This window comes from Stenotrophomonas sp. Steno-Z4, assembly GCF_056393145.1.
The window spans coordinates 165852-273894 of record NZ_JBWJPC010000006.1 but is presented as its reverse complement, the minus strand read 5'-3'; the positions used below and the strand labels follow the sequence as shown (position 1 = coordinate 273894).

The window sequence follows — 108043 nt, the reverse complement described above, 5'->3', positions numbered from 1 at the left end:
CTGTCGATCGTGGATTACCCCGGTTTCGAGGGCCTGGACGTGCCGGACATGGAGACCTATTCCAAGGCCCTGAACGCCGCGCAGTTCCCGCTGTCGGTGCTGGCGGTGACCGAGCATGCCGCGCAGCTGTACCGCAAGGGCATCTATGGCAACACGATGACCAGCAACCCGCGTGCGCTGGACGTGGCCTGCGCGACGCTGTCGTTGCTGACCCCGCAGGTGCGCGACAACATCCGCCAGCGCGGCGAAGAGGCCGTGCGCAAGCTGGAGCAGCTCAAGGCCGAGCTGGGCGGGCTGATCACCAAGGTGCAGGGCACGGGCCTGCTGTTCTCCTGCGAGCTGGCCCCGCAGTTCAAGTGCTACGGCACCCATTCCACCGAGGAATGGCTGCGCAACCATGGCATCAACGTGATCCATGGCGGCGAGAACTCGCTGCGCTTCACCCCGCATTTCGGGATGGACAGCGACGAACTGGACCTGCTCGTGAACCTGGTCGGCCGCGCCCTGAAAGAGGGCCCGCGCCGGGAACAATCGCAGGCCGCCTGACGCCCGTGCGAGAATGGGAGGTTTCCAGTGGAAACCTCCCCATGAAATCCATCTGTGTCTACTGCGGCTCCAACGCCGGCAGCAAGCCCATCTACACCGAACGTGCCATCGCACTGGGCGACCGCATCGCCCGCGATGGCCTGCGCCTGGTCTACGGCGGCGGCAACGTCGGCCTGATGGGCACCGTCGCCAATGCGGTGCTGGCCGGCGGCGGCGAAGTCACCGGGGTGATCCCGCAGCAGCTGGCGGACTGGGAAGTGGCCCACCGCGGCCTGACCGAGCTGGAAATCGTCGGCTCCATGCATGAGCGCAAGTCGCGCATGTTCGAGCTGTCCGACGCGTTCGTGGCCCTGCCCGGCGGCTTCGGCACCATGGAAGAAATCTTCGAGATGCTCACCTGGCGCCAGCTCGGCATCGGCAACAAGCCGTGCGCCTTCCTCGACGTGGATGGCTTCTACGCGCCCCTGATCGGCATGATCGACCGCATGGTCGAAGAGCGCTTCCTGCACCCGGACCAGCGCGCGGACCTGTGGTACGGCTCGGACATCGACGCCATGCTGGACTGGATGCGTGCCTATGAGCCGGCGCAGGCCTCGAAGTGGATCGACGAGAAGCGCCGTACCGCGCTGATCAGCCCGTAACGAAGGTATCCATCGGCGCGGGGCGACCCAGCAGGTAGCCCTGGCCGTAGTCACAGCCCAGCTGCAGCAGGGTCTGCCGCTGGGCCATGTTCTCGATGCCCTCGCCCACGGTTTCGATGCCCAGCGTGCGCGCCAGCGACAGCACGCCCTGCACCAGTGCGTAGGTGCTCTGCAGGTCCTGCCCATGCAGGCCGGCGATGAAGCTCTGGTCGATCTTGAGCGTGGAGATCGGGAAGCGGTGCAGGTAGGACAGCGCCGAGAAGCCGGTGCCGAAATCATCCAGCTGCACCAGCACGCCGCGTTCGCGCAGCGTCTGCAGGATCCGCAGGGTGCGCGGACCGTCGTCCAGCAGCGCCACCTCGGTGATTTCCAGCCGCAACCGGCGCGGGTCGGCACCCGCCGCTTCGATCAGCCCGAACAGGCGTGAGCTGAAATCGGCCGAACGGAAATGCCGCGGCGACACGTTCACCGACAGGTAGCCCTCGCCCCCACGTGCGAGCTGGCCAATCACGTCTTCGTAGAGCAGCCAGTCGACCTGCTCGATCAGCCCGCTTTCCTCGCCCAGGTCCAGGAACGCGCTGGGCAGCAGCAGCCCGCGCCGTTCGTGGCGCCAGCGCAACAGTGCTTCATAGCCCACCACCTGTCCGTCGGCCAGGCGCACGATCGGCTGGTAATACGGCAGGAAATCGCGGTTGTTGATCGCCCGGCGCAGGTCCGCTTCCAGGTCAAGGCTGCGCAGCGCCTCTTCGCGCATGGCTTCGTCGAACACCGCGAAGCGGTCCTTGCCCTGGGCCTTGGCCCGGTACATCGCCGCATCGGCGTCGCGCACCATTTCCTCGCCGTTGCGGTAGCGTGGGCTCCACATCGCGATGCCCAGGCTGCCGGAGGGGAACAGCTCGCGGCCCTGCACCCACATCGATTCTTCCAGGGCCATCAGCATCCGCTGCGAGAACTCGCGCGCCGAGGCCAGCCCCTGCTCGCATTCGAGCAGGATCGCGAATTCGTCGCCGCCCAGCCGCGCGACCACGTCATCGCTTCCCACCATCGAGACGATGCGCTTGGCCACTTCCACCAGCATCTGGTCGCCGGCGGCGTGGCCGATGCTGTCGTTGACCAGCTTGAATCGGTCCAGGTCCAGGAACAGCACGGCAAAGCGCAAGCCGTCGCGCGAACGTGCGCGGGCAATGGCATCTTCCAGCCGGTCCAGCAGGTGCGCGCGGTTCGGCAACCCGGTCAGCGCGTCATGCAGCGCCTGGTGGGTGAGCCGCTGTTCGGCGCGCAGGCGCTCGCCGATCTGGCCCAGCAGCTTGCCGTTGACGTCGGCCAGCTCGCGGGTGCGTTCCTCCACCCGTTTCTCCAGCTCGGCATGCGCGTTGCGCAGGCGCTCCTGGTCGCGCTGGCGGGCCAGCCCGTTGCCGATGTTCTGGGCCACGAAGGTGAGCAGGCGCTGGTCGTGGGCGGTGAAGCTGATCTCCGGCGAATAGCTCTGCACCACGATCACGCCGACCACGTCGTCATCGCTCAGCAGCGGCACCCCCAGCCAGCAGTGCGAACGTGCACCGAACTCGTTCACCGTGCCCGACGCGCGCAGTGCATCGATGTGCTCGCGCGAGGCCAGCAGCGGCTGCCGGTTGCGCACGATGTATTCGGTAAGGCCCTTGCTGAACGGTCGTGGCGCACGCGCCGGGTTGTACTCGTCCACCGAGTAGACGAACTCCAGGCCTTCGCCGGATTCATCGACCAGGGCGATGTAGAAATTGCGCGCATCGAGCAGCGTGCCCACCACCCCATGCACCTGCACGTAGAACTGGGCCAGGCTTTCAGCGCTCATCGCCATCTCGGCGATGTTGAACAGGGCCAGCTGCAGCTTCTCGGCGCGGCGGCGTTCGATCACCTCGTCCTGCAGGCTGTGGTTGGCCCGCTGCAGTTCCAGCGTGCGTCGCTCCACCTGGCGCTCCAGCTGCACCTGCGCCTGGCGCCGGTCCATCGCGGTGAGGATGTGCTGGGCCACGTAGCCCAGCAGCGTGCGGTCGGCTTCGTTGTAGCGCACCCGGTGTTCGTAGCTCTGCACCACGATCGCACCGCACACGCGACCCTCGCGCAGCATCGGCACGCCCAGCCAGTCCAGGCTCTCCGGCCCGCGGCTGGGGTCGTATTCGTCGCTCATCGCCGCCAGCAGTTCATTGGACGGCCCGCTCAGCGGCTGCCCATGGCGCAGCAGCGCGAAGGTCAGGCTGCGCGGCATTTCGTGTTCTTCGTAGCTGCGATCGGGATCGGCCACGAAGCTGTCGCGCTGGTCGGCGAAATACAGGAAGCGGATCCGCCGGCGTACATCGTCGTACTCGACGATGTAGCAGTTCTGCGCGTACATCAGGGTATTGAGCACGCGATGGAAGTGCCGCAGCATCTCGGCCATTTCCAGATCGGCACCGGCCAGGTCGGCGATCTCGTACAGCGCCTGCTGCAACCGCTTTGACGTTTCCAGCGAACGGATCTGCTCACGTTGCCGGGCCAGCGCCAAAGCGTCCTGCAGGCCGGTGCGGGCCGCCGCCCACCAGGCGCCATGGGGCGCGGCGCCGTCGGGCAGCGCCACGCGGATGGCGAGCTCGCCGCCCTGGTGCTGCCAGCGGTACAGCGCAGCGGTGTCCGGCGCTGGCGGCGTGCCCAGCAGCGCTTCCAGCAGCGCGTGCTCCGGTTGGGCCGACGGCGGGTGGCTGATGCAGCCCTCGCCCAGCGCGGCGTCGGACCAGCCCAAGGTGAGCTGCGCCCCCTCGGGCAGCAAAGCGCACAGCGTCCGCGCAAGCGCGGTGGACACCACCGCGCCACGGTCCGGATGCCCCGAGGTCGTCACTACCTGGCTGGACAACATGTTCATCTCTTCTGGCACCGGAGAACCGGCACCTCCCCTGTACCCCGAGCATAACGCGCTCCCCGGGGGGCAATGGAAGCCCTTGACCCCGTTGCCTGCCCTGGGCCGTTGTTCGCTGTGTCTTCCGCCCGGGTCCACCCTTGTGATTTCCGCTGCAGCCCCCGCTCCGCGCCGCTATGCGCAGGCCCATTCAGCGCTTACTCTGTGCGCCGTGGATGCCGCCGCCCTGCCAACCGATGAATCGCTGATGCTGGCCTGGGCCGGCGGCGACCTGCCTGCGTTCGAGGCCTTGTACGCCCGCCACCGCAACCGCCTGTACAGCTTCCTGCTGCGCCAGCTGCGCGATGCGGCGCTGGCCGACGAAATGTTCCAGGACGTGTGGCAGCGGGTGATCGCGGCGCGTGCCGGCTGGCAGCCCGAAGCGGCCTTCACCACCTGGCTGTTCCGCATTGCCCATAATCGGCTCAATGATCATTGGCGGGCGTCACGCCATCGCCCCACGGCGCCCGGCGATGCCGAGGAGCGTGTGGCGCGGATGAGCGACACCCGCACCCCGGAGAGCCAGCTCTCTGATTTCGAACAGCGGCGCCGGCTGCAGCTGGCCATGGAGCAGCTGCCCGATGACCAGCGAACGGTGCTGCAGCTGCGGCTGGAGCAGGAACTGAGCCTGGAGGAGATCGCGCAGATCACCGGTGTCGGCCGTGAAACGGTCAAATCGCGGCTGCGCTACGCGATGGACAAGCTGCGCGCGGAGTTGAGCCCATGATCCGCCCTGATCCACTGACGCCGGAAGAACGCGAGCTGGCCCGCCTGCTCGGTCGCCCTGCGCCGACGGCGCCGCCTGCGGCCGTGGACGAGGCGGTGCTGGCCGCCGCCCGCGCGGCGGTGCGCCCCGCCGCCGCCGCGGATGCCCCCGCGGCCGCCGCCCCGATGCGCAGCGCCACCCGCCCGCGCTCGCGCCTGCCTGCGGTGTTCGGCCTGGCGGCATCGCTGGTGTTCGCGGTGGGCATCGCCTGGCAGCTCAAACCCGAGGCGCCGCCGCCCGCTGCCCCGGTACCCGCGGCTGCGGAAGCTGCTGCGGATGCGCCTTCCGGTGACCCGGCCGCTGCCGGTGCAGACGCCGCTGCCGCAGCCACGGCTGAAGCCGCCGCGCCGGTGAGTGCCGAGCCGGCACCGCCCGCTGCCGCGGCGAAACCACGGGCCGCGCGCGCCGCGCCAGCGCCGAACGCGGTGCCAGCGCCCTTGCCGCCGCCGCCGCCCGCACCGCCGGTTGCGCTTCGGGCCGAGGCGCCCGCGCCGCCGGCTCCCATGGCGGCGCCGATGGCAGCGTCCAGTCCGCCCGATGCCAGCGTGCAGGCCGATCAAGCCTCCGCACTCGACCGCGTGGTGGTGACCAGCAGCCGCGTCGACGAACCACGTGAACGTGCGCAGGCCAAGGGCGCCCCGGGTGTCATGCGGCGCGCTGCACCGACCCCCGCTGCGGCGCCGGGCGACAGCCCGCTGTCGGCCAGCGCGATCACCGTGGCGGTGGATGCCGACGCAGCGTTGCCCCGCCGGCAGTGGATCAAGCGCATCCGCGAGCGCCGCGACGACCGCGACCTGGATACCGCGCGGGCCAGCCTGGAGCGTTACCTGCAGCAGTATCCGGAAGCGCGTATTCCCGAGGATCTGCGCGAGCTGCTCGACCCCCACTAGAATGGCGGGGATGCCCGATACACTCGCCACCGCCGTCAGCCACAGCCTGGAAATCAAACACAGCCGTTTCGTCGCGCATGCCGCGCCGATCGGCTCTGCCGAAGACGCACTGGCGTTCCTGCAGCAGGTCGCGGTGCCCGACGCCACGCACAACTGCTGGGCCTACCGGCACGGCAACGAATACCGGTCCAGCGACGACGGGGAACCGGCCGGCACCGCCGGTCGCCCGATCCTGGCGGCGATCGACGGCCAGGGCTTTGATCGCGTCATGGTGGTGGTGATCCGCTGGTACGGCGGCATCAAGCTGGGCGCGGGCGGGCTGGTGCGGGCCTATGGCGGCACTGCCGCCGAGTGCCTGCGCACCGCGCCACGGCTGCCGCTGGTGGCGCTGGCCGAGTTGACCGTGCAGGCCGCGTTCGAGGACCTGGGCGCGCTGCATGCCGCCCTGGCAGCGCACCTGGCCGAAAAACTGGACGAAACGTTCACCGCCTCGGGCGTGGAACTGCACGTCCGCCTTCCCGCCGATCAGGCCGACCCGTTGAAAACCCGCCTGCGCGACGCCACCCGTGATCGTATCCGCGTGCATCCGCGCACCGAACCAGGCCTTGTCCATGACTGAACCCTCTTCCGCACCGGAACCGGCGCTGCGCCGCCTTGGCAGCCTGGGCACGCTGTGGCCGTTCGTGCGCCGGCACGGTGGGCTGTTCTCGGCCTGGCTGGTGGCGCTTGCCGTCTCTTCCACCGCCACGCTGAGCCTGCCCCCGGCGGTGAAGCTGATGATCGACCACGGGTTCAGCGGCAACGGGCAGATCAACCGCGCGTTCGCCCTGCTGTTGCTGGTGGCGGTGGTGCTGGGGCTGGCCACGGCCGCGCGCTTCTTCTTTGTTTCGCTGCTGGGCGAGAAGGTGGTGGCCGACCTGCGCAGCCGCCTGTATGCGCACCTGATCTCACTGGGCGCCGGCTTCCACGACCGCAGCCGCAGCGGCGAGCTGGTCTCGCGGCTGACCGCCGACAGCGAGCTGCTGCGCAGCGTGATTGGTTCCACCATGTCGGTCGCGCTGCGCAGCAGCGTCACCGTGGTCGGCAGCCTGGTGATGCTGTTCGTGACCAGCCCACGCCTGGCCGCATGGTCGCTGGTCGGCATTCCGCTGGCGGTGCTGCCGATCGTCATCGGGGCGCGGCGCGTGCGCGGCATTTCGCGCGCCAGCCAGGACCGCATCGCCGATGCCAACAGCCTGGCCGCCGAAACACTGGGCGCGGTGCGCACGGTGCAGGCGCACGCGCGCGAACCGTATGAACGCAACCGTTTCAATGAAGCACTGGCCGAATCGATCCGCGCCGCGCGGCGCCGCATCGGCGCGCAGTCGCTGGTGACGGCCACCGCCATCGTGCTGGTGTTCGGTGCCATCGTGGGCGTGCTGTGGCTGGGTGCGCATGACGTCAACGACGGCCGGATGACGGCCGGCACCCTGGGCCAGTTCGTGCTGTACGCGCTGATCGGCGGCGGCTCGGTCGGTGCGCTGGCCGAAGTGTGGAATGAACTGCAGCGCGCGTCCGGCGGCATGGGGCGCATCGCCGAGCTGCTGCACGAAGACATCGAAATCACCGCACCGACCGACCCGCTGCCGCTGCCCACCCCGCTGCGTGGCGAGATCCGCTTCCAGGACGTGGTCTTCCACTACCCGCAGCGCCCTGACACCGCGGCACTGGCCCATTTCGACCTGCACGTGCGCCCGGGTGAAACCGTGGCGCTGGTCGGGCCCTCGGGCGCTGGCAAGAGCACGGTGTTGTCGATGCTGCTGCGCTTCCATGATCCTGCCGCCGGCAGCGTGCTGGTGGATGGCGTGGACGTGCGCCGGGTCGATCCGGCGCAGCTGCGCGCACAGATGGCGCTGGTGCCGCAGCAGCCCACGCTGTTTGCCAGCAGCGCGCTGGAGAACATCCGCTACGGCCGGCTGGAAGCCAGCAACGAGGAGGTGCAGCGTGCCGCGGAAGCGGCCGAAGCCGATGACTTCCTGCAGGCGCTGCCCGACGGCTACCTGAGCGAGCTGGGCGAGCGCGGTGCGCGCCTGTCCGGCGGCCAGCAGCAGCGCATCGCGATCGCGCGCGCGCTCCTCAAGGACGCGCCGATCCTGCTGCTGGACGAGGCCACCAGCGCGCTGGACGCGCAAAGCGAACGTGCGGTGCAGCAGGCGCTGGAGCGGCTGATGGCGGGGCGCACCACGCTGGTGATCGCGCACCGGCTGGCCACGGTGCTCAAGGCCGACCGCATCGTGGTCATGGACCACGGGCGGATCGTGGCGCAGGGCACCCACGCCGAGCTGCTGGCCGAAGGTGGACTGTACGCTGAACTGGCCAAGCTGCAGTTCATCGATTGATGACGCACCGATAACGCGGCAGGTTGCATGGTGGCAGCGCCCCATGAACCTGCTGCAGGAGGTGTTTGATGTCGTTCCGTCAGTTTCCCGCGATCGATGCCAATGGCGAAGACCATGTGGTCATCGAATTCAAGGACGAGGCCGGCGATACCGCTGCCGACCCGCACGTCCGTTACGAATTGGCCGATGGCCGTCACCTGGTGCGTGAGGGTCGGGTGTTCCGGACCAGCGGTGGCGAGCTCACCCTGACCATCTGACTGGTCAATTATTCGCCACCCATCTTGACAGCGTTGCCCCACGGGGGCTGCGCACGGTTATCCACATGCTTGTCCGCATTTCATCCACACCCCCTGTGGATGAATGCGACAGGCTGTCAGCGCGGCAGCACCCGCCCGACGCCGCTGGCGTCAATTTCCACCGCCGCCCGCTGCAGCGCATCCCGGTCACTGCCAGCCACGAATCCCATCCGGAAATGCACCTCGCCGCCTGGCGTGCGCGAGGAGTGGATGGAGGCCAGGCTGACCCCATGCCGTTCGAACACATGCAGCAGCTCACGCAATGAACCGGGGCGATCTTCCGGCAGGTGCACGCTGATCGCGTTGCGCTCGGTCAGGTCGGCCAGCAGGTAGCCCACGCGTTCGAAGGTGTAATTGCCCGCCTCCAGCAGCGCCTTGCCCTGGTGCTCGCGGTTGTCCTGCAGCAGCCGCTCACGGAACGCGGCGCGCGCGGCATCATCGCCCTGCTCCACCTGGCTGCGCAGGGCCTGCAACTGGCCCAGCAGGCGGTCCAACATCGGCGCCACATGCGGGTTGCCGAACTGGATGTCTTCGTAGATGGCGGGGTTGAGCGAGAGGATGCGCGCGATGATCGCGGTATCGAGTTCAAATGAAGCCGACCGGTACGGCATCAGTTCCGACAGCGGCCCGAGCAGCGGCGCGTATTCGCGCAGCACCCCTGCCTGGGCCAGATGGGTGGCATGCACCATGGCCTGCACCAGCGCCATCACCTGGTCGTGGTGTTCGGGCGTGGCGCGCACGCACTCGGCTTCCAGCGCCGCGCACAGCCCGCTTACCCACGCCTGCCAGTGCGACAAGCGCGCTTCGCATACCACCATCACCCTGCCTTTCAGCGTGGGTGCCTTGGGCGGTGCGGTCATCGGGTGCAGCCCCACCACTTCGGCCTGCGAAGCCAGCATCGCAGCCACCGGCTCGCTCTTCACCGAGGTCACGTCCAGCCACAGCCGGCCGGCTTCGCGGCCGGCCGAACGCTTCACGTAATCGGCAATCAAGGCGGGCGTGTGCCGGATCGGCGCGGAGAACACCAGCACGTCCGCGCGCTCCAGCAGTGTTTCGGGATCGTCCGACTGCGGATCGGCCGGATCATGCCCGATCACCTCAAGCCCCAGGCGCTGCTCGAGGAACGTGCGCAGCCAGCGCCCATACGCGCCGGCGCTGCCGACGATGCCGACAACCGGGCGCAGGCTCACGCCAGCCGCTCGGCGCGGAAGCGGTGCGGCTGCGCCAGCGCGGCCGGTGCGGCGGCCAGCACGTCGAATTCTTCGTGGTCGTTGGCCAGGGTGGCCTCCAGCGCGGCGTGTACGCCCGAGATCGACCGCGACAGTGCCTGCTCGAAGCGCTCACCGCGCAGCAGGAACGCCACCAGCAGCGACATCAGCACGTCGCCGGTGCCGGCCACGTCCACCGGCAGGTGCGGCGAGGACCAGCGCCAGATCGCATCGCGACTGACCGCCAGCGTGACCAGCTCACCCGGGTCGCCGCCGACGCTGTGCGCCAGCACCCATTCCGGCCCGCGTGCCAGCAGCGCCTGCGCGGCGGCAATCGCATCGGCCTCGGCCAGGCTGGGCATGCCGGTCAGCCGGCCCAGCTCGAACGCGTTCGGGGTGACCAGCCAGGCATGCGGCAGCAGGCGCTCGGCGAAGATGGTTTCCAGGCCCGGCTCCACGTAAGGACCGGTGTGGGTATCGCCGATCACCGGGTCCAGGCAGTAGCGCAGCTGCGGCGACGCCGGCAGCACCGTGTCCAGCCAGTCGGCGAACGCCGCGCCATTGCCGACGCTGCCGAAGTAGCCCGACACCAGCATCTTCGCGCGTGCCGGCAGGCCGCGCTCGCTGGCGCCCAGCAGCAGGTCGGCGAACCAGTCGGCCGGCAGCACGCGGCCGCGCGTGGTCGGATAGAAAGGCGCATTGCTCAGCAACGTGGTCGGCACTTCGGCCACGCGCACGCCCAGCGCACGCAGCGGCGGCACCGCCGCGCTGTTGCCGGCGTGTCCGTAGACCAGCTGCGACTGGACCGAGATGACGTCGACCGGCGACGGACCGTCCGGGCGCTGGCGGCGCCCATGGACCAGATGGCTTTCGAGGGTATCGTTCATGGCCCATTTTAGAGCGTACCGACCAACGGCCGGTACCTGCCCGCTGAATCGCAGGCACAAAAACGCCGGGACGTGCCCGGCGTTTTCGTTACCGATGGAACCAACCGCTTACGAGGTCATGCGATCCCAGAAGCCCTTCACACCATCGATGAAGGTCGCCGACTTCGGCGAGTGCTTGCGCGCTTCTTCGCCGGTGAAGGTGGTTTCGAACTGTTCCAGCAGCTTGCGCTGCTCGGCGGTCAGGTTGACCGGGGTTTCCACCACCACGCGGCAGTACAGGTCGCCTTCGCTGCGGCTGCGCACCGAACGCACGCCCTTGCCGCGCAGGCGGAACAGCTTGCCGGTCTGGGTTTCGGCCGGGATGCGGATTTCCGCATAGCCGCCCAGGGTGGCCACGCGCACGGTGTCGCCCAACGCGGCCTGCGAGATGCGGATCGGCACTTCGCAGTGCAGGTCGTCGCCATCGCGCTGGAAGATGGCGTGCTCGCGCACCCGCACTTCCACGTACAGGTCGCCCGGCGGCGTGCCGGCCGGACCGGCCTCACCCTCGCCCGCCAGGCGGATGCGGTCGCCGGTGTCGACGCCCGCGGGCACCTTGACCGACAACACCTTGTCTTCCTCTACCCGGCCATTGCCGTGGCAGGTCTTGCAGGGGTTCTGGATGATCTGGCCGCGGCCATTGCAGTTATGGCAGGCCTGCTGCATGGCGAAGATGCCACGCTGGATGCGCACCTGGCCCTGCCCACGGCACACGCTGCAGGTTTCGACCTTGCCATCGTCCGAGCCGCTGCCGTGGCAGTCGTCGCACTCGGCCAGGGTCGGAATCTCGATGCGGCGCTCGATGCCACGCACCGCTTCTTCCAGGTCCAGCTCCATCACGTAGCCGATGTCGGCACCGCGACGCGCCTGGCGCGGACCGCCGCCGGCACCGCCAAAAATGTTGCCGAAGATGTCGCCGAAGATGTCGCCCATGTCCGGGCCACCCGGGCCGCCGCCACCGCCCATGCCGTGCTCGAAGGCCGCGTGGCCGTGGGCATCGTACATGCGACGCTTGTTGGCATCGGACAGGGTTTCGTAGGCTTCCTTGCACTCCTTGAAGGCCGCTTCGGCGGCGCTGTCGCCGGGGTTGCGGTCAGGGTGGTGCTTCATCGCGCAACGGCGATAGGCCTTCTTCAGTTCTTCTTCGGTCGCCGTGCGGGTAACACCCAGCACTTCGTAGTAATCGCGCTTGCTCATGGTGTGAATCAGTATCCGGAAGTCGGGATTCGTCAAAGCGGAAGAGCGGAACCAGGTCCGCTCTTTCGTCGGGCGCCCCGGCACACCGGGGTACGGCGGTCAGGACCCAGTGGAATGACAACGGGACGTTGCCTGCGCAACGTCCCGCGTCGTGTCCGGATCAGGACTTCTTGTCGTCCTTGACTTCGGTGAACTCGGCGTCGACCACATCGTCGTGCGCGCCGCCATTGTTGCCGGCGCCGGCATCGGCACCCGGTGCGGCACCGCCCTGCTCGGCCGCGGCCGATGCAGCGAACAGCGACTGGCCGGCTTCTTCCAGCACCTTCGACTTGGCTTCGATCTGGGCCTTGTCGTCACCCTTCATCGCGGTTTCCAAGTCGGCCAGGGCCGATTCGACCTTGCCGATGACATCGCCACCGACCTTGCTGCCGTGTTCGTTGATCGCGGTACGGGTACCGTGGATCAGTGCGTCGGCCTGGTTGCGGGCCTGGACCAGCTCGTGGAACTTCTTGTCTTCTTCGCGGTTGGCTTCCGCGTCGGCGACCATGCGCGCGATCTCGTCCTCGGACAGACCCGAACCGGCCTTGATCTCGACCTTCTGTTCCTTGTTGGTCTTCTTGTCCTTGGCCGACACGTGCAGGATGCCGTTGGCGTCGATGTCGAAGGACACTTCCACCTGCGGCAGGCCGCGCGGGGCCGGCTCGATGCCGGAGAGGTCGAACTTGGCCAGCGACTTGTTGTAGCGGGCCTGTTCGCGCTCACCCTGCAGCACGTGCACGGTCACGGCCGACTGGTTGTCCTCGGCGGTGGAGAACACCTGCGAGGCCTTGGTCGGGATGGTGGTGTTCTTTTCGATGATCTTGGTGAACACACCGCCCATGGTTTCGATGCCCAGCGACAGCGGGGTCACGTCCAGCAGCAGCACGTCCTTGACGTCGCCGCCAAGCACGCCGCCCTGGATCGCGGCACCCAGTGCCACGGCTTCGTCCGGGTTGACGTCCTTGCGCGGTTCCTTGCCGAAGAACTCGGTCACGGCCTGCTGCACCTTCGGCATGCGGGTCTGGCCGCCGACCAGGATCACTTCGCTGATGTCGCTCGAACGCAGGCCGGCATCGTTCAGGGCGATGCGGCACGGCTCGATCGACTTCTTGATCAGGTCTTCCACCAGCGCTTCCAGCTTGGCGCGGGTCAGCTTGATGTTCAGGTGCTTCGGACCGGAAGCATCGGCGGTGACGTACGGCAGGTTCACTTCAGTCTGCTGGCTGGTCGACAGCTCGATCTTGGCGCGCTCGGCAGCATCCTTCAGGCGCTGCAGGGCGAGCGGATCCTTGCGCAGGTCGATGCCCTGGTCCTTGTTGAACTCGTCCACCAGGTATTCGATGACGCGGTTGTCGAAGTCTTCGCCGCCCAGGAAGGTGTCGCCGTTGGTGGCCAGCACTTCGAACTGCTTCTCACCGTCGACGTTGGCGATTTCGATGATCGACACGTCGAAGGTGCCGCCGCCCAGGTCGTACACCACGATCTTGCGGTCCTTGCCGTCACCCTTGTCCAGGCCATAGGCCAGGGCAGCAGCGGTCGGCTCGTTGATGATGCGCTTGACTTCCAGGCCCGCGATGCGGCCGGCGTCCTTGGTCGCCTGGCGCTGGCTGTCGTTGAAGTAGGCCGGCACGGTGATCACGGCCTCGGTGACGGTCTCACCCAGGAACGCTTCGGCGGTCTTCTTCATCTTCTCCAGCACGCGGGCGGAGATTTCCTGCGGCGCCATCTTCTTGGCATCGCTGGTCTGCACCCAGGCATCGCCGTTGTCGTGGGCCAGGATGCCGTAGGGCACGTGCGCGATGTCCTTCTGGACTTCAGCGTCGGTGAACTTGCGGCCGATCAGGCGCTTCACGGCGTAGAAGGTGTTCTTCGGGTTGGTGACGGCCTGGCGCTTGGCCGAGGCGCCGACCAGCACTTCGCCATCCTTGGTGTAGGCGACGATGGACGGCGTGGTGCGGTCGCCTTCCGCGTTTTCGATGACGCGGGCCTTGCCGCCGTCCATGATCGCCACACACGAGTTGGTGGTGCCGAGGTCGATACCAATGATCTTGCCCATGAGGGAGACTCCTGAAAATTTGGGGAACATCCGGCAGCTGCCGGGTTATGAATGGGATGTGTGGGGCGCTGCTGACACTTTCAACCCATCCATCGAACGCTGTGTCCGATGGCGGCCAAACGCGTTCAGGTCAGTCCCGGGCGACCACGACCAGGGCCGGCCGCAGCAGGCGATCGTTGAGCAGATAGCCCTTCTGGAACACCTGGACCACGCTGCCCGGCGCCGCGCCGGGGGCGTCGACCTGGCTGATGGCCTGGTGGTGTTCGGGGTTGAAGGTCTGGCCGGTGGGGTCCAGCAGGGTCAGGCCGTTGTCGGCCGCGACCTTGAGCAGCTGCTTGTAGGTCAGCTCCAGGCCTTCGCGCAGCGGGCTCGGTTCGGCGCCGGCGGCATTGAGCCCGGCGTCCAGGCTGTCGAACACCGGCAGCAGTTCGCCCAGCAGCTTTTCGTTGGCGAAGCGGCGCGCCTGTTCAACGTCGCGGGCCACGCGCTTGCGCTGGTTGTCCAGGTCGGCGCGCTCACGCAGCGACTCGGACCGGAGCAGCGCCACTTCGTTGTGCAGGGCATCGAGCTGCTGCTGCAGGGTATCGCCCGTGGCGGCGTCGCCGACCGGGGTCTGGGATGCGATATCAGGCTGATCTTGGTTCATTTCCGGATCCTTGGCGGTGACTCTCCGCCTCCACCCACCCCAATGTGGGCGGCCGGACCCGATTCAAGAGCTGGGGGCGTGTTTAGGTGCGATCCCGGGACAATCCGCCGCCGGCCGGGGCATCCAGGGCCGCACCGAGCACCTGGGCGGTGGCCTCCACCAGCGGAATCATGCGGTCGTAGGCCATCCGCTTGGGCCCGATCACCCCCAGCACGCCCAGCACCTGGCCGCCGGCCGAGTACGGGGCGGTCACCAGCGAGACGTTCTCCAGCGGCATCACCCCGGTTTCCTCGCCGATGAAGATGCGCACGCCCGGGGCCTGGATGGTGCGCTCAAGCAGCTGCAGGATCTCGCGCTTGCTGGCGAACAGGTCGAACAGCTCGCGCAGGCGGTCCAGGTCGGACAGGTCCTGCACCCCCATCAGCCGTGTCTGCCCGGCCAGCACCATGTCGTCGGCCGGCGGCGCCATCGCCTGCTCGGCCAGCTCCACGCTGTGCGCCAGCAGCTGCTCCATTTCCGTGCGCGCCTGGCGCAGCTCCACCAGCAGGGTGGCGCGGATCTCGGCCAGCGGGCGGCCGGCGCAATGGGCATTGAGGTAGTTGGCCACCTTCTCCAGTTCGGCCGGCTCCCAGCTGCGCTTGGGCTCGATCACCCGGTTCTGCACCTCGTTGTCGGCGAACACGAGGATGGCCAGCACCCGGCGCGCATCCAACGCCACGAAATCAATGTGGCGGAACGCGAACTGTTCGCGCCGCGGCGCGCCGACCACGCCGACGAAATGGCTCATCGCCGACAGCAGCTCCGAGGCACTGCCGAGCAGCGCCTGGGTGCCCGCCCCGGTGGACAGCTCGCTGCGCAGGCGGCTCAGCTCGCTTTCGCCGGGCGGCTGCATCTTGACCAGACTGTCGACGAACACCCGGTAGCCATGCGCGGTGGGCACCCGCCCGGCCGAGACGTGCGCCGAGCTGAGCAGGCCCAGGTCTTCCAGGTCACCCAGGATGTTGCGGATGGTGGCCGGGCTGACATCCAACCCGGCCAGCCGCGCCAGCGTCTGCGAGCCGACCGGCTCGCCGTGCTGGATGTGGCGCGCGATCAGCGTCCGCAGCAGATGGCGGGCGCGCGGCGCAAGATGGGGCGCGGAAGGGTGCATGGAATCAACCTGTGAGACGCGACGTTGGATAATGGCAGGAACACTGCCTGCCCCACCCATGCTAGCGTTGCGCGGCTCAAGAACCCAATACCATGCTCAGACATCTATCGATCAAGGATTTTGCCGTTGTCCGCGCCACCGAACTGGAATTCGGCGCAGGCATGACCGTGGTTTCCGGCGAGACGGGCGCAGGCAAGTCGCTGATGGTTGACGCCTTGGGCTTCCTGTCCGGGCTGCGCGCCGACAGCGGCGTGGTCCGCCACGGCGCGGCGCGCGCGGAGCTGTCGGCCGAGTTCGCGACGGGCGAACACGCCCCGGCCCGGCAATGGCTGCGCGACAACGAACTGGATGACGAGGAGCAGTGTCAGTTGCGCCGGATCATCCGTGCCGACGGCGGCTCGCGCGCCTGGATCAACGGCCGCCCGGTGACCCTGTCCCAGCTCACCGAGCTGGCCGGCATGCTGGTGGAAATCCACGGCCAGCACGAACAGCAGGCGCTGCTGGCACGGCCCTCGCAGCTGGCGCTGCTGGACGCCTACGCCCGCAACGAGGCCGAGCGCGTCCAGGTGCGCCAGGCCGCTGGCCGTTGGCAGGCCCTGGTCGACGAAGCCGAGTCGCTGTCGCGACAGGGCGATGTCAGCGACCGCATCGGCTTCCTGGAACACCAGCTGGGCGAACTGCAGCGCGAAGACCTGGAGCCCGCCTCGATCGCCGCCCTGGGCAGCAGCCACCGCCGCCAGGCCCACGCCGGGGCGCTGGTCAGCGCCTGCGACGTGGCCGCCGCCCGGCTCAATGGCGACGATGAGGTGTCCGTGCTGCAGCTGCTGCAGCAGACCCGGCATGACCTGGCCCGCGTGGCCGAACACGACACCCGCCTGGGCGAGGTGGACGCGCTGCTGGACAGCGCGGTCATCCAGCTGCACGAAGCGCTGGCCCTGCTCGACCGGGTCCACGACGACCTCGACGCCGATCCGGAGCAGTTCGAGGACATCGAACGCCGCCTCGGCCGTCTGCACGACCTGGCGCGCAAGCACCGCGTGCCGATGGAAGGCCTCGCCGATCACCGCGATGCGATGGAAGCCGAAGTCGAGCAGCTGCGCGGTGCCGATACCCGCCTGCAGGCGCTGGCCGGCGAGATCGACCGCGCGGCCGCCCAATGGCAGGCCGTGGCGGCCACGCTCAGTGCCAGCCGCGCCACCGCGGCCAAGGCGCTGTCGGAGACCACCACCACGCTGATCGGCGAGCTGGGCATGGGCGGGGGCCAGTTCCTGATCGAGATCGAACCGCACGCGGCCGCCAGGCCGGACCCGAACGGCGCCGAGCGCGTTGAATTCCTGGTGGCCGCCAACGCCGGCCAGCCGCCGCGCGCCCTGCGCAAGGTGGCCTCGGGCGGCGAACTCTCACGCATCTCGCTGGCCATTGAAGTGGCCGCACTGGGCCTGGATGCGGTGCCGACCATGGTGTTCGACGAAGTCGATTCCGGCATCGGCGGCGCGGTGGCCGATATCGTCGGCCAGAAGCTGCGCGCGCTCGGCGAGAAACGGCAGGTGTTGTGCGTTACCCACCTGCCGCAGGTCGCCTCCAAGGGCCACGCCCATTACCGGGTCAGCAAGGCACCGGTGGAAGGCATGACCCAGAGCGCGGTGGAGAAGCTGGATGCCAAGGCCCGCGAGGAAGAGCTGGCGCGCATGCTTGGCGGCGTGGAAGTCAGCAAGGAAGCCCGCGCGGCCGCGCGCAAACTCCTGCAGGAGACCTGACGGCGTACCCACCAACGGTGGGTACCTGCCGATGGCCTGACCGGGTTACGCCAACGGCTTGGCCAGGTCCACCTGTTCCACCAGGAAATCCAGGAACGCCCGCACCCGCAGGGGCAGGTAACCGCCCTGCCCCACGAACACCGCGTGCACATCTTCCAGGTCGCCCGGATTGGCCTGTTCCAGTACCGGCAACAGCCTTCCGGCGGCGACATCGGCCTGCACCTGGAACGCGGCCAGCCGCGCAATGCCCGCGCCGCCCAGCACCAGCCGCCGCAACGCCTCGCCATCGCTGGCACGTGCGTTGCCGCCGGTCGGCACCGTCAGCACCTGCCCGTGTTCGCGCACCGGCCAGCCGGTCTGTGCCCGTGCGTGACCGATATCCAGCCGGTTGTGTGCCAACAGCGCCGCCGCATCGCCGGGCAGTCCATGCCTGGCTGCGTATGTCGGCGCCGCCACGATCATCATCCGGGTACTGCCCAGCCGCCGCGCAACCAGGCTGGAGCTCTTCAACGGGCCGGCCCGTACCGCCACATCGGTACGCTGCTCCAGCAGGTCGATCACCTCATCGGTCAGCATCAGGTCCACCCCCACCTGCGGGTGCCGCTCCAGGAAGGCCGGCAGCAGCGGCAGCAGGAAATGGTGGGCGAACGGCACGTTGCTGTTCACCCGCAGCCGCCCGCGCGGTTCGGCATGCGCGCTGGCGCAGCGCTCGGCCTCGTCCAGGTCGGCCAGCACGCGCAGGCCACGCTCATAGAACGCGCAGCCTTCCGGGGTCAGCTGCAGCTGGCGGGTGGAGCGCTGCAGCAGCCGCGTGCCCAGCCGTTGTTCCAGCCGCGCTACCAGCTTGCTGACCGCCGAAGGACTCATGTCCAGCGCGCGAGCCGCCGCCGAGAAACTGCCGGCTTCGATCACCCGCACGAAGATCTCCAGCTGGCCGGAGCGATTGATGTCGGGTGTGGGCATGGGATGAATTCAGTTCACAGATGATTGTCCATGGCCAGTCTATTTCACAGATGGTCCGCCGCGCACCATGGCCTCCTCTTCCACGGGATGGCCCGCATGAACCGCTTGATCCGCTTTGCCACCGGCACTCTGCTCACCATTTCAGCCGCGACGTCCGCCGCCGCGTCTGGTGCCCCCCCGCCACCGCACTGGGTTGCGAGCTGGCAGGCCAGCCCGCAGCCGGTCTGGGACGACGACTTCCTGTTTCCGACCGGTATCCCGCAGGTGCTGGACAACCAGACCTTCCGCCAGACCGCGCGGATCAGCCTGGGCGGGCCACGGCTGCGCGTGCGCTTGAGCAATGCCTACGGCACCACGCCCTTGCGGATCGACGCAGCCAGCGTGGCCGGCAGTGCCGGGGCAGCGCCGGTCGCGCTGTCCTTTGATGGACACCCGGGCACCGACATCCCGCCCGGCCAGGACCGTCTGAGCGACCCGCTTGCCCTGCCCATTGCCGCCCAGCAGGCCGTGCAGGTCGACGTGTACGTTGCCGGTCCCACGCCACTGCAGACCTTCCACTGGGATGGGCGCCAGACCAGTGCGATCGCCCCGGGCGACCAGACCGGCCGCGTTGCGCTGCGCGGCAGCACCCCCACCACCGCGCGGCTGTTCCTGACCGGGATCGAGGTGGAGGCGCCGGCCGCGGCGCGCACCGTGGTGGTGATCGGCGATTCGATCACCGACGGCGCCACCGCCAGTCTCGACCGCGACCAGCGCTGGACCGACCACCTGGCTGCCCGGCTGGCGGCGCAGGGAATGGCAGTGGTCAACGCTGGCATTTCCGGCGGGCGGCTGCTGCGTGACGGGATGGGCGACTCGGCGCTGGCCCGGTTCCAGCGCGACGTGCTGGGCGTGCCCGGCGTGGCCAGCGTGGTGGTGCTCGTCGGCATCAATGACATCAGCTGGCCCGGCACCGCCTTCGCCCGCGACCAGCCGCGACCGTCGCTGGCTGAACTCCAGGCCGGCTACCGCCAGCTGGTCGAGCGCGCGCATGCCCACGGCGTGCGGATCATCGGCGCCACCCTTACCCCGTTTGCCGGGGCGCTGCCGGGCACCCCGCTGGACGACTATTACGCCACGGACAAGGACGCCCTGCGCCAGCAGCTCAATACCTGGCTGCGCGAGGAGGCCCCGTTCGATGCCGTGATCGACCTGGACGCCGCCCTGCGCGATCCGGCCGACCCGGCCCGGCTGGCACCCGCGTTCGACTCCGGCGACCACCTGCACCCGGGCGATGCCGGCAACCGGGCGATGGCCGAGGCGGTGGACCTGGCGGTGTTCGGGCAGTAAAAAACCCGGGGGCGGCCCGGGTTCTTTTTACGGGTTCTTTTTTAAAGGTCTACCGACCAACGGTCGGTAGCTACCGTGACGGCTACGCCGTCACTTCCTTTTCTTGCGCACGTAGAGCACCAGCGAGTGCTCTTCCAGCTCGTAGCCGTGGTCGGCGGCGATCTTGCGCTGAAGTTCTTCGATCTCGTGGCTTTCGAACTCGATGATCTTGCCCGAATCCACATCCACCATATGGTCGTGGTGGCCGCCCCGGTCCAGTTCGTAAACGGCCTGGCCGCCTTCGAAATTGTGCTTCAGCACCAGGCCGGCGGCCTCGAACTGGGTCAGCACGCGGTAAACCGTCGCCAGGCCGATCTCGTCACCGTGCTCCAGGAGCTGGCGGTAGATGTCTTCGGCCGTCATGTGGTGCTGGTGCTTCTGGGCGTCGCGCTGCTCAAGCAGGGCAAGGATCCGCATACGCGGATGGGTCACCTTCAGGCCAACTTTGCGCAGGTCGTGGGTTTCCATAAGTCTCCGTTCATTGGCGATTTAGCGCCAGCTGCCTCGGATTGGGTCGCGGCGACACGTTCGGAGTGTATCATCGACTGGATTTCCCAAAACGCCATTCCCCGATGCGCAATCTCCTGCTGGTCGCCGCCGTTGCCCTGTCCACCACGGGCTGCGGCATCATCTATAAGCAACCCATCTATCAGGGCAACCTGATCCGGGAGCAGGCCGTCGGTCAGCTGCAGGTGGGCCAGAGCAAGCAGCAGGTCAACGCGCTGCTCGGCACCCCCTCCATTGACGACCCCTTCCACGCCCAGCGCTGGGACTACACCGCCAGCCAGCGGCTCGACCGCCTCGGCCGCACCGAAGTGAAGAACTTCGTGGTGTTCTTCGAAGGCGACCAGGTCACCCGTTGGGAAGGCGACTACTTCCCCAACGACGATGCCCAGCTGGCCCGGGACCAGGTGCGCCAGTTCGGCCGCAACCTGGCCAAGGACAAGAAGAAGCAGCGCAGCCGCTGATCCGGCGCACCGCCCGGCACTTCATTGACCGGGCGGGTGGCGACGCGGCATCAGCGCGCGCGGGCCCGCTTGCGCCGGTTGTCCTTCGGATCCGCGAGCAGGGGCCGCAGCAATTCCACGCGGTCCCCGTCGTTGAGCACCTGGCTCGCCTTGGCCAGCAGCCCATGCACGGCCACGGCCGGGCAGTTCCCGCTGCCCTCGATGGCGGCGGCGGCAATGGCGTCGGCTACGGTGGCGCCTTCAGCCAGTTCCAACGGGCGCGACTCGGCCCGGTCGGGCCAGGCCAACACCACTTCCACCCGGATCACGGCTCAGTCCTGGTCGTCGGCGACGCGGACGAAGTCATTGACCATGCGGTCGGCCAGGCCCTGGAAGCCCAGTGCCAGCGCCGGCCCCAACAGGCGTGAGTTGGGTTCGAACTCCAGGGTGAGGGTGACCTTGCAGGCATCTTCGGCCAGCGCATGGAATTCCCAGCGGCCGTGCAGGCGCTTGAACGGGCCATCGCGCAGCTGCATGTCGATGTGGTGCGGGCGCTGCAGGGTGTTTTCGGTCATGAACCAGGTGGAAAACGACCCCAACCCCAGGTCCAGCCGCGCCACCAGCCGGTCCGGACCGGATTCCAGGATCTGCGACGCCGAGCACCACCGGAAGCGGTGCGGGTAGGCCTCGATATCATTGACCAGGTCGAACATGCGGGCAGCCGAATGTTCGACCAGGGCACTACGTTTGATGGTTGGCATGCGAAGGCTTGGCTGGCGAATCGACCGCGGGGGCCCGAATCGGAGACAATAGGTAAATGAGCAAGAACAGCGGCAAGGATAAAGCAAAGAACGCGACGGCCAACAAAACCATCGCGCTCAACAAGCGTGCCCGCCACGAATACACCCTCGAGGACCGTTTCGAGGCCGGCCTGGCCCTGCAGGGCTGGGAAGTGAAATCGATCCGGGCCGGGCGCGGCAACATCATCGACGCCTACGCCTACGTCAAAAGCGGCGAGATCTTCCTGATCGGCGCCCAGATCACCCCGTTGATCCAGGCCTCCACCCACGTGGTGGCCAACGACCGCCGCGAGCGCAAGCTGCTGCTCCACCGCAGCGAGATCGACAAGCTGGTCGGCAAGGTCGAACGTGACGGCTACACCATCGTCCCCACGGCGATGTACTGGAGCAAGAACAAGATCAAGCTGGAAGTGGCGCTGGCCAAGGGCAAGCAGACCCACGACAAGCGCGACGCCGAAAAGGACCGCGACTGGGCCCGCGAAAAGCAGCGCACCATGCGCCGCCACAACCGCGACGCCTGAGATTCACCCCATCCGTAGAGCCGGGCCCTGCCTGGCTGCCCTACCCGCCCCAACTGTCCGGAGCACCGCGTGACCCAGGAAATCCCCCAGGAGACCGCCCCGAGCGCGGACTCCATCGCCACGCTGCAGGCCGACGTCGCCGCCTACGAGACCATCTTCGGCGAACTGGCCCGCGCCATGGACCCGGCCGCCCTGCTCAAGGTGCTGACCTACACCCTGCGCAACGCCAAGCGCGTCGCCTCGGAGGCCCAGAGCTACGACTCGCTCGAGCACCGCCGCCTGGTCGCCCGGATCGAGGCCCTGATGGCCCGGGCCGAACCCGAAGCCCGCAAGCAGGCCATGACCCAGCGCAACGCGCAGAACCACGACCGCAAGGTCCGGGCCAAGCACCAGGCCGACAGCAAGCGTCAGCGCGAAGGCCGGTAGATCCGACAAGGCCGTGACGTTTTCAGGTGACTGTTCAGCTGAATCGGAGTAGGATCAGTCCCATCAAGTAACGTCTGGGTCGCCAGACGCCTTGCAGTTCTTGAAGAAACCGGGGGTGCATTGGTTTCGACGGGGGTTGTGAAGTCACTTGGTGCATGCCGAGGGGGCAGCTTTCCTCGTTAATCCAGCAGCAAACTTCTAGTTGCCAACGACGACAACTACGCTCCGGTCGCTCTCGCAGCCTAAAAGCTGTTTGAGTTACCTTCTGCCGACTTAGGCGGAGCCCCGAACCCACTTGTGTCCATGCTCGTCGGTGTAGGGTCATTATCATGGAATCGGTTGCGATGGCTGCCTGTCAGTCGCGACCTAACCTAAAGCAGGCTGATCCTGGGGTGCGTTTCGCACACCGTACTGCCACAGGACGACACCAAACGGTGAGCTAAGCATGTAGAACTGGGGATGGAGTGCCTTCGGACGGCGGTTCAATTCCGCCCACCTCCACCAACGAAGGGTCTGAGAGGACCCAAAGAAGCCGAGAGATCCTTATAAAACGGGGCTCTCGGCTTTCTTTTTGTCCAGAGCAGTCCGGGCGTATCCGTTGCAGGCCATGCGACTGTGGGGGTATATCTTGGGGTATCCGCCCCGCTCCCAAACCCGATACCCCCATGCCCCTGACCGACGTCGCGATCCGTCGCGCCAAGTCGTCCGACAAGCCCCAGAAGCTGACCGACGGCGGTGGCCTGTTCCTGTTCCTCACCACCGCCGGCGCCAAGAGCTGGCGCTGGAAGTACCGCGTCGCCGGCAAGGAAAAGCTGCTGGTGATCGGGCTCTATCCTGACGTGACCCTCGCCATGGCCCGTGCGTCCCGCGACGATGCTCGTCGACTGCTGGCCACCGGGGTGGATCCGGGCGTTCAGCGGAAGGCGGCCGCGACGGCAAGGGCCGGCATCGACCCGGACAGCTTCGAGGTCATCGCGAGGGAGTGGTTGCGCGGCAGGCAGTGGGTGCCCGGCTACAAGAAGAAGGTCGAGGCCTGGTTCGAGAACGACGTGTTCCCAGCCATCGGGGCCCGACGGGCGACTGAGCTGCGCGCGTCGGACTTCCTGGGCATCGCCCGCAAGATGGAAGAGCGCGAGGCATTCGAGTCCGCCCACCGGGTAATGCAGAACTGCGGCCAGGTGATGCGATACGCCGTGGCCACCGACCGCGCGGAACGGAACCCGGTGGCAGACCTGCGCGGTGCGTTGGTGCCCGCGCCGGAGAAGAACCATGCGGCGGTGGTGGATCCGGTCCAGTTGGGAGGGTTGCTGCGCGCCCTGCACGCCTACACCGGCACGCCGGTCGTCCGGGCTGCGCTGCAGCTGATGCCGCTGGTATTCGTGCGACCCGGTGAGCTGCGGGCCGCGGAATGGGCCGAGATCGACCTGGACGCTGGGCTCTGGAGCATCCCCGCCAGCCGCATGAAGATGCGGCAGCCCCACATCGTGCCGCTGGCACGCCAGGCCGTCGCCATCCTGCAGACGCTGAAGGCAACCTTCCCCACGGACTACGCCGGACCCTACGTGTTCCCGGGCCTGCGTTCGGACGCCCGCCCCATGTCTGAGGTCGCGGTGCTGGCGGCTCTGCGCAGCATGGGGTTCGACAAAGACACCGTCACCGGCCACGGCTTCCGGGCGACCGCGCGGACGCTCTTGGATGAGGTCCTGGCCTACAGGCCGGACATCATCGAGCACCAGCTGGCGCATGCGGTCAAGGATCCGAATGGCCGGGCCTACAACCGCACCACGCATCTGGTGGAGCGGACGCGGATGATGCAGGAATGGGCGGACTACTTAGATCGGCTTCGCGCGAGCATTCCCGTGCTACCGCGACCCGGCCAAGCTGCGGCATGAGCTTCCCAGCCGCTCGAAACGTCAGGGAACTGGACGCCCTCATGGAACCCAGACAATGCGGCAAACTGCACGAAGCCCAGTGCATCAGTGCCGCCCCTCCCTCACAGCCGCTAAGCTGTGCGGCTCATCCCAGCGTGTTCGACCACCCCGACGAGCATATTGATTGCATGCTGCCTCGCCTTCTTTTGATCCAAGATGGCAGCAAGCTTCGGGCCCAGCTTACCTTCCATCCTTACTCGAATCAGCTCAAGAAAGCCATCGAGAAGAACGATATGAGAGTGTGCATAGACGCCGTTCTCAGGCTCATGCTCAACTTCGAAGACTCCAGGCTCGCAATACATGTCGTCCGCCTGATAGCTACCTCTAACCCTGCCCACCAAAACAGGGAAGAACCCAACGTACCGAGGAACCTCATCATCGGCAAGATCGGGCTTTTTTTCCTTTTTCAGAGCTGCGTCTCGCTCAGCCTTCAGGACTCCGAGCTCGTGACATGCTTCCACGTTAGAAGCTTCGCCCCAGATGACGGACTCGACTCTACGTCCGTTTTTCTCGGCAAATTTGAACTGTGAGGGATACGAGGCGCCGGAAACGTTAGGGTATTCCTCAAGCATTCTTGGCTCGAAAATTTGTCGCCAGACAGAGTCCACGTCAGCGATGAACTTCGGATATTCGGCTGCCATCCTTGACCCACTCCCAACATCGTAATAAATGACGAATCTTCAATCGCCTTCTCAGTCACCGGAACCTCCTCAGTTAGGTAGGCTATATCTCTGCCCTCGCTAACAATGCTGGAAATACCGGTTTCCGTGATCATGGCGCTTCCGCGAAGGTTGCCATGGGACCATGTGAGGACGACATCCCCATCTGCATCCACAGAGGGGATCGGGGCTGCACCGAGGCCTCGCCTCTCCAAGGAACACAGGAACGCTGAAGCGATCGACAAAGACTTAGGATTTACGTCCGGGTCTCTGCTCATCACGTTAAGCACCCGATTCGCCACAGCTAAGACCCGCGACGTCTTTTCCAAGCTCGCTGATTTTTGGCTAAGCCAAAAGGCCATCGGTTTGAACTCACGAGAAACGCTCATCAGCCCACCATCGCAGAATCCATGGTTTTAAATAAGGCGCCAATCGCTGTAGTGAGTCGCGCCCCATGCAGCTCAGGCCCCATGCCAGTAGTATTCACGTCAAGCGAGTCGCGGAAGGCAGACCACGTTTGCACATTCGCACCTTCCGGCCCAACGTGAATCATTTGTGCGGTCCCGATAGACTTATGGTGCAGTTGATTTAACTCCAGCTTGTGACTACCTGCTATAACCTCACGACGCACGTTGTATTGAACCGCAACATCTTCCGAGGATGGCGGCGCGCCGAACTCAAACGGCAACGAGCGCTTAAGCGCTGCTAGCGCCGCCGCCGGGGACGAACAACGCTCAACTCTAGCGACCACCAAGCCTATTCTTTGCAGCTTTTCCAGATAGTCTGCGGATTTTTGAACAATAGGTAGCGCAATCGCTGAGACCTCGCCGTACGACTGCGTCACCGGAAAGGGGCCGGAACTGTCTTGCAACGGCTGGGCAATGAAGTGGATATCGCACCGAATCGGATTAAGAACAAAACGAATCTGCAGCTGCCCTTCCGTTATTGTCGCGATTGTGACCCCGGCCGTCTTCTGACGTTCTGTAGAGTCTGGCAACGCGCCGGTTGCCGCCTCACACAGCTTCTCCACGTCATATGAGTTCCCTTGGCTAAAGAACATTGCGACCTGAAATCCGTCCAGACTCTTAGTCATTCCCTTTCCCCGCTCCTAAGTGCATCGCTATCGCCAAACACTCATTGTACGACAGAGATCCCGCTTGGAAGTTCTAGCCCAAGATGAATAAAAACACAACGGGGCTGACCGCTACGCTGGGATTTCCTGAATCCTTCGGGCTCGCAGCGAACCCAAGTTGTTGATTTACCTAGTCTACGTCGCCGGCGTCTGCGCGCAGCCGGCCGCTTCCAGCATGGGGTGCTGCTCCGCACATGGCCTGCTTATCAGCCCTGTGACCTCGCGACGGCGCGATTCACCGCCCCGGCCCCTGACCACTCGTCGCTCGGCGTCGGGCGCGCTTCCAGAGGTGTTGAGCGCCCGAGGGCCGGGCCACCTTGTGGAGTCCAAAAGAGCTGCCGACCTGTCGATATTAGAGGGTCTTGGATCCGGCAAAGCCGCTAGGCGGACCAGCTGTAAGAGTGAAAATGTCAAAAGGCAACGGCAGATGAATGCCGCAGAGTTACCGCATCATGAAAGGCTTACGGATGCGCAGGTGCTTCATGCGCTGGTCGACTTCCGCGCGCAGCCGCACCTGGTGCCGCTCGGCCCAGAGTTCGGCCCCGAGCTTCCCCTGTTCGTAGCTGCTGCAGTCGCGGTGCTTCCGGAGGTTCCAGTCATCTCGCTGGTTGTTCAGGCTGATCCACCAGGTGCCATCGTTTATGCGCCGGTGCAGGCGTAGCACCTCGGTGCTGTCCAGCAGCAGGGAGTTGGGCTGGTCGAAGGTTGCGGTGCCGACGGAGTGCCAGCGGAAATCGGGCGGAAGCATGGCGCGGAATCCTACGGGTCCGGCTCTCAAATCCTGCGACCCCTGCGGCCGGGCCTCACAGAGGCGAGCTGAAATCGGGGATCTCAATCCCCAGAAGGGGATCGACGAGCTGCATGACTCGGTCAATGCCAGTAGGAACCTGAAACATATCGACCTCCGTCCGATGCCCCAGGCCGCGCCAATCGCTGACGATCGCGATGCGGAGGTCTTCAGGTTCCACCGGAAGCCAATGCAGGGGCCGCGATGGGAATCGCCTGAGCCCGGTCTTGCTCCGACCTAGCTCCACCATGTCGGTGTGACTTCGGGCGGTGATGATTCGGCTGTAGACGACCTTTACCGCTTCTTCGGGCCCCTCCAAGTACTGAAGGAATCGGTTCCCGTCGGTCAGGAGCACCCCCGTGACGTCCATGATCAGGTTGTTCGCTGCGGCATTCCGGGCGAGTTGGCCCACCTGATCGAGGCTCAGACCGGTAGCGGCCCAGCTGCTATAGGCAATGGCATGTATCAGCATTCCGCCCTCCCCCTGTTCTAACTTCCCCAGCCAGCATTCCCCACCCCGTCCGCGCCTCGCTCACCAGCGGCCTACAATCTCGCGTAGCGACGTGGCAAGCCTTCGTCCGCAACCCCCTTGATCGCGATCTTCTCCGCCTCTTCGAGGGCTGCTCTACAGGAAAGAAACGGAGGCAACCTCACCTCGAACTCTCTGGAGCTCTCAATCTTTACCGAAAGCAGCCGCCATTGCGTCGGACCGCCTCTCCAGATGTTGGCCGTGTAGGACTTCCCCGAAACCGACAACGTGACACTGTGAAAAGACTCAGGCGACTGCTCTGTTGCCATTTCGATTTCCGAAACTACTCCCGGCCTGAGTCTGCATTGCAGAGGCCGCTGCAACAAGAGCCTAAAGCTTAAGCGCTCAGCTTGATCTCTGCCTGGCACCTGATAGTCCAACCCGGATATGCAGGTAGCGGCCCCCGCCGCATTTCCTCGACCCTCTTGGGCAACTCTGGCTATCGGCCTTCAGCTCCTGCTGCGCCTGCAACCTACCCAAGTTGAAAGGTCTTCAAGTCGACTGCTTGGCGGAGCGACCGACTTGAGACCTATCAGGTCACCTGCAATATCCGGGTCCTTCCATCATGGAAACCCCACCCATGAAGGGTGAGCGTCTCCCCCGTTGTCGGCCAAAAATGTGCACCTGCGGGTGTGAAGTCTCTGCGAATCTACCCGGGACAGGAGAGATGAGGCGCGGCAAGCTCAGCGAGGTGATCGATGCCCTTTTTAGCGGCTCGACTCCCCGGCTTCCCCCGAGGCACGAGGCTAGTCCAGTCGCTGAAAGCGGCCTCATTGAATCTAGCTTTATCGGTCGGGAGCCAGCGCATAGCCCAATACGGCATGCGGCGTTCCCCTACGCGACTGCGGGCAAGCTCGATCACGTCCGTGTGGAAGCGAGAAGCCAGGATGCGGGAATAGACGACGGCGATCCCGCTGTCCGGCCCTTCGATGTACTGAAGGAAGCGTGATCCATCAAAGAGCAGCAGACCGGAGACGCCGGCTAGGCGGTTGTGCAAAGACGCCGCTTGGACAAGTTGGTCCAATTCCGAAGTGCTCAGGCGTGGCACCGCCAGGCTTGCATAAGCGACTGCTTGAAGCGACATGCGAGACCCCTATTCTCTCATCCATTTTTTTGGGCGGGGGCGGGAGGCCCAGTATATGCCTGACTTGGCAACGTTTGAAGGGCGCAATCTTGTGCAAGGCCCGCGTTACCCGGTTCCGCCAGCCGGCCAAAGAGCAGGTCTGTGCTCACCGGCCTCGACACCCGCCAAGATCCTTTGCGCACAAAGGTCGAAGGCATCCTGGGCCGCCTGCAGATAGCTGCTTCCCAAGCCGGCCGCGTCCAGCCGCGCCATGATCCCGCCCCTCATCTCTTCGAGCCTACTTTGCAGCAGTTCCCCAGCGGTCTGAAGCCCTTGGTAGCGCACGGCCTCGACGGCCGTGTCGATGGCGGCCTCTGTCACGACGATCATCCCGATCATCCGCGCCAAGTGGGTGGGTGTGTCAGTGGACAAGTGCCGGCCTTGAGCCTGATGAACAGGTTCAGATCCTACTGCTAAAGACTCCAGTGCGCATCACAGGACGAAGAACAGACGCCAAGGCGACTTCGCTCTCACCGTGAGTGAACTCAGAAACAGGCCTACTCGGCTGGCACCTCCGCGTTCTACACAGGACCAACCAATGCCGTATACCGGCCTTTTCCTAATCAAGCACGTATCGGCCAATTTCAAATTTACTCGCGGGCCCCTATCCGAAGTGACATCCGTGACAGCCATGTGCCTTAACTGCGAGCACATCGTTGAGGCGAATCACACACCGGACCTCGAGATTCTCAACGGCGGCGTCATTCTCTACTGCAGCGAGTGCGGCACCCGTCAGGTCATCACCAACGCCCACTTTGAGGAGTTCCTGGCGCGCACCGAAGGGGACAACTGCCAAGCGCGCTGGCTAATCCCCGGCCGGTCATCCGGCACCGACTGACATTCGCCTCGGCGAAATGCGAATGCTTCTCCAACAGGCGATGCCCGTTCTCCGGCAGTAATCTGGTGTTGTTCGCAACAACTCACATGGAGAGCGTTATGCGCGAAGTGCTGATCACTGCCATCCTTCCCCTCGCCGCCGGCACCGCCGCGGCTGCCGATACGGGCCTCATCCACGGGCGCACGGTGGACCTGTACGAAGAACAGTCCAAATCAGGCGAGAGCCTGGACGCATTCGTGGTGCGGATCGCGCCGCGCGCCGTTGACGCATCGAAGGCCGCCCGGGCTACCGTCTGCGGGCAGGTGGAGGGCAGCGGCCCCTACCTGGTCAAGGTGAAGACCGACGGCTTCTTGAGCACCTGCGACCTGCCGAAGACCGCGCTGCCCTACGTTCTGGTGAACGGCACCGCCGTCGACGTGCGGGAAAACCACTTCTCGCAGGTCAACTGGCAGCGCCCCGGCTACCTCGTCACGCCTTGGTCGGTGAAGTACCAGGACGGCCGGCAGAAGCGTCCGCGCACCGTGCGCTAGTAGTTCCGCAAGTCCAGCACCTGAGCGAGCAAGTTGCGGTTACCCATCAAGCCGGTGGCCGGGGGCGTTCCTTGGCCTTCCTGCGTGCTTGCGGCCAACTGGATCAGACCGACGCTCACAGTGCCATTCGTGTTCGTCCGGATGCCGGCAACATAGCCAGCTCGTTGGATAAACCAGAACCCCGGGGTAGTCGAACCGCCGACTACCGTCGTGTAGAAGCCTGAATTACTGATTGCAACCGCATAGCCCGAGGTCAGTGGTATCGCGACGTCCACGGATCCGGTGCCAGCGTCCATGTTGATCATCTGCAATATTCGCATGTACTTGTAACGCGAATCGAACAGCACCCTGCCGTTCGCCGAATTTCGAAAACGCATGCCCTTGGTGGTGTTGAAGGCCATCTGCGCGACGTCGGTCGTGTCGAATATCCAGTAGTCGACCGTGGCTCCGGGAACGCTTGTAACCAGCGTCCAAGTGAAGGCGGCCCCCGATTGCGTTTTCGACAGAATGCCGACGAAAGAGCCATTGGACCTGACCGCAAGAATCGGCTCGTTGCACCCGCCGACAGTAATCGTTCCGCGCCCGGTCGAGCCGTTGACAGGACACACCACGGAACCCAACGTTTTCATCGCCAGGCATTCCCATGTCGGATCGATCTGAATCAACGAGCCATCTTCCGGCCTGATCCGCACGCCCGCGACCATACTCAGTACCTCCCGTAAACGAGGACGCCACCGCGCTGATATAGCGGATTCGGCGACACATATTGCCAGCTGATCCTATTGGCGCCGTCGTAGGTGAAGATCGGTGACGTGTTGTAATCCGGCTGCGAGGTGTCAGCATTGAACCAGAACGTCGCCGGGTTGTTCCCCATCACCGGAACGTCTACGAATCCGCTCACACCTGGCGAAAGCGTTACACGACCGATGATCTTCGGAAGCCTGGACGTTACATCGACGAGAATGGCCCCAGTATTGGGATCGCGCTGTCGGATTCCACGGGCCATTACAGAAGCTCCCCGAACTCGCAGATCGCGATGGTGCCCGCCGGGTTCCAGAAGCGAATTGCCTGGTCCGAAAGGTCCATGAAGCCGCTGCCGGCGCTTGCCCCTCGCATTGTCAGCGTGCCGTTTTTGTCGAGCTTCCAGCGTGGCAGCCCGCCTGCACCCACTGCCGTGGACTGGATGACGTCGCCGATCATCGCGTTTTGGATCCAGCCAGTGCCGATGAGCGCCTGGCTGATGAAGGTCTGGCCACCTTGGATCACGAAGGGCGACGTGACGTTGCCGTTGACGACGTTGATCACCGCGAACCGGTCGGCCTGGAAAAGCGCTTGGGACTGGTAGCTGCCGTCCGGCTGCTGTTCAACGCCGAGACCCATGCCGGAAACGTAGATTTGCCCACCCGATGCGACCTGCGCTCGAATCGTGTATGTGGCGCTCACCTTTCCATTGAGCGTAACGACCGCTTGGGAAACCTGCGACACAGAGGCAGTCGTCTGCTGCAGGTCCGAGTTGGTCTGCTGCAGGCTTGCCTGGACAGTGGTGATGTTCTGGGCTAGTGCGGAGTCACCGGTCACGCGAGCGAGCGATTCCTGCTGCACCGTAGCGCTGAGGCCCGACAGGCCGGCGTTGACCTGGTCCACGCGCTTGGCTTGAGCAAGGTCGCCGGAAGCAATCACCGACTGGATGGTGATCGTCCCTGCATAGATGTCCGCATCGCCTGCGCCCCAGTCCGTGTCGCCAGCAGCATTGACATCGAGCTGGACAAACAGGCCGTCAAGCTTCTGGCCCTGCGCGGTCACCTGGCCATCGATGTTGGTGATATCCAGCTCTATCTGGTCTACCCGCCCGACCAACGCGCCGGCTTCGCTGATCGCAACACCGACGTCCAGCCAGCTCGTGCCCGGGGGTTCCTCGTTCCCCGGCTCGGCCCCCTGCCAAGACCATATTTTTCCTTCGTGGATGACTGTCTGGCCGGGCTGGTACGTTGCGTCGGGGTCCCACACAAGCGGCACTATCTGATCGATCGAGTCGATTTTCTCAAGAAGATCTTGGCCTAGCGCGCTCTCCGAGATCTTCCCGGAGAAGTACTCGTCGTACTCGGTCTGGTCGGTACTGGCCTCCCCCATCACGCCCGCGCCAGCGGGATACCATGGCCCCACGTTGCCGCTCCGGTCGACCAACCGGCCCCAGAAATAGAACCGCGCTCCGGCTGCAAGCCCGTTGATCTGGTGCCGATTCTGGGGGTAGGCGAAGTCGCCCAGCTTGACGGTTGCCGGTCCCTCCCGATCTGGCGTAGGCCCGTACCAGATCTCCGTGCGCTGTGTATCCGTCGCACCCGCCGGGAACGCCCAACTCAACGCGATAGCAAACACCTGGCTTGCGGTCGTCAGGGAGCTCAGCGCCGGCGGCGGATCGGTCTTGCCCTGGATCGTCGTCAGCGCGCTCATGGCCGGCATGGAAACGGCATTCAAGGCGTTGATTGCTCGCACTCTAGCCAAATACGCGCCGGCGTAGATCCCGCGCACTTCCACGCTGCTGGTCGACACCCGCTCGGTCCGCACCCAGTTCAGGTCGTCCCTGCGCCACTCGACGTCGTAGGCGATGGCCTTATCTGCCGCGTCCCACGCGATGGTAAGTACCGGGGTTGCAATGCCCTGATCGATGACCACATGCGACGTCAGGACGACGTTGGTCGGTGGCGGCTGGACGCTCGGAGGCACGATGCTGATCGGCGGCTGCTCCAGGCGCGTGCCGTCATCGATTGCCGCGAACTTGCCTGGAACATGCTTGAGGGCCGTGATCCGGTAGGTGAGCCCTTCCTCGCCGTTGACGGGATTCTCGGCGACCCCGAGGACGCGGAACTGCTGCAGCGCAAGCTCAGAACTTTCCACCGCCCAGATCGACTGCGCCACCGGAACTGTGGAGAAAGGAGCGGTGGCCGTGATCGTGGACCCATTCACGGCTTCTACGGTGCGCGCTTCCGTGCGGCCTGTGGGTAGTGTCACGCGCAGGGTGTCGCCAGGTGAAACGCCCTCGGTCATCTTGTCGACCACGACGGTGTCTGCACCTGCGCTCCGGATGCGCCCGGCGTTGCGGCGGCCGGCTCGGTTGGGGTCCGCAATCTGGATGATGTCTCCGGGCATGCAGATCAGAGCATCCAGCCCCACGCCGAAGGACACCGTTTCCGTCTCCAAATTCTCGGTATAGAGGATGTGGTTCCCGATGCGTACCGCCTGCGACCGAGAATGGCAGCCCAAGGCGGTGACTTCGGTCTGCTGGATGCCGTAGCGCTGAATACCGGGCAGGTACGGAACTGGTTCAACCTTCTGCCGACCGAAGTCGTCCGGATCCGTCCAAGACACCAGCGCGACGGTGTGCCGCATCTTCCTGGTGCTTCCCTCGTAGACGAATCGGCCGCCTACCACGTTCGCCTGGGAGAAGGTTGCGACCGGATCCGCAGGCATGTCCGCCGATGCCATGACCTGCCCCGCTGCGTAGAAGCTGATGCCACGGAAGATCGAGGCCATGTCCTGAAGCACGCGGTAGGCGTCGGATCGCGTCTGCAAGTACAGGCTGCAGGTGAAGCGCGGCTCCTGCCCGCCCTGCCCGTCGCTCACCAGCTGGTCGCAGTACTGGGCAATCTGGTAAAGCCGCCACTTGTTCACCCAGTCCAGCGGGATCCGGTTACCGAGACCGAATCGGTCGTTGGTCACGATGTCGAAAAACGGCCATACGGGGTTGTTGGTCCACGCGGACTTGAACGTGCCGTCCCAAGCCCCGTTGGTGGTGCCGGGCCCGGTTGTGGCGTAGACGCGCGTCAGGGGGTCGTAGTTGGCCGGGACGCGGACAATTCGACCCCAGATTCGATATGAGCGCGTTGGGACGTTCTGGAACTGACTCGCATCCACCTCAATGGCGGCCAGCGCGCAGTTGGGATAGCGCAGCTTGGCGTCGATGACCTCGGTTAGCGAGAGCACGTTGACCCGGTCGGTAATCAGGCCACTGCTTGAGTCCGGGGTTAGCCGTCGAACACGGATCTGCCACTGCAAGCCGGCAGGAAGGTCCACGCGGTGGCTTCGCTCGTACTGGGTTGTCGTCTTGCCGCTGAAGGCGTTGGTCAGGACCGTGCCGTAGGGTCCGCCGTCGGTGGAAAGGTCGATGGCGTAGCTGACCGTGTAACCGTTGGTATCCCCGTTCTCGCTGTTAATCTGCTGCAGAGCGGGCAACCCGAAGCGCACTCGGAGGGCAGACAGCTCTGAGCCGGTAGCGCCGCGCACGACCGGACTGTCGCTCCGCAGCTCCACGTTGACTGGCTGCTCGTTCTCAACGGACGGGAAGCCCGCGATATGCTCCTGGTCCTGCGTGCCGGACCGGGTCTCTACTCGGACGCCCTCAAAGTTGAAGCTGCCATCGGCGTTCTGGATTGGCACCTGGTCGAGGTAGATCGATTGGTTCCCGGCGACCAAGCCACGAATCTCACCCTCACTGACTAAGTCCAGGATCCGGGCACGCGCTATCGAGTGAAGGCTGTCGGGAGACTCGACAGGGGTGCGCGCCCCGCCGCCGCTCTTCCCGCCAGCACCCACCAGATCTTGGCCAGCCCTGATCAGCGCCAGCTCGGTCCCGGGATGCTGGTACACGACCGGAAGGTTCATAGCTGGTCCTCGGCCAAGATGCCGCCACTGATCACGGCCGAGCCGACCATCATTCCCTTCTCGTCATCACCGCCGTAGGCAAGCGGCACGGGGTTGCCTTGTGCCTGCGTGTTGACCGTGCCGTTCATGCTGTAGCTCGGCCGGTTCTCGACGCTGTCCTGCGCGCCCAATCCTTTTGGCTGCGGCGAGAGCATCTGCACTACGCCGCCCACGACGAGGCTCACACCAAGCTGCGTGGCCGGCTGGAAGCCGGTGTAGACGCCTACGACGATCAGCACGATGCCCAGGACCGTCTGCAAGATTCCGCCGCGCTTCGAGCCGACCAAAACGGGGGCGATGCGGATGTCTTCTTTGCCAGGCGGATCTTTGAGCTGGTCCTCGGACAGGTTCTTCTTGCCCACGAACACCGCGAACTGGATCCCCTTGGCCTTCGCCTCCCGCATGAACGTCCTAAAGCCAGGCACCATCACGCTCAGCGCATAGGCCGCCTCGCGTGGGCTATTCACTGCCAAACGGAACTCTCGCCCGAAGCGGGAGCCCAAGACGCCATACAGGCGAACGGTGCGCAGCTGCTCAGTCATGGCGAACCTCGCGGTGGCGCACGATGTACCGGGTACGCTCGGCCCACATGCCGCCATAAGGCACGCGCTCGGACAGCCGGCCGTCCATGTGGTGCAGCATCTGGCCGTCGCCGAGATAGATGCCGGCGTGGTTGGGGACAGGCGACCGGATCTCCATCAGGATCATGTCGCCCCGCAGGGGGTCGCCGGTAACCGGCTGGAAGCCTTCTGCCTTCAGCCGCTCGATGCTGTAAAGGTCCTGGCCCTTCTCCCACCATCTGTCCTCCCGGTCGTACCGCCCCAGGCGGATGCCAAGGTTCCAGGCATAGAAGTCCTCGACCAAGCTGTAGCAGTCGAGAACACCATGGGCGAACTGACGACCCACCAGCGGGGCGAGATAGCCGCAGGGCCGGATGGTCTGCAGGTCGTGGCACTCCGGCTCCGAGCCGACCACCTGGCCCACGCTTACGATGTGCCAGGTCAGGCCGCTGCCCTCGCACATCACGCGGTCTGCATCGGACGGCGTTGCCGCAGCGTTCGGGTGGCTGTGCACCAGCGCCAGGACTTCTCCGAGATCTTCCGCTGCCGCGTAGTCCTCACCGGGCAGCCGGAAGTGCTCGCTCGCGTTCTCCGCCGCGTTGCGGCAGGCGACGTACAGCTCGCCTTCCTCTGTGGCTACGACAAGTCCGCAGCACTCGCGCGGATATTCGGCGATGGCGTGTGCCTGAATCGCCTGAAGGGTCGTCTGTTCCATTGCTTCGCCCATAGAAAAGGCCCGCACATGGCGGGCCTCGGGTGATAGGTGGCGGTGGCCGGAGCTGATCCCGGCATTGAAGGACTCCCGGTTCCTTCATGACGCTGCGGTCAGTAACGCATCAGCCTGCGTATTCACCACCGTGGGAAATCGTACTACGTGCGCAGAAGACCGGCCGCTGGGAACCCGCCATAGGGCAGCGGGTTGTTCTCGCCGAAACGAAGCTTGCAGCTCTTCAGCCGTCCGCCGCACTGATCGCGCGACGGATCAACCGTTGGATTGTCGTCTGCATCGGCCACGGCCGGGCCGTTGTACCCGCAGTACGGCCCGCGATAGCCGCCGCGGATGATCCAGCCGCAGTTACCTGCGACGATCTGACGGCCGGGAAGCTGCTCACCGTTGAGGTCGATTGCCGTCGTCAGCTCGAACTCGACGGTTTCGAAGTCCTCGGACGCTTTGCGCTCGATGAACCAGATCTCGTCCTGGAAGTGCTCGTTGGGGTCGGCGGTCGGGTTGCCATCGGCGAAGTTGGCCGAGTCCAGGTACTTCACCAGTGTCTGCCGGCGGATGATCCTCGCACCCACCAGGTCATCGAACATCAGGCACAACGCACCGATGCGGCCATCGACGTTGCCAACCCGGAGCCGAGGACTCGGCGGCTGGTCACTGGTGCGCTCGAAGCCGGTGGCCTCGATCGGCCAGGCCCCGTATTCCTGGCCCTGCCACCAGATCACCCCGGACTGCAGGTGCTGGTGAAAGAAAAGTTGGTCGGCGCCGAAGCTGCTTGCGTCGAGCTCATACACGGTGATGCGCCCACCCGGTTCGAGCTGTTGTGCGTCTGCGGTGATCATTCCAGGGGCACACCAGCCTCAACGCCAAGGGGCAGCTCGACCTGCGCGGGCCAGGCGTACTGCTCGGGCTGCGGGAGAATTTCCCTGACCTGTTCCCACGTTTCGATGCCGTCAGGCGGAGCCACGACCAGCGTTTCGAGAGCTTGATTGATGTCGTCGCGCCACTCGATCATGGCCATGGCCTCGGCCCGATAGCGCGACACAGTGCTGTTGGCGTAGCTGCAGCAGCTCTCCACTGAGTCATATCGCCGTTCCTGCACGTAAGCCGTCATCCATTTCCATGCAGCCTCCCGGATTGCTGCGTAGTGCTGGGGGCTGTGCAGCTCGTAGGGAGGCGGAGCCGGGGCGGGCGCGTTGGTCAGCAGCCACTCTTCGGGCCAGTCCCGGTGCCCGCGTGGGATCCACGCATTGGTCTCCACACAGAATAGGATGTCGGGGTCACTGGTCTCTCGATACATGTTAGAACTCCGCGTCAGCTGTGTAGTGGAACGAACCGCCATACTGGCCCGACCCATTCGTGTAGGTCACCTGAAATCCCGTCAAACCCGTGGCGGAAACACCGTTGATCGCGACTGCCGTACCGCTTGCCTGCGATACAGCGTTTGCTTGACCGTTTTCCGATGCGTACACCGCGATGCTCGGCGTCTGCCGCTTCGGAACCATGAAGCCTACAGATAGCGAATTCGCCGCATTGCGCGGATTGATGCCGATGAATTCTCCACGACGCCCAAAGGCGGATGCAGCGCCAGGGTAGATGCTGCCGTCATAGCTCTTTTCATAGAAACGCATGCAACGCGCCAGTTCGTCGGCGTATGGCACGTAGTCGAAGTCACTGGCAATTCCACCTTCTTCAAGCTGCACACCAGTTATGAAATAGGTGCCAGGGCTGTTGAAATCGAAAATCACCTGCAACGCGTTATTGCCACCTGCAACTTTCCCTACCACGCTGGGAATTTGGAAATCGAGAGTGTAGCGATACCAACCGGTCGTCATTGCCACAACGCCGCCACCGGCAGCTCCAACATTTGCACTTCCACCTGATCCGAACACCTGCGTGATGCGAGCGCCGAGCGCCAACCCCGCAAAGTTGCCGCGTGCCCAGAACGACAGCTTCGCAGTTTTGCCCGCAAGCGTGTTTACCAGTTCGATGGGCTGACGCATGTTTACGCCGCCACCGACAGCGCTAACACCGACAGCCATTGCCAGAGGGAACTGATCGACCTCGCCCAGGCTCAAGGAAGCGCGCGACACGTTCACACTCACACCTGCCCCGGCGTTGAAAACCCAGCGGTCAGCCGTATACATAGCGCCGTTGGAAGGAAGCGAGAACGAAATCTGCCGCTGCCAGATGAGCATGGATCCGTTGATCAGCCTGTTCTTACCCGACCGCCGGCTCTGCAGGTCGTAGAGGTCAGCGAAGTTTTCGTTGACTTTGCCGAAAGCCACTACCGCAGGGTCGCCGATATACGCTCCATTGTTTGTAGTTGTGTCGATTACTTGGCGTGCCATTGGCGCTCCTTACGGCTGAAATGTCTGTTCGAACGTGGCGGTGACGGTATGCGTCAGCCCGTTGGGAAGTGGTTCGGTGTGGGTGTCGCAGCTGTAGAGCGCAGTGCCGCGAGGACCTGTCCAGAAGAAGGATCGGCCCGCGTGCGCGTCGAGGAAGTCGACGATCTGGTCGATGCGCGCTTTTGGACCTGTGAAGGTGAGTTGGTAGCTGCGGCTGCGTGGGTTGATGCCTTCCGGCGCCCGCTGGGTGTAGCCATCGCCGAATGCCGCCTTGCGCACAGCCGCATTCGCTGTCGCCGCGCCGCTGCTGGTCGGCTTCCAGATGAAGGTGTCCGTCATCGGCGTGCCCCCGCCATGTGGAGCGCTCCGCCCGGGCGCATGTCCTTCAACTGCAGCTCGCGGTACTTGCTCTCCACGAATCGGCCAAGTTCCTGCCCGAACTGCTGCATGAGCGAGGTGTCCCCGTTCGTCTCGGTGGTTCCGTCGCTGTTGACGATCACCTGGACGTGCACCGCAGCGGCGCCGCCGGCGGATGCGCCGGCACTCGCTGCAGGCGCCGCAGGTATGACGCGACCGTCGTTGCCAGGGATGAGGTAGGTACGGCCGCTGCCGTCGTCAAAGAGCTCAGGCCGGCCACCCTCACCCACTTCGTACAGCGTCGAGCCGCGCACCGGACCGCCCATCGCTCGGCCGCCGCCGAAGTTCACGCCCTCATTGAGCCAGCCGGTGTTGTTCCCGAAGCTCTGTGCACCATAGGTGGACATGCTCGTTCCGCCGCCACCGCCCCACGCCGAGGCCACCGCGTTGATGATGCCCACGGCGGCCTGCTTTGCAGCGATGCGTGCCAGGTCAGCAACGATGGAGTTGGCCAGATCCTTGAACGACAGCTTGCCGGTCTTGGCGAACTGCACCCATGCGTCCTCCCACCCCGACAGCGCGGTGTTCATCAGGCTGCTGGCGTTCTCCATGGCGTTGTTGGCTGCGAAGGCATAGTCCTCCCATGCCCGCTGTGCGCCGGCACGCCAATCGCCCAGCATGGCCAACCGCGCTTCCTGGAACACCCTTTCCTTGGCCAGCTCCTGATCCCGGAAGGAAGCTGCATTGGCAGCCATCAGGTCCCAGGTCTCCTTGTCCTTGGCCACGTCACGGCTGCCGAGGCGCTTAAGCTCGTCCTGGTACTCCCGCTGGATGTCCAGCTGCCGGCGCAGCATCGCCACCGCATCGCCGCCCTTGCCCATGCCCATCAGGTCCAGCTCGTTGGCACGGTCGCGGTTGCTGCTTGCCTGGTTGAGGATGGCCTGCTGCCTGGCCAGCGCCTCAGTGGCCTCCCGCTCCTTCTGATAGGCGGCGGCCTTCTTGCCGGAGGTCAGCAACTGCTCGCGCTCGGCCACCAGCAGCGCCCGGGTGGAGGCCGTCATGGTGTTGGTCTTGTCGTCCAGCTCCTGCTTGATCTTGGCGGCCAAGCGTTCGCTCTCCGTCACCTTGACCCCGGTGTCGACCAGCTGCTTGTTGGCCTCGATCTGCCGCTGGGCGTTCGCGAGCATGGTCTGGGCGGCGGTATCGTCCGCGTTCCGCTTTCCTACGCCCTCCCGGCGGTTGAAGGTCTTGTCCACGTCTGCCTGGGCCTTCGCGATCAACCGCTGCATGGACCCATCGAAGTGCCGGACGTCGTTGTCGGCGAGCCGGTTGTACTGGGCAATGATCTTGAGGCGGGCAGCTTCCTTGGCCGTGGCGCGATCGAGCCCGGCAATCTGGGCATTGATGGCCTCGGATGCCGACTGCTCGGCCGTGGCGCGCTCCTGGCTGGCTGCTGCGAGCTCGCGGGCCGTCTGCGGCTCCAGTGCACCGCCCTCATCGATGGGCGTGGGCATCCGGGGCATACCGCGCATGCGGGTCGAAAGCCCGTTGAGGGCTTCTGTAAGCGACGGCAGGCCGAGGTTCTTGACCAAGGTGCCGCCGACCGCTCCCAGCCCCAGCATGTCGCTGAGACGCGGCAGGCGGGCGAGGATGCCCCACTCCTTGGCCAGGTCGGTGATGGCACCGGTGACGTTGCCGATGGCGCTCCAGGCGCCGCCGATATCGTCCTTCAGGTCTCGCCACCACTTCGACATGCCGGGCATCACCGCCTCTGTGCGGTTGGCCACCTCATCGAGGTGCGTCGCGTAGAGCTGGATTGCCTCGTTGGCGGCCTGCTGGGTGCGGCCCTCTTCCTCCAGCGCGGTGATGCGCGCCAGCTGTGCAGCGGTCAGGAAGCGCTCCGCATCGTTGAGCTTCAGCAGGCCTTCCACCGGTTCCTTGGCGATGGATTGGAATGCGCTGACGGTGGCTGATGCGGCGCGGCCGGAGGACGCCTCCATTCGCGCAGCAGCAGCTGCCACCAGCTCGAACTGCTCGCCGGCGAAGCGGCCAGCCTTCGCGGTCTCGGTCAGCGCGGTGACCGCACCGCCGCGCGACACGCCGTCCAGGCGGTCGATGCTGGCGGCCAGCGCCTCGAAGCCATCGACCCCGATCACCGCACCCTGCCCGCTCAGGATGAGCTGCTTCTGGAACTGGAAAAGCTCGTCTTGGCTCTGTTTGGCCGCGAGCGCCATGGCCGTCAGGGCAGCTGCAGCGATGGTCAGCGGGTTCACCAGGCCGATCACGTAGCCGCCCACGGCCCGGGCAGCCGGGCCGATGCCGCCAAACTGGTCCTTCAGCTGCCCACCCTGCTGGATGGCCACCATCCATGCCGGCTGCCCGCTGATCAGGCTGGTGGTGATGTCAGTGACCTGCATCGGCACCATCCGCAGGTTGTTCTGCAGCTGCCGCGCGGAAATGCCCATGCCGTTCTGCGCATTGGTCGCATTGAGCACGGAGGTGCGCATGCCCTCGATCTTGGTCTGGTACTGGTCGAACACGCTTGCGTTGACCAGGCCGGCCTTGTGGGCCCGCTCCAAGCGGTCCTCCATGGCGGCGAGCCGGTTCAGCGCCGCCACGGTCGGGTCGATCTGCCCCAGCAGCTGCTGCAGGTTGATCTTCTGCGCCTCTGCCGCCGCAGCTGCCTGCCGCTGCTCGTTCGCTGTCCGGGCCTCAGCCTCCTGCAGTGCCTTTGCACGGGCGGCCAGCCGCTCCTGCTCGCTGCCTGCAGACGCCATGGCACGCGCCTTGTGGTCAATGCCCAGCGCAGCGTCGCGGGCAGCCTCAGCCAAGGCACGTTCCGACAGGTTCGCCGCCTGGTTACTCTGCGTCCATGCCATCGCCTGCTGTGCCACCGCTTTGTAGCGGGCTTCCTGCTGGCTCAGCTGCTGCTCCAACTGCTGGCTGGCAGTGGCCACCTGGGCCGTCGATGCGGCTGCTGCGGCGCCGGCGGCACCGTAGGCCTGCACCTGCCCGGCGGTGCTGGCCAGCTTCCCGTCCAGAGCGCCCAGCGATGCCAGGATCTCCGCATTGGTCCGATTGAGCGTCTGCAGCTCCCCAATGACCGCGCCCGTGCCGGTGCCGATACGGTCGAGGGCGCCGCCGAGACGGTCACCAAGGACGCTGGAGGAGCGCTCAACCGTCCTTGCCAGCGCCTGGTAGTCCCGGTCCAGACGATCAGCAGCCCCACCGGCGCGTTCAGCGGCCGCCGCGTTCTCGTCCAGTGCCTTCGTACCTTCGACCAGGCCACTACTGTCGACCTTGTAGCCAAGCTCGGCGATATCCATCAGGGGCTCCTGTTCTACTGCTGCTGTGCCCGCTCACGCGCGGCTTTCTGGTCTTCGCGCACCGCGCGGAGGTACTGGTCATCCATCGCCAGGAGCATCTGCACCTCCTCTGGCAGGAGGTCGATCTGCAGCAGGCGACTCCATTCGCCTACGTCAGCAAATGTCAACGCCTCCGGACCGCTGTGTCGGCGGCCGGAGAGCTGCCAGAACCAGTCCCAGACGTGGGTAATCGCGTCCGGGACGTCCAGCTCTGGCGATTTGGTCTCGAAGCGCTCGTTGCGCTGACGCCGGGTTTCGCCGTTCTCATCCGCCATGTCGTAGCGGACGGCGATGTAGGTGGCCTCAGCCGCCTGCTTCACCAGATCCGCGAAAGAAAGCCGGACGGTCGTTCAGCGCTGCATCGGCCTGTTCGCCCACCCACGGCAGCTCCTTCAGCAGGGTCTTGAGGGTCTGCTGGTCGAACGCGGGCTTCTCGCCATGGAAGGTCAGCTCCCCCTTCCACTCCCAGCCACTGATCGACGCGGCCAGCATCGACAAGCGCACGGCCTCCAGCTGCTCGGCCGTCACCTTGCCGCGGTGGCCCATGCGCTCGTTGAGCGACTTGCGGGAAGCGGCCTTCACCTGCGGGTGGCTGTCGGGCAGCAGGATGAGCACCAGGCCCACGGGTTCGTCGGTGGCCGGGTGCAGGATTTCCAGACGGCGTTCTGCCGCCACGATGTTGGTCAGTTCGGTCATGTCGTGATCCTTGTTGCGATCCGAGAAGGAACCGGCGGGGAAGCTGTCGGATCAGGCAGCCTTTCAGGCGCGCGCCCTACCCCGCCGGTATTCGGTTACGGGGTGACGGGAGCCGGCACCACGAGCGGGGGCTGGTTGAGGCCCAGGACGTAGGTGTTGAGCACGAAGTCCTCGTTGCGGCCGCCCGGGGTGTTCGGGCCGGCCACCAAACCGCGCAGGTACTCGATGGAGCCGTCCGCACGCTCGACCTTGAAGGCGTAGGCGTCCGGGACGTCGGGCGCACCAGCGGCACGCATGGCGATCTGGCCCGGGTCGGTCAGATCCTCGGCCACTTCCACCGGCGGGTCACCGGCATTGGTGATGCCCTTGCCCTTCAGGGCCACCAGCGTGTCCCAGGTGTCGTAGGTGACGATGTTGGTGTTGATGCCTCGCTCACCGACGCTGCCGACCTTCTTCACCTGGACATAGGCAAGGGCGGCGAACTCGGTCTGCGTGAGATCTTCGTTCTGGGGGGTCACGCAGATGAACAACTTGGAACCTGCGTTGGTCTTTGCTTCAGCGGCCATAGCCGTGGTCTCCTCGCGATGGGCGTAAAAAAACCCGCCACGGGGCGGGGTCGGTAGAAAAGAAAAAGCCCGCTGTTAGCGGGCCTGTTGGTGTCACCTAAGCCTTGTCAGGCTCTGCAGCATTCGTAGTGCGGTGTACGCGCGAACTGACCTGTCTTGCAGCACCCGTCCAGAGAGAGAAACGCGCTTTGCCTTCTTGTATTCAAGTTCGATGATGTGCAGGAGCTGGAGGAACTGCAGACTATCTTCCTCACTGAGCCGTTCCCCCAGCGCCAACCTTTCTGCTGGCCCCGGCGCTGGGTCGTATCCCTCGTTTCGCGAAAGGTGAATTGCAATCCAGTCCTGAAACGGGCGTGCAGCCTCGTTGAACTCTTTACGCTTGTCCCGAAACACCGCCGCTTGGTGAGAGACGAATGCTCCTGCAACAAAGCTGAAGATGCTCCACCCTATCGTCCACGCCGTATCCGCCACGCCGGTACTTTACTTGCTTCCAGGACTAAGCTTAGCGGCCACCAGCTTCAGTGCCTCAGCTGGCTTAAACCCGGCCCGCAGATACTCCTCATACTCATTGCGGACCCAGATGGCCTGCTCTTTGTTGAACTCGTACATCAAGCTGCGAGAGGCCTTCATGCGGTCGACGGAATCGCGCAGCTCTTTCAACGCTCCCTCGCTGAGGGGGCCATCGCTTCGCACCAGGTGCAGGTTGGGCGTCTTGGGACTCATGGGCCGGAGTCTACCCCGAAACGAAACCCCTCCACCGGATGGTGACCGGGTGCATTACCCGCTCCGGGTCCTGAATGATGCTGCTGGTGGACGGCCGCTCGTAGACAGCCATGCCGGCGAAGCGGGTGCCCTTGGCAAACGCGACGATGATGGCGTCCGTGATGGGCGTGCCCACCATGATCCCCTTCCCCGGCCGGTAGCAGGCTGCCAGCTGGCCGAACCCCTGCATCAGGGACGGGCCGTCGTCGGCCAGGCCGTAGTTCTGGGTCCGGTTGGGGAACCACTGGAGCTCCAACCACCTGGCATCCTTGCCGGTCGGCGGGGTGAACCCGATTCCGGGGTACGAGCAAGGCAGTCCCTGCGCCGCCGCGAATGCGGTGACCAGCTTCGTGAAGGCGTCGTAGATCTCGGTGTCGTTCATCGCATACGGCCCCTGATCTCGGCGGTGACCTCGGCCACGATGAAATCCCAGCGCTGCGCCGCCGCCCTGGCAAAGCCCTTGCCGGCCTGCGCGTAGGTCCTGCCCTTGCTGTCCTCGCCGTAGAACCCGTGCTCCATGCGCATGGCGTATTTCGCGGTCCACCCGGCCCATACCGTCTGGCCCAAGTCCATGCTTGCAAACACCAGCGGCGGATCCGTCGCGCCACCGGTGGGCATGCCCTCCAGGGAAGCCGCAACCGAGTTACGCAGGAACCCGGTGTCCACTGGCATGCGGCCTCCCATACTCTCCGGCGTGTTGGCCTCCTCCATGAGCCGCTGCGATGATTCGCGGAACACCGCTAACTGCATGCCCTTGGCCTTCTCGGCGAAGGCACGGACTTGGCTGCCAAACTTATTGGCCACGCTGCACCTCCGCTGCCATGTCCACCCGGTAGGTCTTCGTGCACCGGCAGCCGATGGTTTCTTCCGCCGGCGCCCCGAGCGCGGTGTCGCCCGGGAACCTCATCAGCGCACCGCTTGGCGTTTGGAACGGCTCACCGAACCGCCGCTTCTGGCCGTTCATCGCCTTGTGGCTATGCCGCGTGCGGTCATCACCGGTGGCAGACCAGCCGCAGGTGACGTTCTCAGGGGCCAAACGGCCCGATTCAATCTGCTGCCGGTAAGCCTCATCGCGGCCGGCGTTCATGGCCGTCAGCGATTCGGTCCTCGCGATCATCTCGCCGCGCAGCGACAGCAGCCGGTCGGCGTAGCGGCCGGCAATCTTCTCGATGTCCGCCGCCGCCACCGGCTTGCTGCCCGCGATCGCGCGCTTGACGATACCGTCGAGGCGCTTGTCCCGGCGCTGCCGGTCGAAGTACGCCGCCATCTGCGTGGGATCGCCGCTGGCCAGCTGCTGCCGCACGTTTGCAACGTACTGCGCCTGCTGTGAAGTCAGGCCCACCACCCCGCCGGCGCGACGTCCGGTTTCGCCTACCCGGCCGACGAGCTCGAGCGCGCTCTGGCGCGGATTCTGTCCGGCAGCCATTCCGCGCACCAGGTGCTGCCTCACCATCTGCCGCTGGTCCTCCACGATCCCAACGATCAGGCGCGACGAGTTCTCCTGCAACCAGCCCTCAGCGCCGCGGTTTCGCAGGTCGAACCGGAACCGAAGCGTCGGCGTCTCGACGGCGGGGTTGTAGCCCCCGCGAACCTGCTGCCGCATCGAGAGCCGCGGTAGCTCCTTGATGCCTGCATCGCCACCAGCGACGAAGGCCTGCCGCACCGATTCCGCCATCGGCGAGAAAGCTTCCGAATCGAAGCCCAACGCTTCCAGCACCCTGTCGACCTGGCCAGCGCGCAGCAGCTCTGCCAGATGATCGACCTGTGCTTGGTTCCGCATGCCCGCGACAGCCTGCTCAAAGGATCGGCGGATAGCCGGCTCCAGGCGACGCGCCAGCAACTCCAGCTCGCGTGGGGTGAGGTAGTCCATCAGCGGCGGGCGTGGAATTCGTAGAGCAGAACCTGGCCACCTGGCGAGAGTGGCTGCAGGTCGATGAAGTGGAACGTCTCCCCTCCCAGCATGATCCGATCATCCTTGCTGGGCGCGATGTCGACCGCCGTAGAGATCAGACCCAGCTTGTCGCCCTGCAGCACCAGCGTGGCGTCGCGGTCGGTCAGGCTGTACTCGATCTCGACCACCTTGCAATCGTGGTGCGTGGAAGGGCCAGGCTGCGGGTTGTGGGGCGGCCCAGTAGGCGCTCCGTCCCGTTCGAGCTGGGTGGCGTACCCGTAGCGCGCAATCAGCCGCTCGGCGGTGGCCTGCATGCGGTTGTAGAAACGGCTCATACGACGCGCACCGCCGGGCCGACCGCAGGGGTGCGCAGCAGCGGCGCCAAGATCTCATCAATCGCTGGAATCACCGGTCGATTCGGCAACTGGCCAGCCGCCGCCGCATCGGCATAGGTCACCTCGATGGGACCGACCTTTTCTCGGGTGACCGCCTCGCTGGAGATGAAGTCCGGCGACAGGCTGCCAGGGCTGGCCAGCTCGCGCAGCGCCGCCTCATACGTGGCCCGCTCCACCTCTTCCGGAATCTCGTCGGGCTGGATTGGGTCGCCGTCGTAATCCGAAGCACCGGTGCGGGGCCATTCGTTGGGTTGGCCCCGCCCGGCAGTACGCACGCCAGGGAACATCGACGACCAGCGGCCGGATGCCAGCAGCACCCGGTGCCGGCCATCGACGTAGTCCGTGGCGCGGACCAGCGCGCCGGTGCGGGCCTCATCACTGCCCGCTGCCCAGGCCGCGTTGCCGCGCGCCTGGTGATAGCTGTCCGCGCCTTCCAGCGTGCCGTACATGGTCAGCCCTCGCCCTTCTTGGCTTCGGCGGCCGCAATGGCTTCCTGCAGCTTCGGAACGCCCCAGGTTGCCTTGGCGGCGATGCCGAGCGCCTTCGCGCGGGCGATCAATGCATCCTTGTCCGCCGCGGCATCCGGCTTCTGGGTACCGGTGGTGGTTGGGATGCTGGTGGTGCCCTCGCCCTTCTTGGCTTCGGCATCAATCGTCAGCTGCTGCACCGATGCGGCCAGCAGCGCCTCACGGGCATCGCTGTCCAGGTTGTTCCAGTCCTCGACGGACAGTCCCGATGCCGAATGCGCGTGCTGGACGATGTGCCCCAGCGGAACCGTGGTGTCGTCGACCAGCAGCACGTGCGAGGGCAGAAGGTCCGACCCGAGCAGGGAAGGTGCAGCCGGCGGCGGCGAAGTGGCCGCGGAGGCGCCGCCGACGGAGATGATTTTCCCGTCCAGCCAGCCCTTGACGACCGCGTTGTTCTTGACGCTGTCCCAGGACGCAACGGGCGTGGGCACGCCAGGCGGCAGCACAGTGCCGTTGGGCAGGCCGATGGGGCCCTTGTGGTGATTGGTGATCTTCATGCTTCGCTCCAGTGGGGCCCCGGCACATGGCCGGGGCCGTTGCAATCAGATGCCGTCCAGGTAGACGACTTCCTTCGGCAGGCGAACGTCCAGGCCACCGAGGCGCATGACGCCCGGGATATCCCAGCGCAGCGGGCCGCTCTGCCAGGCAGGCAGGAAGCGGTGCGGCATCGGCATGTGCATCTTCAGAACCTGAGCATCCTTGCGATACGCCACCAGGCGCGTGGTGCCACCGACACCCGCCGTATCCAGGCCACGCTGGCCGCGCACGGTGAGCGGCCGGCCAAACTGGACGGTGTAGATGTTGTTGGCCAAGAACCACTGCAGGACGGTCATGTCGCTGTTGTCGCTCATCTTTCGGGTGGCGATGAGCTGGTACTTCGACCACGGCATCAGCAGGGTGTCGGCCATCGAGGCGGTGTTGGTGCCATTGAACACGTTGATCAGCGCTTGATTGAGGGTGCTGACGATGAGTTGCGTGTCCGTGCTGGCGTCCCAACTGCCGGTCGGAGCCGCCACCGGGGTGACACCAGCGGCATTGAACAGGCCGGTGAAGCCCTTGGTGTCATCACCGAGCAGAGCGACGCGGTCGACCATCTCCTCCGAAGCCTGGCGCGCTGCGGCGGCATCGTCCGACTGCAGGCTGATGCCCAGCAGCTGAGCACGGCCGACCTCTTCCCAGCCGAAACCGTATCCGATACCTGCGGTGTGCACGCCGGTCTGATGCTGAGCGCGGGTGATGCCGGCCTTGGGGACGTCATCGGCGTTGCCGTTGATCCAGCCAGCCTTGCCGTACTGGTCGGACGAGTAGTAGGTCACCGAGGTGGCGAACTCGCTACCGGAGGTGTCGACCGGAACCAGGTCGCGGTACTGGACCGACGGATAGACGGTCCTGTAAACGCCCGGCTCGATGATCGAGGTCTGGGCGACGACGAAGCCCAGTGCTGCCTGGGCGTCGAAGAGGGGGATTGCTCCATTCATGGGGTTGGCTCCTTAGCCGAGACGGACGACGGCCAGCTGACCGGCGGCGGTGGTGCTGGTGTCCCAGCGGGCGCCTGCAAAGGCGGTGTTGCCGGTGTCCACGTTGGTGAACGTGCCGGTGCCGGTGACGTACACCGGGTCGCCGGCCTTGACCGCCACGGCAGCGGTCACCCACACGTCGCCCTTGGTAATCACACGGGCGGAGGTGCGCTGCGCGAAGCTGTCCGGGACGCCTGCGCTGCCGACGGCAGAACGGTCCAACAGGGTGATGCCGACGAGCTTCAGCGCGCCGGTGCCAGCCAGGACGATGCCCTTGTCCGCAGTGCCTTGAGCGACAGCGCGGCCGAAGCCGATGCCAGGAGCGGTTTCGACGTCGCGGGAGATGATCGTGGCCGGCAGCATGGTCGCCTGCGCGCCGAGGATGGCTGCCGGCGGGGTGTCCGGATAGGTGGTCTGCAATGCCATGGCTTAGGCCTCCTTCTGATTGGCGGTGCGGTAGTCCAGGCTGGCCACGGACGCGGCATAGCCATGGTCCTGGACGGGCTGGCGATGGATAGCCCGGTCGCCGAGGGCAACGACGACCGGATCGCGGGGCGTTGCGCCGTCGGCCAGGATGTCGAAGCGGGCTTCGATATAGGCGTCGGGCTTGCCAGCCACTGCGGCGTCGCCAAGCTTGGCGACTACGGCGATCTTGCGGACTTCGGGGTCCGACTTGCCGCTGTAGTCGGTGTCATGGATGGCCTTGGCCTTGCCGATCAGGTCGCCGCGCTCCCGCACGCGATTGTCCAGATCGGCGTCGCTCAACACCTTGGCCTTCAGGTCGTCGCGCTCGGCTTCGAGCTTGGCGATGGCTGCGTCCTTTGCGGCGATGGCGGTCTGGTGCGCGGCATCAGCGGTGCCCGCGGCGGTCTGCGCATCCTTCAGCTGCTGCTGCAGCTTGCTGATGGCCTGGGCGCCGGCGTCGTTGGTGACGACGGAAAGCCCATCGACCAAGATGGTCTTGTCGCTCATGTGGTTCTCCTGGGGTTGTGGATGGGCGCTTGGATCCGGAGCACCGGGGGTGCGCCCATCCCCGATGCGAAACTGAGAGCCGGCCCTGCCGCGCTGGACAAGGGCCAGATGGTTGTTGCGAATGTTTCGCTGGACCGCGTCGTAGGGTTCACCTTCCGGCGTCACCCCATCGGTCCAATCGATCTCTGAGGAATACCCCTGCGACAGCTCGCGCTTGCCGGCCTCGTAGTCCGCGATCGCGTCCTGATCCATCAGAACCAGCGGAACACGCACGCGGTTCTTGTCGTGTACGACCTCGTCGCCGGTCTGGCCAACGGCATACTTCTTCCAGTTCTGCGCGTTCACCTGTTCCGGCGGGTGGTCGTTGGTCATCGGCCGGTGCGCGAAGCTGCGCATCGTTGCATCGGAGAACACCTCCTCCGGTGGCCGGTAGACCCGCACGTTCAACAGGTCAGGCCGGCCCAGCTCCTCTCCCAGGTAGGTCTGGATGCCGGTCCGCGCCACGTATGCATCGGCCACAAGGTAGCCGTCCACGGTGCGGCGAGGCGCCGACACCGAGACGTGATCGATTAGGTACATGGGGTCAGTCCTCTCGGATCTCTTCGAAGATTTCCGGGCCCAGCACGATGCGGCCGCGGTACGGCTCGACCTTCAGCAGGTCGACGGGAGCCTTGGTGAGGCTGATGTGCGGGGTGAATTCCGGGTAGTCGTGCGAACCGCCGGCGCGGATGATGCTTTCGTGCCGCCACGACAGCGCTGACGAAGCGAACAGGATCACCGCCGACATGCCGCCCAGCGGCTCGACGGCGCGCGGGCCACCTTCCGGTATCACCACCCGGTCCTTCCCGTCGTTGCCCCAGTCGCTCGCGTTGCCTGCCTTGATCCAGTCGAAGGCCTGGCGCGAATAGGCGACGGTCACGTGCAGGTCGTCGACCAGATGCGTGATTCCCTGACCGCGCGCCCAAGCCTCGATTTCGTCCGTGTTGATCACCTTACGGCTTACGTACAGGGACCGAGGCTGAGCGTCGACCACGGTTGCCGTTGCCGTCGCCGCGCTCTCTTCCTCGTCGATCTCATCGCTCTCGCCATCGGGGTTGGCCTGGCCGTACTCCAGCATCTCCGCTTCCAAGCCTGGCGCGACGCCAGCCTCGGTGAGCATGTTGACCGCCACCACCGACATCACGTCGTCGGGAATGAGGCGGGTGTCGGCGATGGTCTTGATGGTGTCAGCCGTGGTCTTGCCGATGGCGGCGCGCTCGGTGTCAGTGGTCTGCCACAGGCTGCGCCAGTTGTAGAACACCTCCTTCGGCCGGCTTCCCAGCGCCGAACGGATCAGGCACTCATCAAGCACCTGCAGCGCCGGCGCCAGCACCAGCTCCTGGCTGGAGCTGATCCGGTCGTAGTAATTGCGCAAATCGCTTTCGCCGCTGGCATTCATGCCGCCGGGCGACTGGCCGAGCAGCCGGGTCATCGGGATATCCGAGGCGCCGGCGGTCAGCTGCATGAAGGCCATCAGCAGGTCGGTGAGGCCGCCGAACTGTGCCTGCTTCTGTTCGTAAGACTCCTCGGCATCCAGCAGCAGCGCGCCGTTGATGCCCTTGGCCATCATGGCCAGCTGCATCCTGCTCAGCATCTGCGCTTCGTATGCCGGATCGGACAGCATCGACATGAAGTTCGGGATCTTGATCACGTCGACCTTCGCTTCAAACACCAGTGAAGCGATGTTGCCGGCCGTGCTGTCGGCGTCCTTGATGGCTCTGCTGATCGCCAGCAGCACCGAATCGCCCCACCCGTCACCAGTGTCGAGCTCCGGATCCGGCTTCGTGGCGCCTTGCAGGATCACAAGCCGGCTTGGATGGATTCGGAGCTGACCGGCAGTGCCACTGCTGAGGTTGTAGTAGGCGGGCCGGCCGTAGCCTGGCGATTCCGGGTCACGGTCCAGCTCCCCCGCCTGCAGCACCCGCTTGGACAGCACGTTGATGTGCTTGATGCCGCCCTTGCCCACCGATTCCGGGTTCAGGGGATTCAGCGGGTCGGACTGCCCCGTACCGATGTAGAGAGCAGCACCGCCGGCGAGACGTGCGCGCGTGAGCGCTTCCAGCATCTTCTGCTGGAGGCCGAGTCGCTTCTCCTCTGCCTCGATGGCGGAGATCTCGGCCTGGTCAGCGCTCCACCCGCGCCACTTGCGGCAGCTGTCCATTGCAGGGATATCGATGACCTTCCGCGCCAGCCAGGTGCCGCGGTAGGCATTGTTTGCGTCTGCGTCCGTCAGGAGCGGCAGGCCGTAGAACGAGGACGCCGCCTTGTCGCGAGGCGTGCCCAGGTTGGCAACCAGGTTGACCAGCCCGTCCTTGATTTGTGCGAGCTTGCCCATCAGAGAGCGTTCCCCAGGTTGTAGGTGCTGCCGGTGACGAGCTCGGCGAACGCGCCCGAGAGCCCGTCCACCTGGTCATCATGTTTGGCGTTCGGGAACTCGGCGATCTCGTCCAAGAACGCTGCGACCCACGGCCCCTTCACCAGCTTGATGTTTCCGGCTTCGGCTTGAGCCTCGACCGGGGTTGCCCGGACCTCCTTGGATCCGGATTCCAGCACCGCCTTGACGTCCCAGCCTGCCAGCAGCTTCACCTGGTGCGCGGCGTTGCTCTTGCCTGCAGCGCCAGGATCCTGCGGGATACGAACCTTGATGCCCTTGCCGTCCTGCACTGCGGTGTTCTTCAGCATCCGCTCCACGCCGGCGGGCGACACCTGGTCGCGCACCACGTCGAGCACGTAGTACGTGCCGGCGAATTCGCCTAAGAGCAGTCCGACGGTGTAGTCCGGATCGCTACTGGTTTTCTCCTTCGGGTCGGTGGCAGCGAAGTCCCACCGCCGGACCTTTCGGGCCGACGCGATCGCTGGCGCGGCCTCGACCACTTCGAACCACTCCCGCTTGAACCGGCCGCCATCGCGCGGCGTTGGCCGCTGCTGGTACTGACCGGCGTATGCGTAGCTGCCTTTCGCACGCTTGAGCCTGTCGACCTCGGCGCGCGGGAAGCGCTCTGGAAACAGGAGCTGGCCGTCTTCGGTGCGCGGGTCCTCGAAGAAAAGCTCACCGTTCACGTAGGTGCGGCACGGGCCGCCGGTTTTCTTGCCGTCCTTGTCGACCCGCTCTGCTTCGAACTCCATTGGCAGATTCAGGTGGACGAAGCCCAGGTCCAGCTCCAGCGCCACCGCTGCAACGTCCTGCTGGTGCAGGCGCTGCATGATGATCACCATCGCCGAGGAGGTGATGTCGTTCAGTCGGTCGGTAATGCCCTCACGGAAGATCCGGACGGCGGTCTTGCGCTCGGCGTCGCTCTCGGCGGTCTCGGTCGAATGCGGGTCGTCCACCTTCACCCGGTCGCCGCGGCCACCGGTCATGGAGCTGAAAGGCCTGGCCTCGCTGAAGCCGTTACCCGTGTTCTCGAACTTCCCTTTCGCGTTCTGGTCACCGCGAAGCTTCATCGGCCACGCGGCCTGGTACTGGTCGCTCTCGATGAGCCGCCGCAGCTTCAGGTTGTCGCGCAGCACGTTGGGCTGGCTGTAGGAAGTGGCCAGCATCTGTAGGTCCGGGCGGCCAACCGGGCCCCATTCCCACGCCGTCCAGAACACCAGCAGCAGCGACTTCATCATGCCGGGCGGCACGGTCATCAACAGGAACTGGATATGGCCCTCGGTGACCGCCTCCAGATGCCTGCACATCGCCCGCAGCGCCCAGCCAAACTTCAACGGCCTGGCCGGCTCCAAGATATGCCAGTGCTCGAGGATGAAGCCCTCCAGCGTCTGCGATCTTGCCCGGATGCCCTCTACGTTCTCGGAAATACGCTCCCGCTCGCGCTCAGCTGCCCTCCTCGCCCGCTCCGCCCGGATCTCCGCCAACGTCGGCAAGCGGACCGAGGATCTGTTCAAGGCGGTCGAGGTCATTGTCCGATAGGTCTTTCAGGTTGTAGGTGCCAACCGCACCGGAGTGCTGGCGCTTCTCGATCAGCAGGCCGGCCAGCTTCCCCTTGCCCATGGTCGCGGTCACTGCGGCGCTGACCTGTTTTTCCTTGAGCGCCAGCTTCCTGGCCTGCTCCAACTCCGCCATGAGGCTGGCCACCGTCACCTCCGCCTGTGTGGCCACCCTCCTCTGCCCGGCGCGGACCGCGGCTTGGACGTCTGGATACGTAAGCAGTCGCGAGCCCTGTTGCTTGGCGGTCTTTTCGCTATATCCCGTACGGATGGCGGCTTGCGTGCCGTTCTGGTCCTTCAGGTATTCGTGAACGAAGCGCTGCTGTTTTGGAGACAATCCGCCGCACGCCGTCTTGGGCCGCTCCCGTGTGGGAGCTGGCTTCTTTCCCAGTCGGTTAGGCTTCATGGTTCGCTGTCGGAAGAGATCTTCTGATTTTCGGCTAATCTGCGCAGGTCCACCTTATATGGCCCGCCACGATGATTACTTCGAACGTCTACCACCGCATCCGCCAACTGAGAATCGGTGAGAATGTCGGAACCATTTTTGCAATCGACGTTGATCGACGCCAGTATCTCGTTACTGCAAATCACCTGCTGGAACAGTGGGCGCCTGGCCAGACCATTAGCATATGGCATGCAGGCGGGTGGGTCCCACTCCTGCCCGAGTTGGTCGGACGAAACGAAGCGGCTGACGTTGCCGTCTTTTCTCCCCATTGTCAGATTTGTCACCCTCTTTCAATGGAACCCACCGCAGCCCACATGGTTTGGAGCCAAGACGTTTACTTCCTTGGGTATCCCCATGGATGGCGCGCCGATGTTCCAGAGGAGTTGAATGGCGGATACCCGCTTCCCTTCGTGAAGAAGGGAATAGTCTCTGCAATGGTTACTGCCAACGGATTTGAGACCATTTTTCTGGATGGTCACAACAACCCAGGCTTTTCGGGAGGGCCGGTCGTGTTTAGACCGCAAGGTGGTAGTGAGTTGAAGGTGTGCAGCGTGGTTACCGGCTTCAGATATGTTCCTGAGCCAATCTATGATGAGGACGCAGAATTGCCTTTTATGCTTCGCAGCGATACGGGCATCATTGAATCGTCGAACATCAACACGGTCCTGCGACTCATCGAGCAAAACCCCATTGGTTTTCCATTGCCATAGGTGCTTGTACGCCTCTATCAGCGCTGATCACGGCTTGGCAGGCGCTGAGCTGGTCGTCGGCGTCGTGGCCGGCTCGAACAACAGCCCCCGCAAAGTCTGCTCGGCGCTGGGCGGCCGCATCACGTTCGATGGCGGCGGCGGCAGCGTCGGACAGACGCTGGGTTTCGCAGCCTGCCCACCCATCGCGCAGCCGGAGATCGCCAGCACGCAAGTCAGCCACAACAGAATCAGCGACGGCCGGGGCCGCGGCACGGTCTTCTTCATGCTTCGCTCCAATGGCGGCCATGGTGTCGGCCTGCTTGTGTTCGGTGCCGCGCACCTGGTTGACCTGCTGTACTTGGGCGGCACTGGTCCTGGCGTGCTGCTGTGCTTCGACGCCCTCGGCGCGATCGCCGCGCCATGCCCATCCGGCGCCGAAAGCAGCGGCAGACCAGACGATGAACGCTAGTACCGCGATGGCTGCCCGGTTCATCCGGTCACCATGTGTAGCCAGGGCTTGATCAGGCCCCACAGCAGAGGGACCAGCCAGAAGAGGATGCCCATCAAGGCCGCGCCGGCAATCATCGCCAGAACGATGCCGCCGATGAACCAATTGCCATCTCCGCCGTACATATCAGGCTCCAGAACCCCTGCGGGTCATGCCGAAGAAGTAGCCGATCACCATGCCGGTGGCGTTGTTCAACCCGCCGATCAACATGCCGAATGAATCCTTGTTTTCGGGCGGGATGGCCACCGCGATGAGCGCGGCCATGGCCATGCCGAGGAGGAACAGCACCAGGACGGCAATGCCCACCCGGGCCGCGCCGACGTTTCGAGTTGCGAAGGTCATGCGGCACCTGCCAGTGCGTGGATTTCCTCCAGCGCCCAGTGGTACAGGGGCTGGTCTGTGACGGTCACCCGGGTGAGACGCTTGCCGCGCACCTCTTTGATCGCGACCTGTGTTGACTGCTGGACCGCCAGCAGCACGAAGGCAATCCGCTGTTTGGTCGGGTCCGGCTCCTGTAGCACCGCCAGCGCGTCGCTCACCATCTCGCGGATGGCGGTCAGCAGTTCAGCGGTCGGGTTCTTTGCCTTCCGACTCTCCAGCACCACCAGCACGCCCTGCAGCTGGCTGACCGGCGACAGCCGCGGCTTCTTCTTTGCGGCGGTCATGCGATGCCGAACAGCTTCTTGGCCTGCGCCAGCTTGATCGCCCGGTCGGCCAAGCCGTTCAGGCCGCCGTTGACCTTCTCGGTGCTTCCCACGATGTCGTCACGCCGCGCCGGCTCGCCGCAGCCGCGCCACACCCAGTACCACCCGGCAGCCAATGCCGCATCAGGAAGTCGCTCCAACATGGACGGATCCCTGACCAGGCGGGCGTCGCCGTACATGGCGTGCGAGTAGGCGGTGACGTTTTCGCGGCCAGTCAGGTGGATCAAGCTCCTGCCAGCGAACCGCGCACCGTCCCCGGGCTGCGTATTGCCGAGCTTCCGTGCGCCCCACGCGCCGCCGTAGATCGCCTCGGCGATGCCGTCGCGGCCTTTCGCGACAATGATCTTCGCCTGGCCCAGCGTCTTCAGGCCATTGCGACCGGGGAACACCTCCAGCAGGCGCTGCGCCGTGTAGCCCAGGTTCTCCCGGACACGGGTGAAGCCTTGCGACTCCACCGACATGTGCGCCAAGAAGTGGGCCTTCTCCAGCGCCGACACGATGCCGAAGCGGATGCAGACCTCCTCCAGCGCCTGGGCGTACTTGCCGGCGCCCATGGCGGCCGCGACTGTCTCGGTGCTCACCATGGTGTCTCCGTTGGTTGGTAGCAGCTGCCCGACTCGAACGGGGGGACCTCCGGGTTATGGGCCCGGCGAGATGCCACTTCTCCAAGCTGCTGTTGGGTGCCCGCCCCTCGACCGGTCTCTTCGAAGGTTCGTGGTTGGTCCGGGGGGCTGCGGGCGTAGAAGGCCGATCACCACCGCTGGATAGGCACCATGGCCGGGGTCATGGACCCAGCCTCTCTCCGCCCTGGAGTGTTGGTGCCGGCCCGTGTCGCCTCGCGGCGAGGTGTTCAGGCCTGGTCGCGCGGTGGTCAATCGGTGTCGGGGGCTAAGAACGCAGAAGCCCCGGCTTTTGGCCAGGGCTTCAGGGACAATTCTTGACAGTTACAGAATTAGGGCATCTTGATGTGCAACTTGTCAAGGAATTTCGCGGACTATCTCAACTCGACCCGGCTCGCCAGGGATGGATATCCTCATCGCATGCATCCGGGATGGCCGCGACTCTTGCCAGCGCTGGAAGTCCTCCGCCAACACGGAAAAGTCATAGCTTCCACTGCGTTTCATAAACAATTCCATATCCATGCGGACGAAGTATTCACCGCCCCTGAGAGTCCACTTTTCCTCCGGGACGTCTTCTTCAATCCAGTTGAAATCAGTCATGGCGTCACCCTCTAAGCGGCGATCCTGCCGCCCATAAAGTCTACCCCGCGCTGCAGCTCCCGGCGGTACTGCCAGATCGAGAGCGTCCCACCGTACTGGTCCGCCACCATGTGAGCCTTCACCGCCTGACTGGCGGACACGGTGAACTCGGTCCGGACGATGAGCGCCCGAAGAGGGTACTGCCGCTGCATCGAGGCCAGCGCCCGGTCGATCCAACGCAGTTCGTCTGGTGTGCCGAGGTCAACCGCAATCTCAGGGTTGTCGTGCGGCCTGTCCGCATCGTTGGAAGCCCGAACCGGGCTGACGGCCCAGGTAGGCAGGGTGTGCATGCCGACAACCCCAGATCGGGCGCCCATGAAACGCCGGCGGTCGCCGCCATCCCGTCCTACCAGCTCCCGCAGCGCGCGCTCACGTGTGCCTGGCGCCAAATCCCGGGCATGCTGCAGCACATGCACCCCGCGCTCAGTGTGGCTGAAGGCATAGCGGTTCACCTGGGCATGGCCCCAACGGCGCAGGTCTTCGGTCAGGGGATCATTGTTGCGCATCGCGGAGGGCCTCAATTACTTCGGGGTCAAATCGGAAAACGGGCAGCCGCCCATCGGTGTCGCAGCTGCCTTGCCGCTCGGTGTAGCCCTTGCAGTGGTAGCTCTGGCCTGCCTGTTCCCCGAACTGGCATGCCCAGCACCTACCGTGCCGACGCAGCTGGGCGCGGTACCGCTTCCGCATCCGCAGGCCGCTGACCAGCTCGCTGTCGGTCATGCCGCCAAGCCATCCAGCAGCGACGGTGCGGCGGCGAGATACTCAATGCGGACCTCCAGCCGCGCGCCCTTCTCATCCGGCTCCATTCGGTCCAGCACGATCCGGCGCAGTTGTTTGTCGTCCGCCCAGGCGATGCCATTGAGGGCATCCGACAGCACCTTTTCGCAGTTTCCGAGGTCGATGCACTGCACTGTGTCGTCCCACGTGTACGGATCCAGCCGCGCACGCTTTGCCCAGTCCTGCGGCCGGTGCGGGAACAGTTTGACGTGCAGCACCACGCGACCTGGCGCTGGCGTGCAAATGCCAGCGGCCTTGGCCAACAGGCCCACCATCTTCTTGTAGGCCTTCGCGTCCTCGGTCACGTAAGTGATCGCCAAAGGCCTTGGCTTCTTTGGGATCACCCGGGTTGCCCAGTACCGGTTGGCACTGATGGGGTATGGGAGGGTTAGGTGAATGGTCATGCGGCGCTCCTTGGGGCGGATCTCTGCAGTAGTTGGTCTTGATAGGCCTGCCACGCCTCGGTGCCGCGGCCGAGGCTCGGCAGCGCTTCAAGGGTCCAAGCTCGGAACTCGCGGGCCTGTTCCTGGAAGCTGGGCCCATAGATGGCGTACATGGCCTTCCCGTTTTTGCCCGGCATCGGGATGCCCTGGTGGTGCCAGTCGCCCATGGCGACCACAGCCTGCTGGCCGATTTGCTTCTGGCCATGCAGGTCGCCGATGTTCCGGTGGTGGATCCGGACGGGCCCGCACCCTATTCCACGCTGCAGGCCGGCCGCGAAACGCCAGCGGCAGACAACGCACCCCAGCGCGCGTGCGGCGTCCTGGTATGCCTGCTCCGCTTTGTTGGCGGCCTTGATCGCCCGGCGCATCAGCGAATTCCTCCAACCCTGCGGATTTCGCCAACCCGAAGCGAGTTACGCAGGTACGACGACCGGGAGGCACCTGGCGTGTAGAACTCGTAGGGCACGCCATCCATTTCCCACATGAAGTGCAGCCGGCCAGCGCGGTTGCGCATCGTCCGGATTCGCACGCGCCGAGGCGCAAGCACCTTGGCGGCAAGCGCCACGACCAGGCAGTTCCCAATCAGCTTCATCGGGGCACCTCCGGGCGCGCGGCGGACACGGCCATTTCCACCATTTCCGCTGCCTTGATGTAGGCCTTCCGCGCCAAAGGGCTTGCTGCAGACGCGAGTCGGCGAAGCTGGGTGGCAGCCGCCAGGACGGGCTTCTCGGGCACATAGCCGTCGGGCACCATCAGGCGCGCTGTCATCGCGCTGTCACCGCCTGCCGGTACACCAACCTCATGCTCCGGTGCGACCTCTGCCAGCTCGACATTGCCGACGGATTGGTCACCTTGGCCACCGACCACTACGGCACCTGCTTCATCTGCCCCGAATGCGGCCGCAGAAACTACCTCGAGTACTTGGGCCGAGATGCCTCCGGGGTGCTGCTGGTTCAGCAGGTTGACCGCCCCACCAGCCAGTAGGTCGGTCTCCCGAAGCGTGAGGGCCGCGGTGATGGCGTTGATTGCGGCCTTGTCGTTCTGGTCAAGGTCGGCCCCGCACCCAACGTGGTACGCGTCTTCATGCAGGCCGATATCCCGGAGAGCCTTGTCCAGCAGCTCCCTGGCCTTCTTCTCGATGTCGTTCATGCGCCCTCCCGGGGCCTCTGGATGATCAACTCCACCGCCTCGCGGCTCTCTGCGGCCAAGCCGCCGAACACTTCCCGGCGCAGCCACCCGATCCAGCCGCCGTCGCCAGTGCCTCCGTCCCACAGCTCAGCGAATCGGCCTTCGTCCATGTCGGCAAAATTGAGCGACTCGGCCTCGGTGCGGGTGAGCTTGCCGATGCCCGGCAGGTTGTATTCGACGGCTTCGCAGCCGATGCCGGACAGTTCCTGCAGCTTTTTCAGCGCGTCGTGCTGGGAAAGGCCGGTGAATAGCTCCACGTTGTCCGCCAGCCAGCCCGACAGGACATGGGCCTTCCGGTAGAACTTCGGGTTGCGGTCCTCGCGAAGCGTCGCGCGAAGCTGCTTACCGGTGCCGAACTTCCGTTCGCGCAGCGAGCGCTGGTCGACCGGGTGCGCCGGCACCAGTGCCCCGATCAATTCGCCGGTTTCGGGATCGACCAGTTTCCGCACCTCAAGGTTCACGTCTCGGGTGCGCAGCTTCTTCTTGGCCTTGGCCAGGGCGGTTTGGACCGTCATGCGACACCTGCTTGGGGTAGATGGGCGGCCAAGCCGGAGCGCTTCTTCCGCGGCGCCGGGCCAGTGCCGTCCTCATTGGCTGCCTGCTTGGGCTGCCACCATTCCGGCAGCGTGGAGAACCGGAAGTACTCCGGCTGGTAGTGAACCCTTGCCATGCCCGGTGCGCCGTCGCGCTGGATGGCCACGATCAGTTCCGCAGTGCCCTCCCACCGGCTGTCCTTGTGGTAGATCTCGTCGCGGTAGATGAAGATCACCGCATCGGCGTCCTGCTCGATCGAGCCCGAGTCGCGCAGGTCGGCCACGATGGGCCGCTTGTCGCCAGGGCGCTTCTCGACGTCGCGGTTGAGCTGGCTCAGCAGCAGCACGGCGATATCCAGCTCGCTGGCCAGCAGCTTCAGCGCGCGCGTGATGTCGCCGATGCCGGAGGCGCGGTTGTCGCCGGACACGTGCATCAGCTGCAGGTAATCGATGACGACCAAGGCCAGCTTCGGATCCTGCGCCTTCATGCGGCGCACCTGCGCGCAGACGTGCTGCACCTTGGCGATGCGCGGGCGGCTGATGCGGATGGCGGCCTCACCGATCTTGCGCGTCCAGTCGGTGACGTTCTGCCAGTCGATCTCGTCCAAGTTGCCGCTTCGCAGCTTGTTGCCGCTGATGCCGGCCTGGTTGCACAGCATCCGCTTGCCGAGTTCCTCGGGCTTCATTTCGAAGCTGAAGAAGGCAACCGATCGATGCAGGCGCAGGGCCACGTACTCCGAAATGTTCTGCGCCAGCGTGGTCTTCCCCATCTTCGGGCGCGCGGCAAGAACGTAGAGTCGACCGGGCTGCAGGCCGTCCAGAATCACATCGAGGTCCCACATGCCCACAGGCAAGCCGGTGATGCCGTTCGGCGTCGCGGACGCTCGGCTGATCTGGTCGAAGACACGGGCCATCACCGGCGCCACCGGCTCGAGGTCGCACGGTTCGTTGTCCAGCAATCCCCCAATGCGGCTCTGCGCCTGCCCGACCAGATCCAACGCGCTGCGCCCTTCTGGGCTGTACGCAGCGTCGATCAGGTCGTGCCCGGCATCGATCAGGGATCGCAGCTTGGCTTTCTCAGCAACGATCTCCGCGTAGCCGACGATATTTGCCGCCGACGGCGTCGTGGTGGCCAGTTCGACCAGGTACCCGCCGTCGCGCACCAAGTCCAACTTGCCACGCGATTCGAACCATTCGCCCAATGTGACCGCGTCCGGCTCGCGCCCGCGCTGGATCACGTCCTCGATGGCCTGCCAGATCAGCCGGTGGTCGTGCCGGTAGAAGCTTTCCGCACTCAGCAGGTCAGCAACGTCGTCCCAAGCGCGGTGGCGCAGCATAAGGCCGCCCAGCACTGCCTGCTCGGCGTCGACGCTGTGCGGCGGCAGGCGCAGGGCCTGCTGGTCCCCGTACAGGCCGGCCAGGCGATCCGTTTCGTCCCGAAGCCCGCTCACGCTGCATCCTCCGATGCGGCCCGGTCAGCCAGCTTGGCAATGACCGTCTCGCGAAGCAGGTATTCGAAGTCGGGCTTCCAGTTTTCGTGGCCAGGACCACCAGGCAGTCGGCCGGCATGGAAGTCGTCGTTGTCCACAGTCTCGAAGTAGGCCTTCCAGAACTGCGGCGTGACCTTCTCGCTGCCGAACATGGTCTGGCACAGCTGCCGAACGGTCGGCAGTGCTTTTTCCACCGTCTTGATGCGCGACTTGTTCAGCAGGGTGCAGGCGGGCAGCTGGCCGTGAGGTTTGGCCAGGATGGCGTTGTAGGCAGTGCGGGCGTCCTCGGCGATCTGCCGGATCCGGTCTGCTCGCTTCGCCTTGAGGTCGGCAGGTGCCGCAGGGTCACCCGTCAGCGCCAGCTGCGGGGACGACTCCGAACGAAGTGAGGATGTTCTTTCCTGCTCCTGTTCTTGCTCCTGTTCCTGCTCCTGTTCTTGGCTTCGGAGGGGCTTGGAACCCCCTTCCGTTCCCCTTCGATTGGTCAGGTGAAATGCACCCTGATACCGGTCGAAGAAGGCGCCAAGGAATGGGTTTGCGGCGATGGATTCATAGTCGCGCTGGATACCCAGGCAACGGTTGTCGGAACCCTTCAAACCCTCTGCAATCTGGTACTTGGCCATTTCGAAGACCCACACCATTTCCGAGTCTTCGTCGTAGCAGCAGAAGCCGCTATCGACGCAGTCGCCAAGCCCCTTCCGAACCCCTTCCAAGCCCAGGCCGGTCTCATGTGCCATGAAGAGGATTGGCTGGTAGTACAGCCCGAGCATGTTCGAGCCCGGCGCCGACATCAGGTAGAGGGCCACGACAAGCCCCTCCGGGCCTTTTCGGCGAAGGGCCTTGCATGTCTCTCCGGTCCAGAACTTCGGCACCACCTTGGCGTAGTCACGCATGGCAGACATCCCCCAGCAGGTCCGGCGCCCGGCCCGCGCGGCGCGCCTCTGCCCGGGCCTGCTCGTCAGCACAACGGCATTGGTGCTCGGCGCGCTCGGCGTCGGTCATGGGCTCGCTGCGGGCGAGAACGTCCAGGCAGCACTGCAGCTGCCGGAGGGTGTCAGGTCGTGCATTCATGGGTCGTCCCCATCGTTGAAGGGACCACAATCCTGTACCACGGCCGTGAGAATCGCGGACCGTAACCGCAGGCTTGTGGAAGGCAGTTGGGTTCATACCCCGCCCCGCTCCGCTGCGGCGTCTGCGTGCTGGCCAACCTGCGCGATCGCAGCCTGCACCAGCGCGCAGGCCCGGCCGATCTGGTCCGCTTCGTTGGGCGTCACCTTGCCGTCGGCCAGGGCCTCGGCTATGACCTGGGAGAGGTCGCCCTTCGCTGCAGCTGCTGCAAGCAGCGCGCCGATCATCGAGCCGCCATCCGGCGCGTCCACGCGCTGCAGCACGAACCCATGGCTGGCGGCCAGAGCGTGCAGGATCCGGTAGTCGCCGGCCTTGCCCATCAGCTCGTCGGCCTCCTGCAGGCTCAGCAGGTTGCGGTCGGTGTTGGGGTTGACCTTTGCCCGCAGGGTGGCAGCGGATAGGCCCTTGCTCATGCGGGGCGCGAGGCACTCGCTGCCGCCGGGGTATTCGTGGACGGTGTCGTAGGCGGCATCAGTGACATTCATGGGCGGACTTCTCGATTGGAGACGCCTGGGCGTCGGCGGCGCACGATGGGCGCCATGGAAACGATCAACTCAAGGAATGGGCGCCCCACCCAGCCGGAAGCCCGCGGTCACCACACGCACGGGCCGGCTGGGACGGGGCATAAGTCATGCGGCGAAGTCCGTAGCCCCGCCCTCATCACCGAACTCGGCGGGCGGCCAGATATCGGGGCGCAACTGGCTACGGGATACGGCACCGCCGCTCTGGAGGTAGAGCTGGCGAACCAAACCTCCGTCGAACCGCTGGCCAACGCTCATGGCCTTGCGGAGGTAGTTGATGGTGGTGCCGGCACGCTGGGCGTATTCCGCCTGGTCTGCCGGGCTCATCGTCGAGAGGTAGTTTCGGAGGCTGTCCATGGCCGGAACATTACCATATGGTAATCTCCAGTCAACACCATTTGGTGAATTACCCTCTGGTATACGAAACTCGCCGGATGAAGACCGACACCCCGGCCGTGGTTAGACGCAGGCAGCGCCTGCAGCAATGGATTGACGAGCGCTTCCACGGGAAGCAAGTCGACTTCGTCCGCGCAACCGGAATCAACCAGGGCGAGCTGTCCGGGCTGTTGAAGGAGAAGTCGTTCGGCGAGAAGCGGGCCACCGCCATCGAGCGGGCAGCGGGCATGCCGGGTGGTTACCTCTCAGACGAATCCGCGAAAGTCTCAACGGTCGCAGAGATTGCGACACCCACGGACTACGTTCGCGTCGAGCAAATCGATGCGGAGGCGCAGATGGGAGCGGTAGGTCGGGTGAATGAAGATTTTCCGGAAGTCGTACGTGCGATGGACTTCGCGCCCAACTACATCCGTTCCGTGATCGGCTTTATGCCACCCGCTGGGCGGCTGAAGCTGGTGACCGGAGTAGGCGACTCTATGGCACCGAAGATCAAGCCAGGCGAAATGGTCATGGTCGATACCGGCTGCCGTGAGTTCGTCGGCGACGGGCTCTATCTAATCAACACCGGCTATGGGCACCAGATCAAGGCCCTCCAAGCGCAGCCCGACGGAATCTGGGCGCGAAGCGCCGACCACGTCTTGTATCCGCCCTTCCGTTTGACCGACGAGGCCATCATCGGTGGCCGCGTCTATCTCATCCAGCACCTGGAGCGCGTGGCCTAGGCAAACGCAGCGGGCCGCCGCCCGCTGCGTGGTTACTGCTCGCGAGTAAGGCGCAGGCTTCCGTCGGACGGCAGCAGCACTCGATACGCTTGGCGTTCGCCAGCGGCCAGCGTCAGGTTCTGGGACGTCGATACGTTCGGGCAGAGGCCCCCGCCCGTCTCCAGCTTGATGAAGTAGGCGCCTGGTGCGAGATGCAAGGTGGCCGTCTCCGCCTGCCGAAGCGCAAGCACCTTCTCGTTGTTCACAGAGATGTCGTGCGAACAACCGGAGCCGGAAAAGCCTTTGTCCCTGGCGATGACCACGGCGGCTGAACGCTCTGTGGTCGCTTCCAAAAATTGCGGCGCATAGATGCGATCCGCCGGTACTGCCTTGGCCTGCCCTTCGCCTACCGGCACAGTGGAACAGCCAGCGGCGAGCGCTGCGCTCAAAAACAGCAGTAACCCTGAAGCCTTCATCGTTTCCCCTCCAAGTTGGCCCCTGATTCTATCGGGTTGAGGCCACCGGAGCTGCGCTCGGGCGGCCACCCTGAACGTCTTTACCATTTTATTTACCAGATGGTATTGACACTGCATTACCGTTTGGTAATCTCTCCGCACGCCCTGACGCCTCACTCCGAGGAAGGGCGACGGAGACCGCCATGGACCAGCCCAACACCGACCGCCCCGATCCGCCCGCCCACAACGCAGAAGACATCCGCTTCCAGCGCCATACCGCCTGCATCCTCGCCGCCCAGCTCCTGAGCCACGGCCTGACCATGCCGGGCTGCGAGATCGCCTACCTCGGCGCCCATTGGGCCACCAACGGCAACTGCGAACTGGCCTGGGAAGCTGCACGGCGCCACCAGCTCCAGATGCTGGGCGACGCGATCGACATTGTTCCGACCGGCCGCGACGCACGCAGCGACCGCTCCGGCATGACCACCACCGCGTTGCAGGCCCGCCGCGCTGAGCGCCAGGAGCTGATCGACCGCGCTCGCTCGCTCAGCAACCCGTTCGCCCGTAAGCCGTCCCCGGCTACCGACGAAATCCTGCTCGGCAACGCCGATCTGGAGCGTGCGGCATGAGCGCGGTCGTTCTCCCGTTCGCGCCCACCGTGCGCATCCAGCGCGCCGAGGGCGCCTTCGCGGCCGTGAACATCATTGCCCGCCGCATGGGCTATGCCGACCACCTGGCCTTCCGCGCCGCCCGTGTGGCGAAGGGTGAGGTGCTGGCCGGTACGAAGAGTGCGGCGCGAGCTGTCGCCGACATGAAGGCCGACCTGCGCTTGGCCGCCCGCGACAACGGGCCGGAGGCCGCATGAACTTCGAAGAAGCCATCGAGAAGGAAAACCGGTCCATGTCCCGCGAGTTCATGGTGTACGGCGGGGTGGTCGGCCTGGTGCTGGGCGTCGTAGGCACCCTATTCGTGCAGGGGGTGTTCCAGTGAGCCGGCCCATGGCCCCGATTCTGGCGCCGCTGGCCATGTGGGCGCTGTTCTGCGGCTTTGCCGCTGCCGGCTGCGTGCTTGCCGTGGTGCACGAAAGCATCTTCGCGGTGCTGGTGATGCGCGGCGTCCTTGCCGCCTCCGTCTACCAGACCGTTCTGGAATGGCAGCGCGCGGAGAAGGCGCTGGCCGCCCGCCGTACCGCTGTGGACCAGATCCCCGCCGTACCACACGACCTGCAGTAACCACTGCCGGCTTGGCCGGCGCCATCTACGAGGTTCCCATGTTCCATCTGGACAAAAACCCCGCCGTGCTCGGCAACGTCAACGTGCGGATCGAAAGGCACGGTGAGGAGCGCTCGCTCGCGGTCGACGTGACCTTCGTTACCAGCACCAGCAACACCGTGCTGGATCACTTCGACAAGGAGCTGCGCAAATCGCTGTTCCGCAAGCCGAAGGCGGGCGAGCAGCAATCGCTCCCGACCATTGGTGAGCACCTGACCGAGATCAAGATCCCGAGCCTCGAGCCGCTCAAGGTCGGCCACGAATTCAAGGGCTTCGAGCTCCAGATCGACGGCGAGCTGGAAGGCACGCAGCCGATCTTCCTCGTCGACGTGAAGCTTAAGAAGTTCGTCATCGCCCCGAAGGAAGGCGGCAGCGTGGAACTGACCTTCAAGGCGTCGGCAAACGTCGAGCCGGACGAAGTGGCGGAGCTGACCGAAGCGCTGATCCGCGAATCCGTGGTGCTGACGCTGCAGCTCGGCAAGGCCAGCGACGAACCCCAGCAGCGGGAAGACCTGGCTGCCTGATCCCCTGCCCCGCGCTGCTCCCCCTGTGGCGCAAGGCTGACAGCCCGGAAAGACGGGCACCTCTATCCGCCCAGGAGCACAACATGACCGACACCTCGCCGGCCCCGCGCCGCATCCAGCTGATCGACGTCGATTCCTCGCAGATCCACAGCATCGGCCACGATCCCGACACCAACACCCTGGCCATCTGCTTCAAGCGCGGTACCGGCGCTGCCCGTGGCCCTGGGTCGATCTACCACTACGAGAACTTCAGCGCCGCCGAGTTCGAAGCGTTCAAGAACGCCGACTCCATCGGAAAGCACTTCGGCGGCTACATCAAGCCGTTCCCGTTGAAGTACCCCTACAAGCGGGTCAATGAAGAACAGCAAGCAGCCGCCTGACCGACCACGGAGAGGAATGCGCAGGCTGATGCGCGGCTACGGTCCGCCTGATTTGCCCCCGGCACTAGATCCAGCCGGGCCACTGCCGAAAGGGTGACGCCCCTCCGGTAAGGACCAAGAAAACACCGCAGGCAAGCCGGGGATCAGCGCCGGCCCTCTCCACCCCTTTTCCACGCACGCCGGCCACGCCGGCCGGAGCATTCAATGAGCAACATCGCACCCATGAAGCAGCGCGGCGGCGAATTGGTTACAGCCGAGCAGGCGGAGGCCATCCGCACGGCGCTGAAGACCAGCCTTTACCCGGGCGCCACCGACGAATCGGTCGACATGGTGCTGGCGTACTGCCGGGCCGGCGGCCTGGACCCGATGACCAAGCCGGTTCACATCGTGCCGATGTGGGTGCCGGAGAAGAAGCAAGGCAGCCGTGTCATCAGCCCGGCCGGCATGCGCGACGTCATCATGCCTGGCATCGAGCTGTACCGCACCAAGGCCCACCGCACCGGCGAATACGCCGGGCAGGATGAGGCGACCTTCGGGCCGACCATCGAAGAGAACCTGGGCGGGCTCAACGTGCGCTACCCCGAGTGGTGCAGCGTCGCCGTTTATCGCCTGGTCAATGGCAACCCGGTGCGCTACTCGGCCAAAGCCTACTGGCTGGAAAGCTACGCCACGCAGAAGCGCGACAGCGATGCACCGAACGCCATGTGGAAGAAGCGCCCCTTCGGGCAGCTGGAGAAGTGCGCGGAAGCGCTGGCATTGCGCAAGGCTTTCCCCGAGGCCGTGGGCGCGCAGCCGACCGCCGAGGAGATGGAAGGTCGCGTCATCGATGGGGAGGCCACGCCTGTCCGCCAGGAGGCGCAGCAGCAGATTTCCCGCGAGCTGCCGGCCTACCCCGCCGACAAGTTCGCCGAGAACCTGCCCACTTGGGGTGCGCTGATCACCGGCGGCAAGAAGACCGCGAGCCAGATCATCAACATGGTGAAGACCAAGGGCACGCTTACCGAGCAACAGACCCAAGCCATCGAGAAGTTTGGCCAGGTTGAGGACGTGCCCACGGAGGCTGCATCCGCGGCTTCCGTATCCGCCAACAGTGATACCGGCCCCATCGATTGGGACGCCCCGGGTGAAGGAGAAGCCGCGTGATCACCGTCGATCTCGTCCAAGGTAGCCCGGAATGGCATGCCCACCGTGCCCAGCACCTCAATGCCAGCGATGCCCCGTCGATGCTGGGTGTGTCGACGAACCACACCCGCAGCGACCTGATCCGTGAACTGGCTGCCGGCGTGCCGCGCGAGTTCAGTCATTTTGTGCAGGAGCGCATCATCGATCCTGGCCATGAGTTCGAAGCGCAGGCCCGCGTTATCGCCGAAGGATTGATCGGCGAGGACCTGTACCCGGTCACCGGCGCGAAGGGCAAGTACTCCGCCAGCTTCGACGGCCTGACCCTGCTGGAAGACATTGCGTGGGAGCACAAGCGCCTGAACCAGGCGCTGCGCGACGCCATGTTCGACGGCTGCACCGGTACCGACCTGCCCCTCATGTACCAGGTACAGATGGAGCACCAAGCGATGGTTTCCGGGTGTGAGCGGGTGTTCTTCATGGCGTCCGAGTGGAAGCGCGTCGACGACGAATGGCGGCTCGTCGAGGAGCGCCACTGCTGGTACGCACCGAACCCGGAGCTGCGCGCCCGGGTCGTGACCGGCTGGGCTCAGCTGGAAGCCGACGTCGCCGCCTACGAACCGGAGGCAGCGGCAGCGCCGGTCGCTACCGGGCGCGCGCCGGACCAGATGCCGGCGCTCCGGATCGAGGTCACTGGTGCGGTCACTGCCTCCAACCTTGCCGAGTGGAAGGATCAGGCTATCGCCGTGTTCCAGAACATCAGCCAGGACTTGGTAACCGACCAGGACTTCGCAGACGCGGAAAAGACCGTGAAGTGGTGCAGCGATATTGAGGGCCAGCTGGCCGGCGCCAAGCAGCACGCCCTCAGCCAGACCGAGAGCATCGACCTGCTGTTCCGCACGATCGATGACATCAGCGCACAGGCCCGTGCCACGCGGCTGGCGCTGGACAAGCTTGTCACGAAGCGGAAGGAGGAGCGCCGCACCGAGATCGGCAATAACGCGCGCCGCGCGGTGCAGGACCACGTCCGCGCCATCAACGAGACGCTGGGCGAGCACGGCCTGCCGATGCCGACCACGCTTATTGCCGACCTGCAGGCAGCCATGAAGGGCAAGCGGTCCTTCGCCAGCATGCAGGACGCGGTCGACTCGGTGGCCACCAACGCCAAGATTACGGCCAGCCAGACTGCCGACCGGATCCGCGCCAACATCGCGATCCTGGCCGAGCATCCCGAGTACTCCACCCTGTTCGCCGACCGCGTGGCGCTGTGCTCGAGTAAGGCGCCGGAGGATCTGCGCAACTTGGTCGCCGCCCGAATCGGCGAGCACGTGCGGGCGGAAGAGGAAAAGCTGGCGCAGCAGCGGGCCAAGATTCGCGAGGAGGAGGCCGAGAAGGCCCGCAAGGCGCTAGAGGCGGACCAGGCAGCGGCCCAGCAGCCTGCCGCGCCGGTGGCGGTGGCGGAGCCGGTCGAAGAGCCGGTGCAGCAGCAGCGCCCCACCGTGGGCCTGGTCCGCAGCCCGGCGGCATCGCCTGCACCTGCCCCGTCGCCCGCGCCGCGCTCGGTGGTGAAGATCAAGCTGGGCGACATCAATGCCCGCATCGCCCCGCTGACGATCAGCGCCGACGGCCTGGCCAGGTTGGGCTTCAACGCCCTGCCCGAGAAGGGCGCGGCGAAGCTGTACGACGAAGCCCAGTTCCCGGCCATGTGCGAGGCGATGTCCCAGGTCGCCTTGAACGCAGCGATGAAAAAGGCCGCCTGATGAGCACCAAGACCTGCACCGGGTGCGACCGCAAGCTGCCGCTGGCTCAGTTCGCCAGCGATGGCAAGCGCGGCCCGGGATCCACCTGCATCCCGTGCGCGACTGATGCCCGCCGCCTGCGCACGCCGCTGGCGGTGATCAAGCACGACCCGGTGCAGGTCCGCATCAACAACACCTTCAACCTGTGGCACGGGCCGGTGAGCCGCGCGCCGCTGAGGATCGCAGCATGACCGACATCCATGCCCGACCGTTCTTCGACTCGCCTAGCCGCCGCGAGAAGGAGCTGGCCCAACAGGCGCTGGCAGCCGACATCGCGGCGTTCCAGAAGACCGGCGGCCGCGTCCAGGTGCTGGGCAACACGCCCATGAAGAAGGGCAAAAGCCGCCGGCAGGTGATTGAGGGCCGGGTGCCGACGAAGAAGGAGAAAGCAGCATGAGCCGCCCCTTCACCCGACGCGCACCCAAGCGCAACGGCGGCTTCAGCTGGGGCCGCTACCCGATGGGCGATTCCGGCGTGGTCGCCTATCGGCTGTTCCGGCGCGACCTGGCCGGCGCGCTGCACTTCGAGGCGCTGAACTTCTACCCCAAGGACACGCGCCAGGCGATGGCGCTGGCCGTGCGCGCCGCCTGCCACCGACTGCGCGATCGCGTGGATGAACTGGACTTGGCTGCCCTTTACGCAGAGGACATCGCGTGAGCCCCCTGCTGGCGGCGAATTCTCCGCACCTCCCTGCATGCCGCACGAAGGGCCAGCCTCGGGTTAGCGAACGTCTGCAACGACTGCAGCTTGAGCCCGTGATGGGAGATCGAATGGCGAATCTTGGTGGCTGCTACCCACGCCTGCAGAGCCTCTACGTAGACGATGCGGGGTCGGATGCTGTGATGGTGAAACACGTAGCTGGTCGGTTTCATTTCGCTAGTTCCAGTAGTGGCCCGGGGCCAATAAACCACAGATTTCGGTAAGCCGCCACAGTTTTTTCCCGTAATTTCAACACGTTGCGCCCGACGCAACAAACGAGCGAACGATGAACTTCATCCACCCAAATGACCGCGTCTACGCCCTGGAACGGGCCGTGGCCGCAGCCGTCGCCCAAGGCGAGGACCGCAAGGTGCAGGACGACCTGCGCGAGATCCTGGCCGAAGCAAGGCGGGACGCCCGGGCATGAGCGGCCTGGTGCTGGTGCCGCCCGCTGCCAACGCCGGCGTACCGGTGCGCATGCGGCAGCCGACCAAGGACGCCTACCGCCAGTGGCTGGCCCAAGCCCACGACCTGGTCGAGCAGCTGCAGGCGGAGGTTGGCGACCTGCGCGCTGGGCAGCCGCTGCCGGCCAACCAGCACCAGACTCTCAACGACCTCATCGAGGCGGCCACCGCCCTCGGGCACCACGAAACGCTGCGCCGCAGCAGTGACGAAATCATCGACTACTGGCGCGCGCGGGTTGCTGACCTGCGCGCCGCCCTGACTGGAGATCAAAGCTTATGAACGGCCGGGCGTGGACCGACGACGAGGACGAAACCCTCCGGATCAACTGGCCCAAGTTCCCGGCCTTTCTGATTGCGCACGTGCTGGGGCGTGGTCGGGCGTCGGTCTATCGTCGCGCCAGCCAGCTTGCCCTCAAGAAGGCGGACGACTTCGAAACGCAGCCGCTGGCAAGGCTGTGGAACGGCACCGAAGAGCCCGCCTCCATCGCGGCGCGCTTCAAGCCCGGCTCAGTGCCACCGAACAAGGGCCTGCGCCGCCCAGGCTGGGCACCAGGAGATATGGCCAAGACGCAGTTCAAGAAGGGCCGGCCCGCCAGCGAGTCGCGCAACTACGTGCCGATCGGAACCGAGAAGGTCGATCCGAAGCGAAAGGTACTCATGCGGAAGATCACGGACGACCCATCCGTATTCCCGGTCCAACGCTGGCGCCCGGTGCACGTGATGGTCTGGGAGGCAGCCAAAGGCCCGGTGCCGGAGGGTCACATCGTGATCTTCAAGCCTGGAATGAAGACCTTCGCCGCACTGGACATAACCGCCGACCGACTGGAGGTTGTGACTCTCGCCGAGAACATGCGCCGCAACACGCTGCACAACCGCTATCCCGCCGAGGTGAAAGAACTCATCTACCTCAAGGCGCGCATTACCCGCCGGATCAACAAACGCACGAAGGAGCAACAGCATGAAGAACAAGGTCAGTGACGTCCGCGACCACTTGGTGGCCATGCTGGAGCGCCTGGACGACGACAACCTCAGCGCCGAAGAAATGAACCACGTCATCGAGCGCGCCAAGACCACAAGCATGGTAGCGACCACGTACATCGGCGCGGTGAAGGTTGAACTCGACGCGATCCGGCTGATGGACGAAACCGGAAAGCTCGCAACAGCGGTTGGTCTGCCGCAACAGGCGCCTGCGCTGCCTCCCGGGAGGGGCTGATCCTCTACGCCGGAATGGCTGCAGTGGCCCCTTGCCACAACGTTCCCACTTTCCTGATGGAGTACCAGGCATGAGCACCGAGGACACCACCACCAGCGGCGCAGTCCGCAACCTGATCATCTGCGACACGCAGTTCGGCCTGACCGGCTACACCACCCTGAAGCTGCAGGAGCTGCTGGACCTGCAGACACTGGGCTGGCTCGCTGAGGGAGAGGAAAACAACGAGTTCGACCTTACCGACGAAGGCCGCGCCGTGGTGGAGCGTGCACTGCAGAACGCAGTGCCGGCGACCCTGTCCACGGTGAAGCCCGGCGGCACCGTGCAGCTCGCCGGGCAGTCCTCATTCCCCGTGGTTGAGATGCTGGATATGCGCAACCAGCTGCACGTCATGGCTACCACCGTGGTGCCGAACTTCTGCGACTTGGCCGCCGGGCTGCAGGGCAAGGTCCAGCAGCTGATCGACGACCACCGCCGTGCGCATCCCGAGGAACGCTCGTGAAACTCGCGCGAAACTGCAAACACGGATCAGGGTTTCCGGGCCTCGGCGCAGATTTATTTGCCGACGGGACGGCCTCCGTCCGACTTGGCGACAGCCACATCGGAGTGCAGCTCGTCACTCCCGGCCAGACCTTCAACTGTCTTGATCGCCTCGGTCATCGCGGCCTCTTCGGAATCAAAGACGGCGCCGGAGACGGGCGCATGCAGCTCTTGGTCGCCAACGACTGCGACGATAGCTTCGATCCTGGTGTCACCGTCAGCCCCGACCCTGAGGCTAATGATGTACTGGGCGCCGGCGACTTCACCGTTGCGAGTCACAAGGTTGTCGGGTTCGATAGGGCTCATTTGGAAGCTCCGTTAGGGGTGCCTGAAGCCTACAACGCGGGGTGTGAGGACAGATGTGCAGACCCTACTAGGGTCGAACCAGCAGCAGCTGAGCCATTCAGCATCACGACGTTGGCCTTCGAGTTGGCAGCGCTTTCATGCATCGATTTGGCAAAGGCCCGCATCCGCGCGGTGCAGCCCCGGCCTTCCACTTGGAGACGCAGCATGACCCAGCGACACATCAGCCGTCCCCAAGCAGTGTTCCGGTGCGCCTCCGGGTACAGTGCCCGTCATTTCCACGACCGGCACGGAAGTCGAGGCGAACCCGGACCCCGTGACCTTGCCAGTAGCGGAGCTGCCTGATGCACGTCATCTGCCGACCGCAAGGCACAGCGCGCGTCAGGTCTGCGGCCTTAAGCCTTGCGCGGCAATCTTTCGATGTACGCTTCAACGGCAGCAACCCCGACCTGCATGGCATCGCCCTTACTCGTCATGCGGTCAAGCCGACGCGGTCGAATCGATACTGGCTCGCCGTCAATCTCGACCTTGTAGTCGAAGAAGCCGGATTCGTCCTGGTCGACGGTGAGCACAACACTGTAGCCGCCGATGCTGCCTCGGAAGGTACTGCTTCTTGCGCGATCGGGCATTCCGAGTCTTCGATGAATGGGCGGGTGCACTGTACGCCCAGCCGAAGCCCAGGAAAAGATGCAAGCCTTGGTCCAGACCATCCCGCCACCGGGACTTGGCTAAGCAGCGCTGTCGTTCATCTTGGCGCCCTTGATCAACGCTTGGATGGCAACTCTCTCAGCCTCCTCGAGAGCGGATCGGCAAGACCCGAAAGGCGGCGAGTTAACTTCGACCGTCGCGCAGTTGTGGACGTCCACGGACAGCAATCGCCATTCCCTCGCCCCGCCTCGCCAGATATTGGCTGTGTAGGCGTGCCCGGATCCAGCTACCGACAGAGTGACGCTATGAAACGACTCTGGTGCCTGATTTGTTGCCATATACACCACTGCATCTACTCCCCGCCCGAGTCTGCCTCCCGCAACCAGGCTCCACAAGTGCAAAGAGATGAACCGTTCCGAATGAAGATCCTCCAATGACCCAGCGACACATCAGCCATCCTGAGGGGCTACCCAAATGCGCCGCAGGGCACAGCGCGCGGCACATCCTTGACATGCGTGGCCTAAGCGCCGGAGGCGGCCATCTGGTCGAATGCCGCTGCATGGCCCCCAGCAAGCATGCCGAGCCTGCCGCGGCCATGGCGGAATGGCAGCGCATCAACCGCCCCGCCCGCAGCGCGCGGAAAATCCTGCCGGTGATCGAAGCGCCCTCCGGGAACGTCGTCCAATTGCGCTTGCAGATGCCGGGCAAAGGGCCGGTAGCCAGTGGCTGATACACCCCCGCCGTGCCTCGCTAGCTCATCAACGCAACAGCCGCAAGCTGCGGCCCAGGAGAAAAACATGAACACCCACGCGGAGCCCACTCCCCCCCGCCGCCTCCTGCGTCGCGCAGAGGTCATGGACCGCGTCGGCCTGTCTAAGTCGACCCTCTATTCGCGCATTTCGGCCGGAACCTTCCCGAAACCGGTCACCCTGGGGTCTTCGGTTCGATGGGTCGAATCGGAGGTTGAGGGCTGGATTTCGGAGCGGGTTTCGGAGCGAGACCATGCAGAAGAAACCGGGGGTACGTCTGGGGGTACAGGCTCCGGGGGAACCACCCGCCCCCTTGCCGCATAAGGCTTTCAGCCGCGAATGCAGTAGAGCCCACCTCCACCAATGCGGGGTCTGCGAAGACCCTGGAAAGCCGAGAGATCCTTTGGGACTCTCGGCTTTTTTATTGCCTTCAGGGCAGCGTGAACTTCCGCGCCATGCGGGTCGGCCACAGCGACGTGAACTGCGCGCCACCCTCCAGCCGGTAGGCGGCCGACACGCTGTGCAGCACGCCCAGCCGTTCCAGAACGTCCTTGGCGCGACGGAAGGCCGGGCGCGGGTCGGCGGTGAACATGAAGAGGTTGATCTCCTTGGCGCTGACGTCATAACCGTCCAGCTTGGCCGCGCTGCCCAGGGCGGTGCCCAGTTCGGCCTCGAGCGTGGCCAGGAAGGCTTCGTCGTCCAGCGACTTTCTCCAGAACTTGATGATCAGCTGGTAATCCATGCGGCGGGCCCGGGGTTGGCAATGAGGACTGCCCAGAGTACCCCTGTTCCTGCACCCGGGGATTGCTGTCCGGGAACGCCTGCCTCGGTCGGCACGTCACTACAACAATTCCGATCCCGACACCGCCGCCCGATGGCGCACGGGTGATGACGGCCTGCCGGGATCCCGCGCCCTGCAACGACTTCGAAGCAGCGCTTGAATGGTTCAGTCAGGTTCGATTGATGTAGTCGATTGCAGCAGCAGAGCCCGTGGGTAGGATCGGCGCCCTCCCGCGCCCCCTGCGCCTGCCGCGACGCCCTGCCTGTGCCGACGATGTCTCCCTCCCCCGTCCTCTCCACGCTTTCACCTGCCGCGGCACGCGTGCCCGCCATCCCGTCGCGGCCAGCGCGCATGCCCAGCCCGGGCCAGGTGCACAACCGCACGGTAATGGAATCAGGGATCACGCTGCCGCTGCGTGGAGTACCCCACACGCAGCTGCGCGCGCTCGCCGACCGCCTGGCTGCGGCACCGATCGACACCACGCTGTTGCACGCGCTGATCGAGGGAGGGTTGCCGGGAACGCCACTTGGGGATGGCATTGCCGAGTGGCTGGCAGGGCGCTGCGTGCTGCCGGTGTGCGAAAAAGAAGAGGCGCTGGCATGGCGATGCGTGCTGCTGCATGCGCTTCGACTGCCAACTGCCCACTGGGAGGTTGAATGCATCACCGAACGGCAGCGGCTCACGGCAGCCACCGCCGCTGCAGACCCGTTTCTGCAGCGACTGCGCGACGCGCTGTACCGCCCGATGCACGTCACAACCGGGCAGTGGCAGGCACTGCTGCTCGAACGTCGCCAGCAGGACGGGCAGGCAGACGCACGCGCGGTGGCGCTGGATCTTCAGAAGGACCGTCTCGGTGGAAAGAATGACCACCTCCGCTGGGCCTGGGCCCTGGCCCAGCTTCAAGCGCTGGCACCGGAAGCATCGCCGCGAACGCTGCAGCGGGCACTACGGCATGTGCGCCAGCAGCGCGATGCCGGTCTGGTCGAGCCGCGCGCAGGCCTGCCCAAGGTGTTCGACTCGCTCGATGCGTCCGCGATCAAGGCGACTTACGCGCGCTTGGCCGCGCTTCATGGCGGTGCAACCGATGAACGCCGAGCATCGTCCGCAGCTGTCACACCCCACGCGCTGGCCCGCGAGCTGCTGGCGGTATCCCATCAATCCAGCCTCGACTGCCAGGCACAGGTAATGCCGCTGGGCCGCTATGACAGCGTCGCCCGCGCGTTGGTCAGCCTGTTGAGCGTGCCGTGGCAGTTGCCGCAGATGCTGGGAACGGGCTTCGGCGTGGCGTATGCCGGTGCGGTGGGTGCGCGCCTGCTGGGTCACACCGCGCGGGCAGCGGATGCGGTTGTCGATGCCGCGCGGACGCTGGACCTCGATGCCGCCTGGATGCTTCCGTTGCAGAGCGTTGCCTGTACACCGGCAGCTGGCGCCGCCACGCCTGCATCGAACAGCGATGCGCTGCTCGGTCGGCAGCGCCCCGGCACCGCGCTCGCGCAACCGGGCCAGTGCTGGGAAGAACGGCGCACCGTGCCGGGCCTCTTGCGCGCGCAGGCGGCGGCGATGGGTGCGCTGCTGGCACGCCAAGCACAACCTGCTGCAACTTCACAGCGGACGCCGATGCCGGCGATGGTACCCACTGCAGAGGCGCGCTCTGTGCATCATCCCGCTGTGCTGCCACTGGCACTGTCCGGTGCACTCACCGACATGGGCGTGCCGGCGTTCGTCCCGACTGGCACGCCGTCGCTGCCCGGCAGCGCAGCCGCCCAAGCCATGGTGCCGATGCAAGGTACGCTGCCACTGGCGGTACTGGTCCCGCTGATGGACCGCATTCCGCCGCGCGACTGGTGGGAGGCGCTGGACTGGCAGGTGCCGCGCACGCCGGCCGGGCTGCATGCCGCCGTGACCGATGCGTTCGCTGCTGCCGGGCTCGACCTGCAGCAGCGCACGCCGACGCCGGCGGCGTTGGCAGCCTTCTTCGATGCTGCTCCCGCGCGCGCATGGTACGCCGCGCTGCAGGATTTCGCGCTGCTGCCCGAAGGCGCCAAGCGCACGCTTGCAGGCGGCGACAGTGCTGTCGCCCGCGCCTATGCCTTTACCCGCATGCTGGACGTGCTGACCCATGGCCCACACGAGGACACCGATGCTGCCGCGCTGCACCCGCTGGCCCGCATCGGCAGCGCTGCCGTCGGCCATCTGCAGGCGCAGGAGGATGTCCCACTGGCTGCAGCGCACGCGTATTTCGATGCGCTGGCCTGGCAGACCGATACCGTCGCCGGACGCCTGGCGGTGCCGATGACCGCGCCCCAGCTGGACGCCCACCTTGCTCGCATGCGCCAGGCGTACGGCATGCCGGTCCCGCATCCTGGGGACCCGGCGCAGACGCGGCGCTGGCTGGTCGAGGCAGAGCCCGCGTTGCTGGATGCCACCGGCTTCGAGGTGCTGGATGCCGCCGACGCGCTGCTGGCCGACCTGCTGGTCAGCCTGCGCGGGATGGTCGATCCGTTGCGGTTCGGCGAAGGCTGGGATTGGCGCGGCAGTGCCCCCGCGGTTGCCGACTGGCGTGATCATCTGGAACGCCGCGCGGCGATGGCGGGCACGCACTGGGCGACCGAACTGGGCGCGCTGTTCCATCACATTGCCGCGTCGTTGGCGCGCTACGACGACCTGGAACCGGCGCTGCAGTCGGTCATCGATCCGCGCCGCAGCGATCTGCGCGTGCTGACCCGTGAGCTGATCGCACCGGTGGTGCAGCTGTATGCCGGACTGGACATGCCGATGGATCGTGCCGATCCCTGGTACCCCGTGGCGTACAGCACCTGCGCGGCGTTCTTTGCGTGGGTGGGCGACACCCGTTCGTCGCCGGCACTGGACCTGCTCGAACGCATGGATCTGGGCGGCAACCCAATGCCGCTGCGCCGGCTGCTGCCGCCGATCAGCATCGGCCGGCCGCTGCCTGGTGCGGTGATCCGCCATCTACTGGGCAGCGAGCGCTACCCGGCCACGGCAGCGGAGCAGGAGCGCGCCCTGCTGCGGCTCATGCGCGGCGATGAAAGCCGCGAGCTGATCGCCTCGACGCTGGGTATTGCCAGGGAAGCGGTCACGCCGGAGCTTGCACACGGCTTCTTCCGCACCCTGGCGGTGTTGCCCGGTGGTGAAACGCTGGGCGGCTGGCGAACGGCATTCGAGCGCGGTTCGACCTGGCACCTGTCACCCGCCGAATGGCTGACGCTGCAACCGGCCAGTGCGCTGGCCGCGTTATGGCGCGCCCCGGACGGCTACGACAACCGGCGCGGCCTGGTGAACGTGGTGAACCGCGCAAGCGCCTCGCGCGTGCAGACGCGCCAGGCGCAGGGTGTGCCGGAATTGTGGACGCGGATCATGGAAGGACCCGCCGCGCTCGATGACTGGTGCGGCAGCGACGACGCGCGCCACACGGTCTGGCGGCATCTGCTGCGCCCGCTGCCGGGCGGCACCGCGCCGTCGCGACTGGACCATGCCGCTCCGCTGACGGCCGCCACCTGTACCGCGCTGCTGTCGGCCTCGGCACAGGCCCAGCTCGCACTCCCTGCAGAACCGGGCGGATGGGGCGAGCGCACGGCTGCCGACGACGGCGCACCAGTATTGTCGTTGGCGATCGCGCTGCGTGCACGTTACCCGGCATTGACCACCGATGAGTCCATCGCCTTCAGTACCGCGCTGCTGCCGCCAGATGCGCGTGCAGCAAGCGGGCCGGACGCACCCCTGCAGTTCCCGCTGCTGGCGCCGCGCCGCGACCTTCCCGCACCCGTCGATGCCATCGAGCGGGCGCTGCCGGAGTACGCGCTGCGCGAAACGCCAACGCCCGCACCGGCCAGTCCGGCCCCGACCCGGCCCGCCTGCCCGAACTGGATACCCTGCTCGACCGTTTCGGGCTTTCGCTGTTGCACCCACGCAATGAGCGCGACAGCGATGCGGCGCCGTTGGCGGCCGTGGACGCGTGGGCGCTGATGAGCCGCACCCGCCAGTTCGCCGAGTTCTGCCGGCCGCTGCTGGCCGAGGCCGGCTGGCACGGCGGCAGCGCGGGAGAGACAGCGTCGCCGCGTGGCGCGCAGTCGCTGCTGGCAAGGTTGATGCTGGAACGCTATGTGGGCCTTGAGCGGATCGACGCCCTGCGTGATCGATTCGCCTCGCCCAGCGTGGTCGATGCGCGCGTTACCGACCTCGCCCGCGAGCTGCGCGATGCGGTGCTGCAGACCAACCCCGGCGCATCACCGGCGGCACTGGAGATCGTGTACTGGATGCTGGCCAGCGAGCTGGAGCAGCCTGCGCTGCTGGTCAACGGCATTCCGGAGTGGCTGGGCTACGCAGGCTCGCCCCTGAGCGTGTCGCTGCTGCATGCCGCGACGTTCGTGAATGCCATGCAGCCCGGTGCATGCGGCCGGCTCGACTTCGACACGCTCACCGCCCTGCCCGCGCAGCTGGCGAAGCCCGTGGATGCCGCAGGCGAGCACGATGCACTGCATGAGGCGTGGGCACGCACGCTGGTGCCGGCGGCGGTGGCCTGTGCGAGCGCGCACGGCGTGATTCCCCCCAACACCCGGCTCGATGCGGTAAGCGGGCAGCAGATCAGCGATGCACTCGCCTTCCTGCAGGCGCAGCAGGGCCAGCACGCGTTGCATGTGGAGCAGCTGGAAAGCCCCGCACCGCGACGCATGGACGTTGCGGCACAAACGCTGCGCGAAGCCGGCGTGCCGCCAGCGCTGTGGTCGCAGCGCCCGGCGGATATCGGCGAGGACTACCTGGCGCAGCATGGCATCGTGCCGTCGCGCCTGGTGGCATTCGAATCGCATCTCTACGCGTTGGGCAAACCCTCGGCCGCGGGCGGTGATCCGCCCGACGATCCGCAGCAGCGGATCCTGGTCACCAACGATGATTCGCTGCAGGCACTGCTGGTGGCGGATGCCTATCTGTCCACCTCCGGACCCACCACCGCAGACCGCTACGCTGCCGAATTCGATACCTACCAGCGGCGCGTGGAGTCTGGCCTGGCCGGCCTGATCACCACGGCACTGGAGGGCCTGCCCGCGGAGGACCGCCAGCTGCTGCAGGAGGCGACGTGCAGCACGCTGCGGGTCAGCTGCGATGGCCGCCAGGCCGACCAGGGCCTGCTGTTGCGCTGCGATCCGGCCGGTAGCGATGACGCACCGGCGTATTACGAAATCGTGCCGCAGGCCGGCATGGCACGCCGGGCATGGGCGGACCCGGTGCTCGGGCCGCTGATCGATGTTGAAGGACTGATCAGCGGCGCGGTGCGGCGCACCCGCGATGGCAACGGCCTCAACCCGCTGCCGGGTCTGTCGCTGGCGTCTGCCGGCGTGGCCATCCGCGGCAGCGATGGGCAGAAGCTGAGCGGCATCGCCAAACTGGCCGCCACGCATCTGTGGCAGCCGGTGCTGGACCGCGTCCGCAGCGAGGAGCTGGCCCACCTGACCGGGTTGGAACAACGGCGGAAGCGCGAGCTGCATGTACTGAACGAGCTGGCCGAATTCGCCGTGCCAGGGTACGGCTGCGCCGAGCAGCTGCAGGCCGGTGACCTGTCATTGGGCACGCTCGCCAAGTGTGCGATGGACGCACCCGTGCTGGAGGTGGGCAGGTTCGTTGCCTGCACCGTGCGCATCGCGGAAGCGGCCGGCGAGCGAACCATCCAGTCGATTGCCGCCGAGGCCGGCAGCGCGCTGGTGACGCTGGGCAAGGACGTCGCGCGCAAGGGCGGCCTGGGCACGATCGAAACAGTTGGCAAGGGCGCGCTGTGGGCAGGCAGCCACGCCTGGAACAGTGCGCTGGAGGGCGCAGGTTGGCTGCGCCGGGCGCTGCGCAGCGGCACCGCGCTGGACGGATCGGCGCTGGCCGTGGAGCGCGCTGTTTCGCAGGGCGCTGCGCCGGCAGGCGCGGTGCAGGCCCTGAAGACCCGAACGCCATCGCTGGCCGAGGCGCGGCTGGCCGACGGCAGCGTGGCGCTGGTTGTCGCGCAGCGCACGTCCTGGCACCGCTTCGACCTGATCACAGGTCACGCCTATGGGCCGCCACTGGAGGAATTCACCTTCGAGCACGAGCTGCCATCCACGATTCCGGCACGCCGCACGGAACAGGGCCTGCAGGTATCGGTGGGCGATACGCCCGTGCAGTTCCTCGCACACGGGGATGACGAGTGGGACGTGCTGCTGCAAGGCCAACGCTACCGCCTCAATGCCGATGGCGACGCACTGGAAGCCCTGCCTGCCAACGTTTGGCCCAACGAGCGCGGTTATTGGCAACCGCTGCCGGCCAGCTGCCGCCCGCGGCGTTCGCTCGAGGTGCTGCCGTGTGCGCGGCAGTCGCGACTGCGCTTCGTACCGGATGCGGCCAGCGACCTGGACGTCGGCACCCTTCCCCCGGAGCGCATGGACGCCCTTGCCGCTGCCACCCGCGAGTTCACCCTGGACCTGGACCATGTCTCCCCCGGCACCGGTGAAACGCTGCGCCTGATGGTGCACAAGGGCGAGATCTGCACGTGGACCCCGTCGGCGAAGGGTGCACCGCCGACGTTGCCCCCGCTGCCGGCGGCCCTGCGCGATGCGCTCGGCCTGCCCGCCAGCGTGAGCTATCCCGACGCGCTGCGCGGCACGCTGGTGGATGCGCCGGACTTCGGCCTGGGTATGTCGGCGCAGGCGGCAGATCTGACGCGCCTGCGGCAGACGCTGCCCGTGGTGGACGTCGGCGCACTGGTTCCCGGTATCGCGGATGCGCGCCGCCTGCGTGCGATCCGGGTGGAAACACCGTTCCTGCGCGGGTTGTGCATCGAGCCCGATGATGGGGTGTTCTACCAGGCCGCGCTACCGGATGCCCTCGAGGCCGGCGCCGAAGTGCAGTTCACCCGCCTGCAGGACGAGCGCGACGCGGCAGCCATCCATGCCTACCTGCGCACGTCGGAAGGCTACCGGATGAACCTGCTGCGCCCGTACCTGGAACAGGACCGGGAGAACATCGCGCGCCTGGCCTACAGCTTCATCCGCCCCGGCCTGAGCGAGGACCAGCTGGCACAGTTCCCCACCTACGACGCGTACGTCGATTACTTCGCCGCGCGCGGGCGCCCGGATGTGCTCAAGCGCTACGCTGACCGTGTGTTGACCGGCGAGCGCGAACAGCTCGGCTTCGTCCAGATCGCGCGTCGCCGCATCCCGGACTGGAAGGCGATGGGCAGCGCCACGGAAGAAGAACGCGACCAGGTTGCCGCCGTCCTCAATGCGCTGCTGCCGGCGACCGGTGGCAAGGGCACCTGGCAGCCGGTGGACGCGGCCGCGCTGGCCCTGCCGGATACCGGCCGGTTGATCCAGGCGCACCTGAAGGGCGCCAACCTGGCGTTTGCCGAGATCATCGACGATGACGGCAAGCGGACCATCGAGTACGCGCTCTCCGGTGGGAAGCGGGGCCGCAACGTTCAATTGCGGCAAGACGCATCGCTCGGTGACGGCACCCGCTTCGTCGATGCCCGCAAGGCGATGCAGGGCGTAGCACCCTTGAAGACGATCACCAGCCTGCCGGTGGTGCGCAACCTCGACAATCTCGAAGGGCGTCCGTTCAGCCGCAAGCTGGATTCCGAGGCCCTGATCGCCAGCGCCATGGAGGACCACCCGCGCGCAATCTCGTTCAGGCTGTGGACGCTGCAGGACACCTGCCGCTCATGCGGCGGGGTGGTGATGCAACAGCTCCGCAACCGGTTCCCGGAAGCCGAACCCTTCTCGGTGCGTTACATGGTGGACTACGGAGCCCCCGCGCGCGTGCTCGAGCCACTGCCGGCCGCTGCGGAGCGGCTGGAGCCCGACGCAGGGCTGGTCACCTATTTCGACCAGTGGCGTCAGGACGCTGGCATGAGCTAGCGCCATGGGCCATGCTGGTACCGGCGGCGCCGCGTCCTGCGGCGTCGCGCCCTGCCCCGCGCCCGAGGCCTGCATGGATTTCCTCAAGCTGCTGCGTTCGCTCGAAGAGTTCCTGTACGAGCTCTGCACCTGGTTCCTGTTCTTCCCGCGCACGCTGTACCGGGTGGTGATGCATCCGCGGCGGATGGCGCAGTACGTGAACACCGAACTGACCCAGAAGCTGGAGCGCCAGTTCGACGATGCGATCAGCCCGCCGATGTTCCTGATGCTGGCGGTGCTGGTCGCGCACGGGGTGGAGCTGCTGATGCACCAGACCGTGGCCGGCACCAGCGAGCTGTCGCGCACGGTGATGGGCAACGAGGAAAGCCTGCTGCTGTACCGCTCCATCACCTTCGCGATCTGGCCGCTGATCGCCACCGTGCACCTGCTGCGCCGCAAGCGCGTGCCGATGACCCGCGAATCGCTGCGCCGCCCGTTCTTCATGCAGTGCTACCTGACCGCGCCGTTCGCGGTGGCGCTGTCCACCAGCATGGTGTTCGTGCGCCTGCCTGGCGAGCTCTCCACCACGCTCGGGATCGCCACCGGCGTGATCTCGGCCGGCTGGTACCTGGTGATCCAGGCCAGCTGGCTGAAGGTCGCCCTGCAGCGCTCCTGGCTGAACTCGGTACTGTCGGCGCTGTGGGTGTTCGCGCTGGGGACGGCGATCAACATGACGGTCGGGATCGTGCTGCTGGGCAGCTGAGCCGCTGCCCGCCGCTACCGCCAACGTCCGCATAGTCGGGCCCGGTCATTCCATGGCACCCTCTGCAAACGATTTCACGGAATGGAGGGATTCCCATGCTGTCTGCTTTTCGTCGTCCAGCCCTGCTGGCCCTGATCGCGCTGGCGTTGCCGCTCGGCTCCGCCCTGGCCAAGGCGCCCGAGCCGCTGCGGGTGATGTCATTCAATGTCCGCACCCCGGTGGACACCGAGCCGAACAAGCGCTGGGAGGACCGTCGCGATGCGATGGTGGCGCTGCTGCGCGAGCAGCACCCGGTGGTGTTCGGTACCCAGGAGCTCAAAACCAACCAGGCTGACTACCTGGTGCAGCACCTGCCCGGCTACCGGTGGTTTGGCGAGCCGCGTGGGCCCGGCGACAATGAGGAGCACATGGGCGTGTTCTACGACAGCGCCGCATTGAAGGTGGTCGAATCGGGCAACTTCTGGCTGTCCGATACACCGGAGGTGGCCGGCAGCATCACCTGGGGCAACCTGATGCCGCGCATGGTGACCTGGGCGCTGTTCGAACGTGCCGCCGACGGCAAGCGCTTCTACCTGTACAACACCCACCTGCCCTACCGCGATGAAGACGAGCCGCGCCGCGTACTGGGCGCCAAGCTGATCACCCAGCGCCTGGCCGCGCTGCCGAAGGACATTCCGGTGGTGGTCACCGGCGATTTCAACAGCGAACCGGGCAGCACCACGTATGCGGCGTTCACCACCGGACTGGCCGATGCCCGCAAGCTGGCACGCAAGGTCGAAGGCCCGCGCCTGACCTTCCAGAACTTCAGCGATACGCCCACCGCCGAGATCGACTGGATCCTGGTCCGCGGCTTTGGTGTGAACCGATTCGCCACGCTGGACCAGAAACCGGGCGGCGTGGTGCCGTCGGACCACTACCCGGTCCTGGCAGAACTGGTGTTCCCGGCCGCGTCCACGCCTTGACCGGTAACGCGTGACGCTCAACGGAGCACAGGCGGTTCCCGGAAACCCAACGGCAGTCGATCGGGATGCGAAGCTACCCCCGGCGCAGGCCCTCGAGTGCTTTGCACAGGGCCTGGTGCTGTTCGCGCGCTTGGCAGATCCGGGCGCTGATGGCCAGGAATACGCCAACGCCCACTACGCCGATGCCGAGCAGGCTGTCGGGCAAGCGCGCGAAGCCAAGGCTCACGGTGAGGGCGGCGGCAACCAGCAACACAATCACGCCTGGGGACAGTCCAGAGGACGCCGATGCCTGTTCTTCCTTTCCCGCACGTGGCGGCTTCCAGCAATTCCGTTGCATTACACATATCCCCGGACAGGGACTGTTTTTAGCACCGGGTCGGTTCTACCCGGCAGAGGCAAAGCCGTCAGCGCGGGGTTCTCCGGTACGCCTTTGCGGCGAACCATTACAAAGTGTGCAGGGGGCGACTCTTGCCGCCCCCTGCCGTCCATCACCGCATCGTGCCGGCCACCGCCGGCGGGGTTGCATCCTGCTGCTGGCCCCAACCGCCCAGCGCCTTGTACACACCGACCACGCTGACGTTCACCGTCGACTCGGCCGCCGCCAACGCGTCATCCGCCGCCAGCTGGGTGCGCTGTGCATCCAGCAGGGTCAGGAAATCTTCCGACCCTTCGCGGTAGCGGATCTGCGCCAGCTGTTCGGCACGCCGGGCGGCCTGCGCCTGCTCGGCGACGATCGCCAGGCGGGCCTGCTGCTTGGCATAACGGGTCAACGCGTTCTCGGTATCTTCCAGCGCCAGCAGCACCGCCTTCTCATACTCGGCCGCCGCGCCGTCAGCCTGGGCCTTGCTGGCCCGCAGGCGCGCCTTCACGGTACCGAAATCGAACGCAGCCCAGCTGATCGACGGGGTCACCGACCATGCCTTGTTGTTGCCGTTGACCAGCCCGCTGGCATCGCCGGACAGGAAGCCGACAAACCCGCTCAGGCTGATCCGCGGGAACAGATCGGCGGTGGCCACGCCAACCCGCGCCGTGGCGGCGGCCAGGCGACGCTCAGCGACGCGCACGTCGGCACGCTGGCGCAGCAGGTCGGTGGTATCGCCGAGCGGCAATGCCTTGGCATACGGCGCGGCATCACGCGGTTCCAGCAGCGTGTCCAACGCGTCCGGGCGCTGCCCCAGCAGCACCGCCAGCCGATGCCGCGACTGCACTTCGGCCACTTCCAGCAGCGGAATGTCGGCCTCGATCGCCTTCAACCGCGCCCGGCTGCTCTGCACGTCCAGTTCGCTGCCCGCCCCCAGGTCCCACCGGGTTTCGGTGAGCTTCTGGGTGTCGCGCAGGTTCACCAGCGTGCGCTTGGCGACTTCGATGCGCTTCTGGGTGCCGCGCAGTTCGAAGTAGTTGCGCGCCACTTCGGCAGCCACCGTGACCTGCGCGTCGGCCAGGTTGTCCTGCTCGGCGCCCAGGTCCGCACGCGCCGCTTCGGCGGCACGGCGCTGGCGACCGAACAGATCCAGCTCCCAGCCGGCGTCAAAGCCAAGCTGGTAGGTCTCGCTGAAGACACGCTCGCCACCGGCGGTCAGGTCCGGCTGCTTGCGGCGGTCGTAGCTGCCGCCGCTGGTCACGTGTGGCAGCTGGTCCAGGCGCTGCTCGACGAACACCGCACGGGCTTCGCGCACACGCGCCATCGCGATGCGCAGGTCCAGGTTGTCGCCCAGGGCGTCGTGCACCAGCTGTTCCAGCACCGGGTCATCGAACTGCGCCCACCAGCTGGCCACCGGCGAGGTGGTGCTGAACACCGGCGCGGCGGCGCCCTGCAGGACCACCGGCTGCGCCGGTGGTGCCTGGTAGTTGGGGCCGACGCTGACGCAGCCGGCCAGCAGCGCGCTGGCAACGGCGGCGGTCAACACACGGATCACCATGGCAGCACCTCGCCCAGGTAGGTGAAGCTGCCGTTGGGGCCGTCGGCACCGATCAGCGCCATGCCCACGCTGGAGCGCGCGCCATCGGCGATTTCGATTTCGCCTTCGCCCCGGTTCATGTCGGTTTTCACGTAGCCCGGGTGCACGGTGTTGACCTTGATGGTGCCCTCGCGCAGCTCATAGGCCAGCTGCACGGTCCAGGCGTTCACCGCGCTCTTGGACGCGTTGTAGGCCGGCACCGCGAAACCGTATATCGGCGAACCCGGCTGGCTGTGCAGGGTCAGCGAGCCCAGGATGCTGGACACGTTGACGATACGCCCGGCCGGCGATGCCTTGATCAGCGGCAGGAACGCCTGGGTGACCGCAATCACCGCGAACACGTTGGTGTCGAAGGTCTGCCGCCAGGTGTCCAGGGTCTGCGCCGACGGCGCCAGCGCGGGGTCGTCGAGCAGGATGCCGGCGTTGTTGACCAGGATGTCCAGCCGGCCATGGCGGTCGGTGACCTCCTGTACGGCGTCGGCGATGCTGGCGGCATCACCGACGTCCAGCTGGATCGCCTCCACCGGCAGGCCTTCGGCCTGCAGCTTCAGCGCTTCGGCCACGGCGGTGTCGCGCTTGCGCCCGGCCAGCAGCGTGTGCACGCCGGCCTGGGCCAGCTGGCGGACGGTTTCCAGGCCGATGCCACGGGTGGCACCGGTGACCAGGGCGATCTTGGAAGTAGCGGTATTCATGGGTGATTCCTCGTAGGGGTCGGGATCAGTGATGCAGGGTGGATTCGCCGTGGGTGACCAGCTTGCCGCCGCCATTCCGGCTCACGAACTTGCGCAGCGCCACGTAGAACACCGGGGTCAGGAACAGGCCGAACAGGGTCACACCGAGCATGCCGGCGAACACGGTGATACCGGTCACCGAGCGCACCTCCGCACCGGCGCCGTGCGACACCACCAGCGGGATGGTGCCGGCGATGAACGCGATGGAGGTCATCACGATCGGACGCAGACGCAGGCGGCACGCTTCCAGCGCGGCTTCCACGATCCCCTTGCCGCCCATTTCCAGCTCGCGGGCGAATTCGACGATCAGGATCGCGTTCTTGCACGCCAGGCCCATCAGCACCACCAGGCCCACCTGCACGAACACGTTGTTGTCACCGCCGGTCAACCATACGCCGAACAGGGCCGACAGCAGCGTCATCGGCACGATCAGGATCACCGCCAGCGGCAGCGACCAGCTCTCGTACAGGGCGGCCAGCACCAGGAACGCCAGCAGGATCGCCACCGGGAACACGATGAAGGCGGCCTTGCCCTGGGTGGCCTGCTGGTAGCTCAGGTCGGTCCATTCGGTGGTCATGCCCACCGGCAGCACCTTGGCGGCGATCTCGGTCAGGTTGTTCATCGCTTCGGCCGACGACAGCAGGCGCGGGTCGGCTTCGCCGGCCAGGTCCGCGGCCGGGTAGCCGTTGAAGCGCAGCACCGGGTCGGGGCCGTAGGTTTCCTTGACGGTCACCATCGAACCGATCGGCACCATCTCGCCACGGTCGTTGCGGGTACGCAGCTTGCCGATGTCTTCCACGCTGTTGCGGAACTGGCCGTCGGCCTGGGCGATCACCTGCCAGGTACGACCGAACTCGTTGAAGTCGTTGACGTAGGACGAACCCAGGTAGGTCTGCAGGGTGTCGAACAGCTCGGTGAGCTGCACGCCCTGCGCCTTGGCCTTGACCCGGTCCACTTCGGCATCCAGCTGCGGCACGTTGGCCTGGTAGCTGGTGATCGGGAAGGCCATGCCCGGGGTCTGCGCCACCGCACCCTGCATCTGGCTCACCGCCGTCTGCAACGCACCGTAGCCCAGGTTGCCGCGGTCTTCGATGAACATCTGGTAGCCGTTGCCGTTGCCCAGGCCCAGGATCGGCGGCGGCATCATCGCGAAGGCGAAGCCTTCCTGCAGCCCGGCGATCTTCTGGTTGATCTCGGCGTTGATCTCGGCAGCGGTGCGACCATGGCGCTCGTTGAACGGCTTGAGCGGAATGAACGCCACGCCGGTGTTGGGCGTGTTGGTGAACTGCAGCGCGTTCAGGCCCGGGAACGAAATGGTGTGCGCCACGCCCTCGGTTTCCTGGGCGATCCTGGCCACCTTGCGCAGCATTTCATCGGTACGGGCAATGGACGACCCTTCCGGCAGCTTCACACCGGCGATCAGGTACAGCTTGTCCTGGGTCGGGATGAAGCCCGGCGGCACCACCTTGAAGATGAAACCGGTGGCGACCAGCAGCACCGCGTACACCAGGAACACCGCACCACGACGACCCAGGATCTTCGACACGCCGCGCTCGTACTTCTCCGAGCTGGACTTGAAGAAGCGGTTGAACGGACGGAATACCCAGCCGAACAGGCGGTCGATGATGCGGGTGGGGCCATCCTTGGGCGCGTCATGCGGCTTGAGCAGGCGCGCGGCCAGGGCCGGCGACAGGGTCAGCGAGTTGATCGCCGAGATCACCGTGGAGATGGCGATGGTGACGGCGAACTGCTTGTAGAACTGGCCGGTCACACCGGACAGGAACGCCATCGGCACGAACACCGCACACAGCACCAGCGCGATCGCGACGATCGGCCCGGACACTTCCTTCATGGCCTGGTGCGCAGCGGTAAGCGGGGTCAGGCCCTCTTCGATGTTGCGTTCGACGTTTTCCACCACCACGATCGCGTCATCGACCACGATGCCGATCGCCAACACCAGCCCGAACAGGCTCAGCGTGTTGATCGAGAAGCCCAGCACGTACAGCGCGGCGAACGTACCCACGATGGACACCGGCACGGCGATCAACGGAATGATCGAGGCGCGCCAGGTCTGCAGGAACAGGATCACCACCAGCACCACCAGCGCGATGGCTTCCAGCAGCGTGGAGACCACCGCCTTGATCGAGTCGCGCACGAAGATGGTGGTGTCGTACACCGCTTCGTACTTGACGTCGTCCGGGAAGGTCTTCTGCATCTCGTCCATCGTGCCGATCACCGCATCGCGGATCTCCAGCGCGTTGGCACCCGGGGCCTGGAAGATACCGATGCCCACCGCGTTCTTGCCATCCAGCTGAGAGCGCAGGGTGTAATCGCCGGCACCCAGTTCCACCCGGGCCACGTCGGACAGCCGCACCACTTCACCGTCGGTACCGGCCTTGAGCACGATGTCACCGAACTCCTGCTCGCTGCGCAGGCGGCCCTGGGCATTGATCAGGGTCAGGAACTGGCTGTTGGGCATCGGCTCGGCGCCGAGCTGGCCGGCCGAGACCTGCACGTTCTGCTCGCGCATGGCGCGCACCACGTCGCTGGCGGTCAGGCCGCGCGCGGCCACCTTGTCCGGGTCCAGCCAGGCACGCATGGCGTAGTCGCCGCCACCGAAGATCTGCGCGTCGCCCACGCCCTGGATGCGCGCCAGCGCGTCCTTGACGTGCAGGCGGGCGTAGTTGCGCAGGTACAGGGTGTCGTACTTGCCCTTCGGCGAGGTCAGGTGCACCACCATCAGGAAGGTGGGCGACTGCTTCTGGGTGGTCACACCCTGCCGCCGCACATCTTCCGGCAGGCGTGCCTGGGCCTGCGCCACGCGGTTCTGCACCTTCACCGCCGCATCGTCCGGGTCGGTGCCCGGGCGGAAGGTGACGGTCATCTGCAGGACGCCGTCCGAACCGGCCACCGACTTGAGGTACATCATGCCCTCAACGCCGTTGATCGCCTCTTCCAGCGGGGTGGCCACGGTTTCGGCGATCACCTTCGGGTTCGCACCCGGGTACACGGTGCGCACCACCACCGACGGCGGCACCACTTCGGGGTACTCGCCGATCGGCAGCATGGGTATGGAGATCAGGCCGGCGGCGAAGATCACGATCGACAGCACCGCCGCGAAAATCGGCCTGTCGATGAAGAAACGGGAAAAGTCCATTAGGGGATTCCTGGGTTTTCACCAACGCCGGCGTGCAGCACCCCTGCCGCTGTCGAAGACGACAGCGGGAGCGGTGCCCCACGGGGCGTTGAAAGACACGGTAGAGCCGACCGTTGGTCGGCTGCTCTTCAATTCAATGCAACAGGCGCAGCCGCCGCAGCCGGCTGCATCGCAACCGCCTTGGCCTGCACCGGCATCCCCGGCATGAACACCTTCTGCACGCCATCGATGATCACCCGGTCGCCGGCCGCCAGCCCCTGCTGCACGATGCGCAGGCCTTCGGCGGTGCGGCCCAGCTGGATGTCGCGGCGCTGCGCCTTGCCTTCCTTGTCGACCACGTACACGTACTTGCGGTCCTGGTCGGTGAGCACGGCCTTGTCGTCGATCAGCATGGCCTGGAACTCGCCGCTGCCGAGCAGCTGCACGCGGGCGAACAGCCCCGGGGTGAAGGCGCGGTCGGCGTTGTCCAGCAGCGCACGCACGCGGATGGTGCCGGTGCTCCGGGTGACCTGGTTGTCCAGGAAGTCGACCTTGCCCGCATGCGGGAAGCCCTCTTCACCGGACAGGCCCACCTTCACCGGCAGCTCGCTGTCGCGCTCGCTCGGGCGCTCGCCCTTGCGTGCCATCTGCGCGTACCGCAGGAAGGTGCCCTCGTCGGCATCGAAGTACACGAACACGGTATCCAGCGAGACCAGCGTGGTCAGCACGCTCGCGCTGTCGCCCGCGGTGACCAGGTTTCCGGCGGTCACCATCGCGCGGCCCGCGCGGCCGTTGATGGGCGCGCGCACCTTGGTGAATTCCAGGTTCAATGCCGCCGCATCCAACGCGGCCTGCGCGGCCTGCACGTTGGCACCGGCCTGGTCGGCGGCGGCGCGGCGCTGCTCCCAGGATTCGGTGGAGATGGCCTGCTGCTCGGACAGCTTCTTGGCGCGCTCGGACTCGCTGCGGGCCAGGGTGGACTGGGTGCGGGCGCGGGTGAGTTCGGCGCGGGCGCGGTCGTACTCGGCCTGGTAGCTGCGCGCGTCGATGGTGAAGAGCACATCGCCCTTCTTCACTTCGTCACCTTCGACGTAGTTGACCTTGTCGATGTAGCCGGACACGCGCGGGCGCAGTTCGACGCTCTGCACCGCCTCGACGCGGCCGCTGAAGTCGTCCCACTGGCTGACCGGCTTGACCAGCACCGGCGCGGCGCTGACCTGCGGCGGCGGCGGGCCGGCGGTTTCGGCCTGGCTGCCGCTGCACGCGGTCAGCACCGCGGCGGCCAGGATCGACACGCCGGCCATGGCCAGCCGTCGGGAGAAGCGATGCGGAGTGGAATTGGAGGAAGTCATGGAATGCATCCGTACGTAGGGGTGGTCAAAGAAAAACAAAATCACGTGGTACTGCCGGGGGCGGTAGCCTGGGACCTGAACCTAGGTAAAGGTCAAGCGACACCGGCGATGTCGCGCCAGGCGGGAGGTCGGTCCAGTTGCAGCAGTCCACGCGGAAGTTCCGCATCGCGGGTGTCGCAGCGCACGATGGCGCGGTTGTCGACGCAGTTGTCGAGCAGGGAAACCACGCGGCGGCCGACCAGCAGCGCGCTCGGCCATTCGATGCACGCGTTGGCGGCGTTGCTCGGCGTGCACACCGGGTTGCACACTTCCAGCATCTGCGCGCGCACGCCCAGGGCCTGCGCCTCCTGGTGCAGCACCTGCGCGTACATGCGCGTGGCGGCGCCGGTGATGGAGCTTTCGCCGTAGCCGGCCCACGGCTTGAAGCCGGCCGGGCTGCCGACCAGCACATAGCGGCGCGGGTGGCCTTCACTCTGCAGCAGCGGCAGCAGGCGGCGGCCGGCGTGCACGTGCGGCATCACGTCGGCCTGCAGCGCCTGCAGCAGCGCATCGCCGCTGCGGTCGATGACCCGGCCGCGGTTATAGGGGCCGCCCATTGCATCGATGACCGCAGCAAGCGTGCGCGGCCGCTGCGCGATGCGTTCGGCCAGGGCCAGCGCCGAGCCATCGTCGGCGAGCGAGCCCAACAGCGTTTCCAGCCCCGGCTCGTCGGCAAACTGCTCGCGCAGCGCTGCAAGCCGGCCCGGGTCGCGGCCAACCACCAGGACCGGGCTGCCGGCCTCCAGCAGCGCAGCCACGATGCCCTGCCCGACGCTGCCGGTGCCGCCAAGCACCAGCACTTCGGGGGCCAGTGTCCCGTTCATGGGACTTTAACTCCCGTCGCCGGGATAATCCCAATTCGGCCCAGTCGGCCGCCGTTGCGGGCCCCCAGGCGCAGGCTGCCGCCGCGCTGCAGGTTGGCGGGCGGGGTGAACTCGCGGAAAGCCTTGCCGGAGAAGGCCGAGGGGCGCTTTTCAACGGTCAGGGCCAGGTCCAGCGAGGGCGTGCGGCCGCCGATGACGCGGCCTAGAATGTTCTGCAACCACATGGTTGGCGTCCTCCAATTCGGGAATGGCGCCAGATTAGTCCTCGAACTCCCCCTTGATTAGTCCGAATTAAGGGGAATAATCGTCCCGTACCCGGCACAATCTTTCGGGCACCCTACCCATCCCCCGATATGGACTCCGTCATGGCCCACGATCTCAACGACACGCTGATCTTCGTCAAGGTGGTCGAGCAAGGCAGTTTCATTGCCGCTGCCAACGCGCTCGGCCTGCCCAAGACCACCGTCAGCCGCAAAGTGCAGGAACTGGAAACGCGCCTGGGCGCACGCCTGCTGCACCGGACCACGCGCCGGCTGGGCCTGACCGAGGCCGGCTCGGTGTACCACGAACATTGCCAGCGCATCGCGCGCGAGCTGGAAGAGGCCGAAGGCGCGGTCAACCAGCTGCAGTCCGGCCCACGCGGCTGGTTGCGCTTCACCGTGCCCTATTCGATCGGCATCACCTGGATCGCACCGCTGCTGGGGCAGTTCCACGCCCAGTACCCGGAGATCCAGCTGGACATGCACCTGGGCAACGAAAAGCTCGACCTCATCGCGGGTGAAGCGGACCTGGCGCTGCGCGTGGGCGCCCTGCCCGATTCGAACCTGGTGGCGCGCAAGCTGGGCAGCCTGCGCACGCAGGTGTTCGCCAGCCCCGCCTACATCGAACGCTACGGCGAGCCGCTGCACCCGGACGAACTGCAGTTCCACCGCATCCTGGCGATGCGCAAGGCCCGCAACCTCAACAACAACCGGTTCTTCTGGCAGCTCGGCGAGAACGGCGGCGACCTGCGCGATTTCCCGGTCAATCCGCTGCTGGTGGCCAATGACCCGTCGGCGTTGAACGGCGCGCTGGTCTGCGGCGAAGGCCTCCTGCTCACCGGCGATGTGATGGCCAAGCCGTTCATCGAATCGGGCATGGTGCGCCGTGTGCTGGCGGGCTGGACCGGCCCGGAGGTGGACTTCAACGCGGTGTTCGCCGGCGGCCGGCTGGTGTCGCCGAAGGTGCGCGCGTTCGTCGATTTCCTGGTGGAAAAGCTCAACTTCGACGCCAACTACATGCTGGCCCAGTGCCCGGCGGCGAAGCTGGCCAAGCAGCAGCAGAAGGAAGCCGAAGCGGAGCTGCAGGAGACCGGGAAGCGGATCCTGGAGACGGTGACCGCCTGATCGTCGCGGTGGTGCGGCAGGCGGAGCCGGCAGGTAGAGCCGACTTGTAGAGCCGACTGTTAGTCGGCTAAGCGCGAAGCGCGGCTTCCTGCATGCCGACGATGCAGCGGACGGTACAGCCGACTAACAGTCGGCTCTACAGAAAATGCCGCCCGTTGGGGCGGCATTTTTGCGTTGCATCGGCGTGGCCGATGCAACGTAGCAATAAAAGGCGCTTGCGCCTTTTATTGCTGCAACGGAATCACGCGGATTTCCACGCGGCGGTTCTTGGCGCGGCCGGCGTCGGTGCTGTTGTCGGCGATCGGGTACGCCTTGCCGGCGCCCAGCGTCTCGATACGCACGCTCTGCACGCCCTGGGCGGTCAGGTACTGCGCCACCGAATCGGCGCGTTCCTTGGACAGTTTGTTGTTGACCGCGTCACTGCCAATGCTGTCCGTGTGGCCCACCACTTCGATCATGGTCTGGTTGTATTCGTTCAGCGTGCTCGCCACGCCGTTGAGCGCACCGTAGAACTGCGGCTTCAGCTGCGACTTGCCAAAGTCGAAGGTCACGCCATCGGGCAGGTTGAGCACGATGTTGTCACCCTGGCGCTGCACGTCGATACCGGTGTTGGCGGTGCGCTCGCGCAGCTCACGCTCCTGCTTGTTCTGATACGCACCCACGCCGGCGCCGGCAAGCGCGCCAATACCCGCACCCACCATCGCGTGCTGGCGACGTTCGGTCGCGCTGTCACCGGTCAGCAGGCCGGCGGCCACGCCGATGGCGGTACCGATCAGCGCATTGCGGCCGGTGCGGCTCTGCTGCTCGACCGGGTTGCCGTACTGGTCACTTTGCACGTAGGAACCACCGGTGGCGCAGGCCGACAGGGCGGCGGCGGTCATCAGGGCCAGGGCCACGTTGCGGGGTGCGGATCGGATCATGTGTTTTCTCCTGAAGTGCCGGCGGTCGGCGTGCGAACGGCCAGAAGCATAAACACGCCGACGCGATGCCGGCATGATGAACACGCACGGATTCGGCATTTCGTTCAGCTTTGGGGCATCAGCCGGTGTGCCGATACGCGGCCAATGCCGCCTCGCGGCCGGCCGCCAGATCCACCAGTGGCACCGCTGGATAGCCGGGCGCCAGCTCGGCCAACAGCGCGGGCGACTGCCACGGCGCGAACCGTGCCTTCACCGGCAACGGCGCCAGTTCGGGCACCCAGCGGGTGATGTAGCGTGCATGCGGATCGAACTTCTGCGACTGCGTGACCGGGTTGAATATCCGGAAATACGGCGCCGCATCCGCACCGGTGCCGGCCACCCACTGCCAGCCCATGGTGTTGTTGGCCAGGTCCGCATCCACCAGCGTGTCCCAGAACCAGCGCGCGCCGTGCAGCCAGTGCTGGCGCATGTGCTTGCACAGGAAGCTGGCCACGATCATCCGCACGCGGTTGTGCATGTAGCCGGTGGCCCACAGCTCGCGCAGCCCCGCATCGACGATCGGCACGCCGGTCCGCCCCTGCTGCCAGGCCTGCAGCTGTGTCGCATTCGGCTTGGCCCAGCTGAAGTTCGCGAACCGCGGGTTGAGGTTCTGTTCGGGGGTCTGCGGGAAGTGGTGCAGCAGGTGGTAGGAAAACTCACGCCAGCCCAGCTCGCGGATGTAGCCATCGATGTCGCCATCGCGGCTGGCGTTGCGCTCGGCTTCCAGCCGCCGCACGACCTGCCACGGTGAGATTTCGCCGAAGTGCAGGTGCGGCGACAGCAGTGACGTACCCACGCGGTCGGGCAGATCGCGCTGCTGGCGGTAGCCGTTCAACGCACCGTCGATGAACACCGACAGCGCTTCCTGGGCGCCGGTTTCGCCGGGTTGCCAGTGCTCCCAGAACTGCTTGTCCCAGTCCAGCGCAGGAGCCAGCTGCAGCGCATCCAGTGCCACGCCTTCCGCAGCGTGCGCCGGCAGGGTCTGCGGCAGCCGGGTGGCCGCCGGAACGTTCATGCGGGTGAGCGCGTTGCGCCAGAACGGAGTGAATACCTTGTAGGGCCCGCCCTGCAGCGTGGCGATATCCCACGGCTCGAACATCAGGCTGCCGTTGCAGCTGGTCGCCTCGATGCCCTGCTCGCGCAGTTCGCGCTTGATCCGGGCATCGCGCGGTTGCGTGGCCGGTTCGTACTTGCGGTTCCAGTACACCGCCTCGGCGCCGGTTTCTTCGATCAGCGCCTGCAGCTGCGCCCGGCTGTCGCCCCGGCGCAGCACCAGCGCCGACCCGCGCGCACGCAGGTCCGCATCCAGCGCGGCCAGCGAGCGGTGCAGCCAGGCGTTCGACGCACCGCCCGGCGCCCATGCGCCCTCCTCGTCCGGTACATGGATGTAAACCGGCACCGGGGTATGCCCGGCCTCAAGCGCGGCCTGCAGTGCCGGGTTGTCCTGAAGACGAAGATCACGGCGGAACCAGACCAGAGCTACCGACACAAGCACTGCCTACGCTGAAAGAGAGCCACATGATAGCCATCTGGAGTGAAGGCATTGCACGCGCCCTTCGCGCCACGGCGATGTCCCCTGCACCGCTCGTGCACGGCTCAAGCGGGAAGGTGGGCACATGCCCCAGCCGGTCCCTGCCAAGGCAACACCTCGTGGTCGCCGGCGCCTTCTCTCCACTTTCCGGAACCATGCCCATGACGCCGATCCAGCCTGTTGTTGCTTATTCCGCTGACGTGGAGCAGCGCGCGCCTGACGAAGACGCCACCATCGCCGAACTGGTGGAGGTATTCACCCGCATGGCCGGCGTGGTTGCCGAGCATGAAGGCCATGCGCACCGTGCGGTGCATGCCAAGGGGCACGCGCTGCTGCGCGGGCGCTTCCGCGTACTGGATGGGCTCTCGCCCGAACTGAGCCAGGGCCTGTTCGCCGCACCCGGTGAGTACGACGCCCTGGTGCGGTTGTCCTCGCCGCCGGCCGAGCAGCTGCCCGATACCGTCTCCACGCCGCGCGCGATGGCCGTCAAGATCATGGATGTGCCCGGTGCGCGCGTGGAGGGAGGCGATGAGCAACACAGTCAGGACTTCCTGATGGTCAACGGCCCGGCCTTCAACACGCCCGGCATCAGCGGTTTCCTCCGCTCGGCCAAGCTGCTGGCGGCCACCACCGAGCGCATGCCGAGGACCAAGCAGGTGCTCTCGGCCACGCTGCGCGGCACAGAGGCAGCGCTGGAGGCGGTGGGTGGCCAGAGCGCATCACTGAAGGCGCTCGGTGGCGAACCGCAGCACCATCCGCTCGGCGAAACGTTCTTCACCCAGGTCCCATTCCGCTACGGGCCGTACATGGCCAAGTTCTCGTGGGTGCCGGTGTCACCGGCACTGGTCGCGCTGACCGGGCAGAAGCTGCCTTCCGAAGCCGATACGCAGCGTGAGGCGGTGGCCGCGTTCTTCGCCCAGCCCGGCGCCGTGGCTGAGTGGGAGCTGCGCGTGCAGCTCTGCCGCGATCTTGAAAAGATGCCGATCGAAGACGCTTCGGTGGTCTGGCCGGAGGAACTCAGCCCGTTCCAGCCGGTAGGTCGGCTGGTGGTCGGTGAGCAGTCATCCTGGAACACCGACGCCGAGGCCAGCGAAGACCGCCTCGCCTTCGCTCCCTGGCACGCGCTGGCGGCCCATCAACCGCTGGGCAACATCAACCGCGCACGCCGGATCGTGATGGCCGCCTCGCGCGACTTCCGCGCCCGCTTCAACCGTTGTCCCATCCACGAGCCTTCGGCACCCAACGTTTAGTGCCACGCCCTGCGTGGCGGCTTCACACGCGCACGCCAGAGCGCACGAGCCGAAGCTCATCCAACCCCTGCTCGCGCGTGATCGCGTCGCGCAAGTGCAGCTCACGCCGCGCCTTGCGCGTATCCAGCGTCACTTCGACCGCCGAGGCAGCGAACTGCTGCCGGGTCAGCGGACCGCGTACCCGTCCACCACTCACTGCCGCCAGTGCATCGCCCAGCGATGCCAGTGCCCACAGCAGCGCACGCGGGACCGACTTTTCCGGCGCGGCGATCCCCTGCGTTTCCAGCAGCGCGGTGATGAAGGCACGGAACTGGACAGGCTGCTCGTCGGCGATGAAATAGACCTCGCCCGGTCGTGCATGGCGCAGCGCTGCCGAGACAGCCGCGCACAGGGTCGCGATGTGGGTGGTGGAGGTCAGGTAGTTGCCGCCCGAAATCCAGGCAAGCTGTCCGCTCCGCGCCGCGTCGCACAGCTGTGGCAGTGCGGTGGTGTCGTCGCGGCCCCACACGAACCGTGGGCGCAGCACGCTGACCGCAAGGTGTTCGCTGTTGGCCGCCAACGCAACCCGCTCCGCCTCGGCCTTGCTGCGCGAGTAGCCACCGATGGAGCGGCGTGGCAGTGGCGTGCGCTCGTCCACGCCTGGCAACGCGCGCCCGCTGGCCAGCACCGACTCGGTGCTGAGCAGGAGCACGCGGGCGACGCCCGCCTGTCCGGCGGCGTCAATCACCCGGCGCGTGCCATCGACGTTGACACGATGCTGGCGCCCCCCACCGGCCACATGGTCGGTATCGGCGGCCGCATGGACAACGGCGTGGCAGTCCTGCATGCCCGTGGCCAGGTCACCCGAGAGCAGGTCGGCGCGGAATGCCCGTGCGCCGCGCTGTTCGACTGCGCGCGCCGCTGCTTCGCTGCGCGCCAAGGCCACCACGGCGTGGCCCTGGGAGACCAGTGAGGTGATGAGGTTGCGACCGACATAGCCACTGCCGCCGGTAAGGAAAATCCGCTGGAGAGAAGACATGGGGGGTCCTGCAGCCGCTGCCGGGCCGCATTGATGAGTGGGAGAGAAGACAGGTGGGCGTAACGTCGCCCCAAACCGATGGATCAGTCAGGCGGTACCTGCTCCACCAGCCACGCGATGTCCCGCAGCAGCTGTTCCCGCTGTTGCACGGGCCAGCGGTGGTAGTCGAGCGCTTCGAGAAGTTTCAGTCCTTCCAGCGCCAGGTACGCCAGCATCGCGCCACGAGGCTGCTGCGAGGTGGTTTCGACCGCCTCGATCACCTCGCGCTGGTGTTGCTGGAACGGCCCGCGCAGGCTCGAGTCGCCGGCCATGGCCGCCACCAGGCTCAGGGCGACCGGTCGGAAGGCGTCCGGCAGCGGCTGTGCAGCGGCCGCCAGCCGACCCTTGATGACCGGACTGTCATGCGCGGGCACCGCGTCAACCGCGGCCTGGTTCTGGGCACGGTCCCGCTGCAGCGCGCGCACCAGTACGGCCTGCACCAGTGCGGTCTTGCTGCCATGGTCGTACAGCACGCTGGCCTTGCTGATCCCGGCCTCGGCTGCAACGGCCTCCAAGGTAAGCCCGGGAACGCCATGGCGGGCCACCACCCTTTCGGCGGCGTCCAGCAGTTGATTCGGGTCGATGGAGCGCGGTCGGGCCATGCGTTTACCAATTAATATCCGTCCGGATGGATATTAATGGGTCACCAACCAGGGGTCAATCCACGGAAAGCGCGGACCCCTGCAGGCTTTCCCGCGCGGTGTGGCCGAAGCAGCGCTGGTACTCGCGGCTGAACTGCGACAGGCTCTCGTACCCGACGGCAAGCGCCGCCGAGGTCACGTTGACGGCCTTGGTTTCGAGCAGCCGCCGTGCTTCGAGCAGACGCAGCTGCTTCTGGAACTGCAGTGGCGAGACCCCGGTGACCGCGCGGAAGCGCCGGTAGAACAGTGACACGGACATGTTGCTGGCCGCCGCCAGCGACTCCACCTGCAGCGGCTGACGGAAATGCCGGCGCAGGTGCACCACCGCTTCGGCAATCCGGTGCAGCGTGCCTTCCGGGCGCGCCATTGCCGCAACCTCCGGGCCGGTTGGCCCGGTCAACAGCCAGTAGCTGAGTTCGCGCAACAAAGTGGGCACCAGCACCGCCGCCGCATCGTCGATACGCACCGCTTCAACGATGCGTGCCACGCAGTCCAGCAGCGGCGCTGGCAGGGTATGTACGCTGAGGCCGGAGGCGTCGGCGAGGGCTGACGGCCCCGGGTCCAGCCCGGCCAGCACCTGCTGCAGCACACCCGTGTCCAGCTCGATCGAGACGCCCATGAACGGCTGTGCCCTGCTGGCCGCCAGCACGCGCCCGGTTGCCGGCATCGCGATCCCGGTCACCAGTCCCTGTCCGGCGCGGTAATCGAGGCTGCGTCTTCCGGCCAGAACCTGCTTTGCCCCCTGCACGACCACACCCAACGCAGGCCGGTACAGCGCATGGGAGGGCATCCGGGCACGGCGGGTGGTCGAAACGATCACGCCTGGCAGCGGCGACAGTACACGGTCGCCCTCTCCGGCCGAACGGCTCAGCAGGCTCTCCACTGCGTCATGCAGACGCGTCAGCATGCCACCCCCGCGCGGAGGGGTGCAGGATCAGGCAAATGCCTGCGCGTAACCGGCAAGAGCGCGGCGCGGCACCCCGCGATCATGCCTGCTCGTTCCCCTCGTCTGGTTATCGCATGCACACTGGCTCTCCACTTCTCCCCGCCCGCGTGGCCCTGGTCACCGGCGGCAACAAGGGCATTGGCCGCAGCATCGCGCTGCAGTTGGCGACGCGCGGTTGGGACGTGATCTTAACGTACCGCAGCGACCCCGCCGCCGCGCGCAGCGTGGCCGCGGACATCGCACGTCAGGGCCGCGACGTGATGACCCTGGGGCTGGACGTCACCGACAGCGGGAGCTTCCCGGCATGCCTGGCCGCGATGACCGGTTGGCTGCAGTCCCGAGGCCAGGGCCAGAAGCTCGACGCGCTCATCAACAATGCCGGCGCGCACGCACCGGCACCGTTCGGTGCAATCACCGCCGATGACATCGACCTTCTGCATGCGCTGCATTTCAAGGGGCCGCTGCTGCTGACCCAGGCGCTGTCACCGCTGCTGGCCGACGGGGCGCGCATTGTGAACCTGTCCAGCAGCCTCACCCGCCACACCGCCGCCGGCAGCCTCGTCTACGCCGCCATGAAGGGCGCGCTGGAGGTGATGACCCGCTACCTGGCGCTGGAACTGGGTCCGCGCGGCATCACCGTCAACGCGGTGGCACCCGGCCCCACGCAGACGGATTTCTTCGGCGGCGCGGTGCGCGACAACCCCGACGTGCAGCGTTATGTCAGCGACCACACCGCACTCGGGCGCCCGGGCAACGCCGAGGATATCGGCGCGATGGTGGCCGCGCTGGTCGGGCCCGACAACCACTGGGTGACCGCGCAGCGGATCGAGGTGGGCGGCGGGATCCTGCTGTAGGCCCGGGCGGTGCTGAGGCTCAATCGCCCTTGGCGCGGCGTTGCTGCGCGTCGAAGCGCTGCATTGATTCGCGGATGAGCGCCTTGGCTTCGGCCGCGCTCCCCCAGCCGCTGAGTTCCACCGGATTGCGCCCCTCCGGCAGGTCCTTGTAGACGCGGAAGAACGCTTCGATGCGCTGGCGTTCGATCAGCGGCAGGTCCTGCAGGTCGCGGATGTTGGCGTAGGTCGGGTCGATCTTGTCGGTCGGCACGCCGATCACCTTCTCGTCGTGCTCGCCCTTGTCGACCATCTTCAGGTAGCCGATCGGGCGGAAGCGCACGATCACGCCCGGATGCAGCGGCTCGCGGGTCAACACCAGTGCATCCAGCGGGTCGTTGTCGCCGGCCAGGGTGCGCGGCATGGAGCCGTAGTTGGCCGGGTACGCAACCGGCATCGACTGGAAGCGGTCGACGTGGACCAGGCCGTCTTCCTTGATTTCGTACTTGGTGAAGCTGCCGGCCGGGATTTCCACGGCCAGGTTGGCTTCCTCCGGCGCTTCCTTCGGCTGGGCGGCCAGGAAGGGGTGCAGCACCGCGTTGCTGGCGAGGCTGGCGCCGGTGAGCAGCAGCAGTGCGGCAGCCAGGGCGATCAGGGCAAGCTTGGGTTGCGGGTTCATGGCAGTCCTTATTCCCAGCAGCGGTCGGCACGACCCTTCAGGGTCTGGGTGCGCGTGCAGTCGCGGGGGGCGATGCGGCCCTCGGTGAGTTCGGTCCTGCGCTTGCTGCCGTCGGCCTCGCGGTTGAGTTCGAAGCCGTCGTACAGGCGGCCGGTGACCGTGCGTGCTTCATAGCGCAGGTGCCGTGGATCGATCGTGAGCACCTGGTACAGCTGGGTGTCCTCACCGACCGGCGCCATCGTCGCGCGGGCTTCGTCGGACAGCCGGTACTGCTTGGGACCGGCCACGGTCACCACGTACTGCGGGGTGGCCGCCTGGCCTTCGCCACGGCGCCCGTAGGTGTGGTCGTGGCCCTGCAGCACCAGGTCCACGTTGTGGCGGCGCACCACCGGCAGCAGCACATCGCGCAGCTCGGCGTTCTCGCGTCCTTCGCGCGGCGAATAGAACGGCTGGTGCAGCAGCACGATACTCCACGGGTGTGGGTTGTCGGCCAGCACCTTGTCCAGCCACGCCGCCTGCGCCTGGGCCGTGCCCAGGTCGAGCGCGGAGGTGCCATCCAGGACCGCGATGCGCACGCCCTGGTAGTCGAACCAGTAGGTGCTGGTATCGGCGGCATCGACGCCATTGCGCGGCAACGCGAACGTTACCGGCCAGTGCCGGCCCAGTACGCGGCGTTCCTGCGGGGTGTCCTCGAACTCCTCGAAGTACTCGTGGTTGCCGATCGCCGGGGCCACCGCGGTTTCCTGCGGCAGCCAGCCGGCGGCGGCAAACCACTCGCCCCACTCGCTGTCATCCACGCCGTCACCGCCACTCACCAGGTCACCGGCGAACAACGTCAGGCGCGCCTCCGGTGCCGCCTTGAGGCCGGCCCGCAATACGCGCGACACATGGCTGAGGTTCTTGTTCTGGGTGTCGCCGAAGTACAGCAGGGTCAGTGGCTGGTCGGCGCGCCCGGCGGTGCGCAGCTGGTTCCAGGCACCCCACGTCCCATTGCCCTGCACCCGCCACTGGTACAACGTATCGGGGGCCAGGCCAATCACGTCGGCACGGTGGTGGTGGGAGCGGCCCAGCTCGGTGTCCAGCGGCGTGGTGACGGCGGTCACCCGGGTCGGCGTGCCGACATCGGGCGAGTCACCGGCCACCACCCACTCCAGCACCGGGGCGCGCACCGAGCTGTCGGTGCGCCACGCCACGGAGAAGCCGTGCGCGGCATCCTGCGCGGGCGACGCGACGATGCGGTCAGGGAAGCCGGTCGCCGCGTAATGGCGGTTGCCGGCCGGCACCTGGGTGTTCGGTTCGGCCTTGCCCTCCGGCCTGGCCCAGCCGGCGGCGCTGCCCAGCAGCAGCACGACCGCGAGCGCGCGGGCGCATGCATGGATACCGCTCACTTTGCACACTCCAGCGGCAGCGACAGCTGTTTGGCCACGCTGGCCCAGTCGAACGCGACCACGCCCTGGTCGTCATGCACGGCATACAGCGCGCCATGCGGGAAGCGCGGCGAGGCGGCCTGGTCCAGCCAGATGCCGTCGGTATTGGCCACCGTGTTGCCCTGGAACGCGCCGACATGCTTGAAGGTATGCCGGTCGAACAGGTGGAACACGCTGCGCTGCTTGCCCTGCTCGGTGGTGATCCACCAGCCGTCCTTGCCGCAGGTGCGCAGCATCACGCCTTCGGCCTGCGCCTTGAACGCATCGCGGCCGAAGGTGGTGCCGCTGAATTTTCCTTGCAGCGAGTACACCTTGATTTCGCTGGCATAGGTTTCGTCTTCTTCGGCGATCAGCAGGCGGTCGTTGGCCGGATCGCCCCAGATCGATTCAACCACGCGCAGGGCGCCCTTCTCGCTGGTGTCGCCGATGCTGCCGACCAGGCTGGCCTGCGCCTTGCCGTTCGCCACCTGCAGTGCGTAACGACGCACGCGCTTGTCCAGTTCGGCCAGCGGCGGCAGCACGTCATTGCCCTGCGCATCTTCGCCGGCATCGTAGGAATCGGTCACGTACACGTCGTAGCCGCTGGCCTGCTTGTTGACCCACAGTCCATACGGCTTGCGCAGGTCATCGGCCGCGAACGTGCCCAGCGGGGTGAACGACGGCAGCTGCAGCACCTGCACGCGGTGGTTGTCGCGCTCCACGATCATCACCAGGTCATCGACCACGGCGATGCCGTTGGGGCGGTCGAACTGCCCCGGTCCAGCGCCGGTGCTGCCGACATCCCGCAGGTGGGCTCCGGTCTGCCCGTCGTACACCACCAGCTTGTCGGTGGCCTTGGCGGTGGCGATCAGCCACACCTGCCCTTCCGGCGAGGTCCAACTGGCCGGCGAATCGATGTTGTCGGCAGGCGTCATCGGGGTGAGGAACGCTTCGGCGACAGTGGCCACCGAACGCCCGGTGGTCGCTGCCGGGTCTGCTGCCGGTGCGTTCGATGCCGCCGGTGCCGGCGTGACGGCCGGTTTGCAGCCAGCCAGCACGGCCAGCGCGAGCAGGCCCAATACGGGACGTGCGCGCATCACAGGGCCACCTTCAGGCCGAGCGCGTAGGTGCGGCCGTATTCTTCATTCTGCAGGGTGCGCGAACGCACGCCCTGGTAGAGCTCCAGCGGCTTGTCGAGCAGGTTCTGCGCTTCCAGGTACACGCTTACGTTGTCGGTGATCTTGTAGTCCAGGCTGAAATCGAGCTGCGTGTTGGGCGCCACGAAGATGTCGTACGCGCGGCTGTCGCCCAGCGTATCCAGGTATTCGCTGCGGTACACCGCGGCCAGGCGGGTGCTGAAGCCGGCCTTCTCGTAACCCAGGTGTGCGCTGTACACGTGTCTGGAGGCACGCGGCAGGGTGAAGTCCTCGTCGGCACGGCCATCCAAGCCCGGGTCGAAATCGGTGTCCAGCCAGGTGCCGCTGGCACCGACCAGCAGGCCATCCCAGCCGGCTGGCAGGAAGCTGAGCTGCTGCTGCCAGTTGAACTCGGCGCCGTAGACCCTGGCCTTGTCGCCGTTGATCACGCGGGTCACGTCGAAGCCCGGGTAGTCTGGATCGCTGTCGCTGACGGTGTTGACGATGTAGCCGTCGATGGATTTATGGAACAGGCCCAGCGAGAGGATGCCGGTGCTGCCGATGTAGCGTTCGAACGACAAGTCCACGTTCGTGGACTCGTACGGATCCAGTTCCGGGTTGCCCAGCCGCACTTCCTCGTCGCCGCGGTTGTAGCCGATGCGCGGGGCGATGTCGCCGAACGACGGGCGCGACACGGTCTTGTTGGCGGCTGCACGCAGCACCCAGTCGCTGCCGGCGTCGTAACGCAGGTGCAGGCCGGGCAGCACGTTGGTGTAGCTGCGGTTGGCGCTGAGCGGGGTCACGGTGTAGCTGCGGCCGTTGGCGGCCACGTCCACCTGGTTGCCGGTGGCTTGGAACTGGGTGTTTTCCACGCGCACGCCGCCGATGATGCGCAGGTTGCCGACGTCCCAGGTGCCCATGGCATAGCTGGCGAAGATGTCTTCGCTGGCCGTGTAATCCTCTTCCAGCGAGGTCATCGCATTGGCGCCGGCATCCTGCGGGCGGGCACTGTACTGGCTGCCGAACCGGGCCCAGTAGCGACGCATCGCATCCGAGCTCATGCCCTGGCCGAGGCTGCCGCCACGGTGGTCGGGCGTGGTGGTGGTCCAGTCGGACAACGCCACGTCCGGACCCACGCGCAGTTCGCGCTCGTCGGTGTCCACGTCGCGATCGCGCCAGCGGCCCAGCAGGCCGAACTTGTAACTGCTGTTGTCGCCGTCGAAGCGGATGTTGACCTGGGCGCTGTGCTCCTTGTCGTCCACGCGCTTGGGCGAGACCACGAAACGGTCGAAGTCGTAGTTGCCGTTGTCCATCCAGCTGGCATCGTTGAGCGTGTAGCGCGGGATGCCGCTGTTCTGGTCCACGGTGGCGGCCAGGTCATCGCCGTTGTACTCGAAGCGCGCTTCCATCTCGTCGTTGACGCGTTCTTCGGTACGGGTGTAACCGACCTTGTAATCCAGCACGGCGTTGGTCAGGCGGTTCTCGCCGCCCAGGCTGGCGGCGAAGGTGTTTTCCTTCTTGGTGCGGTAGCGCATGCGCTTCTGGATCGCGTCGGCCGGCAGGTCGTCGACCCGGAACTGGTTGTTGCCCAGCGCGGTGACCTCGCCATCGCCGAAGTTGAAAATGGTGCGCTGGCGGGTTTCGGCGTCATCGAACTGGCTGTACAGGGTGCGCAGGTAGTACTGGCTGTCTTCGCTGGGGCGCCAGTCGAAATTGAGGTTGGCGCCGATGCGCTTGCGCTCGATCTCATACTTGCGGTGCTGCAGGCTGTTGGCGAACAGCTCGTCTTCGCTGCCGCCGTCGAATTCGCCGTACTCCACTTCGCTGTTGTCGGACTCGAACCTGCGGTTCTGGTAGTTCACGCCCAGCGCCACGCCGAAGGTATCGGCGAACACTTCGCTGTAGTTGAACGCGGCCTTGGGGCTGGTGTGCCCGGACAGCTCCTGGTGGCTGGCTTCGATCTTGCCGCGCAGGCTGCGCCCGTCTCGGTCGAACGCCGAGGCCGACTCGACCAGGATCGCGCCGCCGATGGCATCGCCCGGCATGTCCGGGGTGGGCGACTTGACCACGCGCAGGCGTTCGGTCGAGTCGGAGGGGATCACGTCCAGCGGTGCGGCGCGGCTGGAATCTTCGGGCGTGCCCACGGCGACGCCGTCGATGCTGACGCTGTTGAGGTTGGCATCCAGGCCGCGCACCACCACGAAACGGCCCTCGCCCTGGTCACGGGTGACGCTGACGCCGGGCAGGCGCTGCAGCGATTCGGCCACGTTCTTGTCCGGGTAGACGCCCATGGCATCGGACGATACCGCGTCCTGGATGGCGTCGCTGCTGCGCTTGAGGTCGACCGCGCGGGTCTGCGATTCCAGCTGCGGGCGGACTTCCACCCGGTCCAGCTCGGTGGCTGCGGCAGCGCCGGCGAGCTCCCCGCTCGCGGCGGCCACGGCAGGCGCGGTGGACAGGACCAGCAACGACAGGCTGATGGCCAGCCCCAACGGCGATTTGTTCTGCACGGCTTCCCCAACGGTGTAAAGGTTGGGTCAGCACGGTATGTCCGGGAGGTTGCATGAACGTGACACCGGTGGCGATTGTGACGCTCGGGGGCGGGCTATGGCCGGCCATGGCACCGGTGCGGCAAAATGGCGTTCTCCCCGTTTTGTTGGCATTCCCATGAAAATCGTCGAAGTTCGCCACCCGTTGGTGCAGCACAAGATCGGCCTGATGCGCGATGCGTCCCTGAGCACCAAGGACTTCCGCGAGCTGGCCAACGAACTGGGCGGCCTGCTGGCCTACGAGGCCACCGCCGACCTGGACACCGAAGCGCACACCCTTTCCGGCTGGGCCGGCCCGGTGACCGTGCAGCGCATTGCGGGCGCGAAAATCACCGTGGTGCCGATCCTGCGCGCCGGGCTGGGCATGCTCAGCGGCGTGCTGTCGCTGATTCCGGCGGCGCGGGTCAGCGTGGTCGGCCTGCAGCGTGATGAGGAAACCCTGCAGCCGGTGCCCTACTTCGAGCGCCTCACCGGCCGCCTGGAAGAGCGCGATGCGCTGATCCTGGACCCGATGCTGGCCACTGGCGGCACCCTGATCGCCACCATCGACATGCTCAAGCGCGCCGGGGCGCGGCGGATCAAGGGGATTTTCCTGGTGGCCGCGCCGGAGGGCATCGCGGCCGTGCAGGCGGCGCACCCCGATGTGGAGATCTTCACTGCCGCGATCGATGCGCGGCTCAACGAGAAGGGCTACATCCTGCCGGGCCTGGGCGATGCCGGTGACCGCATCTTCGGGACCCGCGTGGCCGGTTGATCCGCGCGCCGTCAGGCCAGCGAGCGGGCCTTCAATTCACCCTGTTCGTGGGCGGTACCGAACCGCCCTTTCTCATCGCGGGTGACCTGGGCCAGCGCGCATCCGGGGTCATGGGTAAAGAACAGGTGCACGTTGCGCGCCAGCTTGTCTTCCAGGAAGCTGCGTTTCTCGTCGATCAGCAGTTCGGCGTTGCGGTCGTAGCCCATCGTGATCGGCACGTGCACCCATGAACGCCCGGGAATCAGGTCG

The 108043-nt window shown here is 66.1% G+C and carries 125 protein-coding genes, 1 tRNA gene and 1 other RNA gene (2 of these 127 only partly in view); 44 read left to right on the top strand and 83 right to left on the bottom strand.

Features of this window, described 5'->3' with window-relative positions; genetic code table 11:
• Both AC06E7_RS15685 and AC06E7_RS15680 read left to right on the top strand, forming a co-directional pair.
• On the top strand, window positions 1–546 hold the 3' end of the coding sequence (locus AC06E7_RS15685) for an aminotransferase class III-fold pyridoxal phosphate-dependent enzyme (RefSeq protein ID WP_217538723.1). Its footprint begins 951 nt before the window's first position; 546 of the gene's 1497 nt are visible here — the last part of the coding sequence; its start codon lies beyond the left edge, outside the window; its stop codon occupies window positions 544–546.
• A 41-nt stretch (window positions 547–587) separates the two neighbouring features.
• A complete protein-coding gene (locus AC06E7_RS15680) occupies window positions 588–1187 on the top strand; it encodes an LOG family protein (RefSeq protein WP_282247766.1) in 600 nt (199 codons plus the stop codon).
• Here AC06E7_RS15680 and AC06E7_RS15675 read toward each other — a convergent pair.
• Window positions 1177–4062, bottom strand: a complete 2886-nt coding sequence (locus AC06E7_RS15675) for a bifunctional diguanylate cyclase/phosphodiesterase (protein WP_095364202.1) — start codon at window positions 4060–4062, stop codon at window positions 1177–1179. The genes AC06E7_RS15680 and AC06E7_RS15675 overlap by 11 nt on opposite strands.
• Window positions 4063–4267: 205 nt before the next feature.
• On the opposite strand from AC06E7_RS15675, the gene AC06E7_RS15670 reads away from it, so the two are divergent.
• From AC06E7_RS15670 to AC06E7_RS15650, 5 genes are all read left to right on the top strand, one after another.
• Window positions 4268–4822 carry an RNA polymerase sigma factor gene (locus tag AC06E7_RS15670; protein ID WP_068851180.1) on the top strand — a complete coding sequence of 185 codons (555 nt, stop codon included), beginning with the start codon at window positions 4268–4270 and terminating at the stop codon, window positions 4820–4822.
• Window positions 4819–5751 (top strand): hypothetical protein, encoded by a 933-nt coding sequence (locus AC06E7_RS15665; protein WP_478065282.1) that lies wholly within the window; start codon window positions 4819–4821, stop codon window positions 5749–5751. Before AC06E7_RS15670 ends, AC06E7_RS15665 begins: the two co-directional genes overlap by 4 nt.
• 10 nt (window positions 5752–5761) lie before the next feature.
• A complete protein-coding gene (locus AC06E7_RS15660; protein ID WP_068854632.1) occupies window positions 5762–6370 on the top strand; it encodes an IMPACT family protein in 609 nt (202 codons plus the stop codon).
• Complete coding sequence (locus tag AC06E7_RS15655; RefSeq protein ID WP_478065281.1) at window positions 6363–8129, top strand: ABC transporter transmembrane domain-containing protein; 1767 nt, start codon at window positions 6363–6365, stop codon at window positions 8127–8129. The genes AC06E7_RS15660 and AC06E7_RS15655 overlap by 8 nt, the downstream gene beginning before the upstream one ends.
• 68 nt (window positions 8130–8197) lie before the next feature.
• Window positions 8198–8386, top strand: coding sequence for a hypothetical protein (locus AC06E7_RS15650; protein WP_093534349.1), 189 nt, complete (start codon window positions 8198–8200; stop codon window positions 8384–8386).
• 116 nt (window positions 8387–8502) lie between these two features.
• Here AC06E7_RS15650 and AC06E7_RS15645 read toward each other — a convergent pair whose 3' ends face one another.
• The 6 genes from AC06E7_RS15645 to hrcA all read right to left on the bottom strand — a co-directional run bounded on the left by AC06E7_RS15645 (window position 8503) and on the right by hrcA (window position 15647).
• Window positions 8503–9615: a prephenate dehydrogenase gene (locus AC06E7_RS15645; RefSeq protein ID WP_478065280.1), complete on the bottom strand. Its 1113-nt coding sequence runs from the start codon at window positions 9613–9615 to the stop codon at window positions 8503–8505.
• Complete coding sequence (pdxY, locus tag AC06E7_RS15640) at window positions 9612–10520, bottom strand: pyridoxal kinase (RefSeq protein WP_336443363.1); 909 nt, start codon at window positions 10518–10520, stop codon at window positions 9612–9614. Before pdxY ends, AC06E7_RS15645 begins: the two co-directional genes overlap by 4 nt.
• 108 nt (window positions 10521–10628) lie before the next feature.
• Entirely contained in the window at window positions 10629–11756 is a 1128-nt protein-coding gene (gene dnaJ / locus AC06E7_RS15635) for a molecular chaperone DnaJ (protein ID WP_068851162.1), read from the bottom strand.
• Window positions 11757–11916: 160 nt separating this feature from the next.
• On the bottom strand, window positions 11917–13851 hold the full coding sequence (gene dnaK, locus AC06E7_RS15630) for a molecular chaperone DnaK (RefSeq protein WP_068851160.1): 1935 nt from the start codon (window positions 13849–13851) through the stop codon (window positions 11917–11919).
• 130 nt (window positions 13852–13981) lie between these two features.
• Window positions 13982–14497 carry a nucleotide exchange factor GrpE gene (gene grpE, locus AC06E7_RS15625; protein ID WP_478065279.1) on the bottom strand — a complete coding sequence of 172 codons (516 nt, stop codon included), beginning with the start codon at window positions 14495–14497 and terminating at the stop codon, window positions 13982–13984.
• Window positions 14498–14579: 82 nt separating this feature from the next.
• A complete protein-coding gene (hrcA, locus tag AC06E7_RS15620) occupies window positions 14580–15647 on the bottom strand; it encodes a heat-inducible transcriptional repressor HrcA (RefSeq protein WP_478065278.1) in 1068 nt (355 codons plus the stop codon).
• 92 nt (window positions 15648–15739) lie between these two features.
• On the opposite strand from hrcA, the gene recN reads away from it, so the two are divergent.
• The gene (gene recN, locus AC06E7_RS15615) at window positions 15740–17404 is read left to right on the top strand and encodes a DNA repair protein RecN (protein ID WP_478065277.1); all 1665 of its coding nucleotides are present in this window, start codon (window positions 15740–15742) and stop codon (window positions 17402–17404) included.
• Between the two features lie 45 nt (window positions 17405–17449).
• Here the strand turns inward: recN and AC06E7_RS15610 are convergent, their stop codons facing one another.
• A complete protein-coding gene (locus AC06E7_RS15610; protein WP_478065276.1) occupies window positions 17450–18367 on the bottom strand; it encodes a LysR family transcriptional regulator in 918 nt (305 codons plus the stop codon).
• 96 nt (window positions 18368–18463) lie between these two features.
• Here AC06E7_RS15610 and AC06E7_RS15605 point away from each other — a divergent pair, with 96 nt between their 5' ends.
• The gene (locus AC06E7_RS15605) at window positions 18464–19696 is read left to right on the top strand and encodes an SGNH/GDSL hydrolase family protein (RefSeq protein WP_478065275.1); all 1233 of its coding nucleotides are present in this window, start codon (window positions 18464–18466) and stop codon (window positions 19694–19696) included.
• Window positions 19697–19786: 90 nt separating this feature from the next.
• On the opposite strand, the gene fur is transcribed toward AC06E7_RS15605, so the two are convergent.
• Window positions 19787–20203: a ferric iron uptake transcriptional regulator gene (fur, locus tag AC06E7_RS15600; RefSeq protein WP_068851145.1), complete on the bottom strand. Its 417-nt coding sequence runs from the start codon at window positions 20201–20203 to the stop codon at window positions 19787–19789.
• A 104-nt stretch (window positions 20204–20307) separates the two neighbouring features.
• On the opposite strand from fur, the gene AC06E7_RS15595 reads away from it, so the two are divergent.
• The gene (locus AC06E7_RS15595; protein WP_184123985.1) at window positions 20308–20703 is read left to right on the top strand and encodes an outer membrane protein assembly factor BamE domain-containing protein; all 396 of its coding nucleotides are present in this window, start codon (window positions 20308–20310) and stop codon (window positions 20701–20703) included.
• A 50-nt stretch (window positions 20704–20753) separates the two neighbouring features.
• Here AC06E7_RS15595 and AC06E7_RS15590 read toward each other — a convergent pair whose 3' ends face one another.
• Entirely contained in the window at window positions 20754–21011 is a 258-nt protein-coding gene (locus tag AC06E7_RS15590; RefSeq protein ID WP_478065274.1) for an RnfH family protein, read from the bottom strand.
• Window positions 21012–21014: 3 nt separating this feature from the next.
• Window positions 21015–21443, bottom strand: coding sequence for a type II toxin-antitoxin system RatA family toxin (locus tag AC06E7_RS15585; RefSeq protein ID WP_478065273.1), 429 nt, complete (start codon window positions 21441–21443; stop codon window positions 21015–21017).
• A 56-nt stretch (window positions 21444–21499) separates the two neighbouring features.
• On the opposite strand from AC06E7_RS15585, the gene smpB reads away from it, so the two are divergent.
• The 4 genes from smpB to AC06E7_RS15565 all read left to right on the top strand — a co-directional run bounded on the left by smpB (window position 21500) and on the right by AC06E7_RS15565 (window position 24321).
• Window positions 21500–22003: an SsrA-binding protein SmpB gene (smpB, locus tag AC06E7_RS15580; RefSeq protein ID WP_068851133.1), complete on the top strand. Its 504-nt coding sequence runs from the start codon at window positions 21500–21502 to the stop codon at window positions 22001–22003.
• A gap of 69 nt (window positions 22004–22072) precedes the next feature.
• Window positions 22073–22429, top strand: a complete 357-nt coding sequence (locus AC06E7_RS15575; protein ID WP_210132311.1) for a hypothetical protein — start codon at window positions 22073–22075, stop codon at window positions 22427–22429.
• Between the two features lie 111 nt (window positions 22430–22540).
• Window positions 22541–22933, top strand: a transfer-messenger RNA (tmRNA) gene (gene ssrA / locus AC06E7_RS15570).
• A gap of 161 nt (window positions 22934–23094) precedes the next feature.
• Window positions 23095–24321 (top strand): tyrosine-type recombinase/integrase, encoded by a 1227-nt coding sequence (locus tag AC06E7_RS15565; protein WP_478065272.1) that lies wholly within the window; start codon window positions 23095–23097, stop codon window positions 24319–24321.
• 110 nt (window positions 24322–24431) lie between these two features.
• Here AC06E7_RS15565 and AC06E7_RS15560 read toward each other — a convergent pair whose 3' ends face one another.
• The 6 genes from AC06E7_RS15560 to AC06E7_RS15535 form a co-directional block, all read right to left on the bottom strand.
• Window positions 24432–25001, bottom strand: coding sequence for a hypothetical protein (locus AC06E7_RS15560; protein ID WP_478065271.1), 570 nt, complete (start codon window positions 24999–25001; stop codon window positions 24432–24434).
• A gap of 406 nt (window positions 25002–25407) precedes the next feature.
• Window positions 25408–26112, bottom strand: a complete 705-nt coding sequence (locus AC06E7_RS15555; RefSeq protein ID WP_478065270.1) for a hypothetical protein — start codon at window positions 26110–26112, stop codon at window positions 25408–25410.
• Between the two features lie 481 nt (window positions 26113–26593).
• Window positions 26594–26899, bottom strand: coding sequence for a hypothetical protein (locus tag AC06E7_RS15550; protein WP_478065269.1), 306 nt, complete (start codon window positions 26897–26899; stop codon window positions 26594–26596).
• 55 nt (window positions 26900–26954) lie between these two features.
• Complete coding sequence (locus AC06E7_RS15545) at window positions 26955–27410, bottom strand: BLUF domain-containing protein (RefSeq protein WP_478065268.1); 456 nt, start codon at window positions 27408–27410, stop codon at window positions 26955–26957.
• A gap of 706 nt (window positions 27411–28116) precedes the next feature.
• Window positions 28117–28551, bottom strand: a complete 435-nt coding sequence (locus tag AC06E7_RS15540) for a BLUF domain-containing protein (RefSeq protein WP_478065267.1) — start codon at window positions 28549–28551, stop codon at window positions 28117–28119.
• A gap of 105 nt (window positions 28552–28656) precedes the next feature.
• The gene (locus tag AC06E7_RS15535; RefSeq protein WP_478065266.1) at window positions 28657–28920 is read right to left on the bottom strand and encodes a hypothetical protein; all 264 of its coding nucleotides are present in this window, start codon (window positions 28918–28920) and stop codon (window positions 28657–28659) included.
• Between the two features lie 208 nt (window positions 28921–29128).
• Between AC06E7_RS15535 and AC06E7_RS15530 the strand changes: the two genes are divergently transcribed.
• Complete coding sequence (locus AC06E7_RS15530) at window positions 29129–29428, top strand: hypothetical protein (protein ID WP_478065265.1); 300 nt, start codon at window positions 29129–29131, stop codon at window positions 29426–29428.
• 98 nt (window positions 29429–29526) lie between these two features.
• Window positions 29527–29958, top strand: a complete 432-nt coding sequence (locus AC06E7_RS15525; RefSeq protein ID WP_478065264.1) for a hypothetical protein — start codon at window positions 29527–29529, stop codon at window positions 29956–29958.
• Here the strand turns inward: AC06E7_RS15525 and AC06E7_RS15520 are convergent.
• The 27 genes from AC06E7_RS15520 to AC06E7_RS15390 form a co-directional block, all read right to left on the bottom strand.
• Window positions 29955–30662 carry a hypothetical protein gene (locus AC06E7_RS15520; protein ID WP_478065263.1) on the bottom strand — a complete coding sequence of 236 codons (708 nt, stop codon included), beginning with the start codon at window positions 30660–30662 and terminating at the stop codon, window positions 29955–29957. The genes AC06E7_RS15525 and AC06E7_RS15520 overlap by 4 nt on opposite strands.
• A gap of 2 nt (window positions 30663–30664) precedes the next feature.
• Window positions 30665–30964 carry a hypothetical protein gene (locus AC06E7_RS15515; protein WP_478065262.1) on the bottom strand — a complete coding sequence of 100 codons (300 nt, stop codon included), beginning with the start codon at window positions 30962–30964 and terminating at the stop codon, window positions 30665–30667.
• Complete coding sequence (locus AC06E7_RS15510; RefSeq protein ID WP_478065261.1) at window positions 30964–34617, bottom strand: TipJ family phage tail tip protein; 3654 nt, start codon at window positions 34615–34617, stop codon at window positions 30964–30966. Before AC06E7_RS15510 ends, AC06E7_RS15515 begins: the two co-directional genes overlap by 1 nt.
• Complete coding sequence (locus AC06E7_RS15505) at window positions 34614–35198, bottom strand: tail assembly protein (RefSeq protein ID WP_478065260.1); 585 nt, start codon at window positions 35196–35198, stop codon at window positions 34614–34616. The genes AC06E7_RS15510 and AC06E7_RS15505 overlap by 4 nt, the downstream gene beginning before the upstream one ends.
• Window positions 35191–35931, bottom strand: coding sequence for a C40 family peptidase (locus AC06E7_RS15500; RefSeq protein ID WP_478065259.1), 741 nt, complete (start codon window positions 35929–35931; stop codon window positions 35191–35193). The genes AC06E7_RS15505 and AC06E7_RS15500 overlap by 8 nt, the downstream gene beginning before the upstream one ends.
• 155 nt (window positions 35932–36086) lie before the next feature.
• Complete coding sequence (locus AC06E7_RS15495) at window positions 36087–36782, bottom strand: phage minor tail protein L (RefSeq protein ID WP_478065258.1); 696 nt, start codon at window positions 36780–36782, stop codon at window positions 36087–36089.
• Window positions 36779–37240: a hypothetical protein gene (locus AC06E7_RS15490; RefSeq protein WP_478065257.1), complete on the bottom strand. Its 462-nt coding sequence runs from the start codon at window positions 37238–37240 to the stop codon at window positions 36779–36781. The genes AC06E7_RS15495 and AC06E7_RS15490 overlap by 4 nt, the downstream gene beginning before the upstream one ends.
• A 1-nt stretch (window position 37241) precedes the next feature.
• A complete protein-coding gene (locus AC06E7_RS15485; RefSeq protein ID WP_478065256.1) occupies window positions 37242–38291 on the bottom strand; it encodes a hypothetical protein in 1050 nt (349 codons plus the stop codon).
• A 9-nt stretch (window positions 38292–38300) separates the two neighbouring features.
• Window positions 38301–38630 carry a phage tail protein gene (locus AC06E7_RS15480; RefSeq protein WP_478065255.1) on the bottom strand — a complete coding sequence of 110 codons (330 nt, stop codon included), beginning with the start codon at window positions 38628–38630 and terminating at the stop codon, window positions 38301–38303.
• Window positions 38627–41974, bottom strand: a complete 3348-nt coding sequence (locus AC06E7_RS15475; protein WP_478065254.1) for a phage tail length tape measure family protein — start codon at window positions 41972–41974, stop codon at window positions 38627–38629. The genes AC06E7_RS15480 and AC06E7_RS15475 overlap by 4 nt, the downstream gene beginning before the upstream one ends.
• 14 nt (window positions 41975–41988) lie before the next feature.
• The gene (locus AC06E7_RS15470; RefSeq protein ID WP_478065253.1) at window positions 41989–42333 is read right to left on the bottom strand and encodes a phage tail assembly chaperone; all 345 of its coding nucleotides are present in this window, start codon (window positions 42331–42333) and stop codon (window positions 41989–41991) included.
• A complete protein-coding gene (locus AC06E7_RS15465) occupies window positions 42317–42709 on the bottom strand; it encodes a hypothetical protein (RefSeq protein ID WP_478065252.1) in 393 nt (130 codons plus the stop codon). Before AC06E7_RS15465 ends, AC06E7_RS15470 begins: the two co-directional genes overlap by 17 nt.
• A gap of 95 nt (window positions 42710–42804) precedes the next feature.
• Entirely contained in the window at window positions 42805–43275 is a 471-nt protein-coding gene (locus AC06E7_RS15460) for a hypothetical protein (RefSeq protein ID WP_478065251.1), read from the bottom strand.
• Window positions 43276–43368: 93 nt separating this feature from the next.
• Complete coding sequence (locus AC06E7_RS15455; RefSeq protein WP_478065250.1) at window positions 43369–43746, bottom strand: hypothetical protein; 378 nt, start codon at window positions 43744–43746, stop codon at window positions 43369–43371.
• A gap of 9 nt (window positions 43747–43755) precedes the next feature.
• Window positions 43756–43998 carry a hypothetical protein gene (locus AC06E7_RS15450; RefSeq protein WP_478065249.1) on the bottom strand — a complete coding sequence of 81 codons (243 nt, stop codon included), beginning with the start codon at window positions 43996–43998 and terminating at the stop codon, window positions 43756–43758.
• A 10-nt stretch (window positions 43999–44008) separates the two neighbouring features.
• Entirely contained in the window at window positions 44009–44419 is a 411-nt protein-coding gene (locus tag AC06E7_RS15445; protein ID WP_478065248.1) for a phage tail terminator-like protein, read from the bottom strand.
• Window positions 44416–44841 carry a hypothetical protein gene (locus AC06E7_RS15440; RefSeq protein WP_478065247.1) on the bottom strand — a complete coding sequence of 142 codons (426 nt, stop codon included), beginning with the start codon at window positions 44839–44841 and terminating at the stop codon, window positions 44416–44418. The genes AC06E7_RS15445 and AC06E7_RS15440 overlap by 4 nt, the downstream gene beginning before the upstream one ends.
• Window positions 44831–45907 carry a phage minor head protein gene (locus tag AC06E7_RS15435; protein ID WP_478065246.1) on the bottom strand — a complete coding sequence of 359 codons (1077 nt, stop codon included), beginning with the start codon at window positions 45905–45907 and terminating at the stop codon, window positions 44831–44833. Before AC06E7_RS15435 ends, AC06E7_RS15440 begins: the two co-directional genes overlap by 11 nt.
• On the bottom strand, window positions 45907–46263 hold the full coding sequence (locus tag AC06E7_RS15430) for a hypothetical protein (RefSeq protein WP_478065245.1): 357 nt from the start codon (window positions 46261–46263) through the stop codon (window positions 45907–45909). The genes AC06E7_RS15435 and AC06E7_RS15430 overlap by 1 nt, the downstream gene beginning before the upstream one ends.
• Window positions 46260–46772 (bottom strand): DnaT-like ssDNA-binding protein, encoded by a 513-nt coding sequence (locus tag AC06E7_RS15425; protein WP_478065244.1) that lies wholly within the window; start codon window positions 46770–46772, stop codon window positions 46260–46262. Before AC06E7_RS15425 ends, AC06E7_RS15430 begins: the two co-directional genes overlap by 4 nt.
• A gap of 2 nt (window positions 46773–46774) precedes the next feature.
• Entirely contained in the window at window positions 46775–47347 is a 573-nt protein-coding gene (locus tag AC06E7_RS15420) for a hypothetical protein (RefSeq protein WP_478065243.1), read from the bottom strand.
• Window positions 47348–47392: 45 nt separating this feature from the next.
• On the bottom strand, window positions 47393–48328 hold the full coding sequence (locus AC06E7_RS15415; protein WP_478065242.1) for a DUF2184 domain-containing protein: 936 nt from the start codon (window positions 48326–48328) through the stop codon (window positions 47393–47395).
• A 12-nt stretch (window positions 48329–48340) separates the two neighbouring features.
• Window positions 48341–48793, bottom strand: a complete 453-nt coding sequence (locus AC06E7_RS15410; protein ID WP_478065241.1) for a structural cement protein Gp24 — start codon at window positions 48791–48793, stop codon at window positions 48341–48343.
• Window positions 48794–48796: 3 nt separating this feature from the next.
• The gene (locus tag AC06E7_RS15405; protein WP_478065240.1) at window positions 48797–49918 is read right to left on the bottom strand and encodes a DUF2213 domain-containing protein; all 1122 of its coding nucleotides are present in this window, start codon (window positions 49916–49918) and stop codon (window positions 48797–48799) included.
• Window positions 49919–49922: 4 nt separating this feature from the next.
• Window positions 49923–51713 carry an anti-CBASS protein Acb1 family protein gene (locus AC06E7_RS15400; protein WP_478065239.1) on the bottom strand — a complete coding sequence of 597 codons (1791 nt, stop codon included), beginning with the start codon at window positions 51711–51713 and terminating at the stop codon, window positions 49923–49925.
• Window positions 51713–53281, bottom strand: coding sequence for a phage terminase large subunit (gene terL, locus AC06E7_RS15395; protein WP_478065238.1), 1569 nt, complete (start codon window positions 53279–53281; stop codon window positions 51713–51715). The genes AC06E7_RS15400 and terL overlap by 1 nt, the downstream gene beginning before the upstream one ends.
• Window positions 53196–53714, bottom strand: coding sequence for a terminase small subunit (locus AC06E7_RS15390; RefSeq protein ID WP_478065237.1), 519 nt, complete (start codon window positions 53712–53714; stop codon window positions 53196–53198). The genes terL and AC06E7_RS15390 overlap by 86 nt, the downstream gene beginning before the upstream one ends.
• 71 nt (window positions 53715–53785) lie before the next feature.
• On the opposite strand from AC06E7_RS15390, the gene AC06E7_RS15385 reads away from it, so the two are divergent.
• Window positions 53786–54463, top strand: coding sequence for a S1 family peptidase (locus tag AC06E7_RS15385; protein ID WP_478065236.1), 678 nt, complete (start codon window positions 53786–53788; stop codon window positions 54461–54463).
• On the opposite strand, the gene AC06E7_RS15380 is transcribed toward AC06E7_RS15385, so the two are convergent.
• The 18 genes from AC06E7_RS15380 to AC06E7_RS15295 form a co-directional block, all read right to left on the bottom strand.
• A complete protein-coding gene (locus AC06E7_RS15380) occupies window positions 54426–54935 on the bottom strand; it encodes a lysis system i-spanin subunit Rz (RefSeq protein WP_478065235.1) in 510 nt (169 codons plus the stop codon). The genes AC06E7_RS15385 and AC06E7_RS15380 overlap by 38 nt on opposite strands.
• Window positions 54932–55075: a hypothetical protein gene (locus AC06E7_RS15375; RefSeq protein ID WP_478065234.1), complete on the bottom strand. Its 144-nt coding sequence runs from the start codon at window positions 55073–55075 to the stop codon at window positions 54932–54934. The genes AC06E7_RS15380 and AC06E7_RS15375 overlap by 4 nt, the downstream gene beginning before the upstream one ends.
• Before the next feature lies 1 nt (window position 55076).
• On the bottom strand, window positions 55077–55292 hold the full coding sequence (locus AC06E7_RS15370; protein ID WP_478065233.1) for a hypothetical protein: 216 nt from the start codon (window positions 55290–55292) through the stop codon (window positions 55077–55079).
• Complete coding sequence (locus AC06E7_RS15365) at window positions 55289–55615, bottom strand: hypothetical protein (protein WP_478065232.1); 327 nt, start codon at window positions 55613–55615, stop codon at window positions 55289–55291. The genes AC06E7_RS15370 and AC06E7_RS15365 overlap by 4 nt, the downstream gene beginning before the upstream one ends.
• Complete coding sequence (locus AC06E7_RS15360; protein WP_478065231.1) at window positions 55612–56235, bottom strand: glycoside hydrolase family 19 protein; 624 nt, start codon at window positions 56233–56235, stop codon at window positions 55612–55614. Before AC06E7_RS15360 ends, AC06E7_RS15365 begins: the two co-directional genes overlap by 4 nt.
• 18 nt (window positions 56236–56253) lie before the next feature.
• Window positions 56254–56329 (bottom strand) — tRNA-Met (locus AC06E7_RS15355).
• Window positions 56330–56631: 302 nt separating this feature from the next.
• Window positions 56632–56874: a hypothetical protein gene (locus AC06E7_RS15350; RefSeq protein WP_478065230.1), complete on the bottom strand. Its 243-nt coding sequence runs from the start codon at window positions 56872–56874 to the stop codon at window positions 56632–56634.
• Between the two features lie 11 nt (window positions 56875–56885).
• A complete protein-coding gene (locus tag AC06E7_RS15345) occupies window positions 56886–57419 on the bottom strand; it encodes a hypothetical protein (protein WP_478065229.1) in 534 nt (177 codons plus the stop codon).
• Window positions 57420–57629: 210 nt separating this feature from the next.
• Window positions 57630–58094: a RusA family crossover junction endodeoxyribonuclease gene (locus tag AC06E7_RS15340; protein ID WP_478065228.1), complete on the bottom strand. Its 465-nt coding sequence runs from the start codon at window positions 58092–58094 to the stop codon at window positions 57630–57632.
• Complete coding sequence (locus AC06E7_RS15335) at window positions 58091–58501, bottom strand: hypothetical protein (RefSeq protein ID WP_478065227.1); 411 nt, start codon at window positions 58499–58501, stop codon at window positions 58091–58093. The genes AC06E7_RS15340 and AC06E7_RS15335 overlap by 4 nt, the downstream gene beginning before the upstream one ends.
• Window positions 58501–58725: a hypothetical protein gene (locus AC06E7_RS15330; RefSeq protein WP_478065226.1), complete on the bottom strand. Its 225-nt coding sequence runs from the start codon at window positions 58723–58725 to the stop codon at window positions 58501–58503. The genes AC06E7_RS15335 and AC06E7_RS15330 overlap by 1 nt, the downstream gene beginning before the upstream one ends.
• Entirely contained in the window at window positions 58722–59282 is a 561-nt protein-coding gene (locus AC06E7_RS15325; protein WP_478065225.1) for a hypothetical protein, read from the bottom strand. Before AC06E7_RS15325 ends, AC06E7_RS15330 begins: the two co-directional genes overlap by 4 nt.
• A complete protein-coding gene (locus tag AC06E7_RS15320; protein WP_478065224.1) occupies window positions 59279–59836 on the bottom strand; it encodes a hypothetical protein in 558 nt (185 codons plus the stop codon). The genes AC06E7_RS15325 and AC06E7_RS15320 overlap by 4 nt, the downstream gene beginning before the upstream one ends.
• Window positions 59833–61305 (bottom strand): replicative DNA helicase, encoded by a 1473-nt coding sequence (dnaB, locus tag AC06E7_RS15315; RefSeq protein WP_478065223.1) that lies wholly within the window; start codon window positions 61303–61305, stop codon window positions 59833–59835. Before dnaB ends, AC06E7_RS15320 begins: the two co-directional genes overlap by 4 nt.
• Window positions 61302–62237 carry a hypothetical protein gene (locus tag AC06E7_RS15310; RefSeq protein ID WP_478065222.1) on the bottom strand — a complete coding sequence of 312 codons (936 nt, stop codon included), beginning with the start codon at window positions 62235–62237 and terminating at the stop codon, window positions 61302–61304. Before AC06E7_RS15310 ends, dnaB begins: the two co-directional genes overlap by 4 nt.
• Window positions 62230–62415, bottom strand: coding sequence for a hypothetical protein (locus AC06E7_RS15305; protein ID WP_478065221.1), 186 nt, complete (start codon window positions 62413–62415; stop codon window positions 62230–62232). Before AC06E7_RS15305 ends, AC06E7_RS15310 begins: the two co-directional genes overlap by 8 nt.
• Window positions 62416–62507: 92 nt before the next feature.
• Complete coding sequence (locus AC06E7_RS15300) at window positions 62508–62957, bottom strand: phage regulatory CII family protein (RefSeq protein WP_478065220.1); 450 nt, start codon at window positions 62955–62957, stop codon at window positions 62508–62510.
• A gap of 144 nt (window positions 62958–63101) precedes the next feature.
• Entirely contained in the window at window positions 63102–63350 is a 249-nt protein-coding gene (locus AC06E7_RS15295; protein WP_478065219.1) for a hypothetical protein, read from the bottom strand.
• 77 nt (window positions 63351–63427) lie between these two features.
• Between AC06E7_RS15295 and AC06E7_RS15290 the strand changes: the two genes are divergently transcribed.
• Window positions 63428–64111, top strand: coding sequence for a S24 family peptidase (locus AC06E7_RS15290; RefSeq protein ID WP_478065218.1), 684 nt, complete (start codon window positions 63428–63430; stop codon window positions 64109–64111).
• 32 nt (window positions 64112–64143) lie between these two features.
• Here the strand turns inward: AC06E7_RS15290 and AC06E7_RS15285 are convergent, their stop codons facing one another.
• The gene (locus AC06E7_RS15285; protein ID WP_478065217.1) at window positions 64144–64566 is read right to left on the bottom strand and encodes a hypothetical protein; all 423 of its coding nucleotides are present in this window, start codon (window positions 64564–64566) and stop codon (window positions 64144–64146) included.
• A gap of 182 nt (window positions 64567–64748) precedes the next feature.
• Here AC06E7_RS15285 and AC06E7_RS15280 point away from each other — a divergent pair, with 182 nt between their 5' ends.
• From AC06E7_RS15280 to AC06E7_RS15205, 16 genes are all read left to right on the top strand, one after another.
• Complete coding sequence (locus AC06E7_RS15280; RefSeq protein WP_478065216.1) at window positions 64749–65174, top strand: hypothetical protein; 426 nt, start codon at window positions 64749–64751, stop codon at window positions 65172–65174.
• Window positions 65171–65410, top strand: coding sequence for a hypothetical protein (locus AC06E7_RS15275; RefSeq protein WP_478065215.1), 240 nt, complete (start codon window positions 65171–65173; stop codon window positions 65408–65410). The genes AC06E7_RS15280 and AC06E7_RS15275 overlap by 4 nt, the downstream gene beginning before the upstream one ends.
• On the top strand, window positions 65407–65535 hold the full coding sequence (locus AC06E7_RS15270; protein WP_478065214.1) for a hypothetical protein: 129 nt from the start codon (window positions 65407–65409) through the stop codon (window positions 65533–65535). Before AC06E7_RS15275 ends, AC06E7_RS15270 begins: the two co-directional genes overlap by 4 nt.
• Window positions 65536–65543: 8 nt before the next feature.
• The gene (locus AC06E7_RS15265) at window positions 65544–65777 is read left to right on the top strand and encodes a hypothetical protein (protein ID WP_478065213.1); all 234 of its coding nucleotides are present in this window, start codon (window positions 65544–65546) and stop codon (window positions 65775–65777) included.
• 11 nt (window positions 65778–65788) lie between these two features.
• Window positions 65789–66340, top strand: a complete 552-nt coding sequence (locus AC06E7_RS15260) for a hypothetical protein (protein WP_478065212.1) — start codon at window positions 65789–65791, stop codon at window positions 66338–66340.
• Between the two features lie 83 nt (window positions 66341–66423).
• Complete coding sequence (locus tag AC06E7_RS15255; protein WP_478065211.1) at window positions 66424–66720, top strand: KTSC domain-containing protein; 297 nt, start codon at window positions 66424–66426, stop codon at window positions 66718–66720.
• A 204-nt stretch (window positions 66721–66924) separates the two neighbouring features.
• A complete protein-coding gene (bet, locus tag AC06E7_RS15250) occupies window positions 66925–67863 on the top strand; it encodes a phage recombination protein Bet (protein ID WP_478065210.1) in 939 nt (312 codons plus the stop codon).
• Window positions 67860–69599, top strand: coding sequence for a lambda-exonuclease family protein (locus AC06E7_RS15245; RefSeq protein WP_478065209.1), 1740 nt, complete (start codon window positions 67860–67862; stop codon window positions 69597–69599). The genes bet and AC06E7_RS15245 overlap by 4 nt, the downstream gene beginning before the upstream one ends.
• Entirely contained in the window at window positions 69599–69829 is a 231-nt protein-coding gene (locus AC06E7_RS15240) for a hypothetical protein (RefSeq protein ID WP_478065208.1), read from the top strand. Before AC06E7_RS15245 ends, AC06E7_RS15240 begins: the two co-directional genes overlap by 1 nt.
• Window positions 69826–70035, top strand: a complete 210-nt coding sequence (locus AC06E7_RS15235) for a hypothetical protein (protein ID WP_478065207.1) — start codon at window positions 69826–69828, stop codon at window positions 70033–70035. The genes AC06E7_RS15240 and AC06E7_RS15235 overlap by 4 nt, the downstream gene beginning before the upstream one ends.
• Entirely contained in the window at window positions 70032–70295 is a 264-nt protein-coding gene (locus AC06E7_RS15230) for a hypothetical protein (RefSeq protein ID WP_478065206.1), read from the top strand. Before AC06E7_RS15235 ends, AC06E7_RS15230 begins: the two co-directional genes overlap by 4 nt.
• A 328-nt stretch (window positions 70296–70623) precedes the next feature.
• The gene (locus AC06E7_RS15225; RefSeq protein ID WP_478065205.1) at window positions 70624–70764 is read left to right on the top strand and encodes a hypothetical protein; all 141 of its coding nucleotides are present in this window, start codon (window positions 70624–70626) and stop codon (window positions 70762–70764) included.
• Entirely contained in the window at window positions 70761–71081 is a 321-nt protein-coding gene (locus AC06E7_RS15220; protein ID WP_478065204.1) for a hypothetical protein, read from the top strand. Before AC06E7_RS15225 ends, AC06E7_RS15220 begins: the two co-directional genes overlap by 4 nt.
• Window positions 71078–71779, top strand: coding sequence for an HNH endonuclease signature motif containing protein (locus AC06E7_RS15215; RefSeq protein WP_478065203.1), 702 nt, complete (start codon window positions 71078–71080; stop codon window positions 71777–71779). Before AC06E7_RS15220 ends, AC06E7_RS15215 begins: the two co-directional genes overlap by 4 nt.
• On the top strand, window positions 71760–72014 hold the full coding sequence (locus AC06E7_RS15210) for a hypothetical protein (RefSeq protein ID WP_478065202.1): 255 nt from the start codon (window positions 71760–71762) through the stop codon (window positions 72012–72014). The genes AC06E7_RS15215 and AC06E7_RS15210 overlap by 20 nt, the downstream gene beginning before the upstream one ends.
• A gap of 70 nt (window positions 72015–72084) precedes the next feature.
• Complete coding sequence (locus tag AC06E7_RS15205; protein ID WP_478065201.1) at window positions 72085–72513, top strand: hypothetical protein; 429 nt, start codon at window positions 72085–72087, stop codon at window positions 72511–72513.
• Between the two features lie 53 nt (window positions 72514–72566).
• Here AC06E7_RS15205 and AC06E7_RS15200 read toward each other — a convergent pair whose 3' ends face one another.
• Window positions 72567–72857 (bottom strand): hypothetical protein, encoded by a 291-nt coding sequence (locus tag AC06E7_RS15200; RefSeq protein ID WP_478065200.1) that lies wholly within the window; start codon window positions 72855–72857, stop codon window positions 72567–72569.
• Between the two features lie 392 nt (window positions 72858–73249).
• Window positions 73250–73483 (bottom strand): hypothetical protein, encoded by a 234-nt coding sequence (locus tag AC06E7_RS15195; protein WP_478065199.1) that lies wholly within the window; start codon window positions 73481–73483, stop codon window positions 73250–73252.
• A gap of 452 nt (window positions 73484–73935) precedes the next feature.
• Between AC06E7_RS15195 and AC06E7_RS15190 the strand changes: the two genes are divergently transcribed.
• A complete protein-coding gene (locus AC06E7_RS15190) occupies window positions 73936–74232 on the top strand; it encodes a hypothetical protein (RefSeq protein WP_478065198.1) in 297 nt (98 codons plus the stop codon).
• A gap of 67 nt (window positions 74233–74299) precedes the next feature.
• Window positions 74300–74575 carry a helix-turn-helix transcriptional regulator gene (locus tag AC06E7_RS15185; protein ID WP_478065197.1) on the top strand — a complete coding sequence of 92 codons (276 nt, stop codon included), beginning with the start codon at window positions 74300–74302 and terminating at the stop codon, window positions 74573–74575.
• A 106-nt stretch (window positions 74576–74681) separates the two neighbouring features.
• Here the strand turns inward: AC06E7_RS15185 and AC06E7_RS15180 are convergent, their stop codons facing one another.
• Window positions 74682–74993: a hypothetical protein gene (locus AC06E7_RS15180; RefSeq protein ID WP_095364192.1), complete on the bottom strand. Its 312-nt coding sequence runs from the start codon at window positions 74991–74993 to the stop codon at window positions 74682–74684.
• Window positions 74994–75305: 312 nt separating this feature from the next.
• On the opposite strand from AC06E7_RS15180, the gene AC06E7_RS15175 reads away from it, so the two are divergent.
• From AC06E7_RS15175 to AC06E7_RS15160, 4 genes are all read left to right on the top strand, one after another.
• Window positions 75306–79019 carry a hypothetical protein gene (locus AC06E7_RS15175; RefSeq protein ID WP_478065196.1) on the top strand — a complete coding sequence of 1238 codons (3714 nt, stop codon included), beginning with the start codon at window positions 75306–75308 and terminating at the stop codon, window positions 79017–79019.
• A complete protein-coding gene (locus tag AC06E7_RS15170; protein WP_478065195.1) occupies window positions 78953–82927 on the top strand; it encodes a deaminase domain-containing protein in 3975 nt (1324 codons plus the stop codon). Before AC06E7_RS15175 ends, AC06E7_RS15170 begins: the two co-directional genes overlap by 67 nt.
• A gap of 73 nt (window positions 82928–83000) precedes the next feature.
• On the top strand, window positions 83001–83669 hold the full coding sequence (locus AC06E7_RS15165) for a hypothetical protein (protein WP_478065194.1): 669 nt from the start codon (window positions 83001–83003) through the stop codon (window positions 83667–83669).
• A gap of 95 nt (window positions 83670–83764) precedes the next feature.
• The gene (locus tag AC06E7_RS15160) at window positions 83765–84631 is read left to right on the top strand and encodes an endonuclease/exonuclease/phosphatase family protein (RefSeq protein ID WP_478065193.1); all 867 of its coding nucleotides are present in this window, start codon (window positions 83765–83767) and stop codon (window positions 84629–84631) included.
• A gap of 73 nt (window positions 84632–84704) precedes the next feature.
• On the opposite strand, the gene AC06E7_RS15155 is transcribed toward AC06E7_RS15160, so the two are convergent.
• The 7 genes from AC06E7_RS15155 to AC06E7_RS15125 form a co-directional block, all read right to left on the bottom strand.
• Window positions 84705–84890, bottom strand: coding sequence for a hypothetical protein (locus AC06E7_RS15155; RefSeq protein WP_478065192.1), 186 nt, complete (start codon window positions 84888–84890; stop codon window positions 84705–84707).
• 229 nt (window positions 84891–85119) lie between these two features.
• The gene (locus tag AC06E7_RS15150; protein WP_068851111.1) at window positions 85120–86550 is read right to left on the bottom strand and encodes an efflux transporter outer membrane subunit; all 1431 of its coding nucleotides are present in this window, start codon (window positions 86548–86550) and stop codon (window positions 85120–85122) included.
• Window positions 86544–87281, bottom strand: a complete 738-nt coding sequence (locus tag AC06E7_RS15145; protein WP_478065191.1) for an SDR family oxidoreductase — start codon at window positions 87279–87281, stop codon at window positions 86544–86546. The genes AC06E7_RS15150 and AC06E7_RS15145 overlap by 7 nt, the downstream gene beginning before the upstream one ends.
• Window positions 87282–87306: 25 nt before the next feature.
• Window positions 87307–90477, bottom strand: a complete 3171-nt coding sequence (locus AC06E7_RS15140; protein ID WP_478065190.1) for an efflux RND transporter permease subunit — start codon at window positions 90475–90477, stop codon at window positions 87307–87309.
• Window positions 90478–90605: 128 nt separating this feature from the next.
• Window positions 90606–91808: an efflux RND transporter periplasmic adaptor subunit gene (locus tag AC06E7_RS15135; protein WP_068851102.1), complete on the bottom strand. Its 1203-nt coding sequence runs from the start codon at window positions 91806–91808 to the stop codon at window positions 90606–90608.
• Window positions 91809–91900: 92 nt separating this feature from the next.
• Window positions 91901–92671, bottom strand: coding sequence for an SDR family NAD(P)-dependent oxidoreductase (locus AC06E7_RS15130; RefSeq protein ID WP_184124008.1), 771 nt, complete (start codon window positions 92669–92671; stop codon window positions 91901–91903).
• Window positions 92668–92895: a hypothetical protein gene (locus tag AC06E7_RS15125; RefSeq protein WP_070206429.1), complete on the bottom strand. Its 228-nt coding sequence runs from the start codon at window positions 92893–92895 to the stop codon at window positions 92668–92670. Before AC06E7_RS15125 ends, AC06E7_RS15130 begins: the two co-directional genes overlap by 4 nt.
• A 141-nt stretch (window positions 92896–93036) precedes the next feature.
• On the opposite strand from AC06E7_RS15125, the gene AC06E7_RS15120 reads away from it, so the two are divergent.
• Complete coding sequence (locus tag AC06E7_RS15120) at window positions 93037–94056, top strand: LysR family transcriptional regulator (protein ID WP_068854629.1); 1020 nt, start codon at window positions 93037–93039, stop codon at window positions 94054–94056.
• Window positions 94057–94280: 224 nt separating this feature from the next.
• Here the strand turns inward: AC06E7_RS15120 and AC06E7_RS15115 are convergent, their stop codons facing one another.
• A complete protein-coding gene (locus AC06E7_RS15115) occupies window positions 94281–94976 on the bottom strand; it encodes a YiaD family glycine zipper/OmpA-like lipoprotein (protein WP_184124011.1) in 696 nt (231 codons plus the stop codon).
• 118 nt (window positions 94977–95094) lie between these two features.
• Entirely contained in the window at window positions 95095–96504 is a 1410-nt protein-coding gene (locus AC06E7_RS15110; RefSeq protein ID WP_478065189.1) for a cryptochrome/photolyase family protein, read from the bottom strand.
• A 203-nt stretch (window positions 96505–96707) separates the two neighbouring features.
• Here AC06E7_RS15110 and AC06E7_RS15105 point away from each other — a divergent pair, with 203 nt between their 5' ends.
• Window positions 96708–97796, top strand: coding sequence for a catalase family protein (locus AC06E7_RS15105; RefSeq protein WP_478065188.1), 1089 nt, complete (start codon window positions 96708–96710; stop codon window positions 97794–97796).
• A 22-nt stretch (window positions 97797–97818) separates the two neighbouring features.
• Here the strand turns inward: AC06E7_RS15105 and AC06E7_RS15100 are convergent, their stop codons facing one another.
• The 3 genes from AC06E7_RS15100 to AC06E7_RS15090 form a co-directional block, all read right to left on the bottom strand.
• Window positions 97819–98814, bottom strand: coding sequence for an NAD-dependent epimerase/dehydratase family protein (locus AC06E7_RS15100; RefSeq protein WP_478065187.1), 996 nt, complete (start codon window positions 98812–98814; stop codon window positions 97819–97821).
• 83 nt (window positions 98815–98897) lie between these two features.
• The gene (locus AC06E7_RS15095; RefSeq protein WP_093534195.1) at window positions 98898–99455 is read right to left on the bottom strand and encodes a TetR family transcriptional regulator; all 558 of its coding nucleotides are present in this window, start codon (window positions 99453–99455) and stop codon (window positions 98898–98900) included.
• 55 nt (window positions 99456–99510) lie between these two features.
• Entirely contained in the window at window positions 99511–100401 is an 891-nt protein-coding gene (locus AC06E7_RS15090; protein WP_217535876.1) for an AraC family transcriptional regulator, read from the bottom strand.
• A gap of 113 nt (window positions 100402–100514) precedes the next feature.
• Here AC06E7_RS15090 and AC06E7_RS15085 point away from each other — a divergent pair, with 113 nt between their 5' ends.
• Window positions 100515–101294 carry an SDR family NAD(P)-dependent oxidoreductase gene (locus AC06E7_RS15085; protein ID WP_478065186.1) on the top strand — a complete coding sequence of 260 codons (780 nt, stop codon included), beginning with the start codon at window positions 100515–100517 and terminating at the stop codon, window positions 101292–101294.
• Window positions 101295–101313: 19 nt separating this feature from the next.
• Here AC06E7_RS15085 and AC06E7_RS15080 read toward each other — a convergent pair whose 3' ends face one another.
• The 4 genes from AC06E7_RS15080 to AC06E7_RS15065 are packed head-to-tail and all read right to left on the bottom strand — an operon-like array spanning window position 101314 to window position 107001.
• Window positions 101314–101949: an inorganic diphosphatase gene (locus tag AC06E7_RS15080; RefSeq protein WP_478065185.1), complete on the bottom strand. Its 636-nt coding sequence runs from the start codon at window positions 101947–101949 to the stop codon at window positions 101314–101316.
• Between the two features lie 8 nt (window positions 101950–101957).
• Window positions 101958–103298, bottom strand: a complete 1341-nt coding sequence (locus AC06E7_RS15075) for a purple acid phosphatase family protein (RefSeq protein ID WP_478065286.1) — start codon at window positions 103296–103298, stop codon at window positions 101958–101960.
• Window positions 103299–103333: 35 nt separating this feature from the next.
• A complete protein-coding gene (locus tag AC06E7_RS15070; protein ID WP_478065184.1) occupies window positions 103334–104452 on the bottom strand; it encodes a phytase in 1119 nt (372 codons plus the stop codon).
• On the bottom strand, window positions 104452–107001 hold the full coding sequence (locus AC06E7_RS15065; protein WP_478065183.1) for a TonB-dependent receptor: 2550 nt from the start codon (window positions 106999–107001) through the stop codon (window positions 104452–104454). Before AC06E7_RS15065 ends, AC06E7_RS15070 begins: the two co-directional genes overlap by 1 nt.
• Before the next feature lie 157 nt (window positions 107002–107158).
• Here AC06E7_RS15065 and upp point away from each other — a divergent pair, with 157 nt between their 5' ends.
• Window positions 107159–107794, top strand: coding sequence for a uracil phosphoribosyltransferase (gene upp / locus AC06E7_RS15060; protein ID WP_068851060.1), 636 nt, complete (start codon window positions 107159–107161; stop codon window positions 107792–107794).
• Window positions 107795–107805: 11 nt separating this feature from the next.
• On the opposite strand, the gene AC06E7_RS15055 is transcribed toward upp, so the two are convergent.
• On the bottom strand, window positions 107806–108043 hold the end of the coding sequence (locus AC06E7_RS15055) for an MBL fold metallo-hydrolase (protein WP_478065182.1). Its footprint extends 650 nt past the window's final position; the window shows 238 of its 888 coding nt (coding positions 651–888); its start codon lies off the right edge, out of view — the gene reads right to left on this strand; it ends in the stop codon at window positions 107806–107808.

Bases quoted from the DNA above. Each gene is read 5' to 3' on its own strand.
- AC06E7_RS15680 (WP_282247766.1), top strand. From the start codon at position 588: ATGAAATCCATCTGTGTCTACTGCGGCTCCAACGCCGGCAGCAAGCCC.
- AC06E7_RS15675 (WP_095364202.1), bottom strand. From the start codon at position 4,062: ATGAACATGTTGTCCAGCCAGGTAGTGACGACCTCGGGGCATCCGGAC.
- AC06E7_RS15665 (WP_478065282.1), top strand. From the start codon at position 4,819: ATGATCCGCCCTGATCCACTGACGCCGGAAGAACGCGAGCTGGCCCGC.
- AC06E7_RS15660 (WP_068854632.1), top strand. From the start codon at position 5,762: ATGCCCGATACACTCGCCACCGCCGTCAGCCACAGCCTGGAAATCAAA.
- AC06E7_RS15655 (WP_478065281.1), top strand. From the start codon at position 6,363: ATGACTGAACCCTCTTCCGCACCGGAACCGGCGCTGCGCCGCCTTGGC.
- AC06E7_RS15650 (WP_093534349.1), top strand. From the start codon at position 8,198: ATGTCGTTCCGTCAGTTTCCCGCGATCGATGCCAATGGCGAAGACCAT.
- pdxY (WP_336443363.1), bottom strand. From the start codon at position 10,520: ATGAACGATACCCTCGAAAGCCATCTGGTCCATGGGCGCCGCCAGCGC.
- dnaJ (WP_068851162.1), bottom strand. From the start codon at position 11,756: ATGAGCAAGCGCGATTACTACGAAGTGCTGGGTGTTACCCGCACGGCG.
- dnaK (WP_068851160.1), bottom strand. From the start codon at position 13,851: ATGGGCAAGATCATTGGTATCGACCTCGGCACCACCAACTCGTGTGTG.
- grpE (WP_478065279.1), bottom strand. From the start codon at position 14,497: ATGAACCAAGATCAGCCTGATATCGCATCCCAGACCCCGGTCGGCGAC.
- hrcA (WP_478065278.1), bottom strand. From the start codon at position 15,647: ATGCACCCTTCCGCGCCCCATCTTGCGCCGCGCGCCCGCCATCTGCTG.
- recN (WP_478065277.1), top strand. From the start codon at position 15,740: ATGCTCAGACATCTATCGATCAAGGATTTTGCCGTTGTCCGCGCCACC.
- AC06E7_RS15610 (WP_478065276.1), bottom strand. From the start codon at position 18,367: ATGCCCACACCCGACATCAATCGCTCCGGCCAGCTGGAGATCTTCGTG.
- AC06E7_RS15605 (WP_478065275.1), top strand. From the start codon at position 18,464: ATGAACCGCTTGATCCGCTTTGCCACCGGCACTCTGCTCACCATTTCA.
- fur (WP_068851145.1), bottom strand. From the start codon at position 20,203: ATGGAAACCCACGACCTGCGCAAAGTTGGCCTGAAGGTGACCCATCCG.
- AC06E7_RS15595 (WP_184123985.1), top strand. From the start codon at position 20,308: ATGCGCAATCTCCTGCTGGTCGCCGCCGTTGCCCTGTCCACCACGGGC.
- AC06E7_RS15585 (WP_478065273.1), bottom strand. From the start codon at position 21,443: ATGCCAACCATCAAACGTAGTGCCCTGGTCGAACATTCGGCTGCCCGC.
- smpB (WP_068851133.1), top strand. From the start codon at position 21,500: ATGAGCAAGAACAGCGGCAAGGATAAAGCAAAGAACGCGACGGCCAAC.
- AC06E7_RS15565 (WP_478065272.1), top strand. From the start codon at position 23,095: ATGCCCCTGACCGACGTCGCGATCCGTCGCGCCAAGTCGTCCGACAAG.
- AC06E7_RS15560 (WP_478065271.1), bottom strand. From the start codon at position 25,001: ATGGCAGCCGAATATCCGAAGTTCATCGCTGACGTGGACTCTGTCTGG.
- AC06E7_RS15555 (WP_478065270.1), bottom strand. From the start codon at position 26,112: ATGACTAAGAGTCTGGACGGATTTCAGGTCGCAATGTTCTTTAGCCAA.
- AC06E7_RS15550 (WP_478065269.1), bottom strand. From the start codon at position 26,899: ATGCTTCCGCCCGATTTCCGCTGGCACTCCGTCGGCACCGCAACCTTC.
- AC06E7_RS15545 (WP_478065268.1), bottom strand. From the start codon at position 27,410: ATGCTGATACATGCCATTGCCTATAGCAGCTGGGCCGCTACCGGTCTG.
- AC06E7_RS15540 (WP_478065267.1), bottom strand. From the start codon at position 28,551: ATGTCGCTTCAAGCAGTCGCTTATGCAAGCCTGGCGGTGCCACGCCTG.
- AC06E7_RS15535 (WP_478065266.1), bottom strand. From the start codon at position 28,920: ATGATCGTCGTGACAGAGGCCGCCATCGACACGGCCGTCGAGGCCGTG.
- AC06E7_RS15530 (WP_478065265.1), top strand. From the start codon at position 29,129: ATGCCGTATACCGGCCTTTTCCTAATCAAGCACGTATCGGCCAATTTC.
- AC06E7_RS15525 (WP_478065264.1), top strand. From the start codon at position 29,527: ATGCGCGAAGTGCTGATCACTGCCATCCTTCCCCTCGCCGCCGGCACC.
- AC06E7_RS15520 (WP_478065263.1), bottom strand. From the start codon at position 30,662: ATGGTCGCGGGCGTGCGGATCAGGCCGGAAGATGGCTCGTTGATTCAG.
- AC06E7_RS15515 (WP_478065262.1), bottom strand. From the start codon at position 30,964: ATGGCCCGTGGAATCCGACAGCGCGATCCCAATACTGGGGCCATTCTC.
- AC06E7_RS15510 (WP_478065261.1), bottom strand. From the start codon at position 34,617: ATGAACCTTCCGGTCGTGTACCAGCATCCCGGGACCGAGCTGGCGCTG.
- AC06E7_RS15505 (WP_478065260.1), bottom strand. From the start codon at position 35,198: ATGACTGAGCAGCTGCGCACCGTTCGCCTGTATGGCGTCTTGGGCTCC.
- AC06E7_RS15500 (WP_478065259.1), bottom strand. From the start codon at position 35,931: ATGGAACAGACGACCCTTCAGGCGATTCAGGCACACGCCATCGCCGAA.
- AC06E7_RS15495 (WP_478065258.1), bottom strand. From the start codon at position 36,782: ATGATCACCGCAGACGCACAACAGCTCGAACCGGGTGGGCGCATCACC.
- AC06E7_RS15490 (WP_478065257.1), bottom strand. From the start codon at position 37,240: ATGTATCGAGAGACCAGTGACCCCGACATCCTATTCTGTGTGGAGACC.
- AC06E7_RS15485 (WP_478065256.1), bottom strand. From the start codon at position 38,291: ATGGCACGCCAAGTAATCGACACAACTACAAACAATGGAGCGTATATC.
- AC06E7_RS15480 (WP_478065255.1), bottom strand. From the start codon at position 38,630: ATGACGGACACCTTCATCTGGAAGCCGACCAGCAGCGGCGCGGCGACA.
- AC06E7_RS15475 (WP_478065254.1), bottom strand. From the start codon at position 41,974: ATGGATATCGCCGAGCTTGGCTACAAGGTCGACAGTAGTGGCCTGGTC.
- AC06E7_RS15465 (WP_478065252.1), bottom strand. From the start codon at position 42,709: ATGACCGAACTGACCAACATCGTGGCGGCAGAACGCCGTCTGGAAATC.
- AC06E7_RS15460 (WP_478065251.1), bottom strand. From the start codon at position 43,275: ATGGCCGCTGAAGCAAAGACCAACGCAGGTTCCAAGTTGTTCATCTGC.
- AC06E7_RS15450 (WP_478065249.1), bottom strand. From the start codon at position 43,998: ATGAGTCCCAAGACGCCCAACCTGCACCTGGTGCGAAGCGATGGCCCC.
- AC06E7_RS15445 (WP_478065248.1), bottom strand. From the start codon at position 44,419: ATGAACGACACCGAGATCTACGACGCCTTCACGAAGCTGGTCACCGCA.
- AC06E7_RS15435 (WP_478065246.1), bottom strand. From the start codon at position 45,907: ATGGACTACCTCACCCCACGCGAGCTGGAGTTGCTGGCGCGTCGCCTG.
- AC06E7_RS15430 (WP_478065245.1), bottom strand. From the start codon at position 46,263: ATGAGCCGTTTCTACAACCGCATGCAGGCCACCGCCGAGCGGCTGATT.
- AC06E7_RS15425 (WP_478065244.1), bottom strand. From the start codon at position 46,772: ATGTACGGCACGCTGGAAGGCGCGGACAGCTATCACCAGGCGCGCGGC.
- AC06E7_RS15420 (WP_478065243.1), bottom strand. From the start codon at position 47,347: ATGAAGATCACCAATCACCACAAGGGCCCCATCGGCCTGCCCAACGGC.
- AC06E7_RS15415 (WP_478065242.1), bottom strand. From the start codon at position 48,328: ATGAATGGAGCAATCCCCCTCTTCGACGCCCAGGCAGCACTGGGCTTC.
- AC06E7_RS15410 (WP_478065241.1), bottom strand. From the start codon at position 48,793: ATGGCATTGCAGACCACCTATCCGGACACCCCGCCGGCAGCCATCCTC.
- AC06E7_RS15405 (WP_478065240.1), bottom strand. From the start codon at position 49,918: ATGTACCTAATCGATCACGTCTCGGTGTCGGCGCCTCGCCGCACCGTG.
- AC06E7_RS15400 (WP_478065239.1), bottom strand. From the start codon at position 51,713: ATGGGCAAGCTCGCACAAATCAAGGACGGGCTGGTCAACCTGGTTGCC.
- terL (WP_478065238.1), bottom strand. From the start codon at position 53,281: ATGACCTCGACCGCCTTGAACAGATCCTCGGTCCGCTTGCCGACGTTG.
- AC06E7_RS15390 (WP_478065237.1), bottom strand. From the start codon at position 53,714: ATGAAGCCTAACCGACTGGGAAAGAAGCCAGCTCCCACACGGGAGCGG.
- AC06E7_RS15385 (WP_478065236.1), top strand. From the start codon at position 53,786: ATGATTACTTCGAACGTCTACCACCGCATCCGCCAACTGAGAATCGGT.
- AC06E7_RS15380 (WP_478065235.1), bottom strand. From the start codon at position 54,935: ATGAACCGGGCAGCCATCGCGGTACTAGCGTTCATCGTCTGGTCTGCC.
- AC06E7_RS15375 (WP_478065234.1), bottom strand. From the start codon at position 55,075: ATGTACGGCGGAGATGGCAATTGGTTCATCGGCGGCATCGTTCTGGCG.
- AC06E7_RS15370 (WP_478065233.1), bottom strand. From the start codon at position 55,292: ATGACCTTCGCAACTCGAAACGTCGGCGCGGCCCGGGTGGGCATTGCC.
- AC06E7_RS15365 (WP_478065232.1), bottom strand. From the start codon at position 55,615: ATGACCGCCGCAAAGAAGAAGCCGCGGCTGTCGCCGGTCAGCCAGCTG.
- AC06E7_RS15350 (WP_478065230.1), bottom strand. From the start codon at position 56,874: ATGACTGATTTCAACTGGATTGAAGAAGACGTCCCGGAGGAAAAGTGG.
- AC06E7_RS15345 (WP_478065229.1), bottom strand. From the start codon at position 57,419: ATGCGCAACAATGATCCCCTGACCGAAGACCTGCGCCGTTGGGGCCAT.
- AC06E7_RS15340 (WP_478065228.1), bottom strand. From the start codon at position 58,094: ATGACCATTCACCTAACCCTCCCATACCCCATCAGTGCCAACCGGTAC.
- AC06E7_RS15335 (WP_478065227.1), bottom strand. From the start codon at position 58,501: ATGCGCCGGGCGATCAAGGCCGCCAACAAAGCGGAGCAGGCATACCAG.
- AC06E7_RS15330 (WP_478065226.1), bottom strand. From the start codon at position 58,725: ATGAAGCTGATTGGGAACTGCCTGGTCGTGGCGCTTGCCGCCAAGGTG.
- AC06E7_RS15325 (WP_478065225.1), bottom strand. From the start codon at position 59,282: ATGAACGACATCGAGAAGAAGGCCAGGGAGCTGCTGGACAAGGCTCTC.
- AC06E7_RS15320 (WP_478065224.1), bottom strand. From the start codon at position 59,836: ATGACGGTCCAAACCGCCCTGGCCAAGGCCAAGAAGAAGCTGCGCACC.
- AC06E7_RS15310 (WP_478065222.1), bottom strand. From the start codon at position 62,237: ATGCGTGACTACGCCAAGGTGGTGCCGAAGTTCTGGACCGGAGAGACA.
- AC06E7_RS15305 (WP_478065221.1), bottom strand. From the start codon at position 62,415: ATGAATGCACGACCTGACACCCTCCGGCAGCTGCAGTGCTGCCTGGAC.
- AC06E7_RS15300 (WP_478065220.1), bottom strand. From the start codon at position 62,957: ATGAATGTCACTGATGCCGCCTACGACACCGTCCACGAATACCCCGGC.
- AC06E7_RS15295 (WP_478065219.1), bottom strand. From the start codon at position 63,350: ATGGACAGCCTCCGAAACTACCTCTCGACGATGAGCCCGGCAGACCAG.
- AC06E7_RS15290 (WP_478065218.1), top strand. From the start codon at position 63,428: ATGAAGACCGACACCCCGGCCGTGGTTAGACGCAGGCAGCGCCTGCAG.
- AC06E7_RS15285 (WP_478065217.1), bottom strand. From the start codon at position 64,566: ATGAAGGCTTCAGGGTTACTGCTGTTTTTGAGCGCAGCGCTCGCCGCT.
- AC06E7_RS15280 (WP_478065216.1), top strand. From the start codon at position 64,749: ATGGACCAGCCCAACACCGACCGCCCCGATCCGCCCGCCCACAACGCA.
- AC06E7_RS15275 (WP_478065215.1), top strand. From the start codon at position 65,171: ATGAGCGCGGTCGTTCTCCCGTTCGCGCCCACCGTGCGCATCCAGCGC.
- AC06E7_RS15270 (WP_478065214.1), top strand. From the start codon at position 65,407: ATGAACTTCGAAGAAGCCATCGAGAAGGAAAACCGGTCCATGTCCCGC.
- AC06E7_RS15265 (WP_478065213.1), top strand. From the start codon at position 65,544: ATGGCCCCGATTCTGGCGCCGCTGGCCATGTGGGCGCTGTTCTGCGGC.
- AC06E7_RS15255 (WP_478065211.1), top strand. From the start codon at position 66,424: ATGACCGACACCTCGCCGGCCCCGCGCCGCATCCAGCTGATCGACGTC.
- bet (WP_478065210.1), top strand. From the start codon at position 66,925: ATGAGCAACATCGCACCCATGAAGCAGCGCGGCGGCGAATTGGTTACA.
- AC06E7_RS15240 (WP_478065208.1), top strand. From the start codon at position 69,599: ATGAGCACCAAGACCTGCACCGGGTGCGACCGCAAGCTGCCGCTGGCT.
- AC06E7_RS15235 (WP_478065207.1), top strand. From the start codon at position 69,826: ATGACCGACATCCATGCCCGACCGTTCTTCGACTCGCCTAGCCGCCGC.
- AC06E7_RS15230 (WP_478065206.1), top strand. From the start codon at position 70,032: ATGAGCCGCCCCTTCACCCGACGCGCACCCAAGCGCAACGGCGGCTTC.
- AC06E7_RS15225 (WP_478065205.1), top strand. From the start codon at position 70,624: ATGAACTTCATCCACCCAAATGACCGCGTCTACGCCCTGGAACGGGCC.
- AC06E7_RS15220 (WP_478065204.1), top strand. From the start codon at position 70,761: ATGAGCGGCCTGGTGCTGGTGCCGCCCGCTGCCAACGCCGGCGTACCG.
- AC06E7_RS15215 (WP_478065203.1), top strand. From the start codon at position 71,078: ATGAACGGCCGGGCGTGGACCGACGACGAGGACGAAACCCTCCGGATC.
- AC06E7_RS15210 (WP_478065202.1), top strand. From the start codon at position 71,760: ATGAAGAACAAGGTCAGTGACGTCCGCGACCACTTGGTGGCCATGCTG.
- AC06E7_RS15205 (WP_478065201.1), top strand. From the start codon at position 72,085: ATGAGCACCGAGGACACCACCACCAGCGGCGCAGTCCGCAACCTGATC.
- AC06E7_RS15200 (WP_478065200.1), bottom strand. From the start codon at position 72,857: ATGAGCCCTATCGAACCCGACAACCTTGTGACTCGCAACGGTGAAGTC.
- AC06E7_RS15195 (WP_478065199.1), bottom strand. From the start codon at position 73,483: ATGCCCGATCGCGCAAGAAGCAGTACCTTCCGAGGCAGCATCGGCGGC.
- AC06E7_RS15190 (WP_478065198.1), top strand. From the start codon at position 73,936: ATGACCCAGCGACACATCAGCCATCCTGAGGGGCTACCCAAATGCGCC.
- AC06E7_RS15185 (WP_478065197.1), top strand. From the start codon at position 74,300: ATGAACACCCACGCGGAGCCCACTCCCCCCCGCCGCCTCCTGCGTCGC.
- AC06E7_RS15180 (WP_095364192.1), bottom strand. From the start codon at position 74,993: ATGGATTACCAGCTGATCATCAAGTTCTGGAGAAAGTCGCTGGACGAC.
- AC06E7_RS15175 (WP_478065196.1), top strand. From the start codon at position 75,306: ATGTCTCCCTCCCCCGTCCTCTCCACGCTTTCACCTGCCGCGGCACGC.
- AC06E7_RS15165 (WP_478065194.1), top strand. From the start codon at position 83,001: ATGGATTTCCTCAAGCTGCTGCGTTCGCTCGAAGAGTTCCTGTACGAG.
- AC06E7_RS15160 (WP_478065193.1), top strand. From the start codon at position 83,765: ATGCTGTCTGCTTTTCGTCGTCCAGCCCTGCTGGCCCTGATCGCGCTG.
- AC06E7_RS15150 (WP_068851111.1), bottom strand. From the start codon at position 86,550: ATGGTGATCCGTGTGTTGACCGCCGCCGTTGCCAGCGCGCTGCTGGCC.
- AC06E7_RS15145 (WP_478065191.1), bottom strand. From the start codon at position 87,281: ATGAATACCGCTACTTCCAAGATCGCCCTGGTCACCGGTGCCACCCGT.
- AC06E7_RS15140 (WP_478065190.1), bottom strand. From the start codon at position 90,477: ATGGACTTTTCCCGTTTCTTCATCGACAGGCCGATTTTCGCGGCGGTG.
- AC06E7_RS15135 (WP_068851102.1), bottom strand. From the start codon at position 91,808: ATGACTTCCTCCAATTCCACTCCGCATCGCTTCTCCCGACGGCTGGCC.
- AC06E7_RS15130 (WP_184124008.1), bottom strand. From the start codon at position 92,671: ATGAACGGGACACTGGCCCCCGAAGTGCTGGTGCTTGGCGGCACCGGC.
- AC06E7_RS15125 (WP_070206429.1), bottom strand. From the start codon at position 92,895: ATGTGGTTGCAGAACATTCTAGGCCGCGTCATCGGCGGCCGCACGCCC.
- AC06E7_RS15120 (WP_068854629.1), top strand. From the start codon at position 93,037: ATGGCCCACGATCTCAACGACACGCTGATCTTCGTCAAGGTGGTCGAG.
- AC06E7_RS15115 (WP_184124011.1), bottom strand. From the start codon at position 94,976: ATGATCCGATCCGCACCCCGCAACGTGGCCCTGGCCCTGATGACCGCC.
- AC06E7_RS15105 (WP_478065188.1), top strand. From the start codon at position 96,708: ATGACGCCGATCCAGCCTGTTGTTGCTTATTCCGCTGACGTGGAGCAG.
- AC06E7_RS15100 (WP_478065187.1), bottom strand. From the start codon at position 98,814: ATGTCTTCTCTCCAGCGGATTTTCCTTACCGGCGGCAGTGGCTATGTC.
- AC06E7_RS15095 (WP_093534195.1), bottom strand. From the start codon at position 99,455: ATGGCCCGACCGCGCTCCATCGACCCGAATCAACTGCTGGACGCCGCC.
- AC06E7_RS15090 (WP_217535876.1), bottom strand. From the start codon at position 100,401: ATGCTGACGCGTCTGCATGACGCAGTGGAGAGCCTGCTGAGCCGTTCG.
- AC06E7_RS15085 (WP_478065186.1), top strand. From the start codon at position 100,515: ATGCACACTGGCTCTCCACTTCTCCCCGCCCGCGTGGCCCTGGTCACC.
- AC06E7_RS15080 (WP_478065185.1), bottom strand. From the start codon at position 101,949: ATGAACCCGCAACCCAAGCTTGCCCTGATCGCCCTGGCTGCCGCACTG.
- AC06E7_RS15070 (WP_478065184.1), bottom strand. From the start codon at position 104,452: ATGCGCGCACGTCCCGTATTGGGCCTGCTCGCGCTGGCCGTGCTGGCT.
- upp (WP_068851060.1), top strand. From the start codon at position 107,159: ATGAAAATCGTCGAAGTTCGCCACCCGTTGGTGCAGCACAAGATCGGC.